This window comes from Microbulbifer maximicatervae (SeqCode) (assembly GCF_052467225.1).
The window spans coordinates 4,962,501-5,057,993 of record NZ_CP174303.1; the positions used below are offsets into that span (position 1 = coordinate 4,962,501).

93 protein-coding genes (1 of these 93 cut by a window edge) are annotated in these 95,493 nt (G+C 51.6%); 21 read left to right on the forward strand and 72 right to left on the reverse strand.

What is annotated here, in order from left to right:
• The 3 genes in view from ilvC to ACJJIZ_RS21515 are tightly spaced (at most 22 nt apart) and all read right to left on the reverse strand, a layout consistent with a single transcriptional unit that may run on beyond the window.
• Positions 1-204: the beginning of a ketol-acid reductoisomerase gene (ilvC, locus tag ACJJIZ_RS21505; RefSeq protein WP_282934339.1), read on the reverse strand. Its footprint begins 822 nt before the window's first position; the window shows 204 of its 1,026 coding nt (coding positions 1-204); it begins with the start codon at positions 202-204; the stop codon falls past the left edge of the window.
• Positions 205-226: 22 nt separating this feature from the next.
• Entirely contained in the window at positions 227-718 is a 492-nt protein-coding gene (gene ilvN / locus ACJJIZ_RS21510; protein ID WP_282934340.1) for an acetolactate synthase small subunit, read from the reverse strand.
• Positions 719-729: 11 nt separating this feature from the next.
• Positions 730-2,466 (reverse strand): acetolactate synthase 3 large subunit, encoded by a 1,737-nt coding sequence (locus ACJJIZ_RS21515; RefSeq protein ID WP_413664326.1) that lies wholly within the window; start codon positions 2,464-2,466, stop codon positions 730-732.
• 451 nt (positions 2,467-2,917) lie between these two features.
• Here ACJJIZ_RS21515 and ACJJIZ_RS21520 point away from each other — a divergent pair, with 451 nt between their 5' ends.
• The gene (locus ACJJIZ_RS21520) at positions 2,918-3,391 is read left to right on the forward strand and encodes a DUF4124 domain-containing protein (RefSeq protein ID WP_444914796.1); all 474 of its coding nucleotides are present in this window, start codon (positions 2,918-2,920) and stop codon (positions 3,389-3,391) included.
• A gap of 24 nt (positions 3,392-3,415) precedes the next feature.
• On the opposite strand, the gene ACJJIZ_RS21525 is transcribed toward ACJJIZ_RS21520, so the two are convergent.
• Together ACJJIZ_RS21525 and ACJJIZ_RS21530 are read right to left on the reverse strand one after the other, a co-directional pair.
• Entirely contained in the window at positions 3,416-4,495 is a 1,080-nt protein-coding gene (locus ACJJIZ_RS21525; RefSeq protein ID WP_444914797.1) for a DUF4785 family immunoglobulin-like domain-containing protein, read from the reverse strand.
• A 30-nt stretch (positions 4,496-4,525) separates the two neighbouring features.
• A complete protein-coding gene (locus ACJJIZ_RS21530; RefSeq protein ID WP_413664323.1) occupies positions 4,526-5,743 on the reverse strand; it encodes a hypothetical protein in 1,218 nt (405 codons plus the stop codon).
• Between the two features lie 255 nt (positions 5,744-5,998).
• Here ACJJIZ_RS21530 and ACJJIZ_RS21535 point away from each other — a divergent pair, with 255 nt between their 5' ends.
• Positions 5,999-7,063, forward strand: coding sequence for a helix-turn-helix domain-containing protein (locus tag ACJJIZ_RS21535; RefSeq protein ID WP_444892747.1), 1,065 nt, complete (start codon positions 5,999-6,001; stop codon positions 7,061-7,063).
• 16 nt (positions 7,064-7,079) lie between these two features.
• On the opposite strand, the gene ACJJIZ_RS21540 is transcribed toward ACJJIZ_RS21535, so the two are convergent.
• From ACJJIZ_RS21540 to rluD, 5 genes are all read right to left on the reverse strand, one after another.
• Positions 7,080-10,145: an efflux RND transporter permease subunit gene (locus ACJJIZ_RS21540; RefSeq protein ID WP_444914798.1), complete on the reverse strand. Its 3,066-nt coding sequence runs from the start codon at positions 10,143-10,145 to the stop codon at positions 7,080-7,082.
• Between the two features lie 18 nt (positions 10,146-10,163).
• Complete coding sequence (locus ACJJIZ_RS21545) at positions 10,164-11,270, reverse strand: efflux RND transporter periplasmic adaptor subunit (protein ID WP_444914799.1); 1,107 nt, start codon at positions 11,268-11,270, stop codon at positions 10,164-10,166.
• A 207-nt stretch (positions 11,271-11,477) separates the two neighbouring features.
• Positions 11,478-14,081 carry an ATP-dependent chaperone ClpB gene (gene clpB / locus ACJJIZ_RS21550; RefSeq protein ID WP_413664319.1) on the reverse strand — a complete coding sequence of 868 codons (2,604 nt, stop codon included), beginning with the start codon at positions 14,079-14,081 and terminating at the stop codon, positions 11,478-11,480.
• Between the two features lie 283 nt (positions 14,082-14,364).
• Positions 14,365-15,132 (reverse strand): peptidoglycan editing factor PgeF, encoded by a 768-nt coding sequence (pgeF, locus tag ACJJIZ_RS21555; RefSeq protein ID WP_444914800.1) that lies wholly within the window; start codon positions 15,130-15,132, stop codon positions 14,365-14,367.
• 75 nt (positions 15,133-15,207) lie between these two features.
• A complete protein-coding gene (rluD, locus tag ACJJIZ_RS21560; protein WP_444914801.1) occupies positions 15,208-16,161 on the reverse strand; it encodes a 23S rRNA pseudouridine(1911/1915/1917) synthase RluD in 954 nt (317 codons plus the stop codon).
• 100 nt (positions 16,162-16,261) lie between these two features.
• Here rluD and ACJJIZ_RS21565 point away from each other — a divergent pair, with 100 nt between their 5' ends.
• Positions 16,262-17,212 (forward strand): outer membrane protein assembly factor BamD, encoded by a 951-nt coding sequence (locus ACJJIZ_RS21565; protein ID WP_444906458.1) that lies wholly within the window; start codon positions 16,262-16,264, stop codon positions 17,210-17,212.
• Positions 17,213-17,269: 57 nt separating this feature from the next.
• Here the strand turns inward: ACJJIZ_RS21565 and ACJJIZ_RS21570 are convergent, their stop codons facing one another.
• A complete protein-coding gene (locus tag ACJJIZ_RS21570) occupies positions 17,270-18,898 on the reverse strand; it encodes an NAD+ synthase (RefSeq protein ID WP_444914802.1) in 1,629 nt (542 codons plus the stop codon).
• A 92-nt stretch (positions 18,899-18,990) separates the two neighbouring features.
• Here ACJJIZ_RS21570 and ACJJIZ_RS21575 point away from each other — a divergent pair, with 92 nt between their 5' ends.
• Together ACJJIZ_RS21575 and ACJJIZ_RS21580 are read left to right on the forward strand one after the other, a co-directional pair.
• Entirely contained in the window at positions 18,991-20,571 is a 1,581-nt protein-coding gene (locus tag ACJJIZ_RS21575) for a sensor histidine kinase (RefSeq protein WP_444914803.1), read from the forward strand.
• Positions 20,572-20,685: 114 nt separating this feature from the next.
• Positions 20,686-22,077, forward strand: coding sequence for a sigma-54-dependent transcriptional regulator (locus ACJJIZ_RS21580; RefSeq protein ID WP_444914804.1), 1,392 nt, complete (start codon positions 20,686-20,688; stop codon positions 22,075-22,077).
• A gap of 81 nt (positions 22,078-22,158) precedes the next feature.
• Here ACJJIZ_RS21580 and ACJJIZ_RS21585 read toward each other — a convergent pair whose 3' ends face one another.
• From ACJJIZ_RS21585 to ACJJIZ_RS21610, 6 genes are read right to left on the reverse strand one after another with little or no spacing between them, the layout of a single operon-like run.
• On the reverse strand, positions 22,159-22,590 hold the full coding sequence (locus ACJJIZ_RS21585) for a type IV pilin protein (RefSeq protein WP_444914805.1): 432 nt from the start codon (positions 22,588-22,590) through the stop codon (positions 22,159-22,161).
• 13 nt (positions 22,591-22,603) lie between these two features.
• The gene (locus ACJJIZ_RS21590) at positions 22,604-26,095 is read right to left on the reverse strand and encodes a pilus assembly protein (protein ID WP_444914806.1); all 3,492 of its coding nucleotides are present in this window, start codon (positions 26,093-26,095) and stop codon (positions 22,604-22,606) included.
• Positions 26,096-26,119: 24 nt separating this feature from the next.
• Positions 26,120-26,668, reverse strand: a complete 549-nt coding sequence (locus ACJJIZ_RS21595; RefSeq protein WP_444914807.1) for a pilus assembly PilX family protein — start codon at positions 26,666-26,668, stop codon at positions 26,120-26,122.
• Between the two features lie 14 nt (positions 26,669-26,682).
• Positions 26,683-27,735 carry a PilW family protein gene (locus ACJJIZ_RS21600; protein ID WP_444914808.1) on the reverse strand — a complete coding sequence of 351 codons (1,053 nt, stop codon included), beginning with the start codon at positions 27,733-27,735 and terminating at the stop codon, positions 26,683-26,685.
• Positions 27,736-27,746: 11 nt separating this feature from the next.
• On the reverse strand, positions 27,747-28,184 hold the full coding sequence (pilV, locus tag ACJJIZ_RS21605) for a type IV pilus modification protein PilV (protein WP_444914809.1): 438 nt from the start codon (positions 28,182-28,184) through the stop codon (positions 27,747-27,749).
• Positions 28,185-28,194: 10 nt separating this feature from the next.
• A complete protein-coding gene (locus ACJJIZ_RS21610) occupies positions 28,195-28,755 on the reverse strand; it encodes a GspH/FimT family pseudopilin (protein ID WP_444914810.1) in 561 nt (186 codons plus the stop codon).
• A gap of 198 nt (positions 28,756-28,953) precedes the next feature.
• Here ACJJIZ_RS21610 and ACJJIZ_RS21615 point away from each other — a divergent pair, with 198 nt between their 5' ends.
• A complete protein-coding gene (locus ACJJIZ_RS21615) occupies positions 28,954-29,466 on the forward strand; it encodes a GspH/FimT family pseudopilin (protein ID WP_444914811.1) in 513 nt (170 codons plus the stop codon).
• A 41-nt stretch (positions 29,467-29,507) separates the two neighbouring features.
• Here ACJJIZ_RS21615 and ispH read toward each other — a convergent pair whose 3' ends face one another.
• From ispH to murJ, 6 genes are all read right to left on the reverse strand, one after another.
• Positions 29,508-30,440 carry a 4-hydroxy-3-methylbut-2-enyl diphosphate reductase gene (ispH, locus tag ACJJIZ_RS21620; RefSeq protein WP_444914812.1) on the reverse strand — a complete coding sequence of 311 codons (933 nt, stop codon included), beginning with the start codon at positions 30,438-30,440 and terminating at the stop codon, positions 29,508-29,510.
• A 43-nt stretch (positions 30,441-30,483) separates the two neighbouring features.
• A complete protein-coding gene (locus ACJJIZ_RS21625) occupies positions 30,484-30,924 on the reverse strand; it encodes an FKBP-type peptidyl-prolyl cis-trans isomerase (RefSeq protein WP_282934364.1) in 441 nt (146 codons plus the stop codon).
• A gap of 6 nt (positions 30,925-30,930) precedes the next feature.
• On the reverse strand, positions 30,931-31,458 hold the full coding sequence (gene lspA, locus ACJJIZ_RS21630; protein ID WP_444892732.1) for a signal peptidase II: 528 nt from the start codon (positions 31,456-31,458) through the stop codon (positions 30,931-30,933).
• Positions 31,451-34,255 carry an isoleucine--tRNA ligase gene (ileS, locus tag ACJJIZ_RS21635; RefSeq protein WP_444914813.1) on the reverse strand — a complete coding sequence of 935 codons (2,805 nt, stop codon included), beginning with the start codon at positions 34,253-34,255 and terminating at the stop codon, positions 31,451-31,453. Before ileS ends, lspA begins: the two co-directional genes overlap by 8 nt.
• A 51-nt stretch (positions 34,256-34,306) precedes the next feature.
• Positions 34,307-35,287 carry a bifunctional riboflavin kinase/FAD synthetase gene (gene ribF / locus ACJJIZ_RS21640; protein ID WP_444914814.1) on the reverse strand — a complete coding sequence of 327 codons (981 nt, stop codon included), beginning with the start codon at positions 35,285-35,287 and terminating at the stop codon, positions 34,307-34,309.
• A 99-nt stretch (positions 35,288-35,386) separates the two neighbouring features.
• A complete protein-coding gene (gene murJ, locus ACJJIZ_RS21645; protein ID WP_108731696.1) occupies positions 35,387-36,997 on the reverse strand; it encodes a murein biosynthesis integral membrane protein MurJ in 1,611 nt (536 codons plus the stop codon).
• 468 nt (positions 36,998-37,465) lie between these two features.
• Between murJ and ACJJIZ_RS21650 the strand changes: the two genes are divergently transcribed.
• The 4 genes from ACJJIZ_RS21650 to rpsT all read left to right on the forward strand — a co-directional run bounded on the left by ACJJIZ_RS21650 (position 37,466) and on the right by rpsT (position 41,523).
• A complete protein-coding gene (locus ACJJIZ_RS21650) occupies positions 37,466-38,152 on the forward strand; it encodes an OmpA family protein (protein ID WP_108731695.1) in 687 nt (228 codons plus the stop codon).
• Positions 38,153-38,363: 211 nt separating this feature from the next.
• The gene (pdsR, locus tag ACJJIZ_RS21655; protein ID WP_444914815.1) at positions 38,364-39,053 is read left to right on the forward strand and encodes a proteobacterial dedicated sortase system response regulator; all 690 of its coding nucleotides are present in this window, start codon (positions 38,364-38,366) and stop codon (positions 39,051-39,053) included.
• Positions 39,054-39,088: 35 nt separating this feature from the next.
• Entirely contained in the window at positions 39,089-41,113 is a 2,025-nt protein-coding gene (locus tag ACJJIZ_RS21660; protein ID WP_444914816.1) for an ATP-binding protein, read from the forward strand.
• A gap of 143 nt (positions 41,114-41,256) precedes the next feature.
• Complete coding sequence (rpsT, locus tag ACJJIZ_RS21665; protein WP_108731693.1) at positions 41,257-41,523, forward strand: 30S ribosomal protein S20; 267 nt, start codon at positions 41,257-41,259, stop codon at positions 41,521-41,523.
• A 67-nt stretch (positions 41,524-41,590) separates the two neighbouring features.
• Here rpsT and proB read toward each other — a convergent pair whose 3' ends face one another.
• The 4 genes from proB to rplU form a co-directional block, all read right to left on the reverse strand.
• Positions 41,591-42,727 carry a glutamate 5-kinase gene (proB, locus tag ACJJIZ_RS21670; protein WP_444914817.1) on the reverse strand — a complete coding sequence of 379 codons (1,137 nt, stop codon included), beginning with the start codon at positions 42,725-42,727 and terminating at the stop codon, positions 41,591-41,593.
• 64 nt (positions 42,728-42,791) lie between these two features.
• Entirely contained in the window at positions 42,792-44,000 is a 1,209-nt protein-coding gene (cgtA, locus tag ACJJIZ_RS21675; protein WP_108731691.1) for an Obg family GTPase CgtA, read from the reverse strand.
• Between the two features lie 189 nt (positions 44,001-44,189).
• Complete coding sequence (gene rpmA / locus ACJJIZ_RS21680; protein WP_073277572.1) at positions 44,190-44,447, reverse strand: 50S ribosomal protein L27; 258 nt, start codon at positions 44,445-44,447, stop codon at positions 44,190-44,192.
• A gap of 17 nt (positions 44,448-44,464) precedes the next feature.
• Entirely contained in the window at positions 44,465-44,776 is a 312-nt protein-coding gene (gene rplU, locus ACJJIZ_RS21685; protein WP_108731690.1) for a 50S ribosomal protein L21, read from the reverse strand.
• Positions 44,777-45,025: 249 nt separating this feature from the next.
• Here rplU and ispB point away from each other — a divergent pair, with 249 nt between their 5' ends.
• Together ispB and ACJJIZ_RS21695 are read left to right on the forward strand one after the other, a co-directional pair.
• Positions 45,026-45,988 carry an octaprenyl diphosphate synthase gene (gene ispB, locus ACJJIZ_RS21690; protein WP_444914818.1) on the forward strand — a complete coding sequence of 321 codons (963 nt, stop codon included), beginning with the start codon at positions 45,026-45,028 and terminating at the stop codon, positions 45,986-45,988.
• A 249-nt stretch (positions 45,989-46,237) separates the two neighbouring features.
• Positions 46,238-46,867, forward strand: a complete 630-nt coding sequence (locus ACJJIZ_RS21695) for a hypothetical protein (protein WP_444914819.1) — start codon at positions 46,238-46,240, stop codon at positions 46,865-46,867.
• A 91-nt stretch (positions 46,868-46,958) separates the two neighbouring features.
• On the opposite strand, the gene ACJJIZ_RS21700 is transcribed toward ACJJIZ_RS21695, so the two are convergent.
• Both ACJJIZ_RS21700 and galU read right to left on the reverse strand, forming a co-directional pair.
• Complete coding sequence (locus tag ACJJIZ_RS21700) at positions 46,959-48,305, reverse strand: phosphohexomutase domain-containing protein (RefSeq protein WP_444914820.1); 1,347 nt, start codon at positions 48,303-48,305, stop codon at positions 46,959-46,961.
• Positions 48,302-49,153: a UTP--glucose-1-phosphate uridylyltransferase GalU gene (galU, locus tag ACJJIZ_RS21705; protein WP_444914821.1), complete on the reverse strand. Its 852-nt coding sequence runs from the start codon at positions 49,151-49,153 to the stop codon at positions 48,302-48,304. The genes ACJJIZ_RS21700 and galU overlap by 4 nt, the downstream gene beginning before the upstream one ends.
• Before the next feature lie 316 nt (positions 49,154-49,469).
• On the opposite strand from galU, the gene fabA reads away from it, so the two are divergent.
• Both fabA and fabB read left to right on the forward strand, forming a co-directional pair.
• A complete protein-coding gene (gene fabA, locus ACJJIZ_RS21710) occupies positions 49,470-49,994 on the forward strand; it encodes a 3-hydroxyacyl-[acyl-carrier-protein] dehydratase FabA (RefSeq protein ID WP_444914822.1) in 525 nt (174 codons plus the stop codon).
• A 67-nt stretch (positions 49,995-50,061) separates the two neighbouring features.
• Positions 50,062-51,285 (forward strand): beta-ketoacyl-ACP synthase I, encoded by a 1,224-nt coding sequence (gene fabB, locus ACJJIZ_RS21715; RefSeq protein WP_444914823.1) that lies wholly within the window; start codon positions 50,062-50,064, stop codon positions 51,283-51,285.
• Between the two features lie 59 nt (positions 51,286-51,344).
• Here the strand turns inward: fabB and ACJJIZ_RS21720 are convergent, their stop codons facing one another.
• The 4 genes from ACJJIZ_RS21720 to ACJJIZ_RS21735 form a co-directional block, all read right to left on the reverse strand.
• On the reverse strand, positions 51,345-52,193 hold the full coding sequence (locus ACJJIZ_RS21720; RefSeq protein WP_444914824.1) for a sugar nucleotide-binding protein: 849 nt from the start codon (positions 52,191-52,193) through the stop codon (positions 51,345-51,347).
• A 15-nt stretch (positions 52,194-52,208) separates the two neighbouring features.
• Positions 52,209-52,832 carry a single-stranded DNA-binding protein gene (gene ssb / locus ACJJIZ_RS21725; RefSeq protein WP_282934376.1) on the reverse strand — a complete coding sequence of 208 codons (624 nt, stop codon included), beginning with the start codon at positions 52,830-52,832 and terminating at the stop codon, positions 52,209-52,211.
• A 172-nt stretch (positions 52,833-53,004) separates the two neighbouring features.
• Positions 53,005-54,156, reverse strand: coding sequence for an MFS transporter (locus tag ACJJIZ_RS21730; RefSeq protein WP_444895274.1), 1,152 nt, complete (start codon positions 54,154-54,156; stop codon positions 53,005-53,007).
• A gap of 90 nt (positions 54,157-54,246) precedes the next feature.
• Complete coding sequence (locus tag ACJJIZ_RS21735) at positions 54,247-55,662, reverse strand: mannose-1-phosphate guanylyltransferase/mannose-6-phosphate isomerase (protein ID WP_444914825.1); 1,416 nt, start codon at positions 55,660-55,662, stop codon at positions 54,247-54,249.
• Between the two features lie 159 nt (positions 55,663-55,821).
• On the opposite strand from ACJJIZ_RS21735, the gene uvrA reads away from it, so the two are divergent.
• From uvrA to ACJJIZ_RS21765, 6 genes are all read left to right on the forward strand, one after another.
• A complete protein-coding gene (uvrA, locus tag ACJJIZ_RS21740; RefSeq protein ID WP_444914826.1) occupies positions 55,822-58,647 on the forward strand; it encodes an excinuclease ABC subunit UvrA in 2,826 nt (941 codons plus the stop codon).
• Positions 58,648-58,735: 88 nt separating this feature from the next.
• A complete protein-coding gene (locus ACJJIZ_RS21745) occupies positions 58,736-59,335 on the forward strand; it encodes a hypothetical protein (protein ID WP_282934380.1) in 600 nt (199 codons plus the stop codon).
• Positions 59,336-59,400: 65 nt separating this feature from the next.
• Positions 59,401-60,150: a 5-oxoprolinase subunit PxpA gene (gene pxpA / locus ACJJIZ_RS21750; protein ID WP_282934381.1), complete on the forward strand. Its 750-nt coding sequence runs from the start codon at positions 59,401-59,403 to the stop codon at positions 60,148-60,150.
• The gene (gene pxpB, locus ACJJIZ_RS21755; protein WP_444914827.1) at positions 60,147-60,875 is read left to right on the forward strand and encodes a 5-oxoprolinase subunit PxpB; all 729 of its coding nucleotides are present in this window, start codon (positions 60,147-60,149) and stop codon (positions 60,873-60,875) included. The genes pxpA and pxpB overlap by 4 nt, the downstream gene beginning before the upstream one ends.
• A gap of 12 nt (positions 60,876-60,887) precedes the next feature.
• Complete coding sequence (locus tag ACJJIZ_RS21760) at positions 60,888-61,865, forward strand: 5-oxoprolinase subunit C family protein (protein WP_444895279.1); 978 nt, start codon at positions 60,888-60,890, stop codon at positions 61,863-61,865.
• 361 nt (positions 61,866-62,226) lie between these two features.
• Positions 62,227-63,681: a pectin acetylesterase-family hydrolase gene (locus ACJJIZ_RS21765; RefSeq protein ID WP_444914828.1), complete on the forward strand. Its 1,455-nt coding sequence runs from the start codon at positions 62,227-62,229 to the stop codon at positions 63,679-63,681.
• A 56-nt stretch (positions 63,682-63,737) separates the two neighbouring features.
• Here the strand turns inward: ACJJIZ_RS21765 and ACJJIZ_RS21770 are convergent, their stop codons facing one another.
• The 30 genes from ACJJIZ_RS21770 to rpsJ form a co-directional block, all read right to left on the reverse strand.
• Entirely contained in the window at positions 63,738-64,373 is a 636-nt protein-coding gene (locus ACJJIZ_RS21770; RefSeq protein WP_444914829.1) for a DNA-binding transcriptional regulator Fis, read from the reverse strand.
• 133 nt (positions 64,374-64,506) lie between these two features.
• On the reverse strand, positions 64,507-64,764 hold the full coding sequence (locus ACJJIZ_RS21775; RefSeq protein WP_413664284.1) for a YeaC family protein: 258 nt from the start codon (positions 64,762-64,764) through the stop codon (positions 64,507-64,509).
• 72 nt (positions 64,765-64,836) lie between these two features.
• A complete protein-coding gene (gene rplQ / locus ACJJIZ_RS21780; protein ID WP_108731671.1) occupies positions 64,837-65,223 on the reverse strand; it encodes a 50S ribosomal protein L17 in 387 nt (128 codons plus the stop codon).
• A gap of 123 nt (positions 65,224-65,346) precedes the next feature.
• Positions 65,347-66,351, reverse strand: a complete 1,005-nt coding sequence (locus ACJJIZ_RS21785; RefSeq protein ID WP_282934387.1) for a DNA-directed RNA polymerase subunit alpha — start codon at positions 66,349-66,351, stop codon at positions 65,347-65,349.
• A 44-nt stretch (positions 66,352-66,395) separates the two neighbouring features.
• Positions 66,396-67,016 (reverse strand): 30S ribosomal protein S4, encoded by a 621-nt coding sequence (gene rpsD, locus ACJJIZ_RS21790; protein WP_108731669.1) that lies wholly within the window; start codon positions 67,014-67,016, stop codon positions 66,396-66,398.
• 15 nt (positions 67,017-67,031) lie between these two features.
• Positions 67,032-67,421, reverse strand: a complete 390-nt coding sequence (rpsK, locus tag ACJJIZ_RS21795; protein WP_020411406.1) for a 30S ribosomal protein S11 — start codon at positions 67,419-67,421, stop codon at positions 67,032-67,034.
• An 89-nt stretch (positions 67,422-67,510) separates the two neighbouring features.
• Complete coding sequence (gene rpsM, locus ACJJIZ_RS21800; protein ID WP_282934388.1) at positions 67,511-67,867, reverse strand: 30S ribosomal protein S13; 357 nt, start codon at positions 67,865-67,867, stop codon at positions 67,511-67,513.
• A gap of 344 nt (positions 67,868-68,211) precedes the next feature.
• Complete coding sequence (gene rpmJ, locus ACJJIZ_RS21805) at positions 68,212-68,328, reverse strand: 50S ribosomal protein L36 (RefSeq protein ID WP_010133825.1); 117 nt, start codon at positions 68,326-68,328, stop codon at positions 68,212-68,214.
• Positions 68,329-68,369: 41 nt separating this feature from the next.
• Positions 68,370-69,716 (reverse strand): preprotein translocase subunit SecY, encoded by a 1,347-nt coding sequence (gene secY, locus ACJJIZ_RS21810; RefSeq protein ID WP_282934389.1) that lies wholly within the window; start codon positions 69,714-69,716, stop codon positions 68,370-68,372.
• Between the two features lie 11 nt (positions 69,717-69,727).
• A complete protein-coding gene (gene rplO / locus ACJJIZ_RS21815) occupies positions 69,728-70,162 on the reverse strand; it encodes a 50S ribosomal protein L15 (protein ID WP_282934390.1) in 435 nt (144 codons plus the stop codon).
• 1 nt (position 70,163) lies between these two features.
• Positions 70,164-70,349 carry a 50S ribosomal protein L30 gene (gene rpmD, locus ACJJIZ_RS21820; protein ID WP_020411402.1) on the reverse strand — a complete coding sequence of 62 codons (186 nt, stop codon included), beginning with the start codon at positions 70,347-70,349 and terminating at the stop codon, positions 70,164-70,166.
• A 38-nt stretch (positions 70,350-70,387) separates the two neighbouring features.
• The gene (gene rpsE, locus ACJJIZ_RS21825; protein ID WP_282934391.1) at positions 70,388-70,894 is read right to left on the reverse strand and encodes a 30S ribosomal protein S5; all 507 of its coding nucleotides are present in this window, start codon (positions 70,892-70,894) and stop codon (positions 70,388-70,390) included.
• Between the two features lie 10 nt (positions 70,895-70,904).
• Complete coding sequence (gene rplR / locus ACJJIZ_RS21830; RefSeq protein ID WP_282934392.1) at positions 70,905-71,255, reverse strand: 50S ribosomal protein L18; 351 nt, start codon at positions 71,253-71,255, stop codon at positions 70,905-70,907.
• Positions 71,256-71,268: 13 nt separating this feature from the next.
• Positions 71,269-71,802 (reverse strand): 50S ribosomal protein L6, encoded by a 534-nt coding sequence (rplF, locus tag ACJJIZ_RS21835; RefSeq protein ID WP_282934393.1) that lies wholly within the window; start codon positions 71,800-71,802, stop codon positions 71,269-71,271.
• Between the two features lie 12 nt (positions 71,803-71,814).
• A complete protein-coding gene (rpsH, locus tag ACJJIZ_RS21840) occupies positions 71,815-72,207 on the reverse strand; it encodes a 30S ribosomal protein S8 (RefSeq protein ID WP_282934394.1) in 393 nt (130 codons plus the stop codon).
• Positions 72,208-72,247: 40 nt separating this feature from the next.
• Entirely contained in the window at positions 72,248-72,553 is a 306-nt protein-coding gene (rpsN, locus tag ACJJIZ_RS21845; protein ID WP_020411397.1) for a 30S ribosomal protein S14, read from the reverse strand.
• 9 nt (positions 72,554-72,562) lie between these two features.
• Positions 72,563-73,102 (reverse strand): 50S ribosomal protein L5, encoded by a 540-nt coding sequence (rplE, locus tag ACJJIZ_RS21850; RefSeq protein WP_020411396.1) that lies wholly within the window; start codon positions 73,100-73,102, stop codon positions 72,563-72,565.
• Positions 73,103-73,133: 31 nt separating this feature from the next.
• Positions 73,134-73,445, reverse strand: a complete 312-nt coding sequence (gene rplX / locus ACJJIZ_RS21855; RefSeq protein ID WP_108731661.1) for a 50S ribosomal protein L24 — start codon at positions 73,443-73,445, stop codon at positions 73,134-73,136.
• A 20-nt stretch (positions 73,446-73,465) separates the two neighbouring features.
• A complete protein-coding gene (gene rplN / locus ACJJIZ_RS21860; RefSeq protein ID WP_067151032.1) occupies positions 73,466-73,834 on the reverse strand; it encodes a 50S ribosomal protein L14 in 369 nt (122 codons plus the stop codon).
• 46 nt (positions 73,835-73,880) lie between these two features.
• Positions 73,881-74,144 carry a 30S ribosomal protein S17 gene (rpsQ, locus tag ACJJIZ_RS21865; RefSeq protein ID WP_108731660.1) on the reverse strand — a complete coding sequence of 88 codons (264 nt, stop codon included), beginning with the start codon at positions 74,142-74,144 and terminating at the stop codon, positions 73,881-73,883.
• Positions 74,145-74,146: 2 nt separating this feature from the next.
• Entirely contained in the window at positions 74,147-74,338 is a 192-nt protein-coding gene (gene rpmC / locus ACJJIZ_RS21870; RefSeq protein ID WP_020411392.1) for a 50S ribosomal protein L29, read from the reverse strand.
• Positions 74,338-74,751, reverse strand: a complete 414-nt coding sequence (rplP, locus tag ACJJIZ_RS21875; RefSeq protein ID WP_282934395.1) for a 50S ribosomal protein L16 — start codon at positions 74,749-74,751, stop codon at positions 74,338-74,340. Before rplP ends, rpmC begins: the two co-directional genes overlap by 1 nt.
• An 11-nt stretch (positions 74,752-74,762) precedes the next feature.
• Complete coding sequence (rpsC, locus tag ACJJIZ_RS21880; protein ID WP_282934396.1) at positions 74,763-75,443, reverse strand: 30S ribosomal protein S3; 681 nt, start codon at positions 75,441-75,443, stop codon at positions 74,763-74,765.
• A gap of 19 nt (positions 75,444-75,462) precedes the next feature.
• Positions 75,463-75,795 carry a 50S ribosomal protein L22 gene (gene rplV, locus ACJJIZ_RS21885; RefSeq protein WP_282934397.1) on the reverse strand — a complete coding sequence of 111 codons (333 nt, stop codon included), beginning with the start codon at positions 75,793-75,795 and terminating at the stop codon, positions 75,463-75,465.
• Between the two features lie 15 nt (positions 75,796-75,810).
• Entirely contained in the window at positions 75,811-76,089 is a 279-nt protein-coding gene (gene rpsS, locus ACJJIZ_RS21890) for a 30S ribosomal protein S19 (RefSeq protein ID WP_069946924.1), read from the reverse strand.
• A 37-nt stretch (positions 76,090-76,126) separates the two neighbouring features.
• Positions 76,127-76,951 (reverse strand): 50S ribosomal protein L2, encoded by an 825-nt coding sequence (gene rplB, locus ACJJIZ_RS21895; RefSeq protein WP_108731657.1) that lies wholly within the window; start codon positions 76,949-76,951, stop codon positions 76,127-76,129.
• 14 nt (positions 76,952-76,965) lie between these two features.
• Positions 76,966-77,262, reverse strand: a complete 297-nt coding sequence (gene rplW / locus ACJJIZ_RS21900) for a 50S ribosomal protein L23 (RefSeq protein ID WP_282934398.1) — start codon at positions 77,260-77,262, stop codon at positions 76,966-76,968.
• Complete coding sequence (rplD, locus tag ACJJIZ_RS21905) at positions 77,259-77,873, reverse strand: 50S ribosomal protein L4 (protein WP_020411385.1); 615 nt, start codon at positions 77,871-77,873, stop codon at positions 77,259-77,261. Before rplD ends, rplW begins: the two co-directional genes overlap by 4 nt.
• An 18-nt stretch (positions 77,874-77,891) precedes the next feature.
• Positions 77,892-78,527, reverse strand: coding sequence for a 50S ribosomal protein L3 (rplC, locus tag ACJJIZ_RS21910; RefSeq protein WP_444914830.1), 636 nt, complete (start codon positions 78,525-78,527; stop codon positions 77,892-77,894).
• Positions 78,528-78,637: 110 nt separating this feature from the next.
• Positions 78,638-78,949, reverse strand: a complete 312-nt coding sequence (gene rpsJ / locus ACJJIZ_RS21915; RefSeq protein ID WP_010133849.1) for a 30S ribosomal protein S10 — start codon at positions 78,947-78,949, stop codon at positions 78,638-78,640.
• A gap of 174 nt (positions 78,950-79,123) precedes the next feature.
• Between rpsJ and ACJJIZ_RS21920 the strand changes: the two genes are divergently transcribed.
• Positions 79,124-79,600 (forward strand): aminoacyl-tRNA deacylase, encoded by a 477-nt coding sequence (locus tag ACJJIZ_RS21920; RefSeq protein ID WP_444914831.1) that lies wholly within the window; start codon positions 79,124-79,126, stop codon positions 79,598-79,600.
• 383 nt (positions 79,601-79,983) lie between these two features.
• Here ACJJIZ_RS21920 and ACJJIZ_RS21925 read toward each other — a convergent pair whose 3' ends face one another.
• From ACJJIZ_RS21925 to rplJ, 9 genes are all read right to left on the reverse strand, one after another.
• Positions 79,984-80,997 (reverse strand): hypothetical protein, encoded by a 1,014-nt coding sequence (locus tag ACJJIZ_RS21925; RefSeq protein ID WP_444914832.1) that lies wholly within the window; start codon positions 80,995-80,997, stop codon positions 79,984-79,986.
• Positions 80,998-81,135: 138 nt separating this feature from the next.
• A complete protein-coding gene (tuf, locus tag ACJJIZ_RS21930) occupies positions 81,136-82,329 on the reverse strand; it encodes an elongation factor Tu (protein WP_108731642.1) in 1,194 nt (397 codons plus the stop codon).
• Positions 82,330-82,405: 76 nt separating this feature from the next.
• A complete protein-coding gene (gene fusA / locus ACJJIZ_RS21935) occupies positions 82,406-84,511 on the reverse strand; it encodes an elongation factor G (protein ID WP_282934400.1) in 2,106 nt (701 codons plus the stop codon).
• A gap of 90 nt (positions 84,512-84,601) precedes the next feature.
• Entirely contained in the window at positions 84,602-85,072 is a 471-nt protein-coding gene (gene rpsG / locus ACJJIZ_RS21940; protein WP_152451131.1) for a 30S ribosomal protein S7, read from the reverse strand.
• 110 nt (positions 85,073-85,182) lie between these two features.
• A complete protein-coding gene (gene rpsL, locus ACJJIZ_RS21945) occupies positions 85,183-85,557 on the reverse strand; it encodes a 30S ribosomal protein S12 (RefSeq protein ID WP_108731651.1) in 375 nt (124 codons plus the stop codon).
• Positions 85,558-85,807: 250 nt separating this feature from the next.
• A complete protein-coding gene (rpoC, locus tag ACJJIZ_RS21950; protein WP_282934401.1) occupies positions 85,808-90,037 on the reverse strand; it encodes a DNA-directed RNA polymerase subunit beta' in 4,230 nt (1,409 codons plus the stop codon).
• A 135-nt stretch (positions 90,038-90,172) separates the two neighbouring features.
• Entirely contained in the window at positions 90,173-94,246 is a 4,074-nt protein-coding gene (gene rpoB, locus ACJJIZ_RS21955; RefSeq protein WP_444892716.1) for a DNA-directed RNA polymerase subunit beta, read from the reverse strand.
• Between the two features lie 298 nt (positions 94,247-94,544).
• Positions 94,545-94,913: a 50S ribosomal protein L7/L12 gene (gene rplL, locus ACJJIZ_RS21960; RefSeq protein ID WP_282934403.1), complete on the reverse strand. Its 369-nt coding sequence runs from the start codon at positions 94,911-94,913 to the stop codon at positions 94,545-94,547.
• A gap of 77 nt (positions 94,914-94,990) precedes the next feature.
• Complete coding sequence (gene rplJ / locus ACJJIZ_RS21965) at positions 94,991-95,485, reverse strand: 50S ribosomal protein L10 (protein ID WP_282934404.1); 495 nt, start codon at positions 95,483-95,485, stop codon at positions 94,991-94,993.
• Between the last annotated feature and the right edge of the window lie 8 nt (positions 95,486-95,493).

A 95,493-nucleotide genomic window follows, 5' to 3' on the forward strand; every position in this document is an offset into this window, starting at 1 on the left:
GACAACTTCAGCTACCTTCAAGCCCGCGCCTTCAGCCTTTTTCCAGGAAGCAGACCCCTCGCGCAACCCAACAACAACATTCGCTACACCAGAGTCTTTCAGGTTATTGGCATGGGCATGACCTTGAGATCCATAACCAATAATGGCTACTGTTTTTCCCTGAATTAAAGAAAGGTCACAATCTTTGTCGTAATAAACTTGCATCGCTCAATTCCTGTTTTTTGCTCTATACACTTAATACTTTTTCACCACGGGCAATCCCGGAAACTCCGGATCGCACCACTTCCATAATTGTGTGTTCCCCCAGCGCCTGGAGGAACGCATCGAGTTTTTCGCCGGTTCCTGCCACCTGTACCGTGTACATACTGCTGGTGACATCAACGATCTGCCCGCGAAAAATATCGACACTACGCTTCACCTCATCGCGCTGGGCACCATTGGCTCGCACTTTCACCAATAGCAGCTCCCGCTCGATATGAGAGCCTTCAGTGAGGTCCACCAATTTCACAACATCGATAAGCTTGTTTAGGTTCTTGGTAATTTGCTCAATCTTGTGATCGTCACCAATCGTCACCAAAGTGAGACGCGATAAAGTCGCATCCTCAGTAGGCGCCACGGTGAGGCTTTCAATGTTGTAGCCACGCTGGGAAAATAAGCCAACAACACGAGACAAAGCCCCTGGTTCGTTCTCCATCAGAACCGAAATTATTCTACGCATCGCCCTACCCTTTAAGTTCTCTCAGTTTTGCTCAGCCACATGTCACGCATGGAGCCATTTGGTAGCACTTGCATGGGATAGACATGCTCAGATGGGTCGACATATACGTCGATAAATACAGTGCGATCCTTAATTGCAAAAGCTTCTTGTAACTTGTTGTGTAGGTCTTCACGACGCTCCACTTTCACTCCGACGTGACCGTATGCCTCGGCGAGTTTCACAAAATCAGGCAGCGATTCCTCGTAAACACTATTGGAAAGCCTTCCTTCATATTGCATCTCCTGCCACTGCTTCACCATCCCCAGAGCCTGGTTGTTAAGGCAGAGGATTTTTACTGGCAGATGATATTGGGTAGCCGTAGAAAGCTCCTGAATACACATCTGGATACTTCCCTCGCCAGTTACGCACACAACCTCTTTATCCGGGTGAGCTATTTTCACCCCCAAGGCTGCCGGTAAGCCGAAACCCATAGTCCCCAACCCACCGGAGTTAATCCAGCGGCGCGGCTTATCAAACAGGTAATATTGCGCAGCAAACATCTGGTGTTGCCCTACATCGGATGTCACAAAAGCATCACCCTCAGTAATGTCATACACCGCCTTGATCACATCCTGCGGCATTATCAGAGCACCATTCGTCTGATAACGAGGAGCCGTGTAGAGTCCGTGACGCTCACGCCAATCATCGATTTGGCGCCACCAGTCAACTATCGCGGAGTGATCCGGCTGCTCATCATTGGCTTTCAACGCTTCGAGCATCTCCCGAAGGACAGCCTGGACCGTGCCGACAATCGGGATATCGGCAACAATCGTTTTAGAGATCGAAGCCGGATCGACGTCGATATGAATAATTTTGGCACCCGGGCAGAATTTGCCTGGAGTATTTGTCACCCGGTCATCAAAGCGCGCACCTACAGCCAAGATAACGTCGGCGTGATGCATGGCTGTATTTGCCTCGAAAGTGCCGTGCATACCGAGCATTCCCAAGAAACGCCTGTCACTTCCGGGAAATGCTCCGAGCCCCATCAAGGTATTAGTCACCGGGTAGTTCAACTTTCTAGCCAGCTCGGTGAGAAGCTCGGCGCCGCCACCCTGCACCACTCCCCCGCCGGCATAAATCACCGGGCGGCGAGCTGATAGCAACATAGCAATCGCTTTGCGAATCTGGCCGCTATGCCCCTTACCGGCTGGGGTATAGGAGCGCATCCGCAATTTTTCAGGGTAGTGGTAGGGGAATCTCTCCGCCGGGTTGGTTACATCCTTTGGAACATCGATCACTACGGGACCGGGACGGCCAGTATTGGCGATAAAAAATGCCTTTTTGACGATCGTAGGAATATCTTCAGCATTTTTTACCAAAAAGCTGTGCTTCACGATCGGCCGCGAGCAACCGACCATATCTGTTTCCTGAAACGCATCCTCACCGATCTTATCCCTGGGTACCTGGCCGGATATCACCACCATAGGGATAGAATCCATATAGGCCGTTGCGATGCCAGTAATCGCGTTCGTAGCACCGGGACCAGACGTCACCAGTACCACACCCGCCTTACCAGTAGACCGTGCATAGCCATCAGCAGCATGGGTCGCACCCTGCTCGTGGCGCACGAGAATATGCTTTATCGACTTCTGCCGAAAAATAGCATCATAGATATGTAACGCTGAGCCGCCCGGGTATCCAAAAATCAGATCCACCCCTTCATCCTGCAGCGCGCGAACCAACATATCGCCGCCGGAAAGTAATTCCACTTGAGTCTCCTCAATTTTCCTGTTTTATAGGATAGCCATCACCGAAAACGTATAAAACGCCTACAAGCAAGAATGCCAGGCAGCAATTATAGGGGAAAATGGTGACAAATATCAGCCTGTTGCGTGTTTAGCTGCCGATTTTTAGGATGAACTGATCGCGCATAAACACCCAACCCCAAGTAAATCTACAAAGGTTCACTACGGGGTTAGCAGGCCTCCAGGGGTGGGGAGGGCCACTCAGTGGAATTTCGATGGAGGGTGTTCCACCAGGGTTAGACTCAAAACCACGGGTGTGCGGTGAGATCTAGTCACTGAGTAAACCCCCGATTTTGCCAATTGAGTCCTAGCTGTCAATAGGTGTCTGCGAAAGTGTTAAGACAGTTACAGGAAAACCCACCAGTACCGGTACAATAAGGGGACGGAAGGAACATCAACACAAGGGGTAAGCACCATGCGCATCTTACTGGCGCTATTGATTGCAGTAACAGCTACGACCACTCAAGCCGACGGCATCTATAAATGGGTAGATGAGAATGGTGTTGTCCACTTCGGTGAGCAACCTCCAGGAGGCACTCAAGTGGACGTGATCAAAAAGCCCAAATCAGAGCGCTATAAGAAATGGGAAGCTGAACAACATGCGATAGCCGCACGTGAAGCACAGAAAAGTGCACCTCAGTTGCCTCAACAGCCAAAGGAAGAACAGCTGCCTGACGCTGAGCACCAGAGACAACAGGAGGCCAGGGCTAAAGAAGAGGCAGCAAAACGAGCAGAGCTCTGTGTCGCGTACCAAAAGAACCTTAAGAGCCTGACCACACACGCGAGAGTGCGCGAAAAAGATAAAGATGGAAACTATCGCAGGCTCGGAGAAGATGAGCGGCAAGAACGCATTACCAAAGCCCGCGAGCAAATCAAGAAAAACTGCTAGTCGCCCTTCTAGCGATACCGATTCCTAAGGCTCACGGTAGGGACTATCAGTAAATTGATCCAGGCTATAGCGTTCGGTGTAATAGCCTGGTTCAAAAGCACTATCCCTGGCCATAGGTACCGTCACCCTGGCAATACTCAATTGTTTCACCAGATAGGGGCCGTCCTGCCCGGCATCGCGAATTAAGAGCCCGTAAAACTCCAGGGGAACCCAGTGCCGCCCCGCCGTTAACTCAAGAGCATTTTGCGTTGTGCCTATCGGGGATTGCTCATCGTTATAAAGGGAGCCCTGAAAATAGTAGCGCCCCTCTCTGCTGATATCGACTTCCGCCTCAATTAATAAATTGCCATCGGCGGTAACGGAATCCCGCAACGAGCCCGTATAGCTTCCCGTATCCTCAGATAGGGTGAATGCTGCCGCATCTCGGAGACCATCAATATCCGTATCCACAATTACCTTAAAAATGCCCGCTTCCAGCACCTGGCTATTAAAGGAGCCCGCCTCCATCAATACTTCGTAGACTAAGTCTCCATCCGAATCACTAAAAGCCAAGGTACCCACGACTTGTTGATCTTCGTAAACCAACAGCGCAGTCAGGTCAGCACTGACCCGATCTCCATCACTATCGGCCTGATAGGCAAAAACCCGAATAGTATCCCCACGCAAATAAAACTTTTCATCTGTCCATATAGTCAGAGAATCCCCTTCCTCACTGTGCGTGGTTCTTTCATCCACCGCAAATGTCTGAGTAATCGGGTCCTGTTCAGGAGTTTTAATTGCTCGGTTTTCTGGCGGATAGCGATGAAAGCGGGCCAGATCCGAGAGAAGGGATTCGTGTAACTCAGTCTTGTTGGGCAGGGACTGAATTCCCTTCCATAGTTTTACAGACTGATCCTCTTCCTCTTGCTCCAGTTCCGCCGGCTTAACGTTATCAGGCTTGCGGCTTCGGATAGATTGCTCTTCAGCTTTTGCTTTCGCTACAACAGCGGGCGTCGCCTCTTCACCACCAGTCAGGGCCCAGTAACCCACCAGTCCAGTAACTACGGCCAGTACACCCCAGCCTGCCAGCCGGGCCTTTGAGCGGTCTTTGCTTGATGTGGACATCAATACCTCCGAAGCCTTTTATTTTTTTAGTTAATTCGTGCAGGCTGAGATTCTACCCGCGCTGTTCTTTCCTGAACCACAGTCCAGTCCATCGGGAATAGAATCATAATCGGGCGATAGAATACCACCGTTACGCTGCGCATCATGATCTGTATAGATACTGGCCAAATTGTAAGATCGAGCAGTGCCTTTACTGTCGTTATCACAAGAGAAAATCGCGCTGCCGTAAGCTACGCCAAACAGGGTTTCATATTCTTTGAGATTCGACCACAGGTTGCGCTTGGCAGATCCGGAACAGTTCATTTGCGAAGCCAAATTAATGTAACCGTCATCCTCACCATTCAGCAGCATGGAGGTAGCACTTTCCACACCTGGGAAGCCCGCATAACCGCCAATGGTGTACACCGGCGCACCGAGATTAGTCCCTACATAATTTCTCACAGTGTAAACATCATTAGTCTGCATATAGCGAACCGCCGAACACTCACGCCCAAGAAATAGTGCATTGACCAAATCGTCATACCAGCTTCCATTACATATCCGATCAACGCCTTCAGTACCGGTAATTGCACCTCCTGTGGTGAATATTGCAGCAACACCGCTGATAGCCGCATCAAAATCAACGCTCACTGCGTAGCTCTCGTTAAGCCCGGCAACTCGAACTTCTTCTTCAACTGTTTTACAGGATTTACTGCCATACCAAGTCGTGGAACATTTTTTTACTTCTTGAATTTCTGTATTGCTATCGAACTGGTTGTAGGCGCGATTGTAGTATGGGGATCCTTCAACAGCGTTACCCGCGATATACATCATTTGGGCGGCACCCTGGCTGTGGGAAATAATCCAGAAAGTGTCCTCTGCTGAGCACTGGTTTTCGTGTTCAAACCGATCTCCCTGGCCAGAGCGGATCTCTATAATTTGACGAGCAATTTCACCCGCAGTCTCATCATGCCAATAGGGAAATTCACCTTCATCAGTTGAGTTATAACCGACAACGCCGTAATTGCCGCCATCAACTAACAATTGCTCAATAAAATCACTGCTAGAATATTCGTCGAAAACCGCCTCACTCCAATAGTCCAGTGCTGGCTGCACTAAACTCCCATCATTACTTTCACTTGTAGTGTGTCCTTCGACTCCGTGTCCATGAACCAGGATATAGCAGTTTTCCGCTACCGCTGATGAAGCTCCAATTATCGCCGAGAAAAAAATAGACAGGCTTGTACCCAGCCTTTTAGACAGTGCCATTGTTATTTTCCTTTATTGTTTTAGTAAGTGGTAACTCTTGTGACTGAAGAGTTTTAAAAAATCTGAATAACGCAATGTACAGCAGACGACTAAAACTTATCCTTTACGCTCTATTAGGGAATAGGATTAAAGGCGCCAGAGGGGGGTCGAATCCGCCACGCGAAGCGACCAATTCGTCATATTCCTCAATTTATACTCGTGCTTTGAGGCGCCTTTGCTATGATGCCGGCAACGCCACCCGGACGGCAGTAAGTCATGAGAGACCAAAATAAAAATATGTCCGGCCATGCCGGCGTGCCCAAGATATTTGCGCCTTACTTTGTGGTTGCCGCCGCCAGGCTCGGCATCCCCACCGAGACGCTAATTGAACGATTGCCATTCTCATTTAGCTGGAATCCAGGAGAGAGTGAATGGCTCAATTACAGTGAATTCAATGCTCTAATTGAAAGCATACTGGCGCTATCCCCTGTTACCTCACCAGGCCTCAGCTTTAGTCGCTTCCCAATTATGCTTTGGCTTGAAGAAACTATTATAGAAGCTCAGCCCTCCTTGAGACGGCCGAGGGAGATCTTTCGCCCTGCAGAAATTGTGCTCTCACAAACTCTGGCCCCCCTCCTGCGGTTCCAGACTTACCAGGAAGCCGATGCGGAAGTACTCACACTCAACTGGCAGCAGGAACTCTTTAGTGCTCCGGTCAATCATTTTATTGCTGAAATGCTGATGAGCCGTGGAGTAGATCTATTGCGTACTCTTAACCCGAGGTTTCCCGAGGTTCGGGGATTAAAGTTACGCAGTGAAAAGCCAGAAGATGACTCTATCCACAAGAGGATTTTCCAGTGCCCAATTGAATTTTCCGCTGATGAAAATGCGATTATCCTGGGCTCCCAGATACTGGACTTCCCTATACCCAGTTACCATAAAATCATTCGCAGCCAGAGCCGAAATATTTTAAAGGCAGTTTTACACAATACTTTGACCAGCTATAACCTGGCAGCCAGTTTGCGAGCTTGGCTCGAAAAGCACTTGCTCAGTGAAGAAATTACTATCAAACAAGCCGCAGCCCACTTCCGCACCAGCGGCCGCACTTTACAGCGCAGATTGAGAGAACAGGGAGTAACATTCCAGCAGCTTAAAGACAGTGTTACGCTATCTCTGACCAAGAAACTCCTTCTCTCAACCAGTGATTCCGTAGAAAGTATTGCGGTGCAACTTCATTTTGCCGAACGAGCAGTATTTACCCGCTTCTTTAAAAAACATGAGGGAGTCACCCCTTCCGAATTCCGTCGCAGCAATGTCGACAGAGATATTTTCGAAGCGTAAACAAGTGTAAAGAAACTCAGGAGGCCGCTACAGCCTCCGCCTCAAAATTCCGCCCAAGATACATATACATCGCCGGTACAACAAATAAAGTAAATAGCGTTCCAATTGTCATACCTGTCGCCACTACCAAGCCCATTGCAAACCTTGCCCCTCCACCTGGCCCCGACGCTATTAACAATGGAACCATCGCCAAAACCAGAGATGCGGTAGTCATTAAAATCGGTCGCAAACGGATTGAAGTGGCCTGCTCAACCGCTGATCGCTTATCAAGCCCTGAGAGCTGTAACTTATTGGCAAACTCTACTATCAGAATGCCGTGTTTGGAAATAACCCCAATCAGGGTAACCAGCCCCACTTGTGTGTAAATATTGAGGGTCGTCAATCCTAGACTGACAAAAATCATCGCTCCGCAAACACTCATGGGTACTGTGACCAACATAATCAAGGGATCGCGCCAGGATTCAAATTGAGCAGCCAACACCAAATAAATCACTATCAAGGCAAAGAAAAAGGTAACCACCAAATCCGATCCTTCAGTTTTGAATTGCCTGGACTGCCCCGAGTAATCTACAGAATACTCAACTGGTAAGATTTCTTTAGCCGCATTATCCAACACCATCAATGCTTCACCCAACGTAATCCCAGGGCGTGGCACACCCGAAATAGTGACGGCATTTAATTGTTGAAATCTCTTTAGTTGCTGTGGTTCAACGGTTTCTGTGAGCCTTATCAAAGTACTCACAGGAACCAACTTGTCGTTTACCGCCCGAATATAATATTGCTCCAACTGATCAGGGGTTAGGCGGTCAACTCTCTCGACTTGAGGGATAACTTTATAACTGCGGTTATCCAGGGAAAAACGGTTAACATAAGCTCCGGATAACATCGCACCTAAGTCACGACTCAAGTCCACCATTTCCACACCCATACTGGCCGCTTTATCACGATCAATTTCTATTACAATTTTTGGTTTATCAATTTTCAGATCAGAATCTAGAAAAATAAACTTTCGACTCTGAAGGGCTCGGGTCATAATATCGCTTGCCACCGATGCCAGATTCTCCATGGGCTCTGTAGAACCGATAACAAATTCAACCGGAAGCTGCCCTCCCGCAGTTGGCAGACTTGGTGGCACCACAACGGCTATTTTTAACCCGGCTATTTGCTGTACATCACTGCTAATCAACTCCTGCATCTTTTCCGTATCGCGGTCTCTCCCTTCCCAGGGAGCCAAAACAAACCCGGCCACCGCATTATTAACACCACTACTGAAGGTGCCCGCCCCATTAAGCAGAAAAAGATTTTCAACCTCAGTAAATCTCTCAGCAATGACATTAAGTTCACCACTGTACTGTTCAACATAATCTAAAGTTGCGTAAGCATCGGCAGTAGAAATTGTAAGAACAAGCCCCCTATCCTCTGTAGGTTCAAGCTCTTGAGGGGACGTCACAAATAAGAAGTAACAACTTATCAATACAATTAAGCCGAAAACCAAAATAACTCGGCGCTCATCAAGAGAAGAATGGAGCGATTTTTCAAATCTCGTCTGAAGTCGATTAAATTGGCGTTCCAGCCAAATTTCAAACCGGGTACCTCCACCATCGCGAGGCTTTAATATTTTCGAGGCCATCATGGGGGATAAAGTAAGAGCGACCACTCCAGACAGTAATACGGCGCCAGCTAGGGAGAATGCAAACTCTATGAATAGGGTCCCGGTTAAACCACCGAGAAAACCAATAGGAATATACACTGCAATTAGCGTCGTAGTCATAGCCACTACAGGCCATGCCAACTCTCGAGCCCCTACGATCGCAGCCTCTTTTGGAGGCAAGCCCTCTTCTATATGTCGATGGACATTTTCCAAAACAATGATGGCATCATCAACAACAATTCCGATAGCCAGAACCATGCTTAGCAATGTGAGTAAATTGATGGAAAATCCCATTAAAAACATTAAAAAGAATGCACCGACGAGAGAAAGCGGCAGTGCAATTGCTGGAATCAATACGCTGCGAACTGACCCCAGAAACAAATAAATCACCAAAATTACTATAAATACTGCTTCAACAATTGTTTTGACGACTTCTTCAATGGAGTCCTGAATATATTCAGTACTGTCGTAAGGAATCTCGCCTAGCATACCCTCTGGCAACTGTGGAAAAATTTTCTGCTCCAACTCCTCGCGTACTTTTTTAATAACATCAAGGGAGTTCGCATCGGGTGCCACCTCAATAGCAATAAAAGTGGCCGATTGTCCGTTAAAAGTCACAGAGCTGTCATAGGATTCAGCTCCTAACTCTATCTCCGCCACTTCACCTAGACGAACCAACTTATCCCCATCGGCTCTAACCACTAGCTTGCGGAAATCCAATTGACGTGCAATATCTGTATCCGCACGTATTTCCAGTGCCACACGGGTTCCCTTTGTCGAACCAACTGCCGACAGAATATTATTATCCCTAAGCGCATCAGAAATATCTGCAGGTGTGACTTCCAATGCCGCCATCTCTGTCGGCTTTAACCAGACTCTCATTGCAAAAGTACTGTCACCCAAAAGGCGAGCTCGCTGCACACCAGCTATAGTCGCCAATTTAGGTTGAACAACGCGTGTCAGATAATCCGTAATTTGATTATTAGCGAGAATATTTGAGGAAAAAGAAAGGTACATTGCAGCAGTGGTTTCTCCCTGCTGCATTTCCACGCTGGAATCCTCTGATTCATCAGGCAATTCACTGCGCAGCTTATTTACCTTGGCAACGACCTGAGTTAACACTTCATTTGGATCGTAATCAAAACGTACATAAACGTTTATCGTCGAGAGACCTTGCACGCTGGTGGAGACCATGTAATCGATACCATCTGCAGTAGCAATCTCTTGCTCAAGCGGCGTAGTAATAAACCCCTGCACTAGATCTGAGTCGGCACCAACATAAACGGTGGTTACTGTAATAACTGCATTTTCAAGTTCCGGGTACTGCCTGACATTTAATTCTGTTAGCGACCTTAAACCCAATAGAAAAATAAATAGGCTGACTACGCAGGCCAACACTGGCTTTCGAATGAAAATCTCTGTGAAATTCACAACCTATAAATTCCAGGTTTAACTATTTTCCGGTGTGGGGTCTGCGCTTTCTGGGGGTTGATTCTGATTATTGATAACCGCTTTCTCTCCATTGCGAAGTTTGAGTAGTCCGCTGCTAGCCACTATGTCCCCCACCAAAAGTCCTTGTGTAATTTCAACTAGATCCCCACGCTCCTCACCAGTTTTCACAAACCGTTTAACTGCGATCATATGCTCGCCATCTTTATCGGGCTCCAACACATAAACCGCCACCCCATAGGGAGCAAAAGCCAATGCGGTTCTGGGAATGACGAGCACTTTTCGCTGTGCACTTATCTTTACGGATACTTGGGCAAACATTCCAGGACGTAAATCGTGTTGGGGATTTTCCAGAGTAGCTTGAATCAGAAAGTTTCTACTTGCACTATCCACCTGAGGGTCAACAGCAGTAATTCTTCCTTCGTAGGTATTTTTAGGGAAAGCATCTGTTGTCAACTGAATAGCAAGCCCAGCCTTAACCAAGGCATATTTTTGTTCAGGGAGGGAAAAATCAACAAAAATAGGATCAAGTTGCTGTAGAGAAACAACAGACTCCCCCGGGCTTACATTCTGCCCAAGATCAATTTGTCGAATTCCCAGTACTCCACTAAAAGGCGCCACGATGACTCGCTGATCCACCCTGGCTCGCTGAACTTCTATATTGGCAACCACCTGGTCCAAAGTACTGCGAGCGCTATCCAAATCTGCTTCGGTTGTTACACCTCGCCCCAGCAGAGTCTTGATCCGCACGTAATTACGACGGGCCAAGCGAAGCTCTGCATCCAACACCTGCAACTGCGCCTTTTCCGGTTCAGCAAAAATTTCCGCCAATAAATCGCCCTTCCTAACATGCTGGCCCGACTTGAAGTGAATAGCGCTGATAACCCCCTGAGCTTCGGTAGTAACCTCTACACCATTAACAGCTCGAATGGTGCCTATTCCTCTCAGGTCTTCCTTCCAATATTGAAACTGGGCGGTTGCTGAAGTCACTGTGGCCGCAGGCAGGGCTAAGTTGTCTATGAACTGATTCACCATATGCCTGCCAATTAATTTATAAGCAAAAATTCCGCCGAAGAGAAAAAGGCATCCCAGCAGCATTAGCAACATACGCTTACTGATATCAGGCCCCCGTAAGGTGTCGTCAATAAAAACTATAAACTGATACTTGCAAGGGAAACTATGCGCTACGGAGGGATGCCCCTCTACGTAAATATCCGAACAAACGGATTAGCGCACCTGTGAGTATAGATATGGAGAGAGTGAGGAATCGGTGGGAGTTTAGGGGTGCACTATATGGCACCCCCAAGTGCTTTTTTATCGGAATACGGCTTTATCGCCTTCAACATCCGCGTGGATCGTTGCTCCAGGGGAAAACTTACCGGCGAGAACATCTTGCGCCAGCGGGTTTTCCAGCCATACCTGAATAGCACGCTTTAATGGCCGTGCACCATAAACGGGATCGAACCCAACTTCTGCTAATTTATCCAGCAGACTTTCAGATACCTCTAATTTCAGGTCCCTCTCTGTCAGTCGACGGCAAAGTTGTTGCAACTGAATTTCTGCAATAGAGCGTACTTCTGCCTTATCCAGTGGATGGAAAACAACCACTTCGTCAATACGATTTATGAACTCTGGCCTGAAATGGTTCCCCACCACTTCCATCACCGCACTTTTCATCTGTCGATAACGAATTTCAGCGTCCAGGTCATCACCATTTTCAGCTGTGGCGTATTTTTGAATTAAATCTGAGCCAAGGTTTGAAGTCATTACGACAACGGTATTACGAAAGTCTACCGTGCGCCCCTGGCCGTCGGTCAGGCGGCCATCATCAAGAACCTGTAAAAGAATATTGAATACATCGGGATGCGCTTTCTCCACTTCGTCTAATAGCACAACAGAATAGGGTTTTCTCCGCACCGCTTCAGTCAGGTATCCCCCTTCTTCATAACCTACATATCCGGGAGGTGCGCCAATCAGTCGGGCCACAGAGTGCTTCTCCATAAATTCCGACATATCGATACGCACCATGGCGTCTTCTGTGTCAAACAAGAACTGAGCCAATGCCTTGCATAATTCCGTCTTACCCACACCGGTTGGGCCGAGGAACAAGAATGAGCCATTGGGTCGGTTGGGATCAGCTAGCCCCGCCCTCGAGCGGCGTACGGCATTAGCAACCGCTTCCACCGCTTCCCCCTGTCCGATGACCCGCTTGTGCAACTCATCTTCCATTCGCAGTAGCTTTTCACGCTCACCTTCGAGCATCTTAGATACAGGAATACCCGTCCAGCGAGATACCACTTCAGCCACCTCTTCATCGGTAACCCGATTGCGCAGCAGGCGGGGTTCTTCAGAAGCTTCAGCGGTAGCGGCACTTTTAAGCTGTTGTTCAAGTTGTGGAATTACACCGTACTGTAATTCAGACATTCTATTGAGATCACCTGCACGCCGTGCGGACTCCATATCGAGCTTGGCCTGCTCGAGCTTTTCCTTGAGGTCATGGCTGCCGGCAAGCTGTGCCTTCTCCGCCTTCCAAACCTCTTCAAGGTCGGAGTATTCCCGCTCCAGTTGTAGAATCTCTTCTTCCAGTTTCGACAGGCGTTTTTTAGTCGCCTCATCATCCGTATCCTTTTTTACTGCCTCACGTTCAATCTTTAATTGAATTAAACGGCGCTCCAATTTATCCATGGATTCCGGTTTGGAGTCGATCTCCATGCGTATCCGGCTGGCGGCCTCATCAATAAGATCAATCGCTTTATCTGGTAATTGACGATCAGTGATGTAACGCTGAGATAATTTTGTCGCCGCAATAATTGCAGAGTCGGTAATATCAACACCGTGGTGTACTTCGTAGCGTTCTTTTAATCCGCGCAGAATCGCAACCGTATCCTCTTCAGTTGGTTCATCAACCAGTACTTTTTGGAAACGCCGCTCAAGCGCTGCATCTTTTTCAATATATTGCCGATACTCATCCAGAGTGGTTGCACCGACACAATGTAATTCCCCGCGGGCCAAAGCGGGCTTCAGCATATTTCCCGCATCCATGGCCCCCTCAGCTTTACCGGCACCCACCATCGTGTGGATCTCATCGATAAAGAGAATAATGCGACCTTCCTGTTTGGATAATTCGTTGAGTACCGCTTTTAATCGCTCTTCAAATTCTCCACGAAATTTTGCGCCCGCCAACAATGCCCCCAAATCCAGGGAAAGAAGACGTTTGTCCTTTAACCCTTCCGGCACTTCACCATTGACGATACGTTGAGCGAGCCCTTCAACAATGGCAGTTTTACCAACACCCGGCTCACCAATTAGTACAGGGTTATTCTTGGTACGCCGCTGTAAGACTTGAATCGTCCGCCGTATTTCATCATCGCGGCCGATCACCGGGTCAAGCTTGCCGGCCAGAGCTCTCTCGGTCAGGTCGAGAGTATATTTATCCAGCGCCTGGCGCGCTTCTTCCGCATTGGGGTCATCCACTTTTTCGTCGCCACGCACTTTTTGAATTGCCGCCTCTAATTGTTTAATGTCGCCGTTGGCATTTAGGATTTTGGAAATCTCTCCCGCCGCAGAGTCGAAAGCCGCCAGTAATACAGTTTCACTGGAAATAAAACTGTCACCATTTTGTTGGGCTCGCTTGTCCGTGAGATTCATTAAGCGCATTAATTCCTGGGACATCCCCACATCACCCGTGGGGGAAGTCACCCGCGGCAGGCTATCCAACCGCTTGGCAAGGTCATTGCGCAACCCGTTTAGGTTAAATCCCGCCTGTGACAGGAATGCGGGTACGCTTCCGTTGTTCTGGTTAAGCAGTGCCAGAATCAAGTGCTCGGGATAAATCTGGTTGTGGTCGCGCCCTACCGCCAGGGATTGCGCATCAGCAAATGCCGCCTGTAGCGGGTTTGTCATTCGGTCAATTCGCATGAACGAAACCTCTTTTACTCGATTTTTTCAGAAGCGCTGCAATAGTGGCACTAATTTGCCTTTTACATTCGCTATGGTACTGACAAGTAAAATAGGGGCGCAGGAAGGGTTTTCAATGATTTAAATCAATAGCGGCATTTATTCTATGCAAAGTGGTTTTGCGGCAAATCTATCTCTTATAATTTTTTACAGCCCAGTCAACGCCCAGCCTTGTAATTGCCCAAGCTGCCCCAATATTATCGAATGGCTTACACAGAAAAAATAAGCCATCTAGAAATTCAGTTCAGTCTTTATCCCGCCATATCAAAGTTGCCATACGACCGGTTTCAGACTCCCTGCGGTAGGAAAAAAACTTCTCAGGTTCTGACATTGTGCAGAGCCCCCCACCGTACACCTCGCCAATCCCCAGCTCTGCCAACTCCGCGCGAGCCAGGGCGTAGATATCTGTTAAAAAGTGCAGTGGTTTCTTAGTGTGTGGGCGGAAACAGCTAGCGATTTTTTCTGTGTGTCGACTGCTAATTGCATTTTCAAAGAATGCCTCGAGGACATCGATTCCGGTTTCAAAGGCCTCCGGACCAATCGCTGGGCCCAACCAAACCATCAACTCCTCAGGATCACACTTCATCGCCCGTACGGTGTTGCGCAATATACCACCGGCCAATCCGCGCCACCCGGCATGGGCTGCTGCTACGCGGTTACCACTCTTATCGCATAGCAAAACAGGCAAACAGTCTGCGGTTAGCACGGCACAGACAACACCTCTTTTCATGCTAAAGCAGGCATCTGCGGTTCGAACTAAGGCGTCATCACTTGCCTCCACTACCTTGTCACTATGGATCTGCTCCAGCCACTGCGGTTCTGAGGGCAACTCAAGCTCCTCCCTCAACTGTTGGCGATTGGCAATAACAGCTGACTCCTTGTCCCCCACGTGAGCAGCCAGGTTAAAGGAGGAGAAATGGCCACAACTTTGGCCCCCAGTGCGTAGCGTCGTCGCCGCCCTCACCCCTGCGGGTGCGGGCCAATCGGGTATCAGGTAGTGGTTACTTGGCATTGAGATATCTTGCTTTGCGAAATTGTCCTTTCGAGAACCGGCGATAGGTGCCCAGGCGAATTTATAACCGGTACTTCAGGGCTCATCAGCGCGCAACTGATCGAGCAGTGCTTGCATGTCAGCAGGCATTGGCGCACACCAATGCATGTCCTGTCCACTGGTGGGATGTACTAGAGCTAGTTCAGCCGCATGCAGAGCCTGCCGAGGGAAGCTCTGGAGAGCTTCAACAAGGTCTGCCGAGGCCTCTGGAGGCAACTTTGGGCGGCCTCCGTAGAGTGGATCTCCCACGAGCGGGTGCCTGATATGGGCCATGTGTACCCGAATCTGATGAGTACGACCGGTTTCCAGCTTGCAGCGTAAGAGCGTGTAAGCGATGTAACGCTCCTGTACACGATAATGAGTGATCGCCTCTTTGCCGCCAAAGTCCAAAACAGCCATCTTGAGACGATTTTGACGATGCCGACCGATGGGCGCATCAACACGACCCGCAGTGGTGATATATCCTTGGACCAAGGCATCATACTGTCGACTCACCGTTCTCTGCTTTAATTGATCCACGAGATGGGTCTGAGCGGCCAAAGTCTTAGCCACAACCATCAGGCCACTGGTGTCCTTATCCAGCCGGTGAACAATACCGGCTCGGGGTATCAGCTCCTGGGCTGGATTGTGATGAAGCAGGCCATTGAGCAGAGTGCCGTCGGGGTTACCGGCAGCGGGGTGGACTACGAGGCCCGCGGGCTTATTGACCACCATCAGGCAGTCATCTTCGTACATAATATTGAGGTCGAGGTCCTGGGCAGCCCAGCTACCTTGGGGTTCCAGCTCTGCGCGAAGCTGGATAAGCTCGCCGCCAAAGAGCTTTTCCTTGGCCTTAGCTGGGGCTCCGTTTAAGGTGAGCTGGCCGCCTTTGATCCACGATTGGAGGCGCGCGCGCGAAAAATCGGGAATTAATTCGGCTGCGGCCTGGTCTAAGCGTCGACCAGCCATATTGGCAGGAACTTGGATATCTAGTTTTAGGTGTTCAATCATCAATCAATTGCAAATACTTTGGGCAGCTCCGCGACTGTGGTTAAATGTCCGACGCGCCAGGTTAATACTGGTGGGTAGTTTAATAAGGTAGAGTGTAAGAATGATAGAGCGAGGGGCTATGCAGACCTGGAAAATGCTGTGGCTGGCCTTGGTGTCCGCAATATTGGTTGCCTGCGCCAACACAGATGATTCGGAAGTGGGCCTACCCACAGGTTCACGTACAGAGCAGGCATACTACGAGATGGCCCAGCGACAGCTGCGAACCAGCCAGTGGGATCTTGCCATCAGAAACCTGCGAGCCCTGGAAGACAACTTCCCATTCGGCAACTACGCGGAACAGGCTCAGCTTGAGCTGATCTATGCCTACTACCGCAACTATGAAAACGATGCTGCTATCGCCGCTGCAGACCGCTTTATCCGCCTACACCCCCAGCACCGCAATGTCGACTACGCCTACTACATGAAGGGCCTGTCCTCCTTTACTGAGGGCACAGGCCTGTTCGAGCGCTTTATGCCTACCGACTTGACCAGTCGCGACCCAGGATCGGCTCGAGAGTCATTCGCTTATTTCTCCCAGTTAATGGCCCGCTACCCTGAGAGCCGCTACGCTCCAGACGCGCAAAAGCGCATGATCCACTTGCGTAACCTGCTGGCTCGCTATGAAGTTCACGTGGCTAACTACTACTTTAAGCGCGGCGCCTACCTCGCAGCAGCCAATCGCGGCCGCTACATTGTGGAAAACTTCCAGCAGACACCCGCAATTCCCGATGCCCTGGCAGTTATGGTTCAAGGTTACCATTTGATGGAAATGCAAGATCTCGAGGCTAATGCCCTGGATGTACTGCGCAATAACTATCCAAAGCACCCCGCTTTTAACGAAGACGGCACTTTCAACTACGACTTTTACAAAGGTCCGAGCGGCCGCAGTCTAGTGCACAGGGTTACCCTGGGCCTGTTTGAAAAATCTGACCCGCGGGGCTTTGACAGCCGGGAGCTCTATAATCCCGAATACAACCGGGACGAGACTCCCCTGCCTCCAGAGCTTCTGTAACTTATCACTTGAAAATAGAAACGGCGCCGAATGGCGCCGTTTCTATTTTCAGGATAGCTAGTCACCCAGCTTCCAGCCATTGGTGATGGGATAACGACGATCCCTTCCAAATCCGCGTTCAGAAATACGCACCCCGATGGCTGCCTGGCGCCTCTTGTACTCATTGCGTCCCACTAATCTGACCACACGCTCTACATCCTCTCTCTGGAAGCCACGCTGAATGATTTCCTCAGCGCTGTGGTCTTGATCAACATAGAGGTTGAGAATTTGATCCAGGATCTCGTAAGGCGGAAGGCTGTCAGAATCCACTTGGTCTGGGGCCAGCTCAGCACTGGGAGGGCGAGTAATGACCGTTTCAGGAATCACTTCAGAAATTGTGTTGCGGTAACGGGCCAGCTCGAATACCAATACTTTGGGAACATCCTTCAGGGCATTGAATCCGCCTACCATATCCCCGTATAGGGTCGCGTAACCAACGGCCATCTCACTCTTGTTACCGGTGGTCAGGACCATCGCGCCCTTCTTATTGGAGATAGCCATCAAAAGAACACCACGAGAGCGGGCCTGCAGGTTCTCCTCGGTGGTATCCCTCTCACTGCCAGCAAATTCTTCAGCGAGAGCTCCCATAAACGAATCAAAGATGGGCTCGATACTAATTTCCCGATAGTGAACCCCCATTCTTTCCGCCTGATCGGCCGCGTCGCCTTTACTCAGATCTGAGGTATAGCGAAACGGCATCATTACTGCCTCAACACGCTCTTTACCCAGCGCATCGACCGCAACTGCCAATGTCAGAGCAGAGTCGATTCCACCCGACAACCCCAGCACAACGCCATTGAAACCATTCTTATTAACGTAGTCGCGCACCCCGAGTACCAGGGCTTGGTACACAGAAGCCAAATCGCCGCGAGGAGAAGCAATTTCCCCAGGGAGTACCGTCAAATCCTGTCCCTGCAGAGATATGGAAGCTGGCAGCAACTGCTCTGTAAACTCTTCAGCCCTGGCACATACCTCTCCCTCAGCATCAACAACGATTGAGCCGCCGTCAAAAACCAGCTCGTCCTGACCACCGCACCAGTTTACATAGGCAATGGGGACCCCGGCATTCTTTGCCTGCTTGGAAACCAACTCCAGCCTCTGTTGAGCCTTGCCCCGGTGGAAAGGTGATGCATTGATGTTGAGAATCAACTTGGCTCCAGCATCGACTGACTGCTTGATGGGCTCTGGAAACCAAATATCCTCACAAACACTCAGCCCTACAGGAACTCCCTTGATATGCACTACACAGGAAGATTTACCCGGTTTGAAGTAACGCTTTTCATCAAAGACCTGATAGTTAGGCAGCTTCTGTTTGGCATATTCTGCGATTAACTCTCCCTCAACTATTACCCCCGCCATATTGAACATAACGCCATCGAGCAACTTGGGGTAACCCACAACAATGGCACAGGGCAGTTCTGCAGCTTTGAGCTGATCCAATGCCGCATCAATACGAATCTGCATACTGGGTCGTAACAACAGGTCTTCAGGAGAGTAGCCGCACAGGGTCAGCTCCGGAAAAAGTACCAAGTCAGCACCCAGCTCCTGGTGCGCTCGGCGCGCAATTTCTATCACCTGCTTGGTATTCCCTGGAATATCTCCCACCAGGGAATTGATTTGTGCCAGCACTAACTGCAAAGTAGACATCGTTGAACCTCGGACAAGACAGGCCGCTATTGTAACCCCATCGGGATAACAACAGCAGCGGCTCACCACTACAAGAATACCGGGCATCTACAGTGAGCAGTTCCCAGACATCCCCCCAACAACACCATGAGCTTTTACGCATAAGCGCAATTTACCGAGTAGCAATAGCCCTAGTTCTGCTGGGAGTATTCTACTCCGATATAGGTGGAGGCTCGCTTGGCACGTACTTGCCAACACTATTTATATATACAACGTCTTCCTATGCCCTTCTGAATGTGGCGTGGTTACTATTTTTGCGCCAGAAGGCTTACCAGACAAATAGCAGCCAAGTCGGGATCATTTTGGGTTGTGACATTCTGGTTTTCTTGTTGTTGATCGAGGCTAGTGGAGGACTAAACTCTGGCCTCGGTTATTTACTGCTTATCAGTTGTTCAATCGGTGCCATCCTACTTGATAAGCGCCTCAGTGCATTTTTTGCGGCCATTGCTAGCTTGGGTGTTATCGCGCTCCAGCTTTACCATTTACTAACTGAATCGGGTTCTAGCCAGGAGATTGTGTCTGCTGGCGGACTAGGTTTACTACTATTTGTAACCGTAAGTGCCATCCAGTACCTATCGGAACGTATTCGTAAAGCTAATATTCGCGCAGACAAACAAAGCCGCCAGGCTGCACACCTTCAACGCCTGGCTCAAGAAATCATTGAAAGAATGAATACCGGTGTATTAGTTTTAGGCCCTACTTACAAGCCAGAACTGATCAATAAATCAGCAAGAAGATTACTAGAAAACCAAGTCGATGCAGCACATGACTACCATGAAGAGCTGAGACAAAAGGTTAAGGAATGGCGCAGTCATAAGAGTCAAAATAATGTCCTTATCCCCGCAAAAAATGGAGACGAGCTTCATGCAAACTTTTCAGAATTACAGCATGATACTGGCCATAGCACATTAGTTTTTGTGGAGGACAACCGGAAGCTGGCGGAGGCAGCCCAAAAGCTTAAACTCGCCTCCCTGGGCCAACTGACAGCTTCAATTGCTCATGAAATACGCAACCCTTTAGCGGCAATCCAACACGCGGCACAGCTACTATCAGAGTCTCCAGAATTAAAAGAAGAGGACCGCCAATTAACGGACATAATCTGTCGCCAAAGCCAGCGAATTAATGAGATTGTAGAAAATGTGATGCAGCTTTCACGGAAGCGCGCCCGTTCAGCCCAAGAATATGAACTTGGGGCTTGGCTCAAGCAATTCTTAGCAGACTTCAGTGCAGGGAAAGCGGATAACGCCGTCGAATTAGACTCTACAGGGCAAGCACTACCTGTGTATTTTGACTCCGCACAATTGTCACAAGTAGTCACCAATTTAACAGAGAACGCCTTGGAACACTCAAAACTAGCTACAGGAGTGTGCCATGCCTATATTAGTGCTTACTATAATAAGGAGCGCAGGAATACGATTTTAGAGATCAAAGATCTTGGCACAGGTGTACCCGAAGAGCTACTCAATAAAATATTTGAACCATTCTTTACAACAGGGAAAAACGGCAGCGGGCTGGGCTTATATATCGCACGCGAGCTATGTGAAGCCAATAACCTAAGCCTTTATCACTGCCGGAGTAGCGACAACAAAAGTTGCTTTAGGATCGAATTTGCCAACTGTGAGGAAATTGCTTGATCTGGCTCAGAGAAATTTTTTGACCTATAAGCCATTATATTAAGAAGATTTCTGACATAATTTCAGCTGATAAACCGCCAAATAATTTCACACAACAAGAAAAGACAAAAAATAATGCGACCTCTGGCACTGGTTGTTGACGACGAACCAGATATTTGTAACTTAATTAGCCTAACACTTAAGCGAATGGATGTGGATTGCCATAGTGCAGGCACACTCGCACAAGCCAAGGAGCTGCTATACAACAATAGCTACCAGTTTTGCCTTACAGATTTGCGCCTTCCCGATGGTGATGGCCTACAACTGGTTGAATATATTCAGCAGGGTATCGAATCGCATCTGCCTACAGCGGTCATCACCGCTCATGGCAATATGGATAGTGCAATTAAAGCACTGAAGCTGGGCGCATTTGACTTTGTCAGTAAACCTGTTGACTTAGAGCGCTTGAGAAATCTTGCTCAACTGGCTCTCCGTTTGAGTCATCACCAAAGCGGTGAGTTAACTCAGAGTGATACAGAGCTGTTGTTGGGTGATGCTGGCAACATGCGAGTTTTAAGGAATCAACTGGCAAAAGTTGCACGCAGTGATGCGCCTATATATATCAGCGGTGAGTCTGGGTCGGGAAAAGAACTGGCAGCTCGGTCTATTCATCAGCAAGGGGCCAGAGCTGATAAGCCTTTTGTCCCTATTAATTGCGGAGCAATTCCAAAAGAGTTAGTAGAAAGTGAATTTTTCGGGCACCGAAAAGGTAGCTTTACTGGCGCTTATAAAGACAAGATCGGCTTACTTCAAAGTGCAGAGGGGGGAACTCTGTTTCTCGATGAAATCGCTGACCTTCCCCTGGATATGCAGGTCAAACTGCTTAGGGCTATACAAGAAAAATCTGTTCGTCCCATAGGCGCAAATCAAGAAATCCCTATTGATATTCGCATTCTCAGCGCGACTCATAAGAATTTGGCTGCTGAAGTGGCAGAAGGGCGCTTTCGTAGCGACCTCTACTATCGAATCAATGTTATAGAGATCTCCATACCACCACTTCGCGAACGTATTGAAGATATTCCTGTTCTTGCACAAGCTATTATGCAAAGAATTGCACGGAAGCCCGGTCTACCCCGACCTAAAATACATCCTCAAGCAATGTTAGCTCTTCAGAAATTTCATTTTCCAGGAAATGTTAGACAACTGGAAAATATTCTCGAGAGAGCTTTCACTTTATGTGAGAAGGGAGAAATTAAAGAGTCAGACCTTAAGCTTGATCAAAATACGTCATCAACAAAAGAACTCCCTGAGTTTGGCCAACTCCCCGTAACATCAATTCCTTCACAGGGGTTATTTGACTCCTCTCAGCACACAACAATTGATGAATTTTTACAAGAGATCGAAAAAGAAGTTATAGAGAGCGCGTTAAGCAAGACAAAGTGGAATAGAACTGCGGCCGCAGAACGCCTTGGAATAAGCTTCCGCTCACTTCGTTACAGACTAAAGAAGCTAGGTCTAGAAACTTAACCAAGTAATTTGAGTAGCTCTACACCTATAGAGAGCCACTCAAATTTTGTTGGTATCAATTCACGAGAAATGAATTAAAAATCACCAACAATCATCTGCACTAGTTCCTGTCGCATCCGTAACGCCCGCTTGAGTTAAGGTAAAACTGGTGCAGTCGCTATCACCCGCTTGCGCAGACCCGGATTGCGGCAGTGCCGTTAAGGTATATGTCGTCGCGGTGAGGACCCCTGAAATCGAATAATAGTTATTTTGTGTAGACAGCGTGTTTCCATCGGTTATTTCATTTGCAACAGAGCAACCTGCATCATCATAAGCACTATAAGCGGTAAAGCAGCGCTGCAAGCGCTGCGCCACGTCATTCATTTCAACTTTAGCTTCCGCCCGATTGCTTTTTCGAACAGACTCCATATAGGAGGGGTAAGCAATTGCGCCCAAAATCCCAACTATTGCAACAACCAGCAAAACTTCTATTAAAGTAAATCCGTAATTTATACTCAAACTAGAGTTCTTCATAAAATGCTACTCTTTATGGTTGCCGCCAAGATAAACGATCACCATCTCGATAAAGCTCGCCATCAGGTCCTCCCATAGCACCTGACGTATCTGATGAAGGGATAAATATTTTTTTCCCTGCAATAATAACATCAGAAAAAGCGATGGTAGCGCTATCTTCTTTCGTATTGGGCTCATCCAGGATACTCTCATTTGCAAACCTAGGGTCGCCTAGCCCAATAAGTTCCATAGTCCAGCCTGTTGCACCGTAAGCACAGGGGTCCTCAGATGGTATTAGAGTCGGAAAAATTAAGCGATCTCGAATTAATAAGGGCTTACTGATAATTCTTTCACCTGTTACATTTACGGTAGATCCAGAAACCGCCCCAAAATCTAAATACCATCCTTTTTTAGTATCCCACCAAGAGGTATCACTATCCCCATTAATGGTTCTCGAACCAGAAGACTCTGAGATAGTTTTCTCAAACAACTCTGACCTATCTGTAGATGTGATATTAGTATCGTTATCAACAATGCCATAAAAAGTATGGACCACATCCCCTTCCCCATCATCAGCTGAAGATAAATAGCTACCTGTACCAAAGTACACCATAATAGCATTATCCACCTTCGAATTGGCTCCTAGCACTGGCGCTGCGGTGATAGGCTGTGGGCGGCCATTAATGTCATTTGCAGTGAATAAAGGCTCGGGGGATGACTCGCTTCCAAATGCAACCTTCCAACTGCTCTCAGATTCACTGCTCAGATCAAACTTCCACATATTGCCGTAAATATCGCCTGCATATGCAGCTCTAACTATCCCGTAGATATCAGGTAATAGTGATGGCCCAGCCAAACCATTATCGGTTGAGCTACCGGCCTCTAATACTTCAATATCGCTGGGATCAGCCAAATCGACAATCACTAATGAGGCAGTATCATTATCGGAGTTGTATCCATTTCCAAAAATTAACTTCCAACCAGCTGGTGTAGGCGCAATAAGCGGTTGCCCAATAATATTTCCTATACTGTCATCATCTGAACTATCCAGTTCAAACAGAACTTCTGGGCTCGATGGGTTAGTTACATCAAGAACAAACAGGCCCTCTGATCCAGCACCGTAAGTACCCACTAAAATATTCCGCCATGATTCACTGGCGCCCTTCTTAAAGTAAGCATCGCTTACATATAAGGGGCCATCCACAATATACTCATGGGGGTTAGATTCAGTGCCGTAATCAGTCTCTGTTAAATCAGCCAACTTTTCATAAGCGCCCGATGGAATATAAGCAAACTCCTCGACACCAGTGGCAGAGTTTAGCCCATGCAACATTCCATCGTTGGCACTCACATAGAGAATTTCTTTCGAGCGAGCTTCTTTAGTATCTGATAAGTAAGAAGCGTATTTGTCTCCACCAAGGTAAGTGGGTAGAGACGAATAATACATATCCTTATTATCCGCTAATGCTGGGCTGCTATTAACAACATCACCCAACAAATAAGTTCGGCTACGCATTCCTGAGATCGATTTACCCCACAACCATTCCAAACGCTCCTCACCGACAGAATCATTATCAGTTCCAATCAGGGCTGATTTTTGTTTGTCTGTTAAATTATTCCAAGTAAAGCTCACTGTATCGGAGCCATCATAAGTGAGTATCGTTCGACCCGACGTGGGTATTTTCCCTGAAGACGAAGTACTCCACTTAGCGGTGGAGCTTAAGCTTCCATCTGTATCCATCGCAAAAGCTTTGACTTCACCACTCCAGTCGTTTGAATCAAATAGTGCTTGGAAAACCAACGTATCAGTTCCCAGACGGGTGGAGTTGGCAGCAACTGCCGATGATGATCCAGCGCGCCCACTAATATCACTTAATACTGCTGTTAGTTGATCAGCAAAAGTTTTGGAATCACTTGCGCTGTAGAAACCTCCACGACTATTCAGAGAGGCATGTAATAGATCGTCCAATTTATTTGCATCACTAGAGTCTGGATCTCCCCAAGAAATAGCGGTGCTGGTGTCAATCGCATTAAATGCAGTAGTCGGGTCAACGTTGCCTGTAACTCCAAGTGCAACCCCAAAAGTCACCATATGTTGCCAGGTTGCTGTATCAATACTTCCTTCAGCTTGGTTTACACTATTTGATAGATTTGTGTTTAAGTCAGTTTTCCAATAATGCATGGCAATATCTGCCAATGTATTCGCATATGAATCAGAGAATGGCGCGCCGTAAGTTCCATCCACATTACCGTAATAACCAACTTCGTCACTACCATAATCATTACCATAACCATCTGTCATCAGAATGGTATAGCTGGATCTACAGGCAATATCAGAGCTAGTGCTACTGCTTTCTCCAGGTGTTGAAGACCAAGGCCCCCTGCTATCCGTGCGACTGTAGTACTTACCCGCTGCTTCCAGAGCGTTTAATAGAGGGGTCCCTTGTGAAGGAATCGTTGTTCCATACAGCCTCTCAAAGAAATTCTCTCTATCGGTATCCTTAAAAGCGCGCACCCCCTCAAGGATCACATCAGTGCTATAGCCATCAATAGTTTTACCATCAGTATTCAGTGTACCAAAACCTACACGCAACCCCTCCCCTTGGGCTGAAAAAGCATGTCCGATCCCTGCTCGGGACATCAATACACGAGAGCGATGGTAGCTATACCAGTTAGCAAAATTCTGAATTTCCTCTGCATAGGTACAAGCACTTGAATCTGCGCAGTCCGTTCGCGCAGTGCCCCCCGCATAGGTACTCCCATCATTCTTAATTTGGATACGATCATAGCTACTAGAAAAATAAACGTCTGATGAAGCTGTCCCTTTATAATTAAAATAGGTAGCGGGATAGAAAGTAAGGTCTCCGCTCTCACACAGATTGTTAAATGAATTACTCGAATCCTTAGTAGCGCTATTTTTTATCCAACAATTTGCACTCTGCGTATTATTTACCGTGAGATTGCGCCAGCCTTTAGACGTATCATAAGGGTTGTGATATGCCTTTTGAGGATTTGCATCAGAAAATTCATTGCCATTTTCGTCCTCCTCAGCCCATGGAAGATACAAAATAGTCGGATCATAATAAGATTTGTTATTGTATGAAGAGCGATAATAGGCAGCCCATTTATTGTCACTATCAAATTTTGCTATGGTCTGCTTATCGTTGGAGCCATTCCAATAATCACAACCGGAAGATGAAGAGCTATTGTAAGGGCAGGGCGTTAATCGCACGGCAGTATTACTACTGCCAGCTTCAGTCTGCGGAAAGGTATAACGGACCGGATAACTTGTGTATCCCTTTTTCTTAGAAATATAAAAATAGTCGGTAATCTCCGAGGGAGTAACTTCAAACTGCATTGATCCAGAGTCATCCAAAATAAACATAATATTTGGATCGACCGAAGTACTTAAAAACAGTGGCTGTTGGGCAAAATCAAGGGATACCGCACTATGTGATATTCCTAAACTTAAAAATGCGGCCGAAATTGTCGAGGCGCTTTTTAATTTTCTTACAAGACTAATCATAATCATTATTCCAAGCGCAAATTATTAACGAACAGTAGTAGACTGGAGAATTACTACGGTACTATCACTACCGCCGACGCCGCGACTAGTAATTCGGTAGTACTCTGGCGCCTCATCACCAGCTAAGCAAGCCTGATCAATACAGCCACCGTCATTGGCATTCCAATCTGGTCCAGTAAATCTCTCGACGACATAAACCGGCTGACTGGCAACCCCGCTGAGTTTGAGATCGGTCGAAACCGAGACGCTGTCCCAGTCATAATCCAGCCAAAACTCAGTCGCAGAAGAGCCATCCATTTTTTCAACATATCCAACATTAGTTCCATCGTAAAGCTGACTTATCGAACGGTTAAAGTCCTCTACCAGCCTAACCTCAGCAACCCGCAATGCAGCTTCCGCGGCCTGGAATGCAAGCTGGCGATCGCGCATATTACCGGCCATTAACTCCTGCATACCACTTCCGCGAATCGCCGCCAGCCCGATAAAAGTCATCAATAATAAAATGATCAGTCCAACAAGTAATGTTGCCCCACCTTGCTGTTGCAGGCTTTTAACATAAGGCCTTTCTTTCATTTTCCCACCCCCAATTACGGCAAACTACGGCTACGGAGAGATATGATACTCGTGAAAACTTGACGCAGGCGCCTATCACCTGGGTCGAGGTCCTCCTCTCCATTGAAACTGTATAGCTGCGTTTCCTGAAGTACATTGTCGTCGTCGGAAGAAACCAATAACTCCACTTTAATACTGACTAATCTTTCCCAGTCGTTACTGGAGATTTCTTTAGCAGTTTTAAATTCATCTGGATTATTAGTATCCAATCCGTAAGTGATCTGCATTTGTTCAACCCCAGTTAAGAGTTCTTGAGATTCACCATTTACCTCTCGAAACAAACTTGGGCGGCCGGAGGTACCATTATCGATATAATAAAATGTACTGGTTGCTACAAAAACCTGCGCATCATCGTCATCGAAGTATTTGTCTTGGTTTCTTTGGCTATCTCCAAAGGTCTCATATCCCTTTTTATTTCCCGGTGTAAAGCCATCGGCATCTGAGTGATATAGCCCAATTTCCCCAGGCCTACTTCCAGTGTCAAACCCAGTCACTTGGAAAGCTAGCGCCTTTGTACAATCGGCAACTATCAAAATATCATTGGCACAGATACCGCTGTATTTATCTTCATCTCCATCGCAGCCACCTTCTTCAATTCCGGTATTTTCAATATAAAATCGATCGTTCAATGATTTCTCAGCTACGTCCACAGCCGTGCCATTCGCACTTCTCAACAACAAAACATCCGAATCTTCGGAGTGGTTTGGATAGCTTGGGTCGATTTGGTCATGATCGATTCCCTCTGCAGGATCAGCAAAATTATAAAGCGTTGTTTCGCTATCATTTAATATGTTTTCAAAATCACCGGTCGCGGTATTCATACAGCCGAGAAAACCGGCCATACGTATATCTTCACTCATGAAATCAATTGCAAGGCGCCCAGTTTCCTGCACCCTAGCGATAGCCTGCTGACTCGTAAATGTGACTTTACTCGATAAGAAAAGCTGTACCACTCCAGCCATCAATACCAAGCCAACGGTAATAGACACCATAAGCTCTACAAGAGAGATTCCTCGCTGCTTAAACATTACAATTTCCACTAAATTACTGTCATATATTGAAAGCTACTAGTACCTTCATCATCACCAGTGCCAGTGGAATCCTCCTCCCCCCACTGGACAATCACCGTACATACATCATTTACATCACAACTAATTCCCCCCGTACCCGCCGGGAGGAGATCTGACAGCAAGTTTCGCCACTCACCTAAATCAATATCAGCGCGGTTTGAACTCGCAGTTGGCGTGGGATCATCAACATCTATCTCATAGTCTGATAAATTCTCACGATTAGCTCTTAAACGCTCAAATACATCTTGAGCCAGAACATTCGCCTGTGAGCGCATATAAGCACTGTGATTGTATTGCAGCGCTTTGTTTTGTAGCGCTGCTAAGCCAAGCAGTGATGTGGAAAGAATTAATACAGTTACCATCACTTCGATTAACCCTACTCCACGCTGGGAATTTAGTAATTTCACTTCACCCTCCTTAGCAGTCGGTTTTCGACACGCTTATCAAACCGGCTGCTCCAAGCGTCATTGTTCTTTCATTGGTGCCAGTACATTTAGAGTTTTTCACCGTTATCGAGGTATCGGTAAAGCGCCCCAATGTACCTAAACTTGTATAGCGGATGAACTTTGTAGCGGCTCCCTGTACAACTTGAATCTCAGCACTCTCGTCATCGATCTCCCATACTCTTATTAGCTCACTCACTACAGGCTCCAGCGCGCTGTCAGTAACAGCGCCATCAGCAAACACTATCCATCCTTGGTTCCAGGTATCAGCAGCTCCACAACTTGCTCCATTGGTACTCGCACAGATAGAAACCCTTCCGCCACGCCGCACGGCCTCGGATCGGGCAAAGTTAAGAGCCCCTGCGAGGTCCTCAGCCAACGCCACTGAGCGGCTGTTGTTGATCATGTCCTTAAAGCTCGGGACTGCAATACCAACAAGGACAGCCAAAACCACAAGGGTGGTCATCAACTCTATTAGCGTAAATCCATATTGTTTCCGGATAAGACTACCCTGATCTAAGTTCCTAAATTGCATCTATTTCAAACGCCTGTGCTAATAATTCAGAGTTCACTTTACCGCCAAACACCTAGAAAGAGAAAAAGACCGTGGATATAGTCGGAAAAGTAGCATTTCAATTCGTTATCAAACCAGATCAAACCGACTAGCGGCCATTTCAGCAGATTCAATGGTCATTTAAATGAGACCTGCGTCTAAAAATCCTTGGAGGGAGCCATGACTCAGCGGGGGTTTACGCTACTAGAGCTACTAATCACTCTTTGTATTTTATCGATACTTTTATTTATCGGTCTGCCAAGCTTTACGCAGATTATTGAAAAAACACAGCTGGAGTTTGCGGGGGAGGAACTAATTAGTGCTATTCAGCTAACAAGAAATACGGCTGTTGTGAAGAATCAGCGCGTCACTATGCGCAACTCTGGAAGCTGGGATCTTGGGTGGGAGATTTTTATCGATGCCGACAATGACGGTTCCCGCGGTGAAAGAGACACTCTAGTAATGTCTGGGGCTGGATTAGATAAAGTGCAGGTTCTATCTAACTCTCCACTTAGAGATTACATTTCCTTTATTGGAACCGGTGAAAGTCGCAAGGCAGGCTCTCCACAAGGCGCATTACAAATGGGAAGCCTCTATGTTTGCACCCTTGATGGATCACAGGGCCTAGCCCTGATATTGTTTCACAGCGGTCGCCTGAGAGTCGAGCAGGCGAATCAAAGCCAATGCTCCTAGCCTCCTAAAACCAAAGGGAAAGGAGGCGCGAGAAGTTTTGATTATTTGAGTTCTTTAGGCAGGGAAAATCGTATATTTTCAGCTCGCCCATCCATTTCTTCTGGAAGGCTTGCACCAAGTTGTTGCAATCGGCTAACGACTCCCTGCACCAAAATTTCTGGTGCTGAGGCCCCGGCTGTGATCCCTATAGCCGCCTTACCCTGGAGCCAATCCGCATCGATATCATCTGCACCATCGATCAATTTGGCAGCAGCACCACAGCGTTCAGCGAGTTCACGCAGGCGATTAGAGTTAGAACTATTCGGGCTACCAACAACAAGGACCAGGTCACTTTCCAGAGCCAGCTGCTTTACAGCATCCTGGCGATTCTGGGTCGCGTAACAGATATCATCTTTTCGCGGCCCACGGATTTCAGGGAAACGCACTCTCAGGGCATCAATTACTCGAGCGGTATCATCCATGGATAGTGTTGTTTGGGTAACATAGGCGAGATTACTCTCGTCTTTAACAGTTAACTTCGCAACATCCTCTTCGTCTTCAACCAGGTAAATGGCACCGCCAGCAGAGTTGTCATACTGCCCCATTGTGCCCTCCACTTCCGGGTGCCCAGCGTGGCCGATAAGTATGCACTCAGCACCGTCGGTGCTGAACTTACTCACTTCAATATGCACCTTGGTAACCAGCGGGCAAGTAGCATCGAATACACGCAGGCCGCGCTCTCCAGCTTCGCGCTGCACAGCTTTTGAAACACCGTGAGCACTGAAGATAACGATAACATCATCGGGCACTTCATCGAGTTCATCGACAAAGACCGCACCGCGCTCTTTCAGACTTTCCACCACAAATTTATTGTGCACCACTTCATGGCGGACATAGATCGGCGCACCAAATACATCCAGGGCGCGATTCACAATATCAATTGCCCGATCAACACCGGCACAAAAGCCCCGGGGGTTAGCCATTCGGATTTGCATGTCTACTTCAGTACCCTACTTGCTACAAAGAGGGAACCCGACCCTATTGGATCGAATCCACCGCAATAATTTTCACATGGAAATTTAAGGTTTGACCGGCCAATGGATGATTAAAGTCGACGGTAACATCGTCCTCACCAATCTCACTGATTACTCCGGGGAGTTCGCCGCTGCCATTGTCAAAAGAGACTACCAATCCGCGCTCCAGCTCCATATCGGGAGAAAAGGTATCCCGGCGCACCTTTTGCAGGTTTTCCGGGTTGCGCTGACCAAATCCTATCTCCGGCGGTATCTCGATCTCGGCTTCATCCCCCGCTTTTAAACCAAAAAGGGCTTTTTCAAAGCCCGGCAGCAAACTGCCATCGCCAACACTGAAAGAGGCTGGGTCACCTTTGAAGGTTGAATCCACCTCAGTGCCATCATCCAATTTTAGGCTAAAGTGCAGTGTCACCCGGCAGTGTTCACCGATAACGGCATTACTCATAGTTCGTTAGACTTCCACGTTATTTTTTGCTTTGCCACTTTCTTTTTCTGCAAAAAAAAGTAGCTCAATAACCAGCATTGCAGCGCCGATACTAATTCCCATATCCGCAACATTGAATACCGGGAAGTGCCAGTTGCCGTAATAGACCGAAATAAAATCCCTTACGTAACCCAGCAGCACTCGATCCCAAAGGTTGCCCAAGGCCCCCCCCAGAATTAGCGCCAGGGCACAGGGTTCCCAGCGCTTTGTTGTCGGCAGGCGCCATAGCCAAACACTGACAACAACGCTAAATACAAAGGCAATAATTCCGAAAAACCACCGCTGCCATCCCCCAGCATCAGACAGGAAGCTAAAGGCAGCACCGTAGTTTTCCGCATAAGTAAATTGCAGCAAGCCGGGAATAATTTGCATTGAAGGGCCGTGCATAAACATATCCACGGCCCAGACTTTGCTGGCGATATCGAGGACAACCACCACCAGCGCCAGCCAGTACCAGCGCCATGGATGCCCCCAAACAGGGTTGGAACTAGGCATAGTGCCTCACTTCTCCTTCACCAGAAACGTTTTCCACGCAGCGCTCACAAATGTCTGGATACTCTGCTGATACACCCACATCGGCACGGTAATGCCAACAGCGCGCACACTTGGGGTGATCCACTTTGCTTACGCTGACTTTCAATCCTTCCAGCTCTGTGGACTCTGCACCGGCAGCATCGCTGAGCGGCTGCACAGAAGTGGAGGAGCAAATCAAAACAAAGCGCAACTCGTCTTCGAGCTCCAGAAGCTTTTCGCGCAGGTCATCCTCGGCGAACAGAGTCACCGCTGCTTGCAGGGAGCCGCCAATAGCACCAGCTCCACGCTGCTCTTCAAGCACCTTGTTTACCGCAGTTTTTACTTCGGCCATGGCGGCCCAATAGTCCGCACCTTTAACCGAGTCTGCTGGCAGCTTCGGCAGCGAATACCATTCTTCAATAAAGATGCTGTCCGCTTTGGCACCGGGAATAAACTGCCACAGTTCTTCTGCGGTAAAGCTCAGGATAGGCGCAATCCAGCGAACAAATGCCTGAACAATATGATAGAGGGCAGTTTGCGCAGAGCGGCGTGCAGTACTGTCCTCTTTAGTGGTGTACTGGCGATCTTTGATGATATCCAGGTAGAAGCCACCCATTTCCACGACGCAGAAGTTATGTAACTTCTGATAGATCTGGTGGAACTGGTAGTTATCGTAAGCCGCGATAATTTCATCCTGTAGACGCGCAGCCTTATCCAGCGCCCAGCGATCCAGCGCCAGAAGTTCACTCTCCGGCAACAAATCTTTTTCCGGGTCAAACCCAGCCAGGTTGGACAGGAAGAAACGAGCCGTATTGCGCAAGCGACGGTAAGAGTCCGCTGTGCGTTTCAGGATCTCATCGGAAACCGCCATTTCACCACTGAAGTCTGTAGCGGAAACCCAAAGGCGCAATACATCTGCACCCAACTTGTTGATTACATCCAGTGGTGCAACGGTATTGCCGATGGACTTGGACATTTTCCGTCCCTGTGCATCTACCGTGAAACCGTGGGTCAACACTTGCTTATAAGGGGCACAATCGTTGATGGCGATGGAGGTCTTCAGTGAAGACTGGAACCAGCCTCGGTGCTGATCAGAGCCCTCAAGGTACAGATCTGCCGGGAAACGCAGGCCGTTGCGGCGCTCCAGTACGGCATAGTGAGTCACACCTGAATCGAACCAGACATCCAGGGTGTCGGTAACCTTTTGATATTGGTCTGCCTCATCTCCCAGGAGCTCCTGCGGGTCCAGGTCAAACCAAACATCCATACCCTCGGCATCGACCTTTTCAGCCACTTTCTCCATCAAAGCGGGAGTGTCCGGGTGGATTTCATGGGTCTCTTTGTGAACAAACAAAGCGATGGGCACACCCCAGGTGCGCTGGCGGGAAATACACCAATCCGGACTGCCATCGAGCATGGCATCGATACGAGCCTTGCCCCAACCGGGGATCCACTGAACTTCATCCGCTGCCTTCTGTGCATTCTCCAGAAGATCATTCTGCTGCATGCTCACAAACCACTGCGGAGTCGCGCGGTAAATAAGCGGCGTCTTGGTGCGCCAGCAGTGGGGGTAGCTGTGCTCCATCTTACCCTGGTGCAGAAGTACTCCGCGCTCCTGTAACAGGGCCACAATTTTGTCGTCCACCTTGTAGACGTGCTCACCGGCAAACAGCGGTACCATATCGCGGTATACGCCATTGTCATCGATATAGTTCAGGGAATCGATGCCGTAGCGCTTGCCCACCTGGAAGTCATCGGGACCATGGTCCGGCGCAGTGTGTACACAGCCTGTACCTGCATCAGTGGTGACATGGTCGCCGAGGATCATCGGCAATTGCTTCTCGTAGAAAGGATGGTTTAGCTTCAGGTGCTCCAAGGCAGCACCGCGAATACGGCCTACCACTTCACCTTCGAGCCCCGCCTTCTCCAATACGGCGTCCTTGAGTGCTTCGGCAACGAGTAATCGGCGCTCGGCCGTTTGCACCACAACATATTCCAGCTCAGCATTGACAGAAACCGCTTGGCTGGAAGGAAGCGTCCAGGGGGTTGTGGTCCAGATAACAACGGATAGGGGGCCTTCACCCGCGTGTCCACCTGCCGCATCGGCGATAGCCAGGGATGTCTCTTCCGTCGCCGGATAGCAAACGTAAATGGAGTAGGAGGTTTTATCCTGATACTCCACTTCCGCTTCCGCCAGAGCTGATCCGCCCACAACGCTCCAGTACACAGGCTTGAAACCCCGTGCCAAATGGCCATTTTTGACCACTCGCCCAAGCGCGCGGATGATATCGCCTTCAAATTGGAAATCCATGGTGCGGTAGGGATTGTCCCATTCACCGAACACCCCCAGGCGAATAAAGTCTTTCTTCTGTCCGTCCACCTGCTTGGCTGCGTATTCGCGGCACTTCTGGCGGAAAGTTTTGTGATCCACCTTTGCGCCAGCCTTGCCAATCTTTTTCTCGACGCGGTGCTCAATCGGCAGGCCGTGGCAGTCCCAGCCAGGCACATAAGGAGCGTCAAAACCGCTCAGGGTTTTCGACTTGATAATAATATCTTTGAGAATCTTGTTGACCGAGTGACCTATGTGAATATCCCCGTTGGCGTAGGGAGGACCGTCGTGCAGGATAAACTGCTCGCGCCCCGCCCGCGCTTCGCGGATTTTTTCGTAGAGCTTGGTTTCCTGCCACTTCTTTAAAATAGCCGGCTCGCGCTGGGGCAGATTGCCGCGCATAGGAAAGTCGGTCTCAGGCAGGTTTAAGGTCACTTTATAATCAGTCATTGGATGTCTACTTCAGCTCTAGTAGAGAAAAATTCATCGTCTATACACCAGTTAGTGCCCCTTGGGGTTTTGCACAAACCAGTCTTTAGCATCGTCAATATCCTGAGCGATGCGGGCTTTGAGGATTTCCAGGGAGGCAAACTTCTCTTCATTGCGAAGTTTGTGGCAAAACTCTACCGCTAGTTCTTTCCCGTAGAGGTTGCCATCAAAATCAAACAAGTTGACTTCCAGTAGTGGCCGGGCGCCCTCTCCCTCAACTGTTGGGCGAAACCCCACATTGGCAACACCGTCAATTCCCGGCCGCCCAGCTGCGAGTTCACTTCCATTCGCGGCTTTGGTGCGAACGGTGTAAACGCCAACCAGCGGGGAGCGGTAGCGGTGCAAACGCACATTGGCTGTGGGAGCACCCAGTTGCCGGCCCAAGGCGCGCCCGGGGGCAACCCGTCCGGTAATACTGTAAGGGCGTCCGAGTAAGGCCTCGGCCAACTCAAACTCGCCCCGCTGCAAGGCTTCGCGAATGCGGGTGCTGCTCACCCGGGCTCCGCGAATCTCAAGCGTAGCCGTGTCTTCCACCGTGAATCCATTTTCGGCCCCGGCGCCCTGGAGAAATTGATAATCGCCACTGCGATCACAGCCGAAGCGGAAATCGTCTCCCACCACCAAATGGCGGATTCCAAGGCCGTCCACCAGAATACGGCGCACAAAGGCATCGGCACTCAGATTGCGCAGTTTCTCGTTAAACTGCAGGCACAGCACCCGGTCGGCACCAGCATCAAATAGCGCCAATACCTTCTCTTTAAAGCGCATCAGACGCGCGGGCGCCCTTTCCCCAGAGAAGAACTCATGTGGCTGGGGCTCAAAGATAATCGCCACCGAGGGCAGATCATGTTCCTGCGCGCGCTGCTTGAGCTGCGCAATAATCGCCTGGTGACCGAGGTGTACACCATCGAACGAGCCGATTGTCGCCACGCTTCCCCGGTGGCGGGGGCGCAGGTTGTGCAACCCGCGGATTAGTTCGCGCTCCTGGGCCAAAGCGATTTTCCCATCCTCATAAAATCGAGCCGCACAGTATAGCGGATTCCCACTGGGCGGCCAGAGGCCATATTTATCCAGATATGCCCACTTAAAAAACTAACTTGTGGCGCGGAAGTGGCGGGGGCGCAATCCTGAAACCAGTAAAACGGACAGATAGGTCGCTCCCCCCGCAGCTACGATCAGCCCCATACGCCAGGCGCGGTCATACCAGGCCCATTCACTCCACTGTGACCACAGGTGCAGGGCCCCGAGCAAAATCGCAACCATCGCCAAATTCGCCAGAAGCAACCTTACCAGGTAAGTGCCCCACCCAGCCTCAGGTTTATAGACATCATCTCGACGCAGGCCTTTATAGAGGAGCCAGGCGTTAATAGCGGCCTGACAAGCCGTAGCCAGTGCCAGACCCATATGGCCGAGCTTGAAGTAGTAGTTAAGCGGTATCACAAACAGCAGGCTCAACACCATTTTGGCCGAGATAGCGATTAAGCCAAAGCGCACTGGGGTGTAGGTATCCTGGCGGGCAAAATAGCCCGGCGCCAGCACTTTAATCAGCATAAACGCCAACAACCCCATGGCATAAGCGCGCAGGGACCAGGCGGCCATTTGCATATCGCGCGGCTGCATCTGCCCATACTGAAAAAGGGTTGTCAGGAGCGGCTCAGCCAGTACCACCAAGGCTACAGAAGCGGGCAGAGAAATTAGTGTGACACTGCGCAAAGCCCAGTCGAGGGTATGACGGAACCGGCGAGGATCTCCGTCAGTGTGCTGACGCGACAAGCTCGGCAGAATTACCGTGGCCACTGCAACCCCAAACACCCCCAAGGGCAGCTCGGTGAGCCGGTCGGAAAAATAGAGCCAGGAAACACTGCCGCTGGGCAGGAATGAAGCCAGCAGAGTGTCCATCACCAGGCTGATCTGAGTCACTGACACACCAAAAATCGCCGGCGCCATCAGGCGTAAAATTTTACGCACTCCTTTGTGCTGCCAATCCCACTTAGGGCTAGGCAGCAAACCTTCACGAGCGAGAAAAGGCAGTTGAAACAGCAGCTGCACCACCCCCGCAACAAAAACGCCCCAAGCCAGCGCCATAATTTGCGGATCAAACCAGCTGGTAGCAACAGTCGCCGCAGCAATCAAAACCAGGTTGAGCATCACCGGGGTAAGCGCCGGAATCGCAAAACGATCGAAAGTATTGAGTATTGCCCCGGTAAATCCCGCCAGGGAAATCAGCATTAAATAGGGAAAGGTGATCTGCAACATATCGGTAGCGAGATCGAACTTCTCACGCTCACTGCCGTCCCACCACCAACCAAAAGCAAAAATACCCGTCACTAGTGGAGCGCAGAGAACACCAAACAGAGTAACCAACAAAAGTACGCCGCCAAGGGCGCCAGCAACCCGGTCATTTAACTCTCGCGCAGCCGCCTTACCGCCCTTTTGGCGGTATTCGGCCAGTACCGGCACAAAGGCCTGGGCAAATGCACCTTCGGCAAATAAGCGGCGGAAAAAGTTGGGAATCTTGAATGCGACAAAAAAGGCATCGGCAGCATCGCCCGCACCGGCAAAGCGGGCCAGTGCCACGTCGCGAACCAGCCCGGCCACTCGCGACAGCATAGTGGCAGCACCGACAACGGAACTGCCCCGCAGCAATCTGGAAGCACCAGATTTTTCGACTGCCTGTTCCTGAGCTGGGGATGACTGCGACAAAACTCGGACTCCTGGCGAAAGTTGAAACTTGTTGGCCGGCAAGTCTACCCCAAAACCTGGGGATATATGGGCTCCTCTACAGAGCTGAGGCCCTGCGACTGCGGGACCGCGAGCCTATACTAAGAGCGAGCTAGTCGCGCCACCCATGGAGCTGGTGGTGCGGGGAGAGAAGGGATGACCATTAGTGCTTTGATTATTGCCCTGGTTCTGGCAATTGTGCGGTACATAGCAGCTGTTGATGGCCCCAGCCCCGTCTGTCCATCCACCCCCTGCTATAGCTGCGGTCGCCCAGCCCCTTCCAGCTTCCGAGCTGGGTTTCGGAGCGATCGCCATATTTCGCCACAATTGAGCCGCAGTTGGTCATAGCTGCGCCACGCCAGCGCCTCCTTGGAGCTTTTTAATAACACTCAAACGGGCCGCAACAGAACAGGCCCACACGAGTAAGAAAAGCCGCTAAGGAGCAGAACAATGAAAAAAGTAGTGATGGCCGTCGCCCTGGGTTCTCTGATTGCCACCGGAGCCCACGCTAAGGAACAAAACGAATCCAATTTGACTCCGGCCAAGCAGGCCTCAGTCTTTACCGGCTCTGCAATTGCCGGTGCAGCATTGGGTGGGCCCGTTGGCTTTATCGCCGGAGCACTCGGCGGAGCCTGGCTCGGAGAGCAGATCAAGCAAGCAGACGAGGCAGATATGCTGGCAACACAACTGACAGAGAGCCGTGCAGAGCTCAGCAACCTGGCACAGCAATTGGATGCGGCTCAACTGTCCGCGAACGACGCCAGCCAACTGGCCCTGGATTCACTGCAATTCCAAATGCTGTTTACCACTGGGGAGGACGAGCTTCAGGAGGGCCAAATGCACCAGCTGAGTGCCATGGCTGACTTCCTAAAGCGCCACCCCCACCTGCAAATTCACCTGGAGGGACACGCAGATCCTCGCGGCAGCGACGGCTACAACAATGTACTGTCCGATCAACGCGCCCTGAGTGTGGAAGAGGCTTTGGTATCGCTGGGAGTTGATGCCTCAAGAATCAGCCGCAGCGCACTCGGCTCCACCTATTCCCAGGCAGCCCGAGGCGATGTAGACGCCTACGCCATGGAGCGCCGCGTCGACATCCGCTTCTCCCTTCCGGAGTCCATGGCGGGAAACTTCTGAGTCAAAGGGGCACGGCGGACAACAAATCCGCATATCCCTTCGCCTTCAAGCCGCACTACATAAGCACGGGTGGATCGCAAATCCACTCATGCGACTCCAATCTGATAGAAACCCTGTTGTATTTGCGGGCGCCTTGCGCCCGCCTTTTTGCCTAACCCCTGCAATTTCGTGCATGATTCTCCGCCAGAAAGGAATTAAGTCGGGATTTGTCATGAGTGCAACCATCGCCATTGTCGAAGATGAACGCGCTATCGCAGAAAACTACCGCGATGCCCTGCGCCGCCACGGTTATCGGGTCGATTTATACAGCGCCAGGATTGAGGCCATGGATGCTTTTCGCCAGCGGCTGCCGGACCTGGCCGTGATCGATGTTGGCCTGGGCAGCGAGGTTGAGGGCGGTTTTGAGCTCTGCCGGGAATTGCGCGCTATGGCGCCGAGCCTGCCAATATTATTTCTCACCGCCAGGGACTCAGAGCTGGATATTATTTCCGGACTGCGCCTGGGCGCTGATGATTACCTCACCAAGGATATCTCCCTACCCCATATGCAGGCGCGAATTAACGCCCTACTGCGCCGCGTTAGCGTGCTGCGAGATCAAAACGATGAAGGCGAGAGCTTAACTCAGGGAAAGCTATGGCTGGATATTTCCAGGCTCCATTGCCACTGGGATGAGCAACCCGTGGACTTAACCGTGACCGAATTCTGGATTGTCCACGCCCTGGCAAAAAGGCCCGGCCACGTTAAATCCCGCAGCCAACTAATGGAAGCAGCCCGCGTAGTGCTGGATGACAACACCATCACCTCTCACGTCAAAAGAATCAGGCGCAAATTCCAGGCGCTGGACACCGACTTTAATGCCATAGGAACCGCCTACGGCATGGGGTATCGCTGGCAGCTGTAAACCGCCATCGGGCGAACAATTTCAAAAATTTAAGTATGAACCTACGCCGCCAACTCTTGCTCGTCAGCCTTGTCGCACTCACCCTGCCCTGGGCCGGCTGCCAGTACCTCCGCCAGGTGGACGCCGCCCTAGCACAAGGCCAGATCCAGGCAATCGAGGCAACTGCGGCGGCAATTGCCGCACGCTTGGCCAGTGCCCCCCAGCTTATCGCTCCAGATCCTCAGCGCCTATCGCGCCCACCAGGCGCTCAGCTCTACCTGAATCCCCTATCTCAAGCTCCGAGAGTCGACGGCTATGGCGATGAGTGGCGAGCGCAGCAACTTGAGCCCAGAACCCTTGAGGACGGGCAGCTATCCCCTATGGCCCAGGTGACGCTGGGGCAACTGGATAAGCAAATCTACCTGCTTCTCACTGTTTCAGACTCAACCCCCGCCTATCGGGACCCCCGCACAGGCCTAATCGCTGGAGGCGACACCGTAGAACTGTTTACCGCTGAACAGCACTACATCCTGCCCGTCGCCAGCCAAGGGGCCGCCAGCGCCTTGTGGCACAACCCTAGAGAGGGCCGCTACGAGCGTGAGCTGCGTTTCAGGGGCCGATGGACTACTTCTGGTGCCGGTTACCAATTGGAGCTGGCTCTGCCACAAACCCTAACCGGTGGAGCCCTCGCTATCCGCATTCACGACAGGGCAAACAGCAGTGGCTCCTCACCGACTCGCAGCGCCAGCACACTTCCGACAGATGGCCACCCAGGACGCCTGGTGAGCCCTCTGCCAGACCTTCAAAGAGAACTCGACCACTTTGCGCGCCCTGGACTACGCCTCGCAATAGTGGACAGCGAGGGGTTTCTTCTTGCCAGCAACGGGCAACTACAGCTGGCAGATTCCGAGAGCAATTCGTGGCTGAGAGACTGGGCTTATCGCAAATTGCTTTCCAGAGAGGATTTGCCACAGCTGCCGAAAAATAGCTTGCCTCTTCCAACGCCTGACAGCCGTGGCACCCGGGAGCAATGGTATTCAGGACCGCTGCAATCCCGAATTGGTGCGGTGAGTGTGCCCGTTATCACCCGGGTCGACGAAGTGGTTGAGCGGCCACTTCTGGGGCAGGTCCTCGTCCTGCAATCTGGCGAAGCGATGCAATCAGTCACCGAGGGAGCAGCCCACCGGTTGTGGTTGATCAGCTGCGCCGCGGCCGCAACTGCCCTGCTCTTCCTTTTGGGCTACGCCAGCTGGCTTTCCTGGCGCGTGCGCAAGCTACACCAGGCCGCCCGCAACGCAGTAGATTCCAGCGGCAAACTGCGCGGCAACTTTCCCCATTCAAAGGCTGGCGATGAACTGGGAGACCTAAACCGGGCCTTCGCCAGCCTGCTCGCAGAACTGGACCAATATCACCAGTACCTGCGCACTCTCGCCAGTAAGTTGTCACACGAGCTACGCACACCGCTGGCAGTGGTTCGCTCATCCCTGGATAACCTCGCCGCCGGAGAACTCGACGACCACAGCCGCCGCTATGCAGGGCGGGCTATGGATGGCAGTGCAAGGCTGTCGGGGATTCTCAACAGTCTCTCCGCAGCCAGCAATCTTGAAACCAGCATCCACCAAGCGGAGCGGGAGCCTTTCGACCTGGCAGACCTGCTTGAAGTCATGACACAGTGCTATGGCGATGCTCACAGCGAACACCGATTTACTCTAAACAAACCCACTGGGGAGCTAGCCTGCCACGGCGCACCGGAGTTATTGGCTCAACTGCTGGACAAGCTGGTGGATAACGCATGTAGCTTCGCTCCCGAAGGCAGTGAAATTTGCCTGTCAGTGGCAACAAACAGAGATACCTACTTGATCACAGTGGGCAATGACGGCCCTCTGCTCCCGGAAGGTTACGCTCACAAGCTGTTCGACTCTCTCGTTTCTGTGCGCAACCAGGGCGATAATGCCGGCCACCTGGGGCTGGGACTGCATATCGCAAAACTGATCGCAGACTTCCACGGTGGCTCCTTAAAAGCCCGAAACCGCAGCGACGGCAGCGGTGTAGAGTTCAGCCTGGAGTTGCCGACCGGGTAACCGCCGTTGTGGATTGACAACATATCTGCACCGAGACGCCCGCTATGGTTGACAAACAACCAACTGTGGGGATAATGTCGCGTCCCGATCGGGCCCCAGGGCCTGTTAGTTACAGATTTATAGATTCCAGACAGGAGCAACCGGTGGCCAACTCACCTCAAGCGAAGAAACGCGCGCGCCAGAACGACAAGCGCCGCATGCACAACGCCAGTCTGCGCTCCATGGTGCGCACCTACATCAAGAAGGTAGTTGCGGCCATCGATGCCGGCGATGCGGAAAAAGCAAAAACTGCGTACGCAGAAGCAGTTCCCGTTATTGACCGTATGGCAGACAAAGGCATTATTCACAAGAATAAAGCCGCTCGTCATAAGAGCCGTCTGAACGCTCAGATCAAAGCTCTGGCCGCCTAACCCCTTAGGCAGCAGACACAAAAAAGCCCCGCATTGCGGGGCTTTTTTGTATTCGACACTTGCCAATTCAGAGCAGGATCAGGTTGTCGCGGTGAATTAATTCATCGTCATCCCGATACCCCAAAAGGTCGGCAAACTTCTCCGATGACTGCCCCAGAATCCGACCACTCTCACTACTGTCATAATTGACCAGGCCCCGCGCTATCTCGCGACCCTCAGCATTCCTGCAAGACACCAGATCCCCTCGCCTGAAACGCCCTTCAACAGCGGTAACCCCCACCGGCAACAGACTGCTACCACTCCCAGTCATAGCTGCCTCGGCACCGGCATCCACTAACAGGGTTCCGCGCACCTGTAACTGTCCAGCGAGCCAGCGCTTACGCGCCGCCAGGGGATCTGCCTCTGGCAGCAACAGGGTACCCAGCTGCTCGCCGGCACAGACTTTATCTATCACCGCCTCCAAGGCCCCGCCAGCGATCACTGTGCGAGCTCCTGAGCGCGCTGCCAACTGCGCTGCGCGCACCTTGGTGGTCATACCACCACGACCCAGACCGCTGCGGGAATCCCCCGCCATCTCCAGCAGCCTGGGATCAAGCGCAGATGCCTCACTAATTAATTCTGCTTCGGGGTTATCGCGGGGGTCTTCAGTAAACAGCCCATCCGCATCGGTCAAAATCAGCAGCGCATCTGCCTCAACCAGATTTGCAACCAGGGCCGCCAGGGTATCGTTATCGCCGAAACGTATTTCGTCAGTCACTACCGTGTCATTTTCATTCACGATAGGCACAGCCCCCAGTGACAGGAGCGTGCGCAAGGTGCTGCGAGCATTCAAGTAGCGAGTGCGATTGGAAAGGTCATCGTGATCCAACAGGATCTGAGCGCTGCGAATATCAAAACGGCTAAAAGCCTGCTCATAGACCTGCACAAGGTGGCTCTGCCCCACAGCAGCAGCCGCCTGTAACTGGTGGATAGACTCAGGCCGGCGACACCAGCCCAACCGGTCCATTCCGGCCGCAACAGCACCGGATGAAACCAAAACAACTTCGATCCCTCGACGGCGCAAATCAGCCATCTGCGCAACCCAAGCAGAAATGGCAGCGGTATTCACACCTCGACCATTATCTGTCAGAAGGGCGCTACCAATTTTTACCACCCACCGCTGGGCCTTGGTCAACGCCTGCCGGGACACTGTTGCGGAGTCCATGTTTCCCCCTCAGGACAAGATAACTATTGAGCGAGCCAAGCTAACTCAGCTCGCTCCACGCCATTTAAGAGCGATACTCGACATCCACATCGTGGTCGTCGTCATCATCCCAATCCTCATCGTCATCCACCTGCCCCTTGGCAGCTTTGCGCTTGGCGCGATGACTCTCTCTCAACTCTTCAATTCGCTCGCGAGCTTCGCGCTGCATTTGACGCTGCGCTTCCAGCTCCGCCACAGCCAAGTCGGGATCTCGCTCTTCGATTTCCTGGCGCTCTTCCAGGTAGTCCATCAAGCGTCCACCGAGGGCATCGGTACCCTCTTTGCGAATAGCTGCCACACGGAACACAGGCCCTTCCCAGCCCAGAGCATCCACTACCGCCTGGCAGCGCTCTTCCAGCTCCGCAGCGGGAACCAGGTCGGTCTTGTTCAATACCAGCCAGCGCTCACGCCCGGCCAGGGTAGGGCTAAAGGTGGACAGCTCGCGCTCAATGGCTCGGGCATTCTCCACCGGATCAGAGCCATCAAAGGGAGCCAGGTCAACCAGGTGCAACAAAACACGACAGCGAGTTAAGTGCTTGAGGAAGCGAATCCCCAGCCCTGCACCTTCGGCTGCACCTTCAATCAGGCCGGGAATATCTGCAATCACAAAGCTTCGATGCTTCTGAACCTGCACCACCCCCAAATTTGGTACCAGGGTAGTAAAGGGGTAGTTGGCCACTTTCGGTTTGGCCGCAGAGACGGCGCGAATAAACGTGGATTTACCCGCATTGGGCAGTCCTAGCATGCCCACATCTGCCAGAACCTTCAGCTCGAGCTTGAGGCTGCGCATCTCACCCTCAGTGCCGTGCGTGGTCTGACGCGGCGCACGGTTAGTACTGGACTTGAATCGGGTATTACCCAGGCCGTGGAAGCCCCCCTGGGCCACCAGCTGACGCTCACCGGCTTCGGTCATATCGCCGATAGTCTCGCCGGTATCCGCATCAATGATCGTGGTGCCCACCGGCACCTTAAGGACCAGGTCCTCACCCTTGGCGCCAGTACAGTTGCGCCCTCGACCCGGCTGGCCACTCTCAGCGGCGTAGCGGGGCTGGTAGCGATAATCCACCAGGGTGTTCAGGGAATCATCAGCTTCCAGGTACACGGAGCCGCCATCGCCGCCGTCACCGCCATCCGGACCACCCTTCTCAACAAATTTTTCCCGGCGAAAGCTCAGGCAGCCATTGCCGCCCTTGCCTGCCTGCACAGAGATGGGCGCCTCATCGACAAACTTCATAATCACTCCACCGCCACAGCGGTTGTCTCATCCGGTGCGCAGATACGCACACTATCATCATACCAGCCGACAAGCCGCCTCCTGTGGGCAACTGCCACCCTAACTTCCCGTCGCGGTCTTTTTGCGACTTTTCCAACAAAAAAGCCCCGCAATAGCGGGGCTTTTTATGAAGCTTGGGCTAATGACCGCTTAAGCAGTTTCGATAGAAACGAACTTGCGGTTGTTGGGGCCCTTAACTTCAAACTTCACAACGCCGTCCGCAGTGGCGAACAGGGTGTGGTCTTTGCCCATACCAACGTTAACACCGGCGTGGAACTTGGTGCCACGCTGACGAACGATGATGTTGCCTGCTGCTACAGACTGGCCGCCAAAGCGCTTCACGCCCAGGCGTTTACTCTCGGAATCGCGACCATTTCGCGTACTACCGCCAGCTTTCTTATGTGCCATGAGTCGTTACTCCTCTCTTATGCCTTGATGCCAGTGATTTTAACTTCGGTGTACCACTGACGGTGGCCCTGGCGCTTCATGGAGTGCTTACGACGACGGAACTTGATGATTTTCACCTTCTCGCCGCGGCCGTGGCTTACCACTTCAGCAGTTACTTTAGCGCCATCTACAACAGGAGCGCCAATGTTGATCTTGTCGCCATCGACAACCATGAACACTTTATCAAAATCGATGGATTCGCCAGTTGCTACTTCCAGCTTCTCCAGGCGAAGTACTTCGCCTTCTTCTACACGGTGTTGCTTGCCACCGCTCTCAAAAACAGCGTACATATTTCTATGCTCCGGTAAGGACGACACGAAGCAGCGGGAGGACCAGTAAGTCACTGCTCCGCATTTCGGGAGCTTGCGCCGTGTGTTTAACATCTATTCGCCAAAAGGCCCGCAGACGACCCAATAGCCGCAAAGAGCCCGCAATTGGCGGGGCGCAGATTCTAATCAATTCGCCGGGTTGATACAATAGCGCCCCTTCGCCTTCCGGCCCCCGGGAGGCCTCTGTCTAGTCGTATAAGGAACTCTCACATGCTGCCTTTTCACCGGGTCGCCGCCGAAGACTTTGCTGCGGTTAACCAGCGCATTCTCGATCAACTGCACTCGGACGTTCCCCTGGTGGAAAATATAGGTCACTACCTGGTCGAAGCCGGGGGGAAGCGCCTGCGCCCACTACTGGTACTGCTTTGTGCCAAAGCTTGCGGCTATCAGGGTGAGAACCATATCGATCTCGCCACCATTATTGAGTTTATTCACACTGCTACCTTACTGCACGACGATGTTGTAGACACCTCTGACATGCGCCGCGGCCGCCTTACCGCCAATGCCAAGTGGGGCAATGCGCCCAGCGTACTCGTGGGAGATTTCCTCTATTCCCGCGCCTTCCAGATGATGGTTGCCCTGGAAGACATGAACATCATGGCAATTCTCTCAGAAACCACCAACACCATCGCAGAGGGTGAAGTACAGCAACTGGTCAACGCCGGTGATCCCGCAGTAAGCGAAGAGAATTACTTCACTGTCATCCACAAAAAGACCGGCGCACTGTTTGAAGCCGCCTGTGAAACTGCGGCCGTATTAGCCAACTGCTCAAGTGAAGAACAAACTGCACTGAAACTCTACGGTCGACACCTGGGACTCGCCTTCCAGCTGGTTGATGACGCTCTCGATTATCGCGGTAATTCGGAAGAACTGGGTAAAAATGTTGGGGATGACCTGGCGGAGGGCAAACCGACCCTGCCCTTGATCTACACCATGGCCAACGGCAGCAAGGACCAGGCACTGCTGGTAAAAACTGCAATTGAACAGCGCAGTGCGGAAAAGCTCAGTGAAATAGTAGAGGCCATTGAAGCCTGCGGTGCTCTGGACTACACCATGGATCGTGCCCGGGCCGCTGTAGAAGACGCCAAAAAGCAATTGGCCTTTATGCCCGAGAGCGAACAAAAAACCGCCCTGCAGCAATTGGCGAGTTTTGCTATAGAGAGAAACGTCTAGAAGTAAATGCTGCTCGGGCTATATCGATAGCACGGGCAGCGCCGCTACCTTAAGCACAATGCGAAACAACGCAGCTCCCCCCTCGAGCAGCTACCAAACCTGACCAACCTCCAAGCTTTATTCGTATCTATTTCCCGCTACCCCTCCAACATTGGGTACGATTGTTCCTCTTGTTATTTCAAGCGCCAACACCAATTCCTCAGGGGCAAAATAACGAGAAGAATATAATTGGTATGGAGAGATCAGCACATGAGAAGCTCTACTGCGCTTTATCAGCTTAGAAATTACCCGGAAATGTTCTTAAAAAATAACCTGGTGAGGATTACCGGTACAAAAGATACTGGAGTCATGGATTATCAATTCGGGACCTACACCATGGGCATGGGCGCACCTGGTATCGATAGCCCCAATGAAATTTTTGCTTTCCACCGCCAAGGGGTCTTTATCGAAGATCCGCAAACAATCAAGGTCCACCATATTCGTATGATCGATTGGGATGAAGACCTTGCCCTAGATCACCTTGAGCCCTACCAAATGCGCAGCGGTGCCGACATTATGATTACCGGGCAACTCAGTGACTGCTGTTTCTGTATTGGCGGGCGCAATACGAATATGCCGGCCGTTGCTCATGTTCGCCCAAGGAAAAAACAGGGACTCAATGGCAAGGCCACACACAATGAAATTATCAACCGGGGAAAGTTTAGGTTTTTAGGTAACGTCACAAAATCCCTTGGGCGCTCAACTCTAAAGCCCCACCATCACATCTACACAGACTACGCTTATGTTATTGGAGTACGGGTTAAGAACCAGTGGCAAATCTTCGCTCAACACGTAAAGACCCCCAAAGGCCCCATCCAAGCTGTCACCCGACTCTTATAATTTCTTCCATAAAACCAGATAAATAACTTTGAGTACCCCCAAACCAAAAAGCCCCGCAGTTGCGGGGCTTTTTAATATTAAAAAACGAGTATCAACCGATAAGCTTAAGCAGCTCCTCTGTTTTCTCCCGCATTAATTCCTCACTTCCCCGGGATTCAACATTCAAGCGAACAACCGGTTCAGTATTTGACATACGCAAATTAAAACGCCACTCGGGGTAAGCGATACTCAACCCATCCACGTGCTCAACGCTGTCAGCTGCAGGTCCATACTTTTCCTCTGCCGCCTTTAACAGTGCTGCAGCATCCTGAACCTTAGAGTTAATCTCTCCCGAACAGGGGAAAGCGGCCATGCGCTCACCAACAAGCTGTGACAGCGATTTACCACTGCGACTTACCAACTCAGCAACCAATATCCATGGAATCATACCGCTATCGCAGTAGGCGAAATCCCGGAAATAATGATGCGCACTCATTTCACCGCCATAAATGGCATCTTCCTTGCGCATGCGCTCTTTAATAAAGGCATGACCGGTTTTACTCTGTACCGGCTCTCCACCAGCAGCGCGGACAATATCCTCGGTATTCCAGAGCAGGCGTGGATCATGAACAACTTTGGCACCGTTGTTTTTTGCCAGGAAAGCTTCTGCCAGCAAGCCAACAACATAGTAACCTTCAATAAAATCACCACTTTCATCGAAGAAAAAGCAGCGATCAAAATCACCATCCCAAGCTATACCAAAATCAGCGCCGCTTGCCCGCACTGCCTCGGCAGTAGAACTGCGGTTTTCTGGCAAAATTGGGTTGGGAATACCGTTGGGAAAGTTGCCATCGGGCTCGTGGTGAACTCGCACAAACTCAAACGGCAGGTGTGGAGCCAGCTCATCAACAACCGCCCCCGCACCACCATTACCCGCATTAACCACCAATTTTAATGGTTTCAATGCAGTATTATCGATATACCCCAATAAGTGCTGCACAAAATCAGCACGATGTTCAAAGCGCTGCAAAGTGCCTCTTTGCTCAACCGGAGCAAAGTTGTTTTCTTCTGCCAAGCGCTTGATATCCAGTAGACCGGTATCACCACTGATTGGACTACTGCCTGCACGTACAAACTTCATGCCGTTGTAGTCCATAGGATTGTGACTAGCAGTAACGCAAATACCGCCGTCAAAGCCCCCGTGGAAATTGGCAAAGTATACCTCTTCTGTACCACACTCGCCGATATGGAAAACATCGGCACCCGCATCTCGTAATCCATTGACCAGCGCATCTGTCAGCTCGCCACTGGTAAGCCGAATATCATGCCCAACAACTACTCGACGAGCATTCAGGAACTGGGCAAAGGCACGCCCCACTCGATATGCGACATCGGTATTAAGTTCATCGGGTACACGGCCGCGAAGGTCATAAGCCTTAAAGCAAGTCAGCTCACTCACTTGCTTTTCTCCTCAGCAGCCTGCTCTGGCAAATACACATTTTCGTAGACGTGGTTAGTAGCATCAATAAAGCCCTCTACAGAACCACAGTCAAAGCGGCGACCTTTGAAGGCATAGGCTAATACACAGCCCTGCTGAGCTTGCGCCATCAGCGCATCGGTAATTTGAACCTCACCATTTTTACCTGGAGGAGTATCTCGGATCAGATCAAAGATATCCGGTGTCAGGATATAACGACCAATAATCGCCATATTACTGGGGGCATCTTCCGCTGCAGGCTTCTCGACCATGTCAGTGACTTGATACAGACCAGGCTTAATTTCATTACCACCGATCACACCAAATTTGTGGATCTGCTCCTTCGGCACTTCCTCTACCGCAACAATACTGCAGCGGAATTGCTTATAAAGCTGAACCATTTGCCCCAAAACGCCCATATCTTCATTTAGACACAGGTCATCAGCCAACACGACGGCAAACGGCTCATCGCCAACCAGGCGATGTCCTTGCAAAATAGCGTCACCCAGGCCTCTCATTTCGCCCTGACGCGTATAAGAAAAGCTCGCCTTATCGATCACTTTGCGCACTGAGTCCAGGTAACGTTCTTTGCCGGTACCCGCGATCTGGTGTTCCAGCTCAAAGTTGGTATCAAAGTGATCCTCAATCGCGCGCTTGCCTCGTCCTGTGACAAAACCGATCTCAGTCAGCCCCGCCTCTATAGCCTCTTCAACGCCGTACTGAACCAATGGCTTGTTCACCAGCGGTAACATTTCTTTCGGCATTGCCTTGGTGGCAGGAAGAAAACGAGTGCCGTAGCCGGCAACAGGAAATAGGCATTTCTTGAGCATTCTGCTCCCCCAATCAATTTAAAACAGCGCACCCCGCGCAGGGCTGGCAACTTATCATAGCGTCGCAGTGCAAGCACTTACACTCGATAACGTTAAACTTGGCCCAAAATGTGAATTCCCCGAGGATAAACACCAAAACTATACGAATATGTTGAGGAATTAATACGCTAAATAGGTGGGATTTGTGAAGACAATTCTCACGTCAGTCACAAAAAGCGCCTTGACCGACTGGACAAGCAACGCACAGCCCTTAGAATGCCCGCTCTTGCAAAAGTGTCCAATCTCAATTGCATAACCACCCACTAACGGGGAAATGATGAGTAATTTTGTACAAAAAAGTGAGTATACCAGAGAGGAGCTCCTGACTTGCTCCCGTGGCGAGATGTTCGGCCCAGGCAACGCCCAGTTGCCGGCTCCCAATATGTTGATGCTCGATCGTATCACCCATATATCCAAGGAAGATGGTGCTTTCGGCAAGGGAGAGCTGATCGCTGAGCTCGACATTCACCCCGACCTATGGTTCTTCGACTGCCATTTTCCCGGCGATCCCGTAATGCCCGGCTGCCTCGGCCTGGATGCTATGTGGCAATTGTTGGGTTATTTCCTGGCCTGGAAAGGCAACCCCGGCCGCGGTCGTGCACTGGGCTGTGGTGAAGTTAAATTTACCGGCCAAATTCTCCCCACCAGCAAAAAGGTGACTTACCATATTCAGATGAGCCGGATTGTTGAGCGCAGGCTTGTTATGGGTATTGGCGACGGCAGTGTCTCTGTGGATGGAAGAGAAATTTACACAGCAAAGGATCTTCGCGTAGGCTTATTTACCCGTACGGACAATTTTTAAACTCGTTTAAGACTAATACCGGTAGAAACCATCAGTCCTCTGCCGACAAGCTATGCTGGAGATCACTATGCGTCGGGTCGTCATTACCGGAATGGGTATCACTTCCTGTATCGGTACCAACACTAAAGAAGTCACCGAGTCACTGAAAACTGGTCGAAGCGGCATCCGCTTCCAAGAAGAGTATAAGGAGCTCGGCCTGCGCAGCCATGTGGCTGGGCCTGTGGACATCGATTTCAAAGAGCATATCGATCGCAAGCAACTTCGCTTTATGGGCGACGCTGCAGCCTATGCGTACATTGCCATGCGTGAGGCAATCGAGATGTCGGGCCTGCAGGAGGCGCAGATATCTAATCCGCGCACGGGTATCGTGATGGGCTCTGGCGGCACATCCACTCAGCAGATTATTGACGCTGCACATACTCTGAAGGAAAAAGGTGTTCGCCGTGTAGGCGCCTACCGCGTGCCTCAGGTAATGAACAGTACCGTTTCCGCATGCTTAGCCACTCCATTCAAAATCAAAGGGGTGAACTACAGTATTTCTTCCGCTTGCGCTACCAGTGCCCACTGTATAGGGAACGGAGCTGAGCTTATCCAGATGGGTAAGCAGGATGTAGTGTTTGCTGGCGGTGGTGAGGAACTTGCCTGGAGTTTGACTCACTTGTTTGACGCTATGGGCGCCCTCTCAAGCAAATATAACGATACTCCGACAAAAGCATCACGCCCCTACGATGCCGATCGCGATGGCTTTGTGATCGCCGGTGGTGGTGGCTGTCTGGTGCTCGAAGAAATGGAACACGCCGTGGCTCGCGGTGCGACCATCTATGCGGAGCTGACCGGTTACGGCGCAACTTCCGATGGTTACGATATGGTTGCCCCAAGCGGTGAAGGCGCCACCCGCTGCATGCAGCAGGCTCTGGCCGGAATGGACGGCAAAGGCCTGCAGGGTAGCGTGGATTATATCAATACCCACGGCACCTCTACGCCTGTAGGCGATGTCGCCGAATTGAAGGCCATGCGCGAAGTCTTCGGGGATACAGTTCCGGCATTCGCCTCTACCAAATCTCTGACAGGCCACTCTCTGGGAGCTGCAGGGGTTCAGGAGGCCATTTACAGCCTGCTGATGATGCAGAATAACTTCATTGCTGCATCAGCCAATGTAGAGAACCTCGACCCCGCTGCGGAAGGCATGGACCTTGTCCGCCAGCTGCGTGAGACTGAAGTCAAACGGGCTATGTCCAATAGCTTTGGCTTTGGCGGAACTAATGCCTGCCTGATATTCGATAAAATCTAATCGAAATAAAAAGGGCGCCTCGCGGCGCCCTTTTTATTGACTGCGCAACAGAAACCAAACTATTCCGGAGTCGCGTGCAGGCGCTCCAACCACAGCTCAACCTGGCGTGTCAGTCCCTGTCTCCAGCTCCGCTGCTGAACACCAAAGACATCCCGCAGCTTGCCACATGAAAGTACTATGCTGCGATCCCGCTTCTCAGCCTCATCCCCTAATGAAGTAAATTGCGCAAAGCGCTCTTCATCGTAAAAAGCCTGGGCGCGCTCGACCACCTCCAGGGCAAACTCCATCGCTGTGCAGCTATCAGAACTACCGTAGTGATAAACGCCTCCTGCCTTGGCCCCGCTAGCGAGCTGCTGGGCAACCGCCACTGCGACACGAGCCATATCCACCACTGTTACTGGGTTGCCGCTGTTCCTTCCATCCAGGGCTAAAGGCTCCCCAGACACAAAGTTGCGTAAAATACGCCCTAACAAGGCATCCTGACCACTATCCACCATCCAGCCAAAACGCAAAATCGTCAGGTTTTGCAGCCCATTAAAGGCATCTTCGCAAGCCAGCCATTCGCGTCCACTCGGGGACTGCGGTTCTGCGGGCTCATCCTCGTCATAGCGGCGGCGCTCACCACCAGAAAAAACTTGGTAGGATGAGAGGTGAATAATATGTCCACAGGGTGCAGCACAAAGCCGCTTACTCACCAGCAGTGACTCCGGCATGCCTCGATTGTCGGCACAGGCGGAGGCATTAATCACAATTGAGCCCGGTCTCAATTGATCGATTTCCCCGGGGGTCAACTGCTGTACGCGAAAGCCTGCGCGCTGCAGTCTTTTTTGCAGCGCGCCATCAACCTCATTACCAGCTGTGATAATGGCGACGGTATCCGGCATATAACCTGTATTCAATTCAGACACTGGTAAATCCAGTTCTTAGAACGGGATATCGTCATCAAAGCTATTATCGAAACCACCGGCAGGACCTTGGTTCGGCTGTTGCTGGGGCTGCTGGTTAGCTGGTGCCATCGGTGAGGGAGCGGTACGCCCCTGCCCGTATGCCTCCTGGCCGCCCTGCTGCTGGTAGCCACCCTGAAAACCGCCGCCCTGTTGGTCAAAACCGCTGGAACCACCCATCGGCTGGCCGCCACCCATTTGGCCACCTGCGGCTGCGCCCATTCCAGCGCCACCCATACCCTGACCAAAGCCGCCCTGCTCACCGCGACCGTCCAGCATCTGCATTTCGCTGGCAACGATTTCAGTGGTGTAGCGGTCCTGGCCGGAATTCTTATCCTGCCACTTACGGGTGCGTAGAGAGCCCTCTACATAAACTTTGGCCCCCTTGCGCAGGTACTCACCGGCGATCTCAGCCAGGCGGTTAAAAAATACTACGCGATGCCACTCAGTGCGCTCCTGCTGCTGGCCAGTCTGCTTGTCTTTCCAGCTCTCACTTGTAGCCAGGCTGATGTTGGTAACAGCACCGCCACTCGGCATATATTTGGTTTCCGGGTCATTCCCCAGATTACCGATCAGAATTACTTTATTAATACCCCTGGCCATGGCCCTCTCCTCTCGTCAACCCGGGCTCCACCCGGGGCAATAAACTATTTAAACAATCAATTAATCTATCAAGTGTTATGAAATACCGTCAGTGCTACATTGCACCATCAGTAAATATTGTATTTTTATCCAGTAGGATACAATAGCGGCTCAGTGTTAGTAAGCGCTACCTTCACGCTCTCTCGCGCAAACCCCACCACAGCAACATCCATAGCAGCAGCACCGCCAAACCCAGAGCAGCAACTGCGGAAGCGCCCCCCAGACCGAACAGCAGGCCACCCAGGCTACCGCCGACAAAGGTGCCAAAGAACTGTAAAGTCGCGTAGAGCCCCGTAGCTGCGCCCCTCGCTTCCGCCGGAGCCTTCCTGGTTAGCTGCGCCGGCAGCAGGGCTTCAAGCAGGTTGAAACCGGTGAAGAACACTGCCAGCAAGACTACCAGCATCCAGGTGCTTACAGACAACAAGGCCGCACTGCCACCGATCAAAGCTAAACAAGCAAAATTAAGCGCAAAAGGCACCCGATCACTTTTCTCTGCCGCCCTCATCATTGGCAACATCAGCAAGAAGGTGCCGAGCATGAGTGGTCCATACAATTTCCAGTGCTCGCTAGCCGGCCAATCCAATCTATCGACTAGCACCAATGGCAAGGCGACGAACAATGCCGTGAGCAACAAGTGGGAGAAAAAGGCCCCAGAAACCAAGCGCCAAACAAGACCGCTTTTAACTACCGAACGAAAACCACTGCCATAAACTGCGGGCCGCCGAGCCGCCTCCGGAGTCGGCACCAGGCGCCAAACCAATAATCCACCCAGCAGTGCTAATCCAGCAGTGACCCAGAAAATTGCCGGCAAGCCGCCCACACCGGCTAGCGCTGGCCCCAGGATCACCGCCAGCATAAATGCGACGCCAATAGACGCTCCGATAATCGCCATCGCAATACCGCGCTTTTCATCGCGGGTTAAGTCGGCAACCAGCGCCATCACCGCAGCGGCAATAGCACCACAACCTTGCAGTACCCGCCCCACAATAAGTCCGTAAACCGAATCCGTCAGTGCAGCGATGACACTGCCCAGGGCAAACAGTGCAAGGCCGGTATAAATAACCGGCTTGCGCCCCCAGCGATCGGACAGGAGCCCCAGAGGAATTTGGAGTATCGCCTGACTCAGGCCATAGGCGCCCATTGCCAGCCCCAGCAGCATGGGCGTGCTATCGCGATAGCCCTCGCCGTACACAGTGAGAACCGGCAGGACCATAAACAGGCCCAGCATACGAAAGACATACAGGGAAGCCAGCCCACCCAGGGCGCGGCGCTCAATGGAATTCATGCAAATCCCGGAACAGCATCAAATAGGGCGCGCATTGTACAGTGAGCCGCCTCCCGGCTGTAGGGGAAACAGCACAACTTTTATCCACAACTAGTTACGACCATACTCATCATCGAGGCGGACAATGTCATCCTCTCCGAGATAACTGCCGGATTGCACCTCAATCAGCTCCAAGGGAATCGTGCCGGGGTTCTCCAGGCGGTGGACCACCCCCAGGGGGATATAAGTCGATTGGTTCTCGGTGATCAGGACCTCTTCTTCACCTCGGGTAACCTTCGCAGTTCCCTGCACCACAACCCAGTGTTCAGCGCGGTGGTGATGCATCTGCAGGGATAGCTGCTGGCCCGGCTTCACCACAATACGCTTCACTTGAAAGCGTGGACCCGCATCAATCGAGTCGTAGTAGCCCCAGGGCCTATATACCTTGCGGTGCCTTTGGGCCTCACTGCGACCAGTGTTCTTGAGGTTACTGACCAGTTTTTTGACTTCCTGGACCCGTTGCCGGTCAGCGATCAGAAGCGCATCGTCAGTATCGACAACCACTAGGTCGGATACACCGAGAAGGCTGACCAAGCGGCTCTCACCACGCACCAGGCAGCGCTGGGAGTCTTCTAGCAACACATCACCCTGAAGCAAATTGTCATTGGCATCGCGTTTTGCCAACTCCCATAGCCCCTGCCAGGAGCCCACATCGCTCCAACCCGCATCCATAGGTACAACTGCCGCGGATTCCGTCGGCTCCATTACTGCATAATCCACAGACTCATCTGCGCAGGCTGCAAAAGCCTCTCTATCCACCCGGGTAAAATCCAGATCCCTCGCGGCACTCTTATAGGCACTGCGGCAGGCTGTGAGAATATCTGCACGGTACCGCTCCAACTCCTCCAGATAGCGGGAAGCTCGGAACAGGAACATGCCACTGTTCCAGGAGTAATCCCCGGAGGCCAGGTAAGCTTCAGCGGTTTCAGTGTCCGGCTTTTCGACGAACTCCGCCACTTTCCAAGCAGTTTCCGCCAATTTATCCCCGCGCCGAATGTAGCCGTATCCGGTCTCCGCCCGGGTCGGCACAATACCAAAGGTGACCAGATACCCCTGCTCAGCCAGGGCTCGGGCCGACTCTACAGACTCCTGAAAATTTGCCTCGTCGGAAACGGCGTGGTCTGCCGGTAATACCAGCAGTAAAGGGTCAGCTCCTGACTCCAGTGCTGCCAGGGCAGCCAGGGCAGCCAGGGCAATAGCCGGTGCAGTATTGCGCGCGCAGGGCTCCAGTAAAATGGACTGGGCTCCGTGGCCGATTTCCTGCAATTGCTCGGCAGCGGCAAAACGATGCTCTTCGTTGCATACCAGGATCGGCGCCTGTAATGGCTCAATGCCCTCCAGGCGCCTTACGGTTGCCTGTAACATCGTTTCACCACCGATAAGGGGTAAGAACTGTTTAGGGTAGGCCTCGCGAGAGAGTGGCCACAGGCGCGAGCCAGTGCCACCACAGAGAATCACAGGAATCATCGAATGCTATCTGCCTGAATGTCGGGTATTGCGAAAGACAATTTTCGCACATCAGGTGGCGAGTTTATACTTGACTGTTTTTCCGGCACCGCAGTTGTGATCGCCCCGCGCGGAGCAAGTCCGAGGCCCGGCCCAGTATTAGCAGCATATAGGTAGAGCGTGGACACGATTTATGTAAGGGGTGCTCGCACCCACAATCTGAAGAATATCGATCTGGACATTCCCCGCGATAAACTGATCGTTATCACCGGCCTGTCCGGTTCCGGCAAATCTTCCCTGGCCTTTGACACCCTCTACGCAGAGGGGCAGCGCCGCTACGTGGAATCACTCTCCACCTACGCCCGTCAATTCCTGTCGATGATGGAAAAGCCGGATGTGGATACCGTCGAGGGGCTATCACCGGCTATTTCAATCGAGCAGAAGTCCACCTCACACAACCCCCGCTCCACTGTGGGCACCATCACAGAGATCTATGACTACCTGCGGCTGCTATTTGCCCGGGTTGGAGAACCCCGCTGCCCCGAGCACGACGAACCCCTGCAAGCCCAGACAATCAGCCAGATGGTGGATCAGGTACTGGCTTTACCGGAAGGCAGCAAGATTATGTTGCTGGCGCCGGTAGTTCGCGATCGAAAGGGTGAGCACCAGCACGTATTTGAACAATTGCGCCGGGACGGATTTGTGCGGGCACGGATCGACGGGGTTATCTGCGACCTGGACGACACCCCCAAGCTGGATAAGCGCCGCAAGCACACCATTGAGGTGGTGGTAGACCGCTTTAAGGTGCGTGAGGACCTGCAACTGCGTTTGGCGGAGTCCTTCGAAACTGCCCTTAATCTCACCGACGGTATCGCCTCCATCAGTTTTATGGATGGAGACCAGGAAGATCGCCTCTTCTCTGCCCGCCACGCCTGCCCCGTCTGTGATTACTCACTGGATGAGCTGGAACCGCGCCTATTCTCCTTCAACAACCCCGCGGGTGCCTGCCCCAGCTGTGACGGCCTGGGCGTCAAACAGTTCTTCGATGAAGACAAGGTAATTATCGATTCGGAAAGCAGTATTTCCGAGGGCGCCATTCGCGGTTGGGACAGACGCAACATTTACTATTACCACATGCTCGACTCCCTCGCCGAGCACTACGGTTTCGATCTGGATAAGCCCTGGAAAAAATTACGCAAAGCCCACCGCAAGGTTATCCTGCAGGGCAGTGGCGACGAAGAGATAGACTTCAGCTACGTCAATGATCGCGGCGATGTCACCGTGCGCCAGCACACCTTCGAGGGCATTATCCCCAACTTCCAACGCCGCTATCGGGATACCGAGTCCCAATCGGTACGGGAGGAGTTAGCCAAGTATCTGAGTACCCAAAAGTGCCCAGAGTGCCACGGTACCCGCCTGCGCCGCGAGGCCCGTCATGTCTTTGTGGATAACCGCACCCTGGCGCAAATTACTGAGCTGCCTGTAGGCGATGCGTTCGAGTATTTCGACCATGAGCTGGCTTTTAAAGGCGCCCAGAAAGAGATTGCCGATAAGATTCTCAAAGAGCTTCGCGATCGATTCCGCTTCCTCGTCGATGTCGGCCTGAATTACCTAACCCTAAACCGCAGTGCAGAAACCCTCTCCGGCGGCGAAGCACAGCGCATTCGCCTCGCCAGCCAGATCGGCGCCGGCCTCGTGGGCGTAATGTATATTCTCGACGAGCCCTCTATCGGCCTACACCAGCGGGACAACGAGCGCCTGCTCAACACCCTTACCCACCTGCGCGATATCGGCAACACGGTTATTGTGGTGGAGCACGATGAGGATGCCATTCGCAGTGCCGACTTTATCGTCGATATTGGCCCCGGTGCCGGAGTCCATGGTGGAGAAGTCGTGGCAGCGGGTACCGCCGATAAAATTACCAAATGCAAGAAATCCCTAACCGGTCAGTACCTCTCCGGCAAAAAGAAAATTGCCGTACCGGAAGAACGCTACGTACCCGACCCGGACTATTTGTTGCGCCTCGAAGGGGCCAGTGGAAATAATTTACAGGACGTCGATCTGGAGATCCCAGTAGGATTATTTACCTGTGTAACCGGTGTATCCGGCTCTGGTAAGTCCACCCTGATTAATACAACCCTCTATCCACTTGCCGCCACTGCACTTAACAAAGCAACAACCCTTAAGGCCTCTCCCTATAAAGAGGTGCACGGTCTGGAGCACTTCGACAAATGCGTGGATATTGATCAGAGTCCTATCGGGCGCACTCCTCGCTCAAACCCGGCAACCTATACCGGTATTTTTACCCCAATTCGCGACTTGTTTGCTGGCACCCAGGAAGCCCGCTCACGGGGCTATAAACCTGGACGCTTCAGCTTTAACGTCAAGGGTGGGCGCTGTGAAGCCTGCCAGGGCGACGGGGTGATTAAGGTAGAAATGCACTTTTTGCCGGATGTCTATGTACCCTGTGATACCTGTCACGGCAAGCGCTACAACCGCGAGACCCTGGAGGTACACTACAAGGGCAAGAATATCCACGAAGTATTGGAAATGACCGTGGAAGATGCACGGGAATTCTTTGACCCTGTGCCCGCAATCGCGAAGAAGTTGCAAACCCTAATGGATGTCGGCCTCTCATATATCAAGCTAGGCCAGGCTGCCACCACTCTCTCAGGTGGTGAAGCCCAACGGGTAAAACTCTCCCGCGAGCTATCCAAACGAGACACTGGGCAAACCCTGTACATCCTCGACGAACCGACTACCGGCCTGCACTTTGCCGATATCCAATTACTGCTGGATGTTCTCCATCGCCTGCGCGATCACGGCAATACCATCGTAGTGATCGAACACAATCTGGACGTGATCAAAACTGCAGACTGGATTGTAGACCTGGGCCCGGAGGGTGGCTCTGGCGGCGGGCAAATTATTGCCACGGGGACACCTGAGGATGTTGCAGAAATGGACATTTCCCATACCGGGCGCTTTCTAAAAACCATGCTGAACTAATTGAATAGGAAAGGATGCCAATCTATAGACCGGCATCCTTTCTAGCTCAATTCACTTAAAAATAACTAGTAGGTAGGTGCGACAAGATATGAAGTTATTCAATCGCGACCGCTTAAACTCAGTGATCGCAGTAAGTGCAATTATGATTTCTCTGGCATCCTTCTATGCCACCTATTTACAAGCCAGAGCTGCCAATCAACAAGTCAAAATAATGACAATGCCTGTTATTCAGTTCAGCCATGGCAACTATGACGAGGAGAGCAATCAAAGCAAAATTACATTTGGCTTTCGCAATGCTGGGGCCGGCCCTGCCATCCTAAAATCCGTTAGCTTTAAATATAAAAATGTAGAATACTCAAGCACCCATGATTTTTTGCGCGCCTGCTGTCAGGAAGAGCATAAAATGATGAAAAATAAATTTAATAGAAACTATAATAATCACCACCCACCCCTTGACGAAGGCTTTCAAAGCTCTTCAGAAATAAATGAAGTTATCATTCCCTCACAGTCGGAGTACCCTTTCTATTCTTTAAGTCGTGGCACTGCAACTTCTGAACTATGGGAAAAAATTAATCAAGAAAGATGGAACCTTTCAATTTCCGCCTGCTTCTGCTCCCCACTGGGAAATTGCTATGAATCAAATTCAAAGAAAATCTCTATGGAAGTAAATCAGTGCCCTGACAATTAACTACTTTAATAGGCAGATTCTTAGCGTTAAAACCCATTCAAAATATATACAGGCAGGATGCCACAGTGAACATTGATATCAACTGCGATCTGGGTGAAGGTGCTGATTTACACAGCTGTGACAGGGACGCCCAAATCATGCCGTTTATTTCCCGTTGCAATATAGCTTGCGGCGGTCACGCTGGCACTCCCGAGATCATGGGTAGATCAATCGAAAACGCCCTAAAAAATAGTTTAAAAATCGGCGCGCACCCCAGCTACCCCGACAGGGAAAATTTTGGCCGCAAATCTCTAGTTATTCCTCAAAATAAATTACTCGATTCTCTTTGCGCACAAGTAAACCAACTAGAAAATATCGCGCGTAGCCTAGGAGCAACTTTAGACCATATTAAACTACACGGCGCTCTCTACAATGATACAGAGTCAAACAGAGAACTCGCTAAAAGTATTATTACCCTACTCGACAAAGAATATCCTTCACTGAAAATTATTGGGTTAGCCAACGCTGCCATGCAGTTCGCTGCTGCCAAACAAAATAAAACATTTATTCGCGAAGGATTTATGGATAGGCAGTACCTCAGCAATAACCAGCTAGCTCCACGCTCAATGGCGGGTGCTGTTATTGCTGAGACAGAACAGTGCTTACAGCAGGCTATCTGCTTGGCAAAGGGCTTAGAATTTAACGATTATCTTGGTGAAAAATTGCAATTCTCTGTGGATACCATCTGCCTCCACGGCGATAATCCCCAAGCGCCCATTATCGCCAGACAACTTAATCAACATCTCAATGCAAACGGCGTGAGTATAGCTCGGTGACACACCCTGCCCCCCATATACCACTAGCTATTACCATTAACGGAGATTGTGCAGTAGATATCCGCTTTTCCGGCAAACCATGCAAAGCTCTTAGCCGGACAATTATCGGTTTGAGAGCGGCTCTATTAAATGAAGTGCATCCAGGTATCATTGATATCATTCCTGCATACCAGTGCTTAACTGTTATTTTCAATCCTTCCCTATGGGATCACAAAACCTTATACCAATTACTCACTAAAACTACCGAGGACTTTCTAAACAACCCTGCCCCCTTCACCAGTAGACCACGCATAGTGCGTATTCCCGTATGCTACGAAGAAGGCTTTTCTCCAGACCTTGAGGCATTATCAGAACATACCAAATTATCGTCACAGGAAATCATCAAACGACATACCGCACAACGTTACTTAGTGCATATGTTGGGCTTTACTCCAGGCTTCTTATACCTTGGCGGACTTGACCCAAAGCTATATTGCCCCAGAAAAGAAACTCCCCGAACCAGAATTCCCGCAGGCGCTGTCGGGATAGGTGGAGAACAAACAGGCATCTACCCACAAGCTACACCGGGGGGATGGCAAATTATTGGCCAGACACCCCTTAGTCTTTTTCAACCTGCGGAACCCTCCCCATTTATCGCTGCACCTTTAGATGAAATTGAGTTTTATGCAATAGATTCTCAGCAATTTCATATACTCTCGCAGAGTACTAAAAGTAGTTCATCCTAAAAAGGAGGGTCTATGGGTATTCACTTTCTTCGAGCAGGGCTACAGACAAGTATTCAGGACCTGGGTCGTCCAGGCATGATGCACTGTGGAATTCCATGGGGAGGTGCTGCCGACCCACTATCGATGAAAATAGCCAACCTGTTATTAGGAAACCCGTTAGGGCACCCAACCTTTGAGATCACCCTGCTCGGTCCTAGAATCGAATTCCTCTGCAATCTCACTATCGCTATAGCCGGAGGCCAATTCAGAGGTTCCTTAAATAACGAGTCAATTGATAATTTCCGAACCTATAGGGTTAAGCCTGGTGATATTTTGGATATAGCTCAAGCTATTTCCGGTGCAAGAACCTACCTTGCGATTTCTGCCAAGATAGACGCACCCAATATCTTAGGTAGCTCTGCAACTCACGTTATAAGTAAATTTGGCGCAAATAGTGGCAAACCGATCACATCTAACGAAGTCATCCACTTTAAAGAAGTCCACACCGCAAAAGAATCTGTACTAAATAAAAGGTTTCACCTTCACTACTCACATAATTCAAAGCTACGACTAGTGGCTGGACCAGAGAGCAATTTATTTTCCAAGAAATTTATTGAACACTTTTACGGCTCAACCTATCTGGTTTCTACCCAAAGCAATCGTATGGGCATTCGTCTATCCACTAAAAACAATTCTACAATTCATAAAATTACAAACGGAAAGACACAACTATCATCAGCAGGACTCTATCCCGGCAGCATTCAAGTACCACCCGATGCCAATCCTATTATTTCCTTTATTGAGGGACAGACTATTGGCGGGTACCCCCGAATAGGCCATATTATAAAATCGGAACTTCATCGCCTGGGTCAGCTAGCCCCAAAAAACAAAATCACATTTCAAGAAATAAGTATTGAAGAATCGCGTGAAATTTTCAAAAAGAAACAAGACCTAATTAAAAAACTCCAACAGAGCCTGAATCTTAATCACAGGGAGGCACTATCCCTTTAATGCAAGCATAAACATTATCAGATACAGAACTATTTAATACTCAAAAATAACAGCATAAAGTAGAGAATAAAAATTACGCCAAAATAGACAAAATAATTTTATTAAAAATTTAAATGGAATATTTTTGGACAAAAAAAGAAAAAATATTACAGAAATTCTGTGACCGGCAAGTTTCCCCTCACATCTTTCTAGACCAAAACATCATTATTAACTAACCTCATTGGGTTTTACCCAAACAGCGATTTGGACTAGCGTGCAAGTTGATTATCTATAGGGAGCAAATAAATCTCCATACAATTATTTCAGGATCAACAAAGCACATTCCAAAGAGAAAACACACAATACCTTAAGGGGATTAATAATGATAAAAATTCTCCGCGGTTTTATTTCAATACTCTTAGCGAGTTCTCTACTTATCACAGGTCATGCAAATGCAGAACCGGGTGATTACAACTTCTGGACTACCCTAAAGCATTTGTTTGATCCACCCAATGCCGATGCGCCAGTCACCTCGCAGCAAGCTGAAGGGATGTATCCACTAACTATGGATGATCCCAGTTTTAATGATGATTTTGATCCTGGCGACTACAACACCTGGCAAAAAATTGATGTACCTACCAGTACAGGTGCCATGTGTGGGAATGGATCACCCTATAAGTTCTTTGTTCACCGTGTTCCAGATACCAGTAACACCATTTTCTATTTCGAGGGTGGAGGGGCATGCTGGGACTATGAAAGCTGCTCAGGACAAGCTGGTATTCGCGGGGCTCGCAACCCCAATGGCATTCCCGATGATTACCTAAGCAATGTGCACTTGTTAGATTTTACAAATTTCGAGAATCTTACTACCGCTGGCGTATCCCCTTTGATTTATACACATCATCCCTACGACCAGTATAAAACTGGCGAGTGGAATATGGTTTACGTGCCATACTGCACTGGGGATATCTACGTAGGCGATAAAACTGAAATATACGAGGACACTACTGGCGAGAACCCCGACCTTATCTGGCACCACAATGGATTACGCAACGTTCAGGCAGTTACTTCCTGGGTGAAAAATAATTTGCAAAAACCGAAGCAGATGCTCGCTGCAGGTTGTAGTGCAGGCAGTATTGGTGCCCTGTTTAATTATTCAAAATTGCGCGAGGATATGAATGTAGATTATGGCTATCTCCTCGATGATTCAGGCCCTCTCTATCAGGCACCTTTAGACGGGAGTGACAGCACCCAATATCCCTCATTACCGCTACATAAAGAAGTGCTGCGCTCTTGGACTACCTATACCGCCGATAGCGATGAAAGCTCGGAAAACCCCATCACTATGTTAAAAGCCAAAACACCGGGATTCGAAGCCAATCAGCTAGCCTCACTTTATGCTGCGCTTTCCAATAAATTCCCCTCAGATCGATTGGGTATTACGCACTTTCTTGCTGACGGGAATTTTTCATCGTACTCCTACGAGAGATTTTATGAGGATATTTATAATGATCCCGATGCAGACTCCCGTTTAAATAAATTGCGACAGCGCTGGCAGAAAGATACCCATGAAAATTTGATTCCACTGCTGGATCAAACTAGTAACTGGGGCTATTACTTCCCGATGTTCCGCAACTTGAACGAGAGCCACTGCACAACCATTATCGATTTAAACTATGGTGAGATTGCCGAGCACGGGCTTGAATTAAAAGATTTCCTCGACAACATCGTCAATCATAACGGTGGAGGAATGATTCGGGCATACGAAACCGATGAGGTTTCAGATTATGAGGACAATAGTAACTGGTTCTATGATCTGATCGGCTTGTTTATGTAATTAAAATGCCCCCAGCGCTGCCGGTAACTAGCTGGCAGCGCTGAATGATAGAAAGCCTAACTGCCATATACCGCCTCACGGGCGTCCTGAAGGCGTTTACGTAAGTATTCATGTCTACTCATACCATCGGGAAAGGACGTCATCTGCTGAACTTCCTCAACGATCGAGCGCTCAAGATCCTTATAGGTGGAAAAGCCCGGAACCTCGACATGAGGGTCGTAATCCCTGATCACCGTTTGCGCTTTATCCCGATAAATATTAAATAGCTCTTCAGCTCTTTGGGTGAACTCTGCCTGGTTAAGGCTATTTTTTTCCAGCCAGGCCAACTTCATTGAAAGCGCTTCATAGCCTGTAATACGCGATTCCCGCTCTACTTTTTCAATTGCATCCCAGGCCTCTTCACCAGAGAGATTGCCCAGGTCTGCAAAGTAGTCCTTGAGCGCCTGCTTAACATTCTCACGGTCCAGATAAGCCTGAACCCGAGGATGATTTAATAACTCTTCGACCTCCGCATGTTCCAGCTGGGACCAGGGTATGCTGTCAGAAATATTCTTTACTAACTCACTATCATCTTTTAGCGGCTCTATCATCTGGCGCACCTTGGCCACACTTGAGCGCACATCAATATCGTAGTGATCAACCCCTACAACGGCGAGCGTTACTGCTCCGGCAAGCAAAATCAGCTTTTTCATAATTAGTTACCGAGCAAATTAGAAATTATGTATTTGTCTGTCGGTAACTATCTAAGCAGAGAATTGGGAGAGCATGAAAGAAAATAACGCCCTCACCAATGAATAAAGTGCCAATATCTTACAGACTGATTAGCTAGCCAACCCAATTAACAGCTTGCTCATCGTCTTTTTTTCCTACACAGGGCTCATCCTTGGTCTTCGGCGCCACATAGCCTACCTGTTGCTCCCGCGGAAGGTTTGCGGACTCCCAATTGGAAACCGCTTCTGCGCAGAGGCTGCGTTGCTCAGGGGATAGCGCAACACCATTAGGCCATTTTCCAAGTTCAATGGCCCGCTTTAAGCTGCCCACAATCTCGGGATTCAAACTCTTTAACAGTTGCTCAAAAGACATACAAAAATCTCCTTATGGCAAAAAAAAGGCCGGTCAAAGACCGGCCTTCCGTAGCGCTATGGCTAATAACGCTTAAGCTTCAGCAGCTTCGTCTTCTACTTGAGGACGGTCTACCAGCTCAACGTATGCCATCGGCGCCTTATCACCAGCGCGGAAACCACACTTCATGATACGGATGTAACCACCAGGACGGGCTTCGTAACGAGGACCCAGCTCGTCGAACAGCTTACGCACAGCATCCTTATCACGGATACGAGCGAAAGCCAGACGGCGGTTAGCAACACTGTCTTTCTTAGCCAGAGTGATCAGCGGCTCGGCAACGCGGCGCAGTTCTTTGGCTTTGGCCAGTGTGGTTTTGATCAGTTCGTGCTCCACCAGAGAGGCGCTCATGTTCTTGAACATGGCCTTGCGGTGAGCGCTCGTGCGGCTGAATTTACGGCCACTATAGCGATGACGCATGACTCAATTCCTTACGACCTAAGTTGCTGTCACAGCAGGTCGTTCTGGAGCGGTGTCGCGCTAAGCTGTAGCACCGCTCGGGTTCTTTCTACTAATCACGACACCGTCGCGACTACCAAATGCTTACAGGGGGCTTAACTTGCTGTCGCCTTTCAGGCTGGCCGGCGGCCAGTTTTCCAGGCGCATACCCAGGGACAAACCACGGGAAGCCAGTACGTCCTTGATTTCAGTCAGAGACTTCTTACCAAGATTCGGCGTCTTCAGCAGTTCTACTTCAGTGCGCTGAATCAGATCACCGATGTAGTAAATGTTCTCTGCCTTCAGACAGTTCGCCGAACGTACAGTCAACTCCAGGTCGTCTACCGGGCGCAGTAGTACCGGATCAACTTCAGGCTCTTCAGCCTTCGGCTGTGCATCCTTCTCGCCTTCCAGGTCCACAAATACTGCGAGCTGTTGCTGCAGAATAGTGGCGGCGCGACGAATAGCCTCTTCCGGGTCCAGGGTACCGTTGGTCTCCAGATCCAGAACCAGCTTATCCAGGTCAGTGCGCTGCTCTACACGCGCGCTTTCCACGCTGTAGGAAACGCGACGCACTGGGCTGTATGAAGCATCCAGCTGCAGACGGCCAATTGCACGGCTTTCCTCTTCCTCGCCACGACGAGCATCGGCGGGCTGGTAGCCACGGCCGCGCGCTACAGTGAGACGCAGGTTGAGCTCGACATCACCAGTGATATTGGCGATCACGTGCTCAGGATTAACGATCTCGATGTCGTGATCTACCTGGATATCTCCGGCAGTCACCGCACCTGGGCCCTTTTTGCTCAGGCTCAATACCGCCTGATCCTTACCGTGCATAACAACGGCGATTTCTTTCAGATTGAGCAGGATTTCAATTACATCTTCCTGCACACCTTCGATCGCGCTGTACTCGTGCTCGACACCTTCGATTTCCACCTCGGTGACGGCGCAGCCCGGCATGGAGGACAGCAGGATGCGACGCAGCGCATTGCCAAGAGTGTGGCCAAAGCCACGCTCCAGGGGCTCCAAAATCACTTTGGCGTGATTCGGATTGTACTCGGTGACGTCAATACGACGCGGTGTCAAAAACTCGTTGACAGCAGTCTGCATAGCCATACCTGTTTACAGTTGCATTCCTTAAAGTGGACTTATTGTTACTTGGAGTACAGTTCCACGATAAGGTTTTCGTTGATCTCTGCCGGCAGATCGACACGATCCGGAGTGCGCTTGAAAGTGCCTTCCAGTTTGCTCGCGTTTACGTCTACCCACTCGACATCGCCACGCTGGGCAGCGAGGGAAACGGAATTCTGGATACGCAGCTGCTTCTTGGCTTTCTCACGTACAGCGATAACGTCGCCTTCTTTAACCTGGAAAGAAGGGATGTTAACGGTAGTGCCGTTTACAAGAATCGCTTTGTGGGAAACCAGCTGACGCGCTTCAGAGCGAGTTGAGCCGAAGCCCATGCGGTAAACCACGTTGTCCAGACGCTGCTCGAGAAGTTGCAGCAGGTTTTCACCTGTAGCGCCCTTCAGACGTGCTGCTTCCTTATAGTAGTTACGGAACTGCTTTTCCAGTACGCCGTAGATACGACGAACTTTTTGCTTTTCACGCAGCTGAATACCGTAGTCGGACAGACGACCGCGACCAGCGCCGTGCTGACCGGGTTTGGATTCTGCGCGACACTTGGAGTCGTGCGGACGAACACCACTCTTCAGCTGCAGGTCAGTCCCTTCACGACGGGACAGTTTACATTTTGGTCCAATATAACGTGCCATTTTGTCAGCCCCCTCTTACACGCGACGCTTTTTAGGTGGACGACATCCGTTATGCGGGATAGGCGTCACGTCGGTGATGTTGGTGATCTTGTAGCCGCAGTTGTTCAGTGCACGAACGGCAGATTCGCGACCGGGGCCAGGGCCCTTAACTTCTACGTCGAGGTTTTTCAGGCCGTATTCCTGAGCTGCAGTACCTGCGCGCTCAGCGGCAACCTGGGCTGCAAACGGGGTGCTCTTACGCGAGCCACGGAAGCCAGATCCACCTGCGGTGGCCCAGCTGAGGGTATTACCCTGGCGATCAGTGATCGTCACGATCGTGTTGTTGAACGATGCGTGGATGTGGGCAATACCGTCGACAACGGTCTTTTTGACCTTTTTGCGAACAGTAGTTTTTGGCTTAGCCATACCAGTATCCTAAATCCTGTATCAAATCCCCTCGGCGATTAGCCGGACGGGGCATCTTGAACCGCGATTTCGCGCCTTTTAGTTAAGGCTTACTTGCGAATCGGCTTGCGCGGACCCTTACGGGTGCGAGCATTGGTCTTGGTGCGCTGACCACGCAGCGGCAAGCTGCGACGGTGACGCAGACCGCGATAACAACCCAGATCCATCAAACGCTTGATGTTCATGGATATTTCACGGCGCAGGTCGCCTTCCACGGTCAGTTTTGCAACTTCACCACGGATGGTTTCGATCTGCTCTTCAGACAGTTCGCGGATTTTGGTGGATTCAGCGATACCAACCGCTGCCAAAATAGACTTAGCCGTAGTGCGACCAACCCCATAAATGTGGGTCAGGGAGATTACGGCGTGCTTGTGGTCTGGTACATTGACACCAGCAATACGTGCCATAGAGGCGTACTCCACGTATTGGAGTCACTGCTTTATATTAAGTATGTGACTCTACTTTGATTTCGGCGCTGACAGCGACTAAAAAACCGGCGGCGCCACCAAAAAGGCGCGCAAGAATAGCTTTTCAGACACTAATTTGCAATAGCCAACGTCCGCATCGGTCCCCCGAAGCGGATGAAGACGACAGTCAACGCCCCCAGTTGGAAGTTTGCTGTTGCTAACTTCCCACCCCAAAAAACTTCCCGGGGTGTTGCCATTCGATACGGGGCTGTATCGAGTAGCGAATTTTTCCAGCTTTTACAGAGGCGCCCTGTGGGCGCTCTCCGCAAGGGGCTGGCCCCTTCTTAGCCTTGACGCTGCTTGTGACGTGGCTCAGCGCTGCAGATTACCCGCAGAACACCCTTGCGACGCACGATTTTGCAGTTACGGCAGATCTTTTTTACAGAAGCGCGTACTTTCATGACCTTACCTCAATTCAATCAAACTGCGAGCAGGCGACGCCCTAGCGACGACCGTAGCTTTGCAGGTTAGATTTTTTCATCAAACCCTCGTACTGGTGCGACAGCAGATGCGATTGCACCTGTGCCATAAAGTCCATCACTACGACTACAACGATCAGCAGTGAGGTACCCCCCAGATAGAAGGGAACGTTAAACCCAACCACCAGGAACTGCGGCAGCAGGGATACCAGTGCGATGTATACAGCACCCACCAGAGTGAGGCGAGTCAGCACGCTATCGATATAGCGGGCCGTCTGCTCTCCAGGGCGAATACCTGGCACATAAGCACCGGACTTTTTCAGGTTATCCGCAACTTCATTCGGGTTGAACATCAACGCCGTGTAGAAGAAACAGAAGAAACCAATCAACAGTGCGAACAGAATAATGTTCAGCGGTTGCCCTGGTCCAAGCTGCAACGCCATCCACTGCAGGATCTCTGCACCGAGACCTTCCCCGCCCTGACCAAACCACTGTGCCAGTGTGGCCGGGAACAACAGGATACTGCTGGCAAAGATTACCGGAATTACACCGGCCATGTTTACCTTCAGCGGCAAGTGGCTCGCCTGTGCAGCTGGAGCTGCAGAGTAACGTCCCGCTTGGCGCCTGGCGTGATTGATCGTAATGCGGCGCTGGCCGCGTTCCATAACAACCACAAAGAACACTACAGCAAGAGCGATGACGCCAATCATCAACAGCATGAGTATGTGCAGCTCACCCTGTCTCGCCTGTTCAAATGCCTGGCCGATCGCACCGGGTAAACCGGCGACGATACCGGCAAAAATCAGCATGGAAATGCCGTTGCCAACACCGCGCTCAGTGATCTGCTCACCGAGCCACATCATAAATACAGCACCAGTCACCAGTGACGTTACCGCCACAAAGTAAAAACCAAACGCGGGCTCAGATGAGTAAGCCAGGTTCTGCCCTGCCAGGCCGAAAGTCATACCGATCCCCTGAATCAGGGCCAGTATTACCGTCAGATAGCGGGTGTACTGGTTGATCTTACGTCTTCCGGCCTCCCCTTCCTTCTTCAACGCTTCCAGAGAGGGAGTCACCGCGCTCATCAACTGCATGATGATGGACGCGGAGATGTAGGGCATGATGCCCAGCGCCAGAATACTCATCCTTTCCAGGGCGCCGCCTGAAAACATGTTAAACAGGCCAAGGATGGTTCCCTGGTTCTGGTTAAACAGGTTTGACAGCTTTTCCGGATCAATGCCGGGCACCGGAATATGTGTCCCCAGTCGATAAACAAGAATCGCTAGAAACAGAAAACGAAGGCGAGCCCAAAGCTCGCCCAATCCCTTGCTGTTGCCCAGGGGATTTCCACCGGATCCTGGTCGTGCCATTGGCGCCTCGATTAGTCTTCTATTTTACCGCCAGCAGCTTCAATCGCTGCCTTTGCACCTTTGGTAACTCCCAGACCCTTAACGGTAACAGCTTTGGTCAGCTCACCTGAGAGGAACACTTTGGCGCGTTTAATATGGCTGCCGATGATATCGGCATTCTTAAGCGCTGCCAAATCGATTACGTCATTTTCTACCTTCGCCAGCTCAGCCAGACGTACTTCTGCGGTAAAGCGAGAAACACGAGCGGTGAAACCGTACTTAGGAAGACGCTTCTGCAAAGGCATCTGACCGCCTTCGAAGCCCGGACGAACACTGCCGCCGGAACGCGCTTTCTGACCTTTGTGGCCGCGGCCACCGGTCTTACCAATTCCGCTACCAATACCGCGACCAACGCGCTTGGCGCTGTGCTTGTGGCCTGGTGCTGGAGACAAGTCGTTCAAACGCATGTTATTCCCCCTCAACCTTAACCAGGTAGTTTACTTTGTTGATCATACCGCGCACGGAGGGAGTATCCTCCACTTCCACTGTGTGGCCGATGCGGCGCAGGCCCAGACCCGCAACGCACGCCTGATGACTTTTCAGGCGTCCGTTGATGCTTTTGGTCTGGGTCACTTTTATGGTCTTCTTAGCCATGGTCTTAACCCACCAATAACCTTAAATCCGAGCTGTAATTAGCCCAGAATCTCTTCGACAGATTTACCGCGCTTGGCAGCTACATCTTCCGGGCTCTGCATTTGCTCCAGAGCTTTGAAAGTTGCACGTACTACGTTCACCGGGTTGGTGGAGCCGTAACACTTAGCCAATACGTTGTGTACACCAGCCATTTCCAGAACGGAGCGCATAGCACCGCCGGCAATTACACCGGTACCCTGGGAAGCGGGCTGCATGTAAATCTTGGAACCGCCGTGGCGACCATTGGTAGCGTACTGGATGGTGTCACCATTCAGGTCTACCTGGATCATGTTGCGGCGTGCAGATTCCATCGCCTTTTGAATCGCTACAGGCACTTCACGTGCCTTGCCACGACCAAAGCCAACACGGCCATTGCCATCACCAACTACGGTCAGTGCGGTAAAGGCGAAGATACGACCACCTTTAACAGTCTTGGCAACGCGGTTGACCTGGACCAGCTTCTCCTGCAGGCCTTCGTCGTTGCTTTTGTCTTTCTCTCTAGCCATAACTCAACCCTTAGAATTTCAGACCGGCTTCGCGGGCAGCGTCAGCCAGAGCCTTAACACGGCCATGGTATCTGAAGCCGCTACGATCGAAGGCAACTTGTTCAACACCAGCGGCTTTCGCGCGCTCAGCGATCAGTTTGCCAACTGCGGCAGCAGCGTCAGCGTTGCCAGTTTTACCAGAGCGCAGGTCCTTGTCCAGGGTAGAGGCGGAAGCCAATACCGCGCTGCCTTCGGCAGACAGGATCTGTGCGTAAATGTGGCGCGGGGTGCGGTTCACGGTGAGGCGAACGGCGCCCAGCTCACGGATCTTGGCGCGGGCACGACGTGCACGACGCAAGCGAGATGCTTTCTTAACGTTCATATCTATGCCCTACTTACTTCTTCTTGGCCTCTTTGCGATACACGCGCTCGTCGGCATAACGGACACCCTTACCTTTGTAGGGCTCCGGCGGACGGAACGAGCGGATCTCAGCGGCCACTTGGCCCAGCAGCTGTTTATTGCTGCTCTTCAGTACGATTTCAGTCTGGGATGGAGTTTCCGCAGTCACGCCTTCCGGCAACTGATAATCGATCGGATGGGAGAAGCCCAGGGTCAGGTTAACCGCTTTACCGGCTGCTTTCGCACGATAACCAACACCCAGCAACTGCAGCTTCTTCTCGAAGCCCTTGCTTACGCCTATCACCATGTTATTGACCAAAGCACGGGTGGTACCCGCCAAGGCTCTGGCCTGCTTGGAGTTATTGCGCGCGGCAAAAGTCAGCTGGCTTTCAGCCTCGCTCACTTCTACATCACCGTGAATAACCATATCCAGGTTACCGCTACCGCCTTTAACAGCGATATTTTGACCTTTCAGGTCTACGGTTACACCTGCGGGGATAACTACCGGACTATTTGCTACTCGAGACATTGCAACCCCCGCTTAGAATACGGTGCAAAGCACTTCGCCACCGATACCAGCCTGACGTGCAGCGCGGTCAGTCATCACACCATTAGAGGTGGAAACGATCGCGACACCCAGGCCACCACGTACGGTAGGCAGAGCTTTTTTACCAGTGTAAGCGCGCAGGCCCGGACGGGAAACGCGATTGAGCTCGGCAATAACCGGCTTGCCCTGGAAGTATTTCAGAGCAATGGTCAGTTCCGGCTTAGCGCCTTCGCTTACGTTTAAATCAGTAACGTAACCTTCGTCTTTCAGGACTTTGGCCACTGCTACTTTCAGTTTGGATGATGGCAGGGTGACTTCCGCCTTTCCGCGCGCCAGGGCATTGCGGATGCGAGTCAGCATATCTGCCAACGGATCTTGCATACTCATCTTATGAGACTCCTCAAATCTGCCTTAAACCAGCTGGTAATTACCAGCTGGACTTCACGAGGCCAGGAACATCACCACGCATCGCAGCTTCACGAAGCTTGTTACGGCACAGGCCGAACTTGCGGTATACAGCGTGGGGGCGACCAGTAATACGACAGCGGCGTTGCTGACGTACCGGGCTTGCATCGCGCGGCATTTTCTGCAGCTTGAGTTGAGCCTCCCACTGCTCCTCTTCGGAAGCAGTGGAACTGGCGATGATCGCCTTCAGCTCTTGACGCTTCTCGGCGTACTTAGCTGCGGTTCGAGCGCGCTTGTTTTCGCGCGCAATCATGGATTTCTTCGCCATGGAATCCTCTTAACCCTTGAAAGGGAAGTTGAACGCTTTCAGCAGCGCACGACCTTGATCGTCGTTTGCAGCTGTAGTGGTAATACAAATATCCAGACCGCGGAGCTTGTCTACTTTGTCGTAGTCAATTTCCGGGAAGATGATTTGCTCAGTCACGCCCATAGAGAAGTTACCGCGGCCGTCGAACTGCTTCGGGCTAATGCCACGGAAGTCGCGGATACGCGGAATCGCGATGTCAACCAAACGCTCCAGGAACTCATACATGCGCTCACCGCGCAGAGTTACCTTGCAGCCGATCGGCCAACCGTCACGAATCTTAAAGCCCGCAATAGACTTGCGCGCTTTAGTAACGATGGGCTTTTGACCAGTAATTGCTGTCATATCGTTGACAGCGTGCTCCAGCACCTTCTTATCACCAATCGCTTCACCAACACCCATGTTGATGGTGATCTTGGTGATGCGCGGCACTGCCATCACATTCTCGAGACCAAGCTCTTCTTTTAGCTTGGCCACGAGGTCCTTAGTGTAGAGCTCTTTAAGCTTTGCCATGATCTACCAACCTGCTTTTGCGTCAAGAGCCTTAGATGGCTTCGCCGCTGGATTTGAAGACGCGAATCTTAGTGCCGTCTTCCAGTACTTTAAAGCCCACCCGGTCAGCCTTCTGGGTGTTAGGGTTGAAGATGGCTACGTTGGAAGCCTGGATAGCAGCTTCTTTCTCAACGATGCCACCTGCAATACCCATCTGTGGGTTTGGCTTTTGGTGCTTTTTGATCATCTGTATGCCGGAGACAATCAGACGACCGTCGTTCAGTACTTTACGTACTGAACCACGTTTGCCCTTGTCACGACCGGCGATAACGATCACTTCGTCGTCACGCTTGATCTTGCGCATAACTCTTCTCCGCTCGAGGCCTAGATAACTTCGGGAGCGAGGGAGATGATCTTCATGAACTTCTCACCGCGCAATTCGCGAGTTACCGGACCAAAAATACGGGTGCCAACCGGCGCCAGTTGCTGGTTCAGCAGCACCGCTGCGTTATCGTCAAATTTAATCAGGGAACCGTCCGCGCGACGCACACCTTTTTTGGTGCGAACCACAACGGCGTTCATTACCTGACCTTTCTTCACTTTACCGCGGGGGATGGCTTCCTTAACGGTTACCTTGATAATGTCGCCCACGCCGGCATAACGACGATGGGAGCCGCCCAGCACCTTGATGCACATGACGCGGCGAGCCCCACTGTTGTCAGCTACTTCTAAGTAGGATTCCGCTTGAATCATTGTCTCTCTCCGAAACCTTTCAATTCGGCAGTCAATGCGCTAGGGGTTATACCTTCGCCGCACGCTCTACAATTTTCTGCAAAGCCCAAGATTTGCTCTTGGACAGAGGACGAGATTCCTCAATGGTTACAACATCACCGATGCTGCAATCATTGTTCTCATCATGTGCCTTGAGCTTTGTGGACTTGTTTACAATTTTGCCGTAGATCGGGTGCTTAACACGGCGCTCGATCAAAACGGTGATGGTTTTATCCATCTTGTCACTCACAACCTTGCCGGTCAGAGTACGCTTCAGTTTTGCTTCAGCCATGATTAATTACCTGCCTTCTCGGTCAACACAGTCTTTATGCGAGCAATGTCGCGACGAGTCTGCTTCAGCAGATGAGTCTGAGCCAGTTGACCGGTGGATTTTTGCATACGAAGCTTAAATTGAGCTTCGAGCTGGTTCAGCAGTTCCTGGTTCAGCTCTTCAACTGACTTTTCGCGTAGATCTGCAGTCTTCATTACATCACCGAACGCTTAACGAAAGTTGTTTTTACAGGCAGCTTGGCCGCAGCTAGTGCGAAAGCCTCACGAGCCAGCTCCTCGGACACACCCTCCATCTCATAGAGGACCTTGCCCGGCTGGATCTGAGCTACCCAGTATTCAACGCCACCTTTACCTTTACCCATTCGAACTTCGAGGGGCTTATTGGTAATGGGCTTGTCTGGAAACACACGAATCCAGATTTTACCGCCACGTTTAATGTGACGAGTCATTGCGCGACGAGCCGCTTCGATCTGGCGCGCAGTAATGCGACCACGACCGGTAGCCTTAAGGCCAAACTCGCCAAAGCTCACTTTAGAGCCGCGCTGAGCAAGACCGCGGTTGCGACCCTTCTGTACCTTGCGGAATTTTGTACGCTTTGGTTGCAGCATTTGCGTACCCCTTATTTAGCAGCTTTTTTGCGGCTCTTTACCGGCTTCTCATCGGGCACTTCGTCACCGATTACCTCGCCTTTAAAGATCCACACCTTGATACCGATGATGCCGTAAGTAGTCTTCGCTTCAACATTGGCGTAGTCAATGTTGGCGCGCAGGGTGTGCAGGGGCACACGGCCTTCGCGATACCATTCGGTACGCGCGATTTCTGCACCGCCAAGACGGCCACTTACTTGAATCTTGATACCTTCGGCACCCTGACGCATAGCGTTCTGTACGGCACGCTTCATAGCGCGACGGAACATAACACGGCGTTCCAGCTGCTGGGCAACGTTCTGGCCAACCAGAGCCGCGTCCATATCAGGCTTGCGCACTTCTTCGATGTCGATGTGCACAGGTACGCCCATCTGCGCGCTTACTTCTTTGCGCAGACGTTCTACGTCTTCACCTTTTTTACCAATCACGATGCCCGGACGTGCAGTGTGAATTTTCACACGTGCAGTGTTTGCCGGACGTTCGATCTCGATACGGCTCACAGAAGCGTGGGCCAGTTTTTTGCGAATGTATTCGCGAACTTTCAGATCCGTGTACAGCTTGTCTGCGTACTCGTCGCTGCCGGCATACCAAACAGAGGTATGCTTTTTAACGATACCCAGACGAATGCCGGTAGGATGTACTTTTTGTCCCATGGTTTTCTCGCCTGCTCTCTTATTTCTCGGCCACTTTCACAGTGATGTGACAAGTACGCTTAAGAATGCGATCAGCACGACCTTTAGCACGCGGCTTAATGCGCTTCATGGTCATACCTTCGTCCACAAAAATTGTGGAAACCTTCAGCTCGTCAACGTCAGCACCTTCGTTGTGCTCAGCGTTGGCAATGGCCGACTCCAGTACTTTCTTAATGATCGCCGCACCCTTTTTAGTACTGAAAGCCAGTATATCCAGGGCCTCTTCAACGCCTTTGCCGCGAACCTGATCAGCTACCAGTCGCGCCTTTTGCGCCGATAGACGTGCGCCGCGTAATTTTGCTGCTACTTCCATCTTTATAACCTCGGCTTAGCGCTTCTTCGCTTTCTTGTCCGCAGCATGACCGCGGTAAGTGCGGGTAGCAGCGAACTCGCCCAGTTTATGGCCAACCATTTCTTCGTTAACCAAAACGGGCACGTGTTGACGACCGTTGTGCACGGCAATCGTCAGTCCAACCATTTCCGGCATAATCATGGAACGGCGGGACCAGGTTTTAATCGGCCGACGATCGTTTGCTGCAATCGCTGCCTCCACCTTCTTGATCAAATGCAGATCAATAAAGGGACCTTTCTTTAATGAGCGTGGCACTGTCGATTCCTCTCTAGCTGCTCAGACATCGCGCGGCTTACTTGCCGCGACGACGTACTATCATCTTATCGGTGCGCTTGTTCTTGCGCGTTTTCTTACCCTTGGTCGGAACGCCCCACGGAGTAACCGGATGACGACCACCAGAGGTACGGCCTTCACCACCACCGTGCGGGTGATCTACCGGGTTCATCGCCACACCGCGAACGGTAGGACGAACACCACGCCAGCGTGCAGCACCAGCTTTACCCAGCTTGCGCAGGCTGTGCTCGGAGTTGCTCACTTCACCCAGGGTTGCGCGGCACTCAGCGAGAACCTTGCGCATTTCGCCGGAACGCAGACGAATGGTCGCATACTGACCTTCACGAGCTACCAGCTGCACAGAGGCACCAGCAGAACGGGCCAGCTGAGCGCCTTTGCCTGGCTTCAGCTCGATCGCGTGGATTACAGAACCTACCGGAACGTTGCGCAGAGGCAGAGTATTACCCACAACAATCGGTGCGGCATCGCCGGACTGAATGGTGGCACCTGCTTTCAGGCCTTTCGGTGCGATAATGTAACGACGCTCACCGTCGGCGTAACACACCAGAGCGATGTGTGCGCTGCGGTTGGGATCGTACTCCAGACGCTCAACTTTAGCCGGAATACCGTCTTTGTTGCGCTTGAAGTCGATTACACGGTAGTGCTGCTTGTGGCCACCACCGATGTGACGGGTAGTGATACGACCATTGTTGTTACGGCCACCACTTTTGCTCTTGCTCTCCAACAGAGGAGCGTAAGGAGCACCCTTGTGCAGGTCGGTGTTAACAACCTTAACCAGGTGACGACGGCCGGCGGAGGTCGGTTTTGTTTTTACAATTGCCATTGTAACGGTCCCCTTTACTCAGCAGCTTCAAAATTGATGTCGCTGCCCTCAGCCAGGCGAACGTAGGCTTTTTTCCAATCGCTGCGCTGGCCCATGCCATTGCGAGTGCGCTTGGTTTTACCCTTTACGTTCACGGTGCGAACCTGCTCAACAGAAACGTTAAACAGCTTCTCAACCGCAGCCTTGATCTCAGCTTTTTCGGCGTCGGTGGTAACCTTGAAAACTACCTGGTTGGCGCTATCGGCCAGTCCAGCAGCTTTTTCGGAAATTACCGGGCCCAGCAGTACTTTGTAGAGTCGCTCTTGGTTCATCCCAGCACCTCTTCAATTTTCTTGAGCGCAGAAACGGTAACCACGACCTTATCAAAGCGAATCAGGCTTACTGGATCGATCGCCTGTACATCGCGGACGTCGATCTTGTGCAAGTTGCGTGCGGCCAGGTAGAGGTTTTCGCTAACCTCTTCAGTCACGATCAGCGCATCGGACAGGTCAAACTGAGCCAGTTTGCTTACCAGCTGCTTGGTCTTGGGTGCGTCCACATCAAAGGACTCAACCACTACCAGGCGCTCCTGACGAGCCAGCTCAGACAGAATGCAACGCAGTGCAGCGCGGTACATTTTTTTGTTCAGCTTAACGCTGTGATCGCGCGGATCAGCGGCGAAGGTTACGCCACCGGAACGCCACAGCGGGCTGCGGATAGTACCGGCACGTGCGCGGCCAGTACCTTTTTGGCGCCATGGCTTCTTACCACCACCAGAAACATCGGAACGATTTTTCTGCGCCTTGGTACCCTGGCGAGCGCCGGCCATGTAGGCCACAACTGCCTGGTGTACCAGATCTTGGTTGAACTCACGTCCGAAAGTCACTTCAGAGACAGCTACTGTGCCTTTAGCGCCTTCGGGAGTAGCGATATTCAGTTCCATATCTATTTCCCCTCAGACTTAGGCTTTAACTGCCGGACGAACGATAACGTTGCCACCGGGTGCACCGGGTACAGCGCCTTTAACCAACAGCAGGTTGCGTTCGGCATCGACACGAACCACTTCCAGGTTTTGCACGGTTACGCGCTCAGCACCCATATGTCCGGCCATCTTCTTGCCTTTCCATACGCGGCCAGGAGTCTGACATTGACCGATAGAACCGGGTGCGCGGTGAGACAGGGAGTTACCGTGGGTTGCGTCCTGGGTGCGGAAATTCCAACGCTTAACGCCGCCCTGGAAGCCTTTACCTTTGGAAGTGCCGGTTACGTCGATCATCTGGCCAGCTTCGAAGCTGGAAACAGTAATTTCAGAACCGATATCGAAAGTCTCTTCGGAACCGTCAGTGCGCAGTTCGAAAAGATTTGTGCCAGCCTCTACATTGGCTTTGGCGAAGTGGCCCGCTGCGGGCTTGGAGACACGGGAAGCTTTGCGGCTGCCTACTGCTACTTGAACAGCGCTGTAACCGTCAGTTTCCTGAGTTTTCACTTGGGTGACGCGATTCGGAGCAACCTCAACAACGGTTACCGGAATGGATACGCCATCTTCAGTGAAGATGCGAGTCATGCCGCTCTTGCGGCCGACAATACCTATAGTCATCTTTTTTAACCTCTCAGTGCACGGGGCTTTAACCCACTGCGGCCGCCCAATTTCAGAGCGTTACACTACCCGGACCGTTTTCGCCCGGGATTCGGTAGTTAGTAAAAGTGTTAGCCGAGACTAATTTGGACCTCAACACCGGCCGCCAGATCGAGCTTCATCAGCGCGTCGACGGTTTTCTCGGTAGGCTCAACGATGTCCAGCAAACGCTTGTGAGTACGGATCTCATACTGATCGCGAGCGTCTTTATTAACGTGCGGGGAAATCAGTACGGTGTACTTCTCTTTGCGAGTCGGCAGCGGGATAGGACCGCGAACTTGTGCGCCAGTGCGCTTAGCCGTCTCTACGATCTCCTGAGTGGACGCGTCGATCAGTTTGTGATCGAAGGCCTTCAGGCGAATACGGATACGTTGACCCTGCATGGAATCAAACTCCAATTATTAACTAAAGAACGTCCTCTTACGCAGCCCCGAGGGCGGGCGAAAAGGAGCGCGAATTCTACGGGGAGCGCAGCAGGCTGTCAACTGTACAAGCTGATCAAATTTCAATCTGCTGAAACTACAATTGAGTACCCCAAGCGGAACGAGGTATCCACAATGACTATCGCCGCAACACTGAGTCAATATTTGAATGACCAGTCAGTCGACTATCACCTGATTCAGCACCCACACACTCGCACCAGCCGGGAAAGCGCCCGCGCCGCCCATGTGCGGGAGGATCAGGTGGCAAAAGCGATTTTGCTTCAGGATATAGAGGGTTACGTAATGGCTGTGATCCCAGCCAGCAGCAGCCTCGATATGCGCTCTCTTCACAGTGAAACCGGGCGAAACTCACTGCAAATGGTCTCGGAAACCGAGCTCGGCGCCATATTTCCAGACTGTGAACTGGGCGCCCTACCCGCCCTCGGCCAGGCTTACGGCATCACCACCCTGCTAGACACCAGTCTTGGACACCGTGAAACCATTTACTTTGAGGCCGGCGACCACGAAGAGCTGGTCGAGATGAGCGGCCCTCAATTCACCAAGCTGTTTGCGGGCAGCAGAAGCTGTGATTTAAGTCGGGATTGGCCATAATCTTAAAGAGAGGAATGGGGCAGCCGTCTGACAACCTGCCCCTGCCCTATAGCCCCATGAGGCATAACCAACCCCCACCCCGGCCAAAAACAAAACGGACTTTTAAGTCATGTATCGACCGTAACGCCATAGCACTCAGGCCTTAGAGGCCAAATAATTATTTGGCCCAGCAGAAAAGCATGAACTCCAGAAGAGCGAAGAACCTATCAATTAACTTGGCTCTCTAAAACATACTGACACACGGGGTTTGGCCTTCTCAATTTGATAGGGTTTATCGCATTCAATACAATCAAGTGAAATAACAACCAAATACCAGCGGTACTTTTTCAAATAACAAAATGCCACACCCCAACTTTTGAGGCTTTCATTTTCAACAGAAGGAGCTACATCGCTGCCAGCTTCTTCTCGTATTCCTTCAACTTGTTTTTAATCCACGGCCCGTCAGGCCTCAGAATACTAGCCCCGGCAAGCAGCTTATGACTAAGCTCTAGATTATCACCTTCAATTTTTACTGCCGCCTCACGCAACGCTGCAACGAAACCGTCACCAAAGGCATCCTCCCCCTGATATGCTAACGCAGCGCGCCTATACCTCTTTAATATCGCAACCCTCCTCGGGGTCAACAAATCCTTCCGCTGAAGTAACTCATTATAATATCTCGGTAAAAACCGCCTATTTCTAGCGCTCTTTCGAAACCAAACTTCATCAACATCATTATTGATAAAATCAGTTACAAGCCTTTTCAGCATACCAATTGCCTGCAAACGAGGGGCTAACCCATGGCCCAGGCCAGGAGCCCGCAAATGCTTTAAATTCCTATATCGCTTTGCATGAAGAGTGTCTCGCCGTAATAAGTTATCGTAAACGACATATCCACCAGCATTAAAGTCCGCACCATCTGCATAGCCCCCACTCCAATTAAGCGACTTGCTTTTTCTATGCCCCGATTCACTAGGCATAATACTGGCACTTAAGGTTGTTATAGGAGTTAGCAACAAAACCCGATCAAGCCTGAGCACAGAGGCAAATGCCCCAACAGCAAACCCCCCCATACTCCCTCCGTACCCCAAACGAAAAGGAAACGATAATAAAAAACCTGATATCCCTTCAATGAAGCTATGCAGTTCACGCCCCCTATACCAGGAGGTATCCTCTATACACGAAAAAGCAAGGACATTGCAATCCAGGCTCTTTGAAATATCAAACCCCCAGGGACTATAGCGGTCATCAGTTATATTACTTTTTGACGTTACTGTTCCAGCATTACCGAATGCAACAACAAGTGGGCGAGAACAGTCGAAGAAAAAATATTTACAGTACACATCCCCAATAACAAGCCTTCTCTCCACCGGAAACTTCGACTTTACATCAACCCCAAACTGCTTAATTGGATTCACAATTAACGCCTCAAAGTAAATACAATATCAAATCAAAAAATCGACAGCCCCAAAGAATTGGCACCATAAAAAAGAACTGCCCATAAAAAAAGCCGCAGCGCGTCCGCTGCGGCTTTTTATATAGATCAGGAGTAACTATTACTCGATGATCTTGGCAACAACGCCCGCACCTACGGTACGACCACCTTCGCGGATAGCGAAGCGCAGGCCGTCTTCCATGGCGATCGGAGCGATCAGGGTAACAACCATTTGAATGTTGTCGCCCGGCATTACCATTTCAGTGCCTTCCGGCAGCTCTACCGCACCAGTTACGTCGGTAGTACGGAAGTAGAACTGAGGACGGTAGCCTTTGAAGAACGGGGTGTGACGACCACCTTCGTCCTTGGACAGTACATACACTTCCGCTTCGAACTTGGTGTGCGGAGTGATGGAGCCCGGCTTAGCCAGTACCTGACCACGCTCTACTTCGTCACGCTTGGTGCCGCGCAGCAGTGCGCCGATGTTCTCACCAGCACGACCTTCGTCGAGCAGCTTGCGGAACATTTCAACACCAGTACAGGTAGTAGTGGTGGTTTCTTTGATACCAACGATTTCGATCTCGTCGCCAGTGTTGATCACACCGCGCTCTACACGACCAGTTACAACAGTACCACGGCCAGAGATAGAGAATACGTCTTCGATCGGCATCAGGAACGGCTGATCTACAGCGCGCTCTGGCTCAGGGATGTACTCGTCCAGAGTCTCTACCAGCTTCTTAACAGCGGTAGTACCCATTTCGTTGTCGTCTTCGCCGTTCAGGGCCATCAGAGCGGAGCCAACGATGATCGGAGTGTCGTCACCTGGGAACTCGTACTGATCCAGAAGTTCGCGAACTTCCATTTCTACCAGCTCGAGCAGCTCTTCGTCGTCTACCATGTCCGCTTTGTTCAGGAATACAACGATGTAAGGTACACCTACCTGACGGGAAAGCAGGATGTGCTCACGAGTCTGCGGCATGGGGCCGTCAGCTGCGGAACATACCAGAATAGCGCCGTCCATCTGAGCAGCACCGGTGATCATGTTCTTAACGTAGTCGGCGTGTCCCGGGCAATCTACGTGAGCGTAGTGGCGAGTCGGGGACTCGTACTCAACGTGAGAAGTAGCGATGGTGATACCGCGCTCACGCTCTTCCGGTGCATTGTCGATACCGTCGAAAGCAACAGCGTCACCGCCCCAAACTTCCGCACATACGCGGGTCAGAGCAGCAGTCAGGGTGGTTTTACCGTGGTCAACGTGACCGATGGTGCCCACGTTCACGTGGGGCTTGGAACGTTCAAACTTTTCTTTTGCCATCTTTAGATGTCCTCTAGCTAAAAGTTTGCCAAAGGGGCCCCAGCTGTTGGCCCGGCCCCCTTTAAGCAGAAGTTAATTAGGCCTTAGTCTTGGCGATGATCTCATCGGCAACATTTTTCGGCGCTTCGGCGTACTTCAGGAATTCCATGGTGTAGGTAGCACGGCCCTGAGTAGCAGAACGCAGGTCGGTTGCGTAACCGAACATTTCTGCCAGAGGTACTTCCGCATTGACAACCTTACCGGAGGGGTTGTCTTCCATACCCTGGATGAGACCACGGCGACGGTTGAGGTCACCAACCACATCACCCATGTTCTCTTCCGGAGTTACCACTTCCACCTTCATCATCGGCTCGAGCAGTACCGCACCGCCCTGACTGGACAGCTTCTTGGTCGCCATAGAACCGGCGATCTTAAACGCCATTTCATTGGAGTCCACATCGTGGAAGGAACCGTCGTACAGAGTCGCCTTCAGGCCCAGCAGCGGGTAGCCAGCCAGAACACCGTTCTTCATCTGCTCTTCGATACCTTTCTGTACCGCAGGAATGTATTCCTTCGGTACTGCACCGCCCACGATTTCGTTAACGAATTCCAGACCTTCCTGAGACTCGTCTTCGGCGGGCTCAAACTTCACCCATACGTGACCGTACTGACCGCGACCACCGGACTGACGAACGAACTTGCCTTCGATCTCAGAGGTGTTGCGGATAGTTTCACGGTAGGCAACCTGAGGCTTACCGATGTTCGCTTCAACGTTGAACTCACGCTTCATGCGGTCAACGATGATATCCAGGTGCAATTCACCCATACCGGAAATAATGGTCTGACCGGTTTCCTCGTCAGTCTTCACGCGGAAGGACGGATCTTCCTGGGCCAGCTTGCCGAGGGCAATACCCATTTTTTCCTGGTCCGGCTTGGACTTGGGCTCAACCGCAACAGAAATTACTGGCTCGGGGAACTCCATACGCTCCAGAACAATCTTGTTGGCTTCGGAGCACAGGGTGTCACCAGTGGTTACGTCTTTCAGACCAATCGCAGCAGCGATGTCACCAGCCAGTACTTCTTTAATTTCCTGACGATCGTTGGAGTGCATTTGCACCATACGACCGACACGCTCTTTCTTCATTTTTACGGAGTTGTATACCGCAGTACCGCTCTCCAGCTTACCGGAGTAAACACGGAAGAAAGTCAGGGTACCAACGAAGGGGTCGGTAGCAATTTTGAACGCCAGTGCAGCGAACGGCGCGTTGTCGTCAGCTTCGCGGCTCTCAACAGTTTCGCCATCTTCCAGAGTACCTTCGATCGCCTTAACTTCAGTCGGCGCCGGCAGGTATTCGATAACTGCGTCCAGTACAGCCTGTACACCCTTGTTCTTGAACGCAGAACCGCCCAGAACCGGTACAATTTCGTTGGCCAGGGTACGCTGACGGATAGCTGCCTTGATTTCTTCTTCGGACAGCTCACCTTCTTCCAGGTATTTTTCCATCAACTCTTCGCTGGCTTCAGCGGCCGCTTCTACCAGGTACTCGCGCATTTCGTCGCACTCGTCCTGCAGCTCAGCGGGGATGTCAGCGTAGTCGAAAGTCATGCCCTGGTCGGCTTCATTCCACAGAATGGCCTTCATCTTCACCAGGTCAACAACACCCTTGAACTCGTCCTCAGAGCCGATGGTCATCTGCAGAGGGACAGCATTCGCGTTCAAGCGGTCTTTCAGCTGGCTCACAACGTTGCGGTAGTTCGCACCGGCGCGGTCCATTTTGTTTACGAATACCATGCGCGGTACTTCGTATTTGTTTGCCTGGCGCCATACGGTTTCAGTCTGAGGCTGAACACCAGAGGAGCCACACAGCACAACAACAGCACCGTCGAGTACGCGCAAGGAGCGCTCAACTTCAATAGTGAAGTCAACGTGTCCTGGGGTATCGATGATGTTTACGCGGTGCTGGTCGAACTGCTGCTGCATGCCAGACCAGAAACAGGTAGTTGCAGCAGAAGTAATGGTGATACCACGCTCCTGCTCCTGCTCCATCCAGTCCATGGTGGCAGCACCTTCGTGTACTTCACCAATTTTGTGGGATAGACCAGTGTAGAAAAGTACGCGCTCGGTAGTAGTGGTTTTACCGGCGTCTACGTGGGCACAGATACCGATGTTACGGTAACGTGCGATGGGCGTTTTACGTGCCACAGTTGTATCCTCGATATAACGGCAAAAGGCAGCCTGGAATTTTCCGTGCTGCCTTTCGGTATTAATTTCCGATGTTGGTATTCATCAGACTTAGAAGCGGTAGTGAGAGAATGCCTTGTTGGCTTCTGCCATGCGGTGTACATCTTCACGCTTCTTGACCGCGCCACCCTTGTTTTGGGCTGCATCGATCATTTCGTTGGCCAGACGCTGAGCCATAGATTTCTCACCGCGCTTACGGGAGAACTCCACCAACCAACGCATTGCCAGAGCCGTACGACGCGAGGGGCGCACTTCTACAGGCACCTGATACGTCGCACCACCAACACGGCGGGACTTTACTTCCACCATAGGCGCGATATTTTCCAAAGACTCCTCGAATACTTCGATCGGATCTTTGTTCAATTTTTCAGAAATAGTTTCAAGTGCACCGTATACGATACGCTCTGCAACTGACTTCTTGCCGCTGATCATGACGTGGTTCATGAACTTGGCCAGGGTGACGTTCCCGAACTTGGGGTCCGGTAGCACTTCGCGCTTGGCGACTACTCGTCTTCTCGGCATGGGTATTGCCTCTCTTCAGGGTTATTCTGAGACGCCGCCGTAAAACATTACAATCCGGCGAGCTCAGCCTTACTCCGGTTGGAAACCGAAACGCAAATCGTTAAAGGTGATTAACCTTTAGGACGCTTGGCGCCGTACTTAGAACGGCCCTGCTTGCGATCGTTTACGCCGGCACAGTCAAGTGCACCGCGTACAGTGTGGTAGCGCACACCCGGCAGGTCTTTTACACGACCGCCGCGAATCAGTACCACGCTGTGCTCTTGCAGGTTGTGGCCTTCACCACCGATGTACGAAGTTACTTCGTAACCGCTGGTCAGACGCACACGGCAAACCTTACGCAGTGCAGAGTTCGGCTTCTTCGGTGTAGTGGTGTACACACGAGTGCAAACTCCGCGACGCTGCGGGCTAGCCTGCAGAGCAGGAACGTCGCTTTTTTCAACTTTGCGTTTTCTCGGCTTACGAACCAACTGGTTGATCGTTGCCATTAAAAATCACTCCAAAAATAAAATGCCCCCACCTCTAACAGTGAGGGCCTATCGTCTGTGTGTATCGTCCGATCCTGGGATCAAACGGAACACCCCACATAAGCGGGGGCCGCATTCTATAAGCGACAACCCGCCTAGTCAATCGGCGACGGAAGTAAGTGCTTACATCACAGACAGTCGCCAATATCAGATCGGGCACCTGAGTGCCCCAACCTACCCCACTCCACCAACAGATAGAGTGGGATACGCCTTATTCGCCTGAGGACTTCAGTGCCTCAGTCAGAGCTGCTTCAACCTCAGCTGCGGAAGGTCCTTCACCGAAGGCCTCTTCCAACTGCAGGCTGCGCTTGCGCTTGCGCTCGCTGTGGTAAGCCAGACCGGTACCAGCCGGGATCAAGCGACCCACAACCACGTTCTCTTTCAAGCCGCGCAGGTTGTCTTCCTTACCAGTTACCGCCGCTTCGGTCAGAACGCGAGTGGTTTCCTGGAACGAAGCCGCTGACAGGAAGGACTCAGTTGCCAGGGACGCTTTGGTAATACCCAGCAGCAGGCGTTCGAACTGAGCGGGCTGCTTGTTCTCGGCACGCAGCTGTTCGTTCTCTTCGATCACGCGCTGGTATTCAACCTGGTCGCCCTTAATCAAGCTGGAATCACCCATCTCGGTGACTTCAACTTTACGCAGCATCTGACGCACGATGGTTTCGATGTGCTTATCGTTAATGCCTACACCCTGGAGGCGGTAAACCTCCTGGATCTCGTTGGTGATGTAGCGAGCCAGCTCTTCAACACCTTTCAGGCGCAGAATATCGTGCGGGTTGGACGGGCCATCGGAGATAACCTCACCCTTCTCTACGGTTTCACCTTCGAACACGGTCAGCTGGCGGTGCTTTGGAATCAGAACCTCGTAGTGGTCCTTACCATTGGCCAGCGGCTTGCCGTCGCGCGGAGTAATCTGCAGACGAACCTTGCCTTTGGTCTCCTTACCGAAGGAAACGGTACCGGAGATTTCCGCCAGAATGGACGGCTCTTTCGGCTTACGCGCTTCAAACAGGTCGGCAACGCGGGGCAGACCACCGGTGATATCCTTGGTACCGCCGGATTCCTGCGGAATACGTGCAATTACGTCACCCACGTTCACCTGCTTGCCTTCAGCCAGGCTGAGGATCGCGCGCGGCGGCAAGGCGTAGTGCGCAGGCGCATTACTGTTCGCCAGAGTCAGCTCTTCACCATTCTCATCCAGCAGGGTTACCGCTGGGCGCAGGTCTTTACCCGCAGCCGGGCGCTCGGCCGGATCGATAATCTCGATAGAGGACAGGCCGGTGATATCGTCGGTCTGCTTGCGGATGGAGAGTCCTTCTTCCATACCGGACAGTTTCACCCAACCGGCAACCTCGGTGATGATCGGGTGGGTATGCGGGTCCCACTTGGCCACGATCTGGCCACCGTCTACCTCGGCACCTTCGTAGACGCTGATCACAGCACCGTAAGGCAGCTTGTAGCGCTCGCGTTCGCGACCGGCGCTGTCGGCAATCGCCAGCTCACCGGAACGGGACACGGCTACCAGAGTGCCAACTTCGGTCTTAACCGTCTTAACATTGTGCAGACGTACGGTACCGCCCTGCTTCACCTGGATGCTGTCCGCAGCGGAGGCACGGCTTGCAGCACCACCGATGTGGAAGGTACGCATGGTCAGCTGGGTGCCCGGCTCACCGATGGACTGTGCGGCAACAACGCCCACAGACTCACCCGGGTTGGCGCGGTGGCCACGGGCCAGGTCGCGGCCGTAACACTGGGCACAGATACCGTGTGCAGTCTCACAGGTGATCGGAGAGCGAACCAGAACCTCATCGATGCCCATGGCTTCGATGCGCTCTACCCACTTCTCGTCGATCATAGTGCCGGCAGAAACGGCGATTTCGTCACTGCCTGGCTTCAGTACATCGCGGGCCACTACACGACCGAGGATACGGTCACCGAGAGATTCGATAACATCACCGCCCTCGATTACCGGCGCCATGGTCAGACCGTCGTCGGTGCCACAATCCAGCTCGGTAATTACCACGTCCTGGGCCACGTCAACCAGACGGCGGGTCAGGTAACCGGAGTTAGCGGTTTTCAGTGCGGTATCCGCCAGACCTTTACGAGCACCGTGGGTCGAGATGAAGTACTGCTGTACAGTCAGGCCTTCACGGAAGTTTGCCGTAATGGCGTTCTCGATAATGGAGCCATCCGGACGGGCCATCAGACCACGCATACCAGCGAGCTGACGGATCTGAGCTTCAGAACCACGAGCACCGGAGTCTGCGTACATATATACAGAGTTGAAGGAGTCCTGCTTGGTCTCGTTGCCCTCGCGGTCGATCACCTTCTCTTTCTTGATACCGGCCATCATCGCCTGGGTTACCTTGTCGTTGGTGCGGGACCAAACGTCGATAACCTTGTTGTACTTCTCACCCTGGGTTACCAGGCCGGAAGCAAACTGGCTTTCAATCTCTTTCACTTCCGCTTCAGCGGCATCGATCAGTTCAGCTTTCTCAGCCGGAATCTCAAAGTCGTTCACACCAATGGAGGAACCGGACTTGGTAGAGAAGTCGAAACCGGTGTACATCAGCTGGTCGGCAAAAATAACCGTCGCCTTCAGGCCTACCTTGCGGTAGCACTCGTTCAGGGCGCGGGAGATCGCCTTTTTCTTCATCGGCTGGTTGACGTGCGCAAACGGCAGGCCTTCCGGCACGATATTCCACAGCAGCGCGCGGCCTACAGTGGTGTCCTGAATGGAGATAGTCTCGTGCTTCTCACCGTCTTCGCCGACGATATTTTCGCGGATACGCACCTTGATCTTCGCTTGCAGACCAACCTGCTTGGCGTAGAAAGCACGGCTCACTTCTTTGATATCGGAGAAGAACATGCCTTCGCCTTTATCGTTAACGCGCTCACGGGTCATCCAGTACAGACCCAGTACCACGTCCTGGGACGGTACGATGATCGGCTCACCGTTGGCAGGCGACAGGATGTTGTTGGTGGACATCATCAGCGCGCGGGATTCCAGCTGCGCTTCGATCGTCAGCGGTACGTGTACCGCCATCTGGTCACCGTCGAAGTCGGCGTTATAGGCCGCACAAACCAGCGGGTGCAGCTGGATTGCCTTACCTTCAATCAGTACCGGTTCAAACGCCTGGATACCCAGACGGTGAAGGGTCGGTGCACGGTTAAGCAGTACCGGGTGCTCGCGGATCACTTCGTCGAGGATATCCCAAACGACAGCTTCCTCGCGTTCAACCATCTTCTTGGCAGCTTTGATCGTAGTGGCCAGGCCACGGGATTCCAGCTTGCCAAAGATAAACGGCTTAAACAGTTCCAGTGCCATCTTCTTGGGCAGACCACACTGATGCAGACGCAGGGTCGGACCTACCACGATCACGGAACGACCGGAGTAGTCAACACGCTTACCCAGCAGGTTCTGACGGAAACGACCCTGCTTACCTTTAATCATGTCAGCCAGGGACTTCAGCGGGCGCTTGTTGGAGCCGGTGATGGCGCGACCACGACGGCCGTTATCCAGCAGTGCGTCAACAGATTCCTGCAGCATGCGCTTTTCGTTGCGCACGATAATGTCCGGCGCGTTCAGCTCAAGTAGACGCTTCAGACGGTTGTTACGGTTGATCACACGACGGTAGAGGTCGTTCAGATCGGAGGTCGCGAAACGACCGCCATCTAGCGGTACCAGCGGGCGCAGATCCGGCGGCAGAACCGGCAGAGCCTTCATCACCATCCACTCCGGGTTGTTGCCGGACTTGTAGAAGGCTTCCAGCAGCTTCAGGCGCTTGGACAGTTTCTTGATCTTGGTTTCGGAGTTGGTCGCAGGGATCTCTTCACGCAGGCGCTGGATTTCCGCTGGCAGCTCGATGTCCGCCATCAGCTCCTGGATCGCCTCTGCACCCATCTTCGCTTCAAACTCGTCGGCGAACTCTTCCATCGCCTCAAAGTACTGCTCGTCATTCAGCAGCTGGCCGCGCTCCAGGGTGGTCATACCCGGCTCGGTAACCACGTAAGATTCGAAGTACAGCACGCGCTCGATATCGCGCAGGGTCATGTCCAGCAGCAGGCCGATACGGGACGGCAGGGACTTCAGGAACCAGATGTGTGCAACCGGGCTGGCCAGCTCGATGTGACCCATGCGCTCACGGCGAACCTTGGCCTTGGTCACTTCAACGCCACACTTCTCACAGATAATGCCGCGGTGCTTCATGCGCTTGTACTTACCGCACAGGCACTCGTAGTCTTTTACCGGGCCAAAGATCTTGGCACAGAACAAGCCTTCACGCTCAGGCTTGAAGGTACGGTAGTTGATGGTCTCCGGCTTTTTCACTTCGCCGTAGGACCAGGAGCGAATCATGTCCGGTGATGCCAGACCGATACGAATCGCATCAAACTCTTCCAGCTGCTCCTGGGACTTCACCAGATTTAATAAATCTTTCAAGGCCTTTCCTCCACTAGGGGGTAGTCAACCCGGCACTCGCACTAGCCGCCGGGCTAGCCAGCTGCCCCACTGCTTCGAGGGGCGCTGGCACTTGTCTCATTTCACCTGCCAACAGGCTTCGGTACGGGTTCGGATTTACTCGTGCTCAAGCTCGAAGTTCATACCGAGAGAGCGGATTTCCTTAACCAGTACGTTGAAGGATTCCGGCATGCCCGGCTCCATGCGGTGGTCGGAGTCCACGATGTTCTTGTACATCTTGGTACGGCCTTCCACGTCATCGGATTTAACCGTAAGCATTTCCTGCAGGGTATATGCTGCGCCGTAAGCTTCCAGCGCCCACACTTCCATCTCCCCGAAACGCTGACCACCGAACTGGGCTTTACCGCCCAGCGGCTGCTGGGTTACCAGGCTGTAGGAACCGGTAGAACGCGCGTGCATTTTGTCGTCTACCAAGTGGTTCAGCTTCAGCATGTACATGTAGCCCACAGTTACCGGACGCTCGAAAGCATCGCCGGTGCGGCCGTCGTGCAGGGTGATCTGACCGGAGTCCGGGATATCGGCAAGACGCAGCAGCTGCTTGATCTCACTTTCATCGGCACCGTCAAATACCGGGGTCGCCATAGGTACACCGCGACGCAGGTTTTGCGCCATGGTCATGACTTCCTCATCGGAGAACTCGTCGAGTTCTTCCTTGCGTCCGCCAGTGGAGTTGTAGACCTCTTCCAGGAATCCGCGCACCTTGGCGATTTCCTGCTGCTCCTTGATCATCTTGTCGACTTTAACGCCGAGGCCTTTAGCGGCCATGCCCAAGTGCATTTCCAGAACCTGACCAACGTTCATCCGCGAGGGAACGCCCAGCGGGTTCAGGACGATATCTACCGGCTCACCGTTTTGGTCATAAGGCATGTCCTCAACGGGCTTGATTACGGAGATAACACCTTTGTTACCGTGACGACCGGCCATCTTGTCGCCCGGCTGGATGCGGCGTTTGATCGCCAGGTAAACCTTAACGATTTTCAGCACGCCCGGAGCCAGATCATCGCCGGACTCCAGTTTCTTCTTCTTGTCTTCGAAGGCTTCGTCGAGCAGCTTGCGACGCTCTTTCAGCTGAGCTTCCGCTTTTTCCAGCTGATCGTTCAGGCTGTCGTCTTCCATACGCAGCTTGAACCAGTCTTCGCGCGGCAGAGCGGCGAGGACTTCAGCGGTCATCTCATCGCCCTTCTTAACGCCCTTACCACCGGCGGCCTTTTGGCCCAGCAGAGCCTGTTGCAGACGCTCGAAGGTCGCACCTTCTACAATGCGATATTCCTCGTTCAGATCCTTGCGGACCTCGTCCAGCTGTGACTTCTCGATATCGAGGGAGCGCTGGTCTTTCTGCAGGCCGTCGCGGGTAAATACCTGAACGTCGATCACGGTACCGCGGGTGCCACTGGGCGCACGCAGGGAAGTGTCCTTAACGTCGGAAGCTTTCTCCCCGAAGATTGCGCGCAGCAGTTTTTCTTCTGGAGTCAGCTGGGCTTCGCCCTTCGGAGTGACCTTACCTACCAGGATATCGCCAGCGCCTACTTCTGCACCGATGTATACGATGCCGGACTCGTCCAGCTTATTCAGGGCAGATTCGCCCACATTGGGGATATCCGCAGTAATTTCCTCACTGCCCAGCTTGGTATCGCGGGCAATACAGGTCAGCTCCTGAATGTGGATGGTGGTGAAGCGGTCTTCCTGTACAACGCGCTCACTGATGAGGATGGAGTCCTCAAAGTTGTAACCATTCCAGGGCATAAATGCGATGCGCATATTCTGGCCCAGAGCCAGCTCACCCAGGTCTACAGAGGGACCATCGGCGAGGATATCGCCACGGACTACACGATCACCGGTATTAACGATCGGGCGCTGGTTGATACAGGTATTCTGGTTGGAGCGGATGTATTTGGTCAGGTTGTAGATATCCACACCTGCATCACCAGCTTCCACCTCAGCGTCGGCCACGCGAACAACCACACGGCTGGAATCAACGCGCTCAATAATGCCGCCGCGCTTGGCAACCACACACACGCCGGAGTCGCGCGCTACAGTGCGCTCCATACCGGTGCCCACCAACGGCTTTTCAGCGCGCAGGGTCGGTACCGCCTGACGTTGCATGTTCGATCCCATCAATGCACGGTTGGCGTCATCGTGCTCGAGGAATGGAATCATCGCCGCAGCTACGGAAACCACCTGCTTGGCGGAAACATCCATATACTGGATTTCGCCCGGTGCTTTCAGGGTAAATTCGCCCTGGTGACGCACGCTGATCAGGTCATCAACAAAGTTGCCGTTGTCATCTACTTCCGCAGACGCCTGGGCAATAATGAAGTTGGCTTCATTGATCGCGGACAGGTACGCAATTTCATCAGTTACCTTGCCATCGACCACTTTGCGGTAGGCGCTCTCGAGGAAACCGTAATGGTTGGCGCGGGCGTAAGTGGCCAGGGAGTTAATCAGACCGATGTTCGGTCCTTCCGGCGTCTCAATCGGACATACGCGGCCGTAGTGAGTCGGGTGCACGTCGCGCACCTCAAAGCCAGCGCGCTCACGGGTCAAACCACCCGGGCCGAGGGCGGAAACACGACGCTTGTGAGTCACTTCCGACAGCGGGTTGTTCTGGTCCATAAACTGGGACAGCTGCGAGGAACCGAAGAATTCCTTCACGGCAGCGGCAACCGGCTTGGCATTGATCAGGTCCTGAGGCATCAGGCCTTCGGACTCCGCCATGGACAGGCGCTCTTTAACAGCGCGCTCTACACGTACCAGGCCAACGCGGAACTGGTTTTCAGCCATTTCGCCTACGGAACGCACGCGACGGTTACCCAGGTGATCGATATCGTCGACCATGCCCTGACCGTTGCGGATATCGATCAGAGTCTTCAGAACTTCGACGATATCTTCTTTGCTCAGAGTGCCGGGGCCAGTTTCGTCTTCGCGACCCAGGCGTCGGTTGAACTTCATGCGGCCAACAGCGGACAGGTCGTAACGCTCGTCGGTAAAGAACAAGTTCTCGAACAGCGCTTCTGCGGACTCCTTGGTGGGCGGTTCGCCCGGGCGCATCATACGGTAGATCTCTACCAGCGCTTCCAACACAGTGCGAGAAGGCTCTGCACGCAGGGTGTCGGAGATAAACGGACCGCGATCCAGGTCGTTGGTGTACAGGGTTTGGAAACTCTTAACGTTCAGTACACGCAGCTTGGCGATTACTTCATCAGTAATCTCGGTGTTACAGTCGATCGCGATCTCACCGGTGGACTCATCGATGATGTCGTTCGCCAGTACACGGCCAAACAGGTACTCGAGCGGTGCTTCCAGCTTTTCTACGCCGGCCTTTTCCAACTGGCGGATATGACGCGGGGTAATACGGCGACCCTCTTCGACAATCACCTTGCCCTGGCCGTCTTTGATGTCAAAAGAAGCAACATCACCGCGCAGGCGAGACGGAATCAGCTCCAGGCTGACACGGTCTTCCAACAGCTCAAAGGTGCTGGTCTCGAAGAACATTTCCAGCATTTCCTGGGAGGTGTAACCCAGGGCACGCAGCAGAATAGTCGCTGGCAATTTACGGCGACGATCGATACGCACAAACACCAGGTCTTTCGGATCGAACTCGAAGTCCAGCCATGAGCCACGGTAGGGGATGACACGCGCGGCGTACAACAGCTTACCGGAAGAGTGAGTCTTGCCTTTGTCGTGATCGAAGAATACACCCGGGGAACGGTGCAGCTGGGATACGATAACGCGCTCGGTACCATTGATTACGAAGGTACCGTTGTCGGTCATGAGCGGAATCTCGCCCATGTAAACTTCCTGCTCTTTAATGTCCTTAATGGACTTATTCGCAGATTCTTTATCGTAAATAATCAGACGCACGCGCACGCGCAGCGGACATGCATAGGTAACGCCGCGCAGGGTACATTCCTTAACGTCAAAAGCGGGCTTACCCAGCGTATAACTTACGTACTCCAGGGCGGCATTGCCGGAATAGCTGACAATCGGAAATACAGATTTAAACGCCGCTTGCAGGCCAACGTCCATACGGTCGTCGGGGCGCTTGTCGGCCTGTGTAAAGTTGCGATAAGAATCGAGCTGTATCGCAAGCAGAAAGGGCACATCCATGACCTTAGGCAGTTTGCCAAAATCCTTGCGGATACGTTTTTTCTCAGTATATGAGTAAGCCATTCAAATTCCCCAGCTTGATCAGTGACAAGACTTCGTGGGACTCCAGTCCAGAGCCCCTCCGGGCGAGAAGCCTCTGGTCAATGCAACTTGCCTGCACTGGCCAGAAACCTCTCCGCTTGCTTTTGGGTAGCGCTACTGCGCTATGGTTAAATGAGGTTTGCCACGGTTTTTAAATCCCGCCGGCACCGGTAAAAACCTCAGTACCGCAAACGGCAAAAAGGCCGGCGGACAAAAGTCCACCAGCCTTACCGCTACCCGCCGCTTTACGCGACAGCTAGCGGGAGACGCAAGAACCGAATTACTTCAGTTCTACAACTGCGCCAGCTTCTTCCAGCTCTTTCTTAGCTGCTTCAGCTTCGTCTTTGCTTACGCCTTCTTTCAGCGGGCTCGGAGCGCCGTCTACCAGACCTTTAGCTTCTTTCAAGCCCAGGCCAGTGATGCCGCGAACAACTTTGATCACGTTCACTTTCTTGTCGCCTGGGGAAGTCAGGATTACGTCGAAAGAGTCTTTCTCTTCAGCGGCAGCTTCGCCACCAGCTGGGCCAGCTACAACTGCTGCAGCAGCAGTTACGCCGAATTTCTCTTCCATTGCTTCGATCAGCTCAACAACATCCTTAACGGACATTTCGGCAACAGCATTGATGATATCTTCTTTAGTCAGAGACATGATTCAGTACCTGAATTGGTTTGAGCAGTAGCTGCTCGTATTTCGTTTTGAAACTGCGATTCGCTCTAGCGAAAAAATTACGCAGCTTCCTGCTCTTTTTGGTCGCGAACGGCCGCAATAGTGCGAACCAGCTTGCCAGCAGATGCTTCTTTCAACACGCTCATCAGCTTGGCGATCGCCTCGTCGTAAGTCGGCAGGCTTGCCAACAATGCGACGTCGGTGATCGCGCCTTCGAAGGCAGCACCTTTCAGTTCCAGCTTGTCATTGCCTTTAGCGAACTGGCTCAGGATGCGCGCGCCGGCACCTGGGTGTTCGTTAGAGAATGCAATGATGCTAGGACCTACGAATTTGTCAGTCAGACATTCGTATTCGGTACCTGCCAGAGCGCGACGCGCCAGAGTGTTGCGGACGACTTTCAACCAAACGCCGTTCTCGCGAGCCTCTTTGCGCAGAGTGGTCATGTCATTCACGGTTACGCCGCGGGAATCCGCAACAACCGCAGACAGAGCACCTTCAGCAGCTTGCTGGACATCTGCGACAATCGCTTTCTTGTCTTCGAGTCCAATAGCCATAGTGTCAC

Bases quoted from the DNA above. Each gene is read 5' to 3' on its own strand.
- ilvN (WP_282934340.1), bottom strand. From the start codon at position 718: ATGCGTAGAATAATTTCGGTTCTGATGGAGAACGAACCAGGGGCTTTG.
- ACJJIZ_RS21520 (WP_444914796.1), top strand. From the start codon at position 2,918: ATGCGCATCTTACTGGCGCTATTGATTGCAGTAACAGCTACGACCACT.
- ACJJIZ_RS21525 (WP_444914797.1), bottom strand. From the start codon at position 4,495: ATGTCCACATCAAGCAAAGACCGCTCAAAGGCCCGGCTGGCAGGCTGG.
- ACJJIZ_RS21530 (WP_413664323.1), bottom strand. From the start codon at position 5,743: ATGGCACTGTCTAAAAGGCTGGGTACAAGCCTGTCTATTTTTTTCTCG.
- ACJJIZ_RS21535 (WP_444892747.1), top strand. From the start codon at position 5,999: ATGAGAGACCAAAATAAAAATATGTCCGGCCATGCCGGCGTGCCCAAG.
- ACJJIZ_RS21545 (WP_444914799.1), bottom strand. From the start codon at position 11,270: ATGTTGCTAATGCTGCTGGGATGCCTTTTTCTCTTCGGCGGAATTTTT.
- clpB (WP_413664319.1), bottom strand. From the start codon at position 14,081: ATGCGAATTGACCGAATGACAAACCCGCTACAGGCGGCATTTGCTGAT.
- pgeF (WP_444914800.1), bottom strand. From the start codon at position 15,132: ATGCCAAGTAACCACTACCTGATACCCGATTGGCCCGCACCCGCAGGG.
- rluD (WP_444914801.1), bottom strand. From the start codon at position 16,161: ATGATTGAACACCTAAAACTAGATATCCAAGTTCCTGCCAATATGGCT.
- ACJJIZ_RS21565 (WP_444906458.1), top strand. From the start codon at position 16,262: ATGATAGAGCGAGGGGCTATGCAGACCTGGAAAATGCTGTGGCTGGCC.
- ACJJIZ_RS21570 (WP_444914802.1), bottom strand. From the start codon at position 18,898: ATGTCTACTTTGCAGTTAGTGCTGGCACAAATCAATTCCCTGGTGGGA.
- ACJJIZ_RS21580 (WP_444914804.1), top strand. From the start codon at position 20,686: ATGCGACCTCTGGCACTGGTTGTTGACGACGAACCAGATATTTGTAAC.
- ACJJIZ_RS21585 (WP_444914805.1), bottom strand. From the start codon at position 22,590: ATGAAGAACTCTAGTTTGAGTATAAATTACGGATTTACTTTAATAGAA.
- ACJJIZ_RS21590 (WP_444914806.1), bottom strand. From the start codon at position 26,095: ATGATTAGTCTTGTAAGAAAATTAAAAAGCGCCTCGACAATTTCGGCC.
- ACJJIZ_RS21595 (WP_444914807.1), bottom strand. From the start codon at position 26,668: ATGAAAGAAAGGCCTTATGTTAAAAGCCTGCAACAGCAAGGTGGGGCA.
- ACJJIZ_RS21600 (WP_444914808.1), bottom strand. From the start codon at position 27,735: ATGTTTAAGCAGCGAGGAATCTCTCTTGTAGAGCTTATGGTGTCTATT.
- ACJJIZ_RS21610 (WP_444914810.1), bottom strand. From the start codon at position 28,755: ATGCAATTTAGGAACTTAGATCAGGGTAGTCTTATCCGGAAACAATAT.
- ACJJIZ_RS21615 (WP_444914811.1), top strand. From the start codon at position 28,954: ATGACTCAGCGGGGGTTTACGCTACTAGAGCTACTAATCACTCTTTGT.
- ispH (WP_444914812.1), bottom strand. From the start codon at position 30,440: ATGCAAATCCGAATGGCTAACCCCCGGGGCTTTTGTGCCGGTGTTGAT.
- ACJJIZ_RS21625 (WP_282934364.1), bottom strand. From the start codon at position 30,924: ATGAGTAATGCCGTTATCGGTGAACACTGCCGGGTGACACTGCACTTT.
- lspA (WP_444892732.1), bottom strand. From the start codon at position 31,458: ATGCCTAGTTCCAACCCTGTTTGGGGGCATCCATGGCGCTGGTACTGG.
- ileS (WP_444914813.1), bottom strand. From the start codon at position 34,255: ATGACTGATTATAAAGTGACCTTAAACCTGCCTGAGACCGACTTTCCT.
- ACJJIZ_RS21650 (WP_108731695.1), top strand. From the start codon at position 37,466: ATGAAAAAAGTAGTGATGGCCGTCGCCCTGGGTTCTCTGATTGCCACC.
- pdsR (WP_444914815.1), top strand. From the start codon at position 38,364: ATGAGTGCAACCATCGCCATTGTCGAAGATGAACGCGCTATCGCAGAA.
- ACJJIZ_RS21660 (WP_444914816.1), top strand. From the start codon at position 39,089: ATGAACCTACGCCGCCAACTCTTGCTCGTCAGCCTTGTCGCACTCACC.
- proB (WP_444914817.1), bottom strand. From the start codon at position 42,727: ATGGACTCCGCAACAGTGTCCCGGCAGGCGTTGACCAAGGCCCAGCGG.
- cgtA (WP_108731691.1), bottom strand. From the start codon at position 44,000: ATGAAGTTTGTCGATGAGGCGCCCATCTCTGTGCAGGCAGGCAAGGGC.
- rpmA (WP_073277572.1), bottom strand. From the start codon at position 44,447: ATGGCACATAAGAAAGCTGGCGGTAGTACGCGAAATGGTCGCGATTCC.
- rplU (WP_108731690.1), bottom strand. From the start codon at position 44,776: ATGTACGCTGTTTTTGAGAGCGGTGGCAAGCAACACCGTGTAGAAGAA.
- ispB (WP_444914818.1), top strand. From the start codon at position 45,026: ATGCTGCCTTTTCACCGGGTCGCCGCCGAAGACTTTGCTGCGGTTAAC.
- ACJJIZ_RS21695 (WP_444914819.1), top strand. From the start codon at position 46,238: ATGAGAAGCTCTACTGCGCTTTATCAGCTTAGAAATTACCCGGAAATG.
- galU (WP_444914821.1), bottom strand. From the start codon at position 49,153: ATGCTCAAGAAATGCCTATTTCCTGTTGCCGGCTACGGCACTCGTTTT.
- fabA (WP_444914822.1), top strand. From the start codon at position 49,470: ATGAGTAATTTTGTACAAAAAAGTGAGTATACCAGAGAGGAGCTCCTG.
- fabB (WP_444914823.1), top strand. From the start codon at position 50,062: ATGCGTCGGGTCGTCATTACCGGAATGGGTATCACTTCCTGTATCGGT.
- ssb (WP_282934376.1), bottom strand. From the start codon at position 52,832: ATGGCCAGGGGTATTAATAAAGTAATTCTGATCGGTAATCTGGGGAAT.
- ACJJIZ_RS21730 (WP_444895274.1), bottom strand. From the start codon at position 54,156: ATGAATTCCATTGAGCGCCGCGCCCTGGGTGGGCTGGCTTCCCTGTAT.
- ACJJIZ_RS21735 (WP_444914825.1), bottom strand. From the start codon at position 55,662: ATGATTCCTGTGATTCTCTGTGGTGGCACTGGCTCGCGCCTGTGGCCA.
- ACJJIZ_RS21745 (WP_282934380.1), top strand. From the start codon at position 58,736: ATGAAGTTATTCAATCGCGACCGCTTAAACTCAGTGATCGCAGTAAGT.
- ACJJIZ_RS21760 (WP_444895279.1), top strand. From the start codon at position 60,888: ATGGGTATTCACTTTCTTCGAGCAGGGCTACAGACAAGTATTCAGGAC.
- ACJJIZ_RS21765 (WP_444914828.1), top strand. From the start codon at position 62,227: ATGATAAAAATTCTCCGCGGTTTTATTTCAATACTCTTAGCGAGTTCT.
- ACJJIZ_RS21770 (WP_444914829.1), bottom strand. From the start codon at position 64,373: ATGAAAAAGCTGATTTTGCTTGCCGGAGCAGTAACGCTCGCCGTTGTA.
- ACJJIZ_RS21775 (WP_413664284.1), bottom strand. From the start codon at position 64,764: ATGTCTTTTGAGCAACTGTTAAAGAGTTTGAATCCCGAGATTGTGGGC.
- rplQ (WP_108731671.1), bottom strand. From the start codon at position 65,223: ATGCGTCATCGCTATAGTGGCCGTAAATTCAGCCGCACGAGCGCTCAC.
- ACJJIZ_RS21785 (WP_282934387.1), bottom strand. From the start codon at position 66,351: ATGCAGACTGCTGTCAACGAGTTTTTGACACCGCGTCGTATTGACGTC.
- rpsD (WP_108731669.1), bottom strand. From the start codon at position 67,016: ATGGCACGTTATATTGGACCAAAATGTAAACTGTCCCGTCGTGAAGGG.
- rpsK (WP_020411406.1), bottom strand. From the start codon at position 67,421: ATGGCTAAGCCAAAAACTACTGTTCGCAAAAAGGTCAAAAAGACCGTT.
- rpsM (WP_282934388.1), bottom strand. From the start codon at position 67,867: ATGGCACGTATTGCTGGTGTCAATGTACCAGACCACAAGCACGCCGTA.
- rpmJ (WP_010133825.1), bottom strand. From the start codon at position 68,328: ATGAAAGTACGCGCTTCTGTAAAAAAGATCTGCCGTAACTGCAAAATC.
- secY (WP_282934389.1), bottom strand. From the start codon at position 69,716: ATGGCACGACCAGGATCCGGTGGAAATCCCCTGGGCAACAGCAAGGGA.
- rplO (WP_282934390.1), bottom strand. From the start codon at position 70,162: ATGCGTTTGAACGACTTGTCTCCAGCACCAGGCCACAAGCACAGCGCC.
- rpmD (WP_020411402.1), bottom strand. From the start codon at position 70,349: ATGGCTAAGAAGACCATAAAAGTGACCCAGACCAAAAGCATCAACGGA.
- rpsE (WP_282934391.1), bottom strand. From the start codon at position 70,894: ATGGCTAGAGAGAAAGACAAAAGCAACGACGAAGGCCTGCAGGAGAAG.
- rplR (WP_282934392.1), bottom strand. From the start codon at position 71,255: ATGAACGTTAAGAAAGCATCTCGCTTGCGTCGTGCACGTCGTGCCCGC.
- rplF (WP_282934393.1), bottom strand. From the start codon at position 71,802: ATGTCTCGAGTAGCAAATAGTCCGGTAGTTATCCCCGCAGGTGTAACC.
- rpsH (WP_282934394.1), bottom strand. From the start codon at position 72,207: ATGAGTATGCAAGATCCGTTGGCAGATATGCTGACTCGCATCCGCAAT.
- rpsN (WP_020411397.1), bottom strand. From the start codon at position 72,553: ATGGCGAAGAAATCCATGATTGCGCGCGAAAACAAGCGCGCTCGAACC.
- rplE (WP_020411396.1), bottom strand. From the start codon at position 73,102: ATGGCAAAGCTTAAAGAGCTCTACACTAAGGACCTCGTGGCCAAGCTA.
- rplX (WP_108731661.1), bottom strand. From the start codon at position 73,445: ATGCGCAAGATCAAGCGTGACGACGAAGTGATCGTTATCGCCGGTCGT.
- rplN (WP_067151032.1), bottom strand. From the start codon at position 73,834: ATGATTCAAGCGGAATCCTACTTAGAAGTAGCTGACAACAGTGGGGCT.
- rpsQ (WP_108731660.1), bottom strand. From the start codon at position 74,144: ATGGCTGAAGCAAAACTGAAGCGTACTCTGACCGGCAAGGTTGTGAGT.
- rpmC (WP_020411392.1), bottom strand. From the start codon at position 74,338: ATGAAGACTGCAGATCTACGCGAAAAGTCAGTTGAAGAGCTGAACCAG.
- rplP (WP_282934395.1), bottom strand. From the start codon at position 74,751: ATGCTGCAACCAAAGCGTACAAAATTCCGCAAGGTACAGAAGGGTCGC.
- rpsC (WP_282934396.1), bottom strand. From the start codon at position 75,443: ATGGGACAAAAAGTACATCCTACCGGCATTCGTCTGGGTATCGTTAAA.
- rplV (WP_282934397.1), bottom strand. From the start codon at position 75,795: ATGGAAGTAGCAGCAAAATTACGCGGCGCACGTCTATCGGCGCAAAAG.
- rplB (WP_108731657.1), bottom strand. From the start codon at position 76,951: ATGGCAATTGTAAAAACAAAACCGACCTCCGCCGGCCGTCGTCACCTG.
- rplW (WP_282934398.1), bottom strand. From the start codon at position 77,262: ATGAACCAAGAGCGACTCTACAAAGTACTGCTGGGCCCGGTAATTTCC.
- rplD (WP_020411385.1), bottom strand. From the start codon at position 77,873: ATGGAACTGAATATCGCTACTCCCGAAGGCGCTAAAGGCACAGTAGCT.
- rplC (WP_444914830.1), bottom strand. From the start codon at position 78,527: ATGACTATAGGTATTGTCGGCCGCAAGAGCGGCATGACTCGCATCTTC.
- rpsJ (WP_010133849.1), bottom strand. From the start codon at position 78,949: ATGCAGGGTCAACGTATCCGTATTCGCCTGAAGGCCTTCGATCACAAA.
- ACJJIZ_RS21920 (WP_444914831.1), top strand. From the start codon at position 79,124: ATGACTATCGCCGCAACACTGAGTCAATATTTGAATGACCAGTCAGTC.
- tuf (WP_108731642.1), bottom strand. From the start codon at position 82,329: ATGGCAAAAGAAAAGTTTGAACGTTCCAAGCCCCACGTGAACGTGGGC.
- rpsG (WP_152451131.1), bottom strand. From the start codon at position 85,072: ATGCCGAGAAGACGAGTAGTCGCCAAGCGCGAAGTGCTACCGGACCCC.
- rpsL (WP_108731651.1), bottom strand. From the start codon at position 85,557: ATGGCAACGATCAACCAGTTGGTTCGTAAGCCGAGAAAACGCAAAGTT.
- rpoB (WP_444892716.1), bottom strand. From the start codon at position 94,246: ATGGCTTACTCATATACTGAGAAAAAACGTATCCGCAAGGATTTTGGC.
- rplL (WP_282934403.1), bottom strand. From the start codon at position 94,913: ATGTCTCTGACTAAAGAAGATATCATCAATGCTGTTGCCGAAATGTCC.
- rplJ (WP_282934404.1), bottom strand. From the start codon at position 95,485: ATGGCTATTGGACTCGAAGACAAGAAAGCGATTGTCGCAGATGTCCAG.